Annotated in this window: 95 protein-coding genes, 1 tRNA gene, 1 other RNA gene and 1 pseudogene (1 of these 98 running past the window's edge); 35 read left to right on the top strand and 63 right to left on the bottom strand. The window is 69.8% G+C overall.

The window, feature by feature from the left end:
* Positions 1 to 259 carry the end of an ATP-dependent RNA helicase HrpA gene (gene hrpA, locus Q9R22_RS04975; protein ID WP_131332665.1) on the top strand. The gene continues 3,869 nt to the left of window position 1, outside the view, so only the last 259 of its 4,128 coding nucleotides appear in the window; its start codon lies off the left edge, out of view; the stop codon is at positions 257 to 259.
* 79 nt (positions 260 to 338) lie between these two features.
* Here hrpA and Q9R22_RS04970 read toward each other — a convergent pair whose 3' ends face one another.
* Both Q9R22_RS04970 and Q9R22_RS04965 read right to left on the bottom strand, forming a co-directional pair.
* Positions 339 to 767: an HIT family protein gene (locus Q9R22_RS04970; RefSeq protein WP_131332664.1), complete on the bottom strand. Its 429-nt coding sequence runs from the start codon at positions 765 to 767 to the stop codon at positions 339 to 341.
* A 46-nt stretch (positions 768 to 813) separates the two neighbouring features.
* Entirely contained in the window at positions 814 to 1,476 is a 663-nt protein-coding gene (locus tag Q9R22_RS04965; RefSeq protein WP_131332663.1) for an MBL fold metallo-hydrolase, read from the bottom strand.
* 105 nt (positions 1,477 to 1,581) lie between these two features.
* Between Q9R22_RS04965 and Q9R22_RS04960 the strand changes: the two genes are divergently transcribed.
* Complete coding sequence (locus Q9R22_RS04960) at positions 1,582 to 2,043, top strand: Fur family transcriptional regulator (protein ID WP_064845348.1); 462 nt, start codon at positions 1,582 to 1,584, stop codon at positions 2,041 to 2,043.
* A gap of 5 nt (positions 2,044 to 2,048) precedes the next feature.
* Positions 2,049 to 2,999 carry a diacylglycerol kinase family protein gene (locus tag Q9R22_RS04955; protein ID WP_131333895.1) on the top strand — a complete coding sequence of 317 codons (951 nt, stop codon included), beginning with the start codon at positions 2,049 to 2,051 and terminating at the stop codon, positions 2,997 to 2,999.
* Here the strand turns inward: Q9R22_RS04955 and Q9R22_RS04950 are convergent.
* The 4 genes from Q9R22_RS04950 to Q9R22_RS04935 form a co-directional block, all read right to left on the bottom strand.
* Complete coding sequence (locus Q9R22_RS04950; RefSeq protein ID WP_131332662.1) at positions 2,921 to 3,916, bottom strand: metal ABC transporter permease; 996 nt, start codon at positions 3,914 to 3,916, stop codon at positions 2,921 to 2,923. The genes Q9R22_RS04955 and Q9R22_RS04950 overlap by 79 nt on opposite strands.
* Positions 3,913 to 4,764, bottom strand: coding sequence for a metal ABC transporter ATP-binding protein (locus Q9R22_RS04945; protein ID WP_131332661.1), 852 nt, complete (start codon positions 4,762 to 4,764; stop codon positions 3,913 to 3,915). The genes Q9R22_RS04950 and Q9R22_RS04945 overlap by 4 nt, the downstream gene beginning before the upstream one ends.
* 4 nt (positions 4,765 to 4,768) lie before the next feature.
* Positions 4,769 to 5,728 carry a metal ABC transporter solute-binding protein, Zn/Mn family gene (locus Q9R22_RS04940; RefSeq protein WP_131332660.1) on the bottom strand — a complete coding sequence of 320 codons (960 nt, stop codon included), beginning with the start codon at positions 5,726 to 5,728 and terminating at the stop codon, positions 4,769 to 4,771.
* 115 nt (positions 5,729 to 5,843) lie between these two features.
* Complete coding sequence (locus tag Q9R22_RS04935; RefSeq protein WP_131332659.1) at positions 5,844 to 7,301, bottom strand: GuaB1 family IMP dehydrogenase-related protein; 1,458 nt, start codon at positions 7,299 to 7,301, stop codon at positions 5,844 to 5,846.
* Positions 7,302 to 7,524: 223 nt separating this feature from the next.
* On the opposite strand from Q9R22_RS04935, the gene Q9R22_RS04930 reads away from it, so the two are divergent.
* The 3 genes from Q9R22_RS04930 to Q9R22_RS13305 all read left to right on the top strand — a co-directional run bounded on the left by Q9R22_RS04930 (position 7,525) and on the right by Q9R22_RS13305 (position 12,483).
* Complete coding sequence (locus Q9R22_RS04930) at positions 7,525 to 11,475, top strand: multifunctional oxoglutarate decarboxylase/oxoglutarate dehydrogenase thiamine pyrophosphate-binding subunit/dihydrolipoyllysine-residue succinyltransferase subunit (RefSeq protein WP_131332658.1); 3,951 nt, start codon at positions 7,525 to 7,527, stop codon at positions 11,473 to 11,475.
* Positions 11,476 to 11,606: 131 nt separating this feature from the next.
* Positions 11,607 to 12,206 (top strand): GDSL-type esterase/lipase family protein, encoded by a 600-nt coding sequence (locus Q9R22_RS04925; protein ID WP_098054024.1) that lies wholly within the window; start codon positions 11,607 to 11,609, stop codon positions 12,204 to 12,206.
* 202 nt (positions 12,207 to 12,408) lie between these two features.
* Positions 12,409 to 12,483 carry a 50S ribosomal protein bL37 gene (locus Q9R22_RS13305; protein ID WP_098054049.1) on the top strand — a complete coding sequence of 25 codons (75 nt, stop codon included), beginning with the start codon at positions 12,409 to 12,411 and terminating at the stop codon, positions 12,481 to 12,483.
* Between the two features lie 177 nt (positions 12,484 to 12,660).
* Here the strand turns inward: Q9R22_RS13305 and rsrA are convergent, their stop codons facing one another.
* Together rsrA and Q9R22_RS04915 are read right to left on the bottom strand one after the other, a co-directional pair.
* A complete protein-coding gene (gene rsrA, locus Q9R22_RS04920) occupies positions 12,661 to 12,927 on the bottom strand; it encodes a mycothiol system anti-sigma-R factor (RefSeq protein ID WP_131332657.1) in 267 nt (88 codons plus the stop codon).
* A 3-nt stretch (positions 12,928 to 12,930) separates the two neighbouring features.
* Positions 12,931 to 13,611: a sigma-70 family RNA polymerase sigma factor gene (locus Q9R22_RS04915; RefSeq protein ID WP_131332656.1), complete on the bottom strand. Its 681-nt coding sequence runs from the start codon at positions 13,609 to 13,611 to the stop codon at positions 12,931 to 12,933.
* 210 nt (positions 13,612 to 13,821) lie between these two features.
* On the opposite strand from Q9R22_RS04915, the gene Q9R22_RS04910 reads away from it, so the two are divergent.
* Genes Q9R22_RS04910 through hisN form a run of 4 tightly spaced genes read left to right on the top strand, consistent with a single transcriptional unit; the run spans position 13,822 to position 17,647 of the window.
* A complete protein-coding gene (locus tag Q9R22_RS04910) occupies positions 13,822 to 14,358 on the top strand; it encodes a DoxX family protein (RefSeq protein WP_064845833.1) in 537 nt (178 codons plus the stop codon).
* 17 nt (positions 14,359 to 14,375) lie between these two features.
* The gene (aroA, locus tag Q9R22_RS04905) at positions 14,376 to 15,716 is read left to right on the top strand and encodes a 3-phosphoshikimate 1-carboxyvinyltransferase (protein ID WP_131332655.1); all 1,341 of its coding nucleotides are present in this window, start codon (positions 14,376 to 14,378) and stop codon (positions 15,714 to 15,716) included.
* Positions 15,717 to 15,720: 4 nt separating this feature from the next.
* Positions 15,721 to 16,836 carry a ribosome small subunit-dependent GTPase A gene (gene rsgA, locus Q9R22_RS04900; protein WP_311254109.1) on the top strand — a complete coding sequence of 372 codons (1,116 nt, stop codon included), beginning with the start codon at positions 15,721 to 15,723 and terminating at the stop codon, positions 16,834 to 16,836.
* Between the two features lie 4 nt (positions 16,837 to 16,840).
* Positions 16,841 to 17,647 carry a histidinol-phosphatase gene (gene hisN, locus Q9R22_RS04895; protein ID WP_131332653.1) on the top strand — a complete coding sequence of 269 codons (807 nt, stop codon included), beginning with the start codon at positions 16,841 to 16,843 and terminating at the stop codon, positions 17,645 to 17,647.
* Between the two features lie 73 nt (positions 17,648 to 17,720).
* On the opposite strand, the gene Q9R22_RS04890 is transcribed toward hisN, so the two are convergent.
* The 3 genes from Q9R22_RS04890 to ssrA all read right to left on the bottom strand — a co-directional run bounded on the left by Q9R22_RS04890 (position 17,721) and on the right by ssrA (position 19,967).
* Positions 17,721 to 18,557 carry a DUF4190 domain-containing protein gene (locus Q9R22_RS04890; RefSeq protein WP_131332652.1) on the bottom strand — a complete coding sequence of 279 codons (837 nt, stop codon included), beginning with the start codon at positions 18,555 to 18,557 and terminating at the stop codon, positions 17,721 to 17,723.
* Positions 18,558 to 18,887: 330 nt separating this feature from the next.
* Complete coding sequence (locus Q9R22_RS04885) at positions 18,888 to 19,400, bottom strand: DUF3237 family protein (protein WP_131332651.1); 513 nt, start codon at positions 19,398 to 19,400, stop codon at positions 18,888 to 18,890.
* Positions 19,401 to 19,599: 199 nt separating this feature from the next.
* Positions 19,600 to 19,967, bottom strand: a transfer-messenger RNA (tmRNA) gene (gene ssrA, locus Q9R22_RS04880).
* A gap of 274 nt (positions 19,968 to 20,241) precedes the next feature.
* Between ssrA and Q9R22_RS04875 the strand changes: the two genes are divergently transcribed.
* Positions 20,242 to 21,984, top strand: coding sequence for an ABC-F family ATP-binding cassette domain-containing protein (locus Q9R22_RS04875; RefSeq protein ID WP_131332650.1), 1,743 nt, complete (start codon positions 20,242 to 20,244; stop codon positions 21,982 to 21,984).
* A 10-nt stretch (positions 21,985 to 21,994) separates the two neighbouring features.
* Here Q9R22_RS04875 and smpB read toward each other — a convergent pair whose 3' ends face one another.
* Positions 21,995 to 22,483 (bottom strand): SsrA-binding protein SmpB, encoded by a 489-nt coding sequence (gene smpB, locus Q9R22_RS04870; RefSeq protein ID WP_055085472.1) that lies wholly within the window; start codon positions 22,481 to 22,483, stop codon positions 21,995 to 21,997.
* A 110-nt stretch (positions 22,484 to 22,593) separates the two neighbouring features.
* A complete protein-coding gene (gene prfB / locus Q9R22_RS04865; RefSeq protein WP_131332649.1) occupies positions 22,594 to 23,712 on the bottom strand; it encodes a peptide chain release factor 2 in 1,119 nt (372 codons plus the stop codon).
* A gap of 80 nt (positions 23,713 to 23,792) precedes the next feature.
* On the opposite strand from prfB, the gene Q9R22_RS04860 reads away from it, so the two are divergent.
* Both Q9R22_RS04860 and Q9R22_RS04855 read left to right on the top strand, forming a co-directional pair.
* Positions 23,793 to 24,965: a glucose-1-phosphate adenylyltransferase family protein gene (locus Q9R22_RS04860; RefSeq protein WP_131332648.1), complete on the top strand. Its 1,173-nt coding sequence runs from the start codon at positions 23,793 to 23,795 to the stop codon at positions 24,963 to 24,965.
* 27 nt (positions 24,966 to 24,992) lie between these two features.
* On the top strand, positions 24,993 to 25,154 hold the full coding sequence (locus Q9R22_RS04855) for a hypothetical protein (protein WP_156523380.1): 162 nt from the start codon (positions 24,993 to 24,995) through the stop codon (positions 25,152 to 25,154).
* A 436-nt stretch (positions 25,155 to 25,590) separates the two neighbouring features.
* Here Q9R22_RS04855 and Q9R22_RS04850 read toward each other — a convergent pair whose 3' ends face one another.
* Genes Q9R22_RS04850 through Q9R22_RS04820 form a run of 7 tightly spaced genes read right to left on the bottom strand, consistent with a single transcriptional unit; the run spans position 25,591 to position 30,377 of the window.
* The gene (locus Q9R22_RS04850; protein WP_242670642.1) at positions 25,591 to 26,163 is read right to left on the bottom strand and encodes a pilus assembly protein TadG-related protein; all 573 of its coding nucleotides are present in this window, start codon (positions 26,161 to 26,163) and stop codon (positions 25,591 to 25,593) included.
* Positions 26,164 to 26,171: 8 nt separating this feature from the next.
* On the bottom strand, positions 26,172 to 26,630 hold the full coding sequence (locus tag Q9R22_RS04845) for a hypothetical protein (RefSeq protein WP_231885499.1): 459 nt from the start codon (positions 26,628 to 26,630) through the stop codon (positions 26,172 to 26,174).
* A complete protein-coding gene (locus Q9R22_RS04840) occupies positions 26,608 to 27,018 on the bottom strand; it encodes a TadE/TadG family type IV pilus assembly protein (protein ID WP_242670640.1) in 411 nt (136 codons plus the stop codon). Before Q9R22_RS04840 ends, Q9R22_RS04845 begins: the two co-directional genes overlap by 23 nt.
* Positions 26,990 to 27,214 carry a hypothetical protein gene (locus Q9R22_RS04835; protein ID WP_131332647.1) on the bottom strand — a complete coding sequence of 75 codons (225 nt, stop codon included), beginning with the start codon at positions 27,212 to 27,214 and terminating at the stop codon, positions 26,990 to 26,992. The genes Q9R22_RS04840 and Q9R22_RS04835 overlap by 29 nt, the downstream gene beginning before the upstream one ends.
* A gap of 42 nt (positions 27,215 to 27,256) precedes the next feature.
* A complete protein-coding gene (locus Q9R22_RS04830; RefSeq protein ID WP_311254107.1) occupies positions 27,257 to 28,201 on the bottom strand; it encodes a type II secretion system F family protein in 945 nt (314 codons plus the stop codon).
* A complete protein-coding gene (locus Q9R22_RS04825; protein ID WP_131332645.1) occupies positions 28,198 to 29,055 on the bottom strand; it encodes a type II secretion system F family protein in 858 nt (285 codons plus the stop codon). The genes Q9R22_RS04830 and Q9R22_RS04825 overlap by 4 nt, the downstream gene beginning before the upstream one ends.
* Positions 29,052 to 30,377, bottom strand: coding sequence for an ATPase, T2SS/T4P/T4SS family (locus tag Q9R22_RS04820; RefSeq protein WP_311254106.1), 1,326 nt, complete (start codon positions 30,375 to 30,377; stop codon positions 29,052 to 29,054). Before Q9R22_RS04820 ends, Q9R22_RS04825 begins: the two co-directional genes overlap by 4 nt.
* 496 nt (positions 30,378 to 30,873) lie before the next feature.
* Here Q9R22_RS04820 and Q9R22_RS04815 point away from each other — a divergent pair, with 496 nt between their 5' ends.
* Positions 30,874 to 31,479 carry a hypothetical protein gene (locus tag Q9R22_RS04815; RefSeq protein ID WP_311254105.1) on the top strand — a complete coding sequence of 202 codons (606 nt, stop codon included), beginning with the start codon at positions 30,874 to 30,876 and terminating at the stop codon, positions 31,477 to 31,479.
* A 31-nt stretch (positions 31,480 to 31,510) separates the two neighbouring features.
* On the opposite strand, the gene Q9R22_RS04810 is transcribed toward Q9R22_RS04815, so the two are convergent.
* Together Q9R22_RS04810 and Q9R22_RS04805 are read right to left on the bottom strand one after the other, a co-directional pair.
* Positions 31,511 to 32,002, bottom strand: coding sequence for a DUF2304 domain-containing protein (locus Q9R22_RS04810; RefSeq protein ID WP_131332643.1), 492 nt, complete (start codon positions 32,000 to 32,002; stop codon positions 31,511 to 31,513).
* 13 nt (positions 32,003 to 32,015) lie between these two features.
* Complete coding sequence (locus tag Q9R22_RS04805) at positions 32,016 to 32,681, bottom strand: glycosyltransferase family 2 protein (RefSeq protein WP_239318262.1); 666 nt, start codon at positions 32,679 to 32,681, stop codon at positions 32,016 to 32,018.
* Between the two features lie 124 nt (positions 32,682 to 32,805).
* Between Q9R22_RS04805 and Q9R22_RS04800 the strand changes: the two genes are divergently transcribed.
* Entirely contained in the window at positions 32,806 to 34,863 is a 2,058-nt protein-coding gene (locus tag Q9R22_RS04800; RefSeq protein WP_311254104.1) for a DUF6541 family protein, read from the top strand.
* An 87-nt stretch (positions 34,864 to 34,950) separates the two neighbouring features.
* On the opposite strand, the gene Q9R22_RS04795 is transcribed toward Q9R22_RS04800, so the two are convergent.
* From Q9R22_RS04795 to Q9R22_RS04770, 6 genes are all read right to left on the bottom strand, one after another.
* Positions 34,951 to 35,877: an ABC transporter ATP-binding protein gene (locus Q9R22_RS04795; protein ID WP_311254103.1), complete on the bottom strand. Its 927-nt coding sequence runs from the start codon at positions 35,875 to 35,877 to the stop codon at positions 34,951 to 34,953.
* A gap of 3 nt (positions 35,878 to 35,880) precedes the next feature.
* Positions 35,881 to 36,753 (bottom strand): ABC transporter permease, encoded by an 873-nt coding sequence (locus Q9R22_RS04790; RefSeq protein ID WP_085107590.1) that lies wholly within the window; start codon positions 36,751 to 36,753, stop codon positions 35,881 to 35,883.
* A 98-nt stretch (positions 36,754 to 36,851) separates the two neighbouring features.
* Positions 36,852 to 38,882 carry a glycosyltransferase gene (locus tag Q9R22_RS04785; protein WP_311254102.1) on the bottom strand — a complete coding sequence of 677 codons (2,031 nt, stop codon included), beginning with the start codon at positions 38,880 to 38,882 and terminating at the stop codon, positions 36,852 to 36,854.
* Positions 38,879 to 40,066: a UDP-galactopyranose mutase gene (gene glf, locus Q9R22_RS04780; RefSeq protein WP_311254101.1), complete on the bottom strand. Its 1,188-nt coding sequence runs from the start codon at positions 40,064 to 40,066 to the stop codon at positions 38,879 to 38,881. Before glf ends, Q9R22_RS04785 begins: the two co-directional genes overlap by 4 nt.
* Positions 40,067 to 40,307: 241 nt before the next feature.
* The gene (locus Q9R22_RS04775; RefSeq protein ID WP_311254100.1) at positions 40,308 to 41,489 is read right to left on the bottom strand and encodes a glycosyltransferase family 4 protein; all 1,182 of its coding nucleotides are present in this window, start codon (positions 41,487 to 41,489) and stop codon (positions 40,308 to 40,310) included.
* Between the two features lie 20 nt (positions 41,490 to 41,509).
* Positions 41,510 to 41,683: a hypothetical protein gene (locus tag Q9R22_RS04770; protein ID WP_311254099.1), complete on the bottom strand. Its 174-nt coding sequence runs from the start codon at positions 41,681 to 41,683 to the stop codon at positions 41,510 to 41,512.
* On the opposite strand from Q9R22_RS04770, the gene Q9R22_RS04765 reads away from it, so the two are divergent.
* Positions 41,682 to 46,058 carry an FtsK/SpoIIIE domain-containing protein gene (locus tag Q9R22_RS04765; protein ID WP_311254098.1) on the top strand — a complete coding sequence of 1,459 codons (4,377 nt, stop codon included), beginning with the start codon at positions 41,682 to 41,684 and terminating at the stop codon, positions 46,056 to 46,058. The genes Q9R22_RS04770 and Q9R22_RS04765 overlap by 2 nt on opposite strands.
* A gap of 149 nt (positions 46,059 to 46,207) precedes the next feature.
* Here the strand turns inward: Q9R22_RS04765 and Q9R22_RS04760 are convergent, their stop codons facing one another.
* On the bottom strand, positions 46,208 to 46,639 hold the full coding sequence (locus Q9R22_RS04760) for a hypothetical protein (RefSeq protein WP_311254097.1): 432 nt from the start codon (positions 46,637 to 46,639) through the stop codon (positions 46,208 to 46,210).
* 510 nt (positions 46,640 to 47,149) lie between these two features.
* Between Q9R22_RS04760 and Q9R22_RS04755 the strand changes: the two genes are divergently transcribed.
* Complete coding sequence (locus Q9R22_RS04755) at positions 47,150 to 47,398, top strand: WhiB family transcriptional regulator (protein ID WP_019309413.1); 249 nt, start codon at positions 47,150 to 47,152, stop codon at positions 47,396 to 47,398.
* 79 nt (positions 47,399 to 47,477) lie between these two features.
* Here Q9R22_RS04755 and Q9R22_RS04750 read toward each other — a convergent pair whose 3' ends face one another.
* Genes Q9R22_RS04750 through Q9R22_RS04740 form a run of 3 tightly spaced genes read right to left on the bottom strand, consistent with a single transcriptional unit; the run spans position 47,478 to position 51,361 of the window.
* Complete coding sequence (locus tag Q9R22_RS04750; RefSeq protein WP_131332636.1) at positions 47,478 to 49,061, bottom strand: sensor histidine kinase; 1,584 nt, start codon at positions 49,059 to 49,061, stop codon at positions 47,478 to 47,480.
* A gap of 21 nt (positions 49,062 to 49,082) precedes the next feature.
* Positions 49,083 to 50,702, bottom strand: coding sequence for an AAA family ATPase (locus Q9R22_RS04745; RefSeq protein WP_311254096.1), 1,620 nt, complete (start codon positions 50,700 to 50,702; stop codon positions 49,083 to 49,085).
* Positions 50,699 to 51,361: an SAF domain-containing protein gene (locus Q9R22_RS04740; protein WP_311254095.1), complete on the bottom strand. Its 663-nt coding sequence runs from the start codon at positions 51,359 to 51,361 to the stop codon at positions 50,699 to 50,701. Before Q9R22_RS04740 ends, Q9R22_RS04745 begins: the two co-directional genes overlap by 4 nt.
* 227 nt (positions 51,362 to 51,588) lie before the next feature.
* Here Q9R22_RS04740 and Q9R22_RS04735 point away from each other — a divergent pair, with 227 nt between their 5' ends.
* Complete coding sequence (locus tag Q9R22_RS04735; protein ID WP_085107605.1) at positions 51,589 to 51,804, top strand: helix-turn-helix domain-containing protein; 216 nt, start codon at positions 51,589 to 51,591, stop codon at positions 51,802 to 51,804.
* A gap of 24 nt (positions 51,805 to 51,828) precedes the next feature.
* On the opposite strand, the gene Q9R22_RS04730 is transcribed toward Q9R22_RS04735, so the two are convergent.
* A complete protein-coding gene (locus Q9R22_RS04730; RefSeq protein ID WP_085107607.1) occupies positions 51,829 to 52,395 on the bottom strand; it encodes a hypothetical protein in 567 nt (188 codons plus the stop codon).
* Positions 52,396 to 52,573: 178 nt separating this feature from the next.
* On the opposite strand from Q9R22_RS04730, the gene Q9R22_RS04725 reads away from it, so the two are divergent.
* Together Q9R22_RS04725 and Q9R22_RS04720 are read left to right on the top strand one after the other, a co-directional pair.
* On the top strand, positions 52,574 to 53,401 hold the full coding sequence (locus Q9R22_RS04725; RefSeq protein WP_311254094.1) for a hypothetical protein: 828 nt from the start codon (positions 52,574 to 52,576) through the stop codon (positions 53,399 to 53,401).
* Between the two features lie 179 nt (positions 53,402 to 53,580).
* Positions 53,581 to 54,030, top strand: a complete 450-nt coding sequence (locus Q9R22_RS04720) for an Rv3235 family protein (RefSeq protein ID WP_131332632.1) — start codon at positions 53,581 to 53,583, stop codon at positions 54,028 to 54,030.
* A gap of 22 nt (positions 54,031 to 54,052) precedes the next feature.
* Here Q9R22_RS04720 and secA read toward each other — a convergent pair whose 3' ends face one another.
* The 10 genes from secA to Q9R22_RS04670 all read right to left on the bottom strand — a co-directional run bounded on the left by secA (position 54,053) and on the right by Q9R22_RS04670 (position 67,298).
* Positions 54,053 to 56,878, bottom strand: coding sequence for a preprotein translocase subunit SecA (gene secA / locus Q9R22_RS04715; protein WP_396415665.1), 2,826 nt, complete (start codon positions 56,876 to 56,878; stop codon positions 54,053 to 54,055).
* Positions 56,879 to 57,100: 222 nt separating this feature from the next.
* Entirely contained in the window at positions 57,101 to 57,805 is a 705-nt protein-coding gene (gene hpf / locus Q9R22_RS04710; RefSeq protein WP_131332630.1) for a ribosome hibernation-promoting factor, HPF/YfiA family, read from the bottom strand.
* An 82-nt stretch (positions 57,806 to 57,887) separates the two neighbouring features.
* Positions 57,888 to 58,775: a ComF family protein gene (locus Q9R22_RS04705; RefSeq protein ID WP_131332629.1), complete on the bottom strand. Its 888-nt coding sequence runs from the start codon at positions 58,773 to 58,775 to the stop codon at positions 57,888 to 57,890.
* 94 nt (positions 58,776 to 58,869) lie between these two features.
* Entirely contained in the window at positions 58,870 to 60,660 is a 1,791-nt protein-coding gene (locus Q9R22_RS04700; RefSeq protein WP_242670638.1) for an LpqB family beta-propeller domain-containing protein, read from the bottom strand.
* Positions 60,657 to 62,522 carry an MtrAB system histidine kinase MtrB gene (gene mtrB / locus Q9R22_RS04695; protein ID WP_131332628.1) on the bottom strand — a complete coding sequence of 622 codons (1,866 nt, stop codon included), beginning with the start codon at positions 62,520 to 62,522 and terminating at the stop codon, positions 60,657 to 60,659. The genes Q9R22_RS04700 and mtrB overlap by 4 nt, the downstream gene beginning before the upstream one ends.
* Positions 62,519 to 63,205 carry an MtrAB system response regulator MtrA gene (gene mtrA, locus Q9R22_RS04690; protein WP_131332627.1) on the bottom strand — a complete coding sequence of 229 codons (687 nt, stop codon included), beginning with the start codon at positions 63,203 to 63,205 and terminating at the stop codon, positions 62,519 to 62,521. Before mtrA ends, mtrB begins: the two co-directional genes overlap by 4 nt.
* An 85-nt stretch (positions 63,206 to 63,290) precedes the next feature.
* Complete coding sequence (locus Q9R22_RS04685) at positions 63,291 to 64,301, bottom strand: hypothetical protein (protein ID WP_311254092.1); 1,011 nt, start codon at positions 64,299 to 64,301, stop codon at positions 63,291 to 63,293.
* The gene (locus Q9R22_RS04680; RefSeq protein ID WP_131332625.1) at positions 64,298 to 64,684 is read right to left on the bottom strand and encodes a chorismate mutase; all 387 of its coding nucleotides are present in this window, start codon (positions 64,682 to 64,684) and stop codon (positions 64,298 to 64,300) included. The genes Q9R22_RS04685 and Q9R22_RS04680 overlap by 4 nt, the downstream gene beginning before the upstream one ends.
* A 67-nt stretch (positions 64,685 to 64,751) precedes the next feature.
* Positions 64,752 to 65,906, bottom strand: a complete 1,155-nt coding sequence (gene mnmA / locus Q9R22_RS04675; protein WP_131332624.1) for a tRNA 2-thiouridine(34) synthase MnmA — start codon at positions 65,904 to 65,906, stop codon at positions 64,752 to 64,754.
* Between the two features lie 162 nt (positions 65,907 to 66,068).
* Entirely contained in the window at positions 66,069 to 67,298 is a 1,230-nt protein-coding gene (locus Q9R22_RS04670) for a cysteine desulfurase family protein (protein ID WP_131332623.1), read from the bottom strand.
* A gap of 159 nt (positions 67,299 to 67,457) precedes the next feature.
* On the opposite strand from Q9R22_RS04670, the gene Q9R22_RS04665 reads away from it, so the two are divergent.
* Positions 67,458 to 67,922 carry a tRNA (cytidine(34)-2'-O)-methyltransferase gene (locus tag Q9R22_RS04665; RefSeq protein WP_085107632.1) on the top strand — a complete coding sequence of 155 codons (465 nt, stop codon included), beginning with the start codon at positions 67,458 to 67,460 and terminating at the stop codon, positions 67,920 to 67,922.
* Between the two features lie 95 nt (positions 67,923 to 68,017).
* On the opposite strand, the gene Q9R22_RS04660 is transcribed toward Q9R22_RS04665, so the two are convergent.
* Positions 68,018 to 69,484 (bottom strand): S1C family serine protease, encoded by a 1,467-nt coding sequence (locus tag Q9R22_RS04660; RefSeq protein WP_131332622.1) that lies wholly within the window; start codon positions 69,482 to 69,484, stop codon positions 68,018 to 68,020.
* A 286-nt stretch (positions 69,485 to 69,770) separates the two neighbouring features.
* On the opposite strand from Q9R22_RS04660, the gene Q9R22_RS04655 reads away from it, so the two are divergent.
* Together Q9R22_RS04655 and Q9R22_RS04650 are read left to right on the top strand one after the other, a co-directional pair.
* The gene (locus tag Q9R22_RS04655; RefSeq protein WP_131332621.1) at positions 69,771 to 71,786 is read left to right on the top strand and encodes a TPM domain-containing protein; all 2,016 of its coding nucleotides are present in this window, start codon (positions 69,771 to 69,773) and stop codon (positions 71,784 to 71,786) included.
* Positions 71,787 to 71,865: 79 nt separating this feature from the next.
* Positions 71,866 to 72,621 carry a PspA/IM30 family protein gene (locus Q9R22_RS04650; protein WP_098053958.1) on the top strand — a complete coding sequence of 252 codons (756 nt, stop codon included), beginning with the start codon at positions 71,866 to 71,868 and terminating at the stop codon, positions 72,619 to 72,621.
* A gap of 201 nt (positions 72,622 to 72,822) precedes the next feature.
* Here Q9R22_RS04650 and Q9R22_RS04645 read toward each other — a convergent pair.
* The 3 genes from Q9R22_RS04645 to Q9R22_RS04635 form a co-directional block, all read right to left on the bottom strand.
* Positions 72,823 to 72,899 (bottom strand) — tRNA-Met (locus tag Q9R22_RS04645).
* Between the two features lie 190 nt (positions 72,900 to 73,089).
* Positions 73,090 to 76,068: a UPF0182 family protein gene (locus tag Q9R22_RS04640; protein ID WP_131332620.1), complete on the bottom strand. Its 2,979-nt coding sequence runs from the start codon at positions 76,066 to 76,068 to the stop codon at positions 73,090 to 73,092.
* A 107-nt stretch (positions 76,069 to 76,175) separates the two neighbouring features.
* Positions 76,176 to 77,258 carry a PDZ domain-containing protein gene (locus Q9R22_RS04635; RefSeq protein ID WP_131332619.1) on the bottom strand — a complete coding sequence of 361 codons (1,083 nt, stop codon included), beginning with the start codon at positions 77,256 to 77,258 and terminating at the stop codon, positions 76,176 to 76,178.
* Positions 77,259 to 77,535: 277 nt separating this feature from the next.
* Between Q9R22_RS04635 and Q9R22_RS04630 the strand changes: the two genes are divergently transcribed.
* Complete coding sequence (locus tag Q9R22_RS04630; protein WP_131332618.1) at positions 77,536 to 79,038, top strand: zinc-dependent metalloprotease; 1,503 nt, start codon at positions 77,536 to 77,538, stop codon at positions 79,036 to 79,038.
* A gap of 150 nt (positions 79,039 to 79,188) precedes the next feature.
* Here the strand turns inward: Q9R22_RS04630 and Q9R22_RS04625 are convergent, their stop codons facing one another.
* On the bottom strand, positions 79,189 to 79,767 hold the full coding sequence (locus Q9R22_RS04625) for a M48 family metallopeptidase (RefSeq protein ID WP_311254091.1): 579 nt from the start codon (positions 79,765 to 79,767) through the stop codon (positions 79,189 to 79,191).
* Positions 79,768 to 79,901: 134 nt separating this feature from the next.
* On the opposite strand from Q9R22_RS04625, the gene Q9R22_RS04620 reads away from it, so the two are divergent.
* Positions 79,902 to 80,780, top strand: coding sequence for a hypothetical protein (locus Q9R22_RS04620; RefSeq protein WP_131332616.1), 879 nt, complete (start codon positions 79,902 to 79,904; stop codon positions 80,778 to 80,780).
* A 38-nt stretch (positions 80,781 to 80,818) separates the two neighbouring features.
* Here Q9R22_RS04620 and Q9R22_RS04615 read toward each other — a convergent pair whose 3' ends face one another.
* Positions 80,819 to 81,859 (bottom strand): LacI family DNA-binding transcriptional regulator, encoded by a 1,041-nt coding sequence (locus tag Q9R22_RS04615; protein ID WP_242670637.1) that lies wholly within the window; start codon positions 81,857 to 81,859, stop codon positions 80,819 to 80,821.
* 276 nt (positions 81,860 to 82,135) lie between these two features.
* Between Q9R22_RS04615 and Q9R22_RS04610 the strand changes: the two genes are divergently transcribed.
* Complete coding sequence (locus Q9R22_RS04610) at positions 82,136 to 83,614, top strand: NAD(P)/FAD-dependent oxidoreductase (RefSeq protein WP_131332615.1); 1,479 nt, start codon at positions 82,136 to 82,138, stop codon at positions 83,612 to 83,614.
* Positions 83,611 to 84,432, top strand: a complete 822-nt coding sequence (locus Q9R22_RS04605; protein ID WP_207387885.1) for an alpha/beta fold hydrolase — start codon at positions 83,611 to 83,613, stop codon at positions 84,430 to 84,432. The genes Q9R22_RS04610 and Q9R22_RS04605 overlap by 4 nt, the downstream gene beginning before the upstream one ends.
* Positions 84,433 to 84,543: 111 nt before the next feature.
* On the opposite strand, the gene Q9R22_RS04600 is transcribed toward Q9R22_RS04605, so the two are convergent.
* Positions 84,544 to 86,334, bottom strand: a complete 1,791-nt coding sequence (locus Q9R22_RS04600) for an ATP-dependent helicase (RefSeq protein WP_131332614.1) — start codon at positions 86,332 to 86,334, stop codon at positions 84,544 to 84,546.
* Positions 86,331 to 87,305: an NAD(+) diphosphatase gene (nudC, locus tag Q9R22_RS04595; protein WP_131332613.1), complete on the bottom strand. Its 975-nt coding sequence runs from the start codon at positions 87,303 to 87,305 to the stop codon at positions 86,331 to 86,333. The genes Q9R22_RS04600 and nudC overlap by 4 nt, the downstream gene beginning before the upstream one ends.
* Positions 87,306 to 87,390: 85 nt before the next feature.
* Here nudC and Q9R22_RS04590 point away from each other — a divergent pair, with 85 nt between their 5' ends.
* Entirely contained in the window at positions 87,391 to 88,614 is a 1,224-nt protein-coding gene (locus Q9R22_RS04590; protein ID WP_242670636.1) for a macrolide 2'-phosphotransferase, read from the top strand.
* Here Q9R22_RS04590 and Q9R22_RS04585 read toward each other — a convergent pair.
* Positions 88,542 to 92,051, bottom strand: coding sequence for an ATP-dependent DNA helicase (locus Q9R22_RS04585; RefSeq protein ID WP_131332612.1), 3,510 nt, complete (start codon positions 92,049 to 92,051; stop codon positions 88,542 to 88,544). The two genes, Q9R22_RS04590 and Q9R22_RS04585, sit on opposite strands and share 73 nt — an antisense overlap.
* A complete protein-coding gene (locus tag Q9R22_RS04580; protein WP_131332611.1) occupies positions 92,048 to 95,593 on the bottom strand; it encodes an ATP-dependent DNA helicase in 3,546 nt (1,181 codons plus the stop codon). The genes Q9R22_RS04585 and Q9R22_RS04580 overlap by 4 nt, the downstream gene beginning before the upstream one ends.
* Positions 95,594 to 95,965: 372 nt before the next feature.
* On the opposite strand from Q9R22_RS04580, the pseudogene Q9R22_RS04575 reads away from it, so the two are divergent.
* A pseudogene (locus tag Q9R22_RS04575) lies at positions 95,966 to 96,667 on the top strand (3'-5' exonuclease); the annotation flags it as partial.
* A 148-nt stretch (positions 96,668 to 96,815) separates the two neighbouring features.
* Here the strand turns inward: Q9R22_RS04575 and hemL are convergent.
* The 8 genes from hemL to hemE all read right to left on the bottom strand — a co-directional run bounded on the left by hemL (position 96,816) and on the right by hemE (position 105,845).
* Positions 96,816 to 98,135, bottom strand: a complete 1,320-nt coding sequence (gene hemL, locus Q9R22_RS04570; RefSeq protein ID WP_131332609.1) for a glutamate-1-semialdehyde 2,1-aminomutase — start codon at positions 98,133 to 98,135, stop codon at positions 96,816 to 96,818.
* A gap of 81 nt (positions 98,136 to 98,216) precedes the next feature.
* Complete coding sequence (gene hemB / locus Q9R22_RS04565; protein WP_131332608.1) at positions 98,217 to 99,224, bottom strand: porphobilinogen synthase; 1,008 nt, start codon at positions 99,222 to 99,224, stop codon at positions 98,217 to 98,219.
* A gap of 16 nt (positions 99,225 to 99,240) precedes the next feature.
* On the bottom strand, positions 99,241 to 100,212 hold the full coding sequence (locus tag Q9R22_RS04560) for a uroporphyrinogen-III synthase (protein ID WP_131332607.1): 972 nt from the start codon (positions 100,210 to 100,212) through the stop codon (positions 99,241 to 99,243).
* Positions 100,209 to 101,153, bottom strand: a complete 945-nt coding sequence (hemC, locus tag Q9R22_RS04555; RefSeq protein WP_131332606.1) for a hydroxymethylbilane synthase — start codon at positions 101,151 to 101,153, stop codon at positions 100,209 to 100,211. Before hemC ends, Q9R22_RS04560 begins: the two co-directional genes overlap by 4 nt.
* The gene (locus Q9R22_RS04550) at positions 101,150 to 102,355 is read right to left on the bottom strand and encodes a ferrochelatase (protein ID WP_131332605.1); all 1,206 of its coding nucleotides are present in this window, start codon (positions 102,353 to 102,355) and stop codon (positions 101,150 to 101,152) included. The genes hemC and Q9R22_RS04550 overlap by 4 nt, the downstream gene beginning before the upstream one ends.
* A 1-nt stretch (position 102,356) precedes the next feature.
* On the bottom strand, positions 102,357 to 103,073 hold the full coding sequence (gene hemQ / locus Q9R22_RS04545) for a hydrogen peroxide-dependent heme synthase (RefSeq protein WP_098053941.1): 717 nt from the start codon (positions 103,071 to 103,073) through the stop codon (positions 102,357 to 102,359).
* A gap of 118 nt (positions 103,074 to 103,191) precedes the next feature.
* Positions 103,192 to 104,679 (bottom strand): protoporphyrinogen oxidase, encoded by a 1,488-nt coding sequence (hemG, locus tag Q9R22_RS04540; RefSeq protein WP_098053939.1) that lies wholly within the window; start codon positions 104,677 to 104,679, stop codon positions 103,192 to 103,194.
* Positions 104,676 to 105,845 carry a uroporphyrinogen decarboxylase gene (gene hemE / locus Q9R22_RS04535; RefSeq protein ID WP_098053937.1) on the bottom strand — a complete coding sequence of 390 codons (1,170 nt, stop codon included), beginning with the start codon at positions 105,843 to 105,845 and terminating at the stop codon, positions 104,676 to 104,678. Before hemE ends, hemG begins: the two co-directional genes overlap by 4 nt.
* Positions 105,846 to 105,979: 134 nt before the next feature.
* On the opposite strand from hemE, the gene Q9R22_RS04530 reads away from it, so the two are divergent.
* The 5 genes from Q9R22_RS04530 (at position 105,980) to Q9R22_RS04510 (ending at position 111,173) form a co-directional block, all read left to right on the top strand.
* Positions 105,980 to 107,296: a glutamyl-tRNA reductase gene (locus Q9R22_RS04530; protein WP_098053935.1), complete on the top strand. Its 1,317-nt coding sequence runs from the start codon at positions 105,980 to 105,982 to the stop codon at positions 107,294 to 107,296.
* Between the two features lie 39 nt (positions 107,297 to 107,335).
* A complete protein-coding gene (locus Q9R22_RS04525) occupies positions 107,336 to 108,016 on the top strand; it encodes a TetR/AcrR family transcriptional regulator (protein ID WP_098053933.1) in 681 nt (226 codons plus the stop codon).
* 90 nt (positions 108,017 to 108,106) lie between these two features.
* Complete coding sequence (locus tag Q9R22_RS04520; protein ID WP_035965329.1) at positions 108,107 to 108,340, top strand: DUF3107 domain-containing protein; 234 nt, start codon at positions 108,107 to 108,109, stop codon at positions 108,338 to 108,340.
* 301 nt (positions 108,341 to 108,641) lie between these two features.
* The gene (locus Q9R22_RS04515; RefSeq protein WP_064846079.1) at positions 108,642 to 110,300 is read left to right on the top strand and encodes a DEAD/DEAH box helicase; all 1,659 of its coding nucleotides are present in this window, start codon (positions 108,642 to 108,644) and stop codon (positions 110,298 to 110,300) included.
* Positions 110,301 to 111,173 (top strand): site-specific DNA-methyltransferase, encoded by an 873-nt coding sequence (locus Q9R22_RS04510; protein WP_064846078.1) that lies wholly within the window; start codon positions 110,301 to 110,303, stop codon positions 111,171 to 111,173.
* Between the two features lie 71 nt (positions 111,174 to 111,244).
* Here the strand turns inward: Q9R22_RS04510 and Q9R22_RS04505 are convergent, their stop codons facing one another.
* Positions 111,245 to 112,096: a PHP domain-containing protein gene (locus Q9R22_RS04505; protein ID WP_064846077.1), complete on the bottom strand. Its 852-nt coding sequence runs from the start codon at positions 112,094 to 112,096 to the stop codon at positions 111,245 to 111,247.
* A gap of 199 nt (positions 112,097 to 112,295) precedes the next feature.
* Between Q9R22_RS04505 and Q9R22_RS04500 the strand changes: the two genes are divergently transcribed.
* Positions 112,296 to 113,903, top strand: a complete 1,608-nt coding sequence (locus tag Q9R22_RS04500) for an aminopeptidase P family protein (RefSeq protein WP_085107710.1) — start codon at positions 112,296 to 112,298, stop codon at positions 113,901 to 113,903.
* Between the two features lie 161 nt (positions 113,904 to 114,064).
* On the opposite strand, the gene Q9R22_RS04495 is transcribed toward Q9R22_RS04500, so the two are convergent.
* The gene (locus Q9R22_RS04495; RefSeq protein WP_179861248.1) at positions 114,065 to 115,186 is read right to left on the bottom strand and encodes a general stress protein; all 1,122 of its coding nucleotides are present in this window, start codon (positions 115,184 to 115,186) and stop codon (positions 114,065 to 114,067) included.
* Between the last annotated feature and the right edge of the window lie 157 nt (positions 115,187 to 115,343).

Here is a 115,343-nt window from a genome sequence, read left to right as displayed (position 1 = left end):
GGGGATCAACGTGCGCCTGGACAAACTCTCCGGCCATCTGCAGCGGGACGCCGTGGCCATGCAGACCGTGCACGATCTCGAGGCCGAGTACCGCGCCGCGGTGGACGCCGTCCCCTCGACCGTACCCACGCCCGCTGCGCTGCGGGCCGTGCGCTGGGACCTCGAGGAACTGCGCATTTCGTTCTTCGCGCAGGAACTGGGCACCGCGCACACGGTGTCGGAGAAGCGGATCCGCAAGCGGTTGCGCGAGCTCGGCTGAGTGACACCGGCGGTTGAAGCCCGCCGGCGACGGGTGCAATGCACCTGCCGCCCGTGCCCGTGAGCGAGGCCGTCGGTCGCTACTGTTGCGGGACCTCGTCGTGGTGGCCCTGGGCCTCGAGGGCCTCGCGGATCCGGCGGGCCGACTCGTCCAGGACCGCGGGGTCCGGGTCCTGATCCACCTGGGCGAAGTCGAACTCCTCGATCGAATTGGTGGGCCACACGTGCAGGTGGGTGTGGGGCACCTCGAAGCCCTGGATCATGAGCCCCACCCGTTTGGGCGTGAACGCGGCGTCAATGGCCTTGCCGATGAACTGGCTGACCTTCATGAGGTGCATGGCCAGCTCCACGGGTAGGTCCACCCACGCGTCGATCTCCTGGCGCGGGACCACCAGGACGTGGCCCTGGGACAGGGGCTGGATGGACAGGAAGCCCACGCAGTGCTCGTCCGCCCAGACGAACCGGCCGGGCAGTTCGCCCTCGATGATCCTGGTGAACACTGAACTCACGGTGATGTCCTTTCCGTCGGGTGGGACCGGCTGGTGGCCGGATGGGTCATGCGGTGCGGAGCTCCACGCTCTCGCGAGTGTCCAGGTGCCGGTACTCGGTCCCGTAGACCTGCGAGAAATGCTTGACCTGCTTCTCCACGACACCGAAGCCGGTCTCGGAGAGCAGCGCGTCGTGGATCTGGTACACCCGTTGCGCGCGGGTCGCGATGATGAAGTCGATGACTTCGGACATCTTGGACCACGGGGCGTGCAACGGGACCAGGACCGTGGGAACGGTGAGCCCGTGCGGGACGGTGAAGGAGTCCCCGGGGTGGAACACGGCGTCGTCGATCACGTAGCCCACGTTGGCGATGGTGGGGATGAGGGGGTGGATCAGTGCGTGCTGACCCCCGTACGTGGCCACGGAGAACGGCCCCGCGGTGAACGTGGTGTCCGCCGACACGGCGTGCAACCGGTCCGTGTCCCTGATGTGCTCCGCGAGCTTCTCGATCACCTGGCCCGGGGCATGCACCGTGAGCTCGGGATCCGCCGAAAGGACGGCGCCCAGCCGCTCGGCGTCGTAGTGGTCCGGGTGCTCGTGGGTGATGAGGACCGTGTCCGCTCCGCGCAGTGCCTCCTCGACCTCGGAGAACGTACCCGGGTCGATCACGAGCACCGCGCCGTCCTTCTCGAGGCGCACGCACGAGTGGGTGAACTTGGTCAGCAACATGGCTTCACCCTAGCGGCTCGGTCCGGCCGTGACGACGCCGCCTGTGCATGTCCGCGCCGCACGTTAAGATGTCCCGGACGACCGCTCGCGGAAAGGACACCTGGGTTGAGCACCAAGACCACCGGAACCGCGGAGGTTCGCAACACCAAGCAGCGCCGTGCCGTGACCGGCGCGCTGCAGGGGTTGGAGGACTTCATCTCCACGCAGGACCTGCACCGGCTGTTGCGCGATCGCGGACAGTCGGTGTCCCTGGCCACCACGTACCGGATCCTGCAGTCCATGGCCGAGCTGGGTCAGGTGGACGTGCTGCGCAACGCCGAGGGCGAGGCCATCTACCGCCGGTGCGAGGCCGAGCACCACCACCATCACATCGTGTGCCGCTCGTGCGGCGCGGCCGTGGAACTCGAGGCCCCGGACGTCGAGACATGGGCGGAGGAGACCGCGCGCCGCTACGGCTACGCGGACGTGGACCACACCGTGGAGATCTCCGGGATCTGTGCCGAGTGCGGGGCCCGGGGCCGCGTCGAGTCCTCCGACGCCCGAGAAACCGCGAAACCCGCCCGGTGACCCGGATGTCACGCCGCGAGATCCTGCTCGTCCACAACGGCGCCTCCCTCGTGGGCCGGAACGCGTGCGAGCGCGCCGTGGGCATCCTGCGGGCCGGCGGCTACGACCCCCGACCGCTCAGCGCGGCCACCGCCCAGGTCCTCTCCCGCGATCTCACCGCGACCCTGCGCGACGCGTCCACCCGGATCGCCGCGGTCGTCGCGGTCGGCGGAGACGGCATGGTCCACCTGGTCCTGCAGTCACTGAACCGGTTGCGCGAGCAGGGCGTCGAGTTCCCGTTCGGGCTGATCCCGGCCGGTTCCGGCAACGATCTGGCCCGGTTCCACGGTGTACCCGTGGGGGACGTCGAACGCGCGGCGGGCCGGGTGCTGCGCGGACTCGAGTCCCCCGAACGCAGCATGGACCTCGTGCACGTCACGTGCGCGGACGGCAGCCACCACGTGTGCGCGACCGCGGTGTGCCTCGGCCTCGACGCCCGCGTGAACGCGCGCGCCAACCGCTGGTCCAGCGTCACGCACTCGGTCAAGTACGTCGCCGCGCTCGCCGTGGAGGCCGTCTCCATGCGCGCGCGGCGTTACGACCTGAGCTGGACCGGCCCGGACGGCGCGTGCCACGTGAGTGACCGCACGCTGACCTTCCTGGCGCTGACCAACACCTCGTCGATCGGGGGCGGGCTGACCATCGTTCCCCGCGCGGATCCCACGGACGGCTCGGGTGAGCTGTTCATGGTCTCCGACGTGGGCGCGCTGCGGCTCGCGTGGCTATTCCCCCGCTTGTTCCTGGGCACGCACGAATCCCTGCGGGAGGTCACCGTGGTGCCCGCCACGGCCGCGACCGTCGCAGCCCACGGTATCCCTTCCGAACCGCGGGACGCGGCCTACGGCGACGGCGAACGGTTGGGTCCGCTGCCCGCCTCGCTCAAGGTGCTCCCCGCCGCGGTGCGCGTCCTGCTCTGAACCGCGCGACCGGCGCCGAGCGGCATCGTCGACCGCGGTGTCGAACGGCGATACGACGACGAGCGCTCACGCACCGCGCGCACGCACCGCGAGACGAGCCACACGACGAACGAGATGGTCGTGACGTACGGGCTGATCGGGACGTTGCCGCCCAGCGCCAGGAGGATCCCGCCCACCATGGCGAGCTCGGCGAAGACCACGGAGAGCACCACCGTGCGCGCGGGACTCGAGGTGAGGTTCATGGCCGCCGCGGCCGGGGTGATCAGAAGCGCGAGCACGAGCAGCGCGCCCACGATCTGCACGGACATCGCGACCGAGATCCCCAGCACGACCATGAACACGATCGCCAACGAGCGCATCGGCAGCCCCTTGGCCCGGGCCACGAGCGGGTCCGTGCTCGCGAACGTCAGCGGCCGCCACATCACAAGCATCGTGGCGAGCACCACCACGGACAGCACGATCATCGACGTCAACTGCAGGGAGGACACGGAGACGATCTGGCCCGTGAGCAGGGAGAACTTGTTGGAGGATCTGCCCTCGTAGAGGGACAGGAAGAGGATCCCGAGCCCCAGGCCGAAGGGCATGAGCACGCCCACGAACGAGTTGCCCTCCCGCGCGCGCAGGCCCATGAACCCCATGATGAGCGCGGCGAGCACGGACCCCCCGAGGGACCCGGTGACCACATCGGAGCCGACCAACAGGGCCGCGGCGGCACCGGCGAAGGACAGCTCCGCGATCCCGTGCACCGAGAACGCGAGATCGCGCATCATCACGAACGTGCCCACGAGCCCGCCCACCAAGCCAAGCACCGCGCCCGCCCACACGGAGTTGCGCAGCAGGGACAGCAGTTCGCCGTAGTTGTCGAAGACGAACACGGAACCGAACAATGAGTTCCAGTCGATCGCGGCCAGGCTCACAGGATCAGCTCCTCCGGGGAATCGGTGTGGTGGGAGCTGTCCGGGCGCCCGGCCACGAGGATGCGACCGTTGCTGTGCAGCACCTCGACGCGGGTCCCGTACAGCTCGGAGAGCACGTCCGAACGCAGCACCTGCTCCGGCGTGCCGATCCGGAACGAGCCGTTGGCCAGGTAGAGGATCCGGTCCACGTGCTCGATGATCGGGTTCACGTCATGGGTCACGAAGACCACGGCGCACCCGCTGCGTTCACGTTGTTCGTGCACGAGTTCGCTCACCACGTGCTGGTGATGCAGGTCCAGGGACAGCAGGGCCTCGTCGCACAGCACGAGCGTGGGGTCCGCAGCGAGCGCCTGGGCCACGCGCAGGCGCTGTTGCTCGCCCCCGGACAGGACGCCCACGGGGGCGTCCGCGTAGTCGGTGGCACCCACGCGTTCGAGCAACTCGTCCACGGTGCGGTGCACGCGGCGCGGATGCAGTCGGATCCCCCAGCGGTGCCCGTCCACGCCCTGCGCCACGAGGTCCCGGGCCCGCAGCGGCGTGCGCGCCGGGAAGCCGCGCTGTTGGGGCACGTACCCCACGCGGGCGGAGGCGGCCCGCGGACGGGTCCCGTTGACGCGTACGGTCCCGCTCGTGAGCGGGAGCAGTCCCAGCAGCACGCGCAGGAAGCTCGTCTTGCCGGTCCCGTTGGAGCCCAGGACCGCGAGGTACTCCCCCGGGGCGACGATCAGGTCCAGACCGGACCACAGGGTGCGGTCCCCGAAGGCCAGGCGCGCGTCCCTGAGCCGGACGACGGCGTCGTCGGCCCCGGAACGGGCGGCCACCTCGGGTGCGGATTGGGGTGCGTTCATGTCCCTACTTCTGGAGCGCGTGGGCCACGCGGTCCGCGTTCTGCGTCATCCACTGCTGGTAGTTCAGCCCGTCCGGGATGGTCTCGGTGAACTCCACCACGGGCTTGCCGGCGTCCCCGGCGTCCGAGCGCAACCGGTCGGTCTGCCCCGTGGAGGTCTGCTTGTTGAGGGCGAGCAGTTTCACGTCGCTGCCCTTGACGAGCCCGAGGGTGTCGTTGAGCACCGCGGGTGCGGCGTCGGAGCCGGCGTCGATGGCCTCGGTGAACGCCTGCGGGGTCTCGTCGTGCAGGCCGGCGTCTTGCAGGAGGTACCCGGGCAGAGGCTCGGTCGCGATGTATCCGCCCGAGGCCTTGATCCCCTCGACCTTCTGTTCGACCGTGCCGAGCTCGTTCTTCACGCGTGCGGCGTTGTCCCGGTAGTACTCGGCGTTCTGCTGGTCCACCTGGCCGAGCTGCTCGGCCATGCGGTCCACGACCATCTGCATGCTCTCGACGTCGTACCACACGTGCTCGTTGAAGTCGCCGTGGTGGTGGTGCCCGGAGCCGTGGTCGTGGTCGTCGTGCGCGTCCTCTTCTCGCTGCAGACCGGAGGCCTCCACGGCGTCCACCACGTGCTGGCCGCCGGAGGCCAGATCGGTCATGAACTGGTCGTACCCACCCCCGTTGCACACCACGACGTCCGCCTTCTCCACCTTCAGCCGGTCCTGGGGGGTGGCCTCGTAGGAGTGGGGGTCCTGGGCGCTCGAGTCGATCACGGGGGTCGCGGAGACCTTGTCGCCACCCACCTGGGACGCGAGGTCCGAGTAGACGTTCGTGGAGGTGACCACGGCGATCTTCCCCGCACCGGGCGAACCTTGCGCGTCCGACGCGGTCCCGCTCGAACACCCGGCGAGCGCGAGACCCACCACCACGCCCGCGCCCAACACGCTCGTCCTACCCCTGCGCACGCTGCGCCCTGCGGTCATCGTCCATCTCCCTCGTCCGACCCCCGTCTCCCGCCAATGAGAATCAATGTCATGTAGCCGTGCGTGAGCATATCATGAACCATTCTCAATAAGGGGCGTGGTGAGAACGGGCCGCTCAGGCCCAGGACTCCGAGCGGGGGCGGCCCTCGTCGTACCCGGACTGGGACTGGATGCCCACCACGGCGCGCGCCGCGAACTGCTCGAGCGTGGCCGCACCGGCGTACGTCATGGAGCTGCGCACCCCGGAGGTGATGTGGTCCAGCAGGTCCTCCACGCCGGGGCGCTGGGGGTCCAGGTACATGGTGGAGTTGGAGATGCCCTCCTCGAACAGGGCCTTGCGGGCCCGCGCGAAGCGGTCCTCCCCGGCAGTGCGGTGGCGCACGGCGCGCGCCGAGGCCATCCCGAAGGACTCCTTGTAGGCGCGCCCGTTGGCGTCAATATTGATCTCACCGGGGCTCTCGTGCGTGCCCGCGAACCAGGATCCGACCATCACCTGGCTCGCGCCGGCCGCGAGCGCGAGGGCGACGTCGCGCGGGTGCTTGACCCCGCCGTCGGCCCACACGTGCTTGCCGAGATCGGCCGCGGCCTCCGCGCACTCGACCACGGCGGAGAACTGGGGGCGACCCACGGCGGTCATCATGCGCGTGGTGCACATGGCCCCGGGGCCCACGCCCACCTTGATGATGTCGGCACCCGCGCCCGCGAGGTCCCGCACGCCGTCCGCGGTGACCACGTTGCCGGCCACGATCGGCACCCGGGGGTGCAGGGCCCGCACGGTGGACACGGCCTCCAACGCTTTGATCTGGTGACCGTGGGCGGTGTCCACCACGAGGACGTCCACCCCGGCCTCGAGCAGTTGCTCGGCCTTGCCGGAGACGTCCCCGTTGATTCCGACCGCGGCACCCACGCGCAACCGGCCGTCGTCGTCCAGGGCGGGTGCGTAGATCGTGGAACGCACCAGGCCCTGGTGGGTCAGGATGCCCACGACCTCGCGTCCGCGCAGCACCGGGGCCACGTTGACGCGCGCGGCGGACATCGTCTCGTAGGCGGCGCGCAACACCTCCGGGTCGGAGTCCACGGGGAAGTCGCTGTCCTGGAACTCGGGGCCCTCCGAATGCGCCAGGTCCCCCAGTTGGGTGAAGCGGTCCACGTCCCGGCAGTCGGAGTCCAGGACCATGCCGGCGTAGTGCTCGTCCGCGTCCACGACGATGACCACGCCGTGGGGGCGTTTGTGCATGATCCCCAGGGCGTCGTGCACGGTGTTGCTGCGGTGCATCACCACGGGGGTCTCGTAGCGCGGCGAGCGCTGCTTGACCCACGAGGTCACCTCCGCGATCACGTCCAGCGGGATGTCCTGGGGCAGGATGCCCAGACCGCCGCGCCGGGCCATGGTCTCGACCATGCGCCGCCCGGTCACCGCGGTCATGTTCGCGGCCACGAGCGGGATGGTGGAACCGGTGCCGTCCGCGGGGGCCAGATCGACGTCGAACCGGGAGGTCACCCGGGACATCGAGGGCACCAGGAAGACGTCATTGTAGGTCAGGTCCGTGGTGGGTGTCGTCAGGAATCGCACAAAAGGAGAGTCTACGTGCTCCGCCGCGGGCCGGCGGGCGGGCCGGCGGGTAGGTGGCAACCGTCCAGATGCCTCACTAGACTGAAAAACCGGTACGGCTTTGCGTGCGCGAAGCCAGTTCGCAAGTCCCGCGGCCGGTAAGCTCCGTGGGAGCCACACGAGGGCCGCAAGGACCAGCTCGCCGCCCGGGACACCCAGCACAGATGGAAGAGGCGTATCACTAGTGCCAGACCAGCCGCGTCACCTTATCCCTGAAGAATTTGCCGGCAACGAATGGCTCGTGGACGAGCTGTTCGACAAGTACCAGGCGGACAAGAACTCGGTGGACAAGAAGTGGTGGCCCATCTTCGAACAGATGGTCGGCGACGACCAGTCCGATACCCAGACGTCCGACACCAAGACCTCAGCAGCCGCCCCGTCCCAGGGGGCGGCTGCGCGGACGTCCGGGGGTGATCGTCCCGCTGGACGGCGCGACGACGCCGCCGCCAAGACGTCCGCGGACAAGGCCTCCTCCGGGACGTTCGGCGAGAACAAGCCCGCCTCCGGGACGGCGTCAACCTCGTCCAAGACCGAGCAGAACACCTCCGGTGCCGGCGCGGAGGCGCCCAGGAAGGCGCAGCGGGCCAAGTCCCCGGCGCCGTCGACCACCGGTTCCAAGGCGAAGGGACGACCCGAAGGCGTGGACACCGAGACCGAGACCAGCGAGGGCTCCGGAACCAAGCGCCCCATCCGGGCGCAGCCGGAGGACCGTGCGAAGGACAAGGGCCAGGACAAACCCGCCGAGGACACCGTGGTCAAGCTGCGCGGTCCCGCCAAGGCCGTGGCCGCCAACATGGACGCCTCCCTGACCGTGCCCACCGCCACCACGGTGCGCGCGGTGCCCGCCAAGCTGCTGATCGACAACCGCCTGGTGATCAACTCGCACCTGGCCCGTAACCGCGGTGGCAAGGTGTCCTTCACCCACCTCGTGGGCTACGCCGTGATCCGCGCGCTCGCCAACTTCCCGTCCCAGAACGTGATCTACGACGAGGTGGACGGCAAGCCCGCCGCGGTGCATCCCGCGCACGTGAACTTCGGGATCGCGATCGACATCCCCAACAAGGACGGTTCCCGCAACCTGGTGGTGCCCAACATCAAGGGTGCGGAAGAGATGTCCTTCCAGCAGTTCTGGACCTCGTACGAGGACATCGTCAAGCGCGGGCGCAATGGCGCGCTAACCATGGAGGACTACGCGGGCACCACGGTGTCCCTGACGAACCCCGGTGGCATCGGCACCGTGCACTCGGTGCCGCGACTGTCCAAGGGCCAGGCGTGCATCATCGGCGTGGGTGCGCTGGACTACCCCGCCGAGTACAAGGGTGCCTCCCCCCGCACGATCGCACGCAACGCGGTCTCCAAGGTCATCACCCTGACGTCTACGTACGACCACCGCGTGATCCAGGGCGCCGGTTCGGGTGAGTTCCTTAAGCTCGTGGAGCACTACCTGCTGGGCGGCGATGACTTCTACGACCACATCTTCGAGGCCCTGCGCATCCCCTACGAGCCCGTCCGCTGGGCCGTGGACAACCAGGTCAACCCCGAGATCCAGATCAACAAGGTCGCCCGGATCCAGCAGCTGATCCACTCCTACCGCGTGCGCGGTCACCTCATGGCGGACACCAACCCGCTCGAGTACGTGATGCGCAAGCACCCGGACCTGGACATCCGCACCTACGGGCTCACCCTGTGGGACCTGGAGCGCGAGTGGCCCACCGGCGGTTTCGGCGGCCAGAGCCTGCTCACGCTGCGCGTGATCCTGGGTCGGCTGCGGGATGCCTACTGCCGCACCGTGGGCGTGGAGTACATGCACATCCAGGAGCCCGAGCAGCGCGAATGGTTCCAGTCCAAGCTCGAGCGTGACTACCAGAAGCCCGCGCGCGAGGAGCAGTTCCACATCCTCGAGCGGCTCAACGCCGCCGAGGCTTTCGAGACCTTCCTGCAGACCAAGTACGTGGGTCAGAAGCGCTTCTCGCTGGAGGGCGGCGAGTCGCTGATCCCGCTGCTGGACGCGATCATCTCCGAGGCCGCGGATGCTTCCCTCGCGGGTGTGGGCATCGCGATGGCCCACCGCGGCCGCCTCAACGTGCTGACCAACATCGCCGGGAAGTCCTACGCCCAGGTGTTCCGCGAGTTCGAGGGCAGCCAGGACCCGCGCGCCGCCGAGGGCTCGGGTGACGTGAAGTACCACCTGGGCACCGAGGGCGTGTTCACCTCCGACAACGGCAACGCGACCCAGGTGTACCTGGCCGCGAACCCCTCCCACCTGGAGGCCGCGGACCCGGTGATCGAGGGCATCGCCCGCGCCAAGACGGACGTGCTGGGCGCCGGGCCGGAGGGTAACGGTGAGTACCCCGTGCTGCCCATCCAGGTCCACGGTGACGCCGCGATGGCCGGACAGGGCATCGTCTACGAGGTCATGCAGATGTCCGGGCTCGAGGCCTACAACGTGGGTGGCACCATCCACGTGGTGGTCAACAACCAGGTGGGCTTCACCACCGCGCCCTCTGCGGGCCGCACGTCCACGTACTCCACGGACGTCGCGCGTACCGTGCAGGCCCCGATCTTCCACGTCAACGCGGACGATCCCGAGGCCGTGGCCCGTGTGGCGCAGCTCGCGTTCGAGTACCGCCAGCGGTTCCAGCGCGACGTCGTGATCGACCTGGTGTGCTACCGCCGCCGCGGGCACAACGAGGGCGACGACCCCTCGATGACCCAGCCGCTGATGTACTCCCTGATCGACGGCAAGCGCTCCACGCGCAAGGTCTACACCGAGAACCTCGTGGGCCGCGGGGACATCACGCAGGAAGAAGCGGACCGCGCTCTGAAGGACTACCAGGAGCGTCTGGAGCGGGTCTTCGCCGAGACCCATGAGGCCCAGACCTCCACGGTCCCGCTCGTGACCGGGGACGCCGCCGCGATCGCCAACATCGAGCGGCCGTCCGCGCAGCAGGCCGATTCCGGGGTGTCCGTGCCCAAGACCACGGCCATCTCCGAGGAAGCGGCTCACCGCATCGGTGACGCCCACGTGGACCTGCCCGAGGGCTTCACGATGCACCGCAAGCTGCACAAGCTCGCGGAGAAGCGCCGCGAGATGACGCGCGAGGGCGGGATCGACTGGGGCATGGGCGAGCTCATGGCCTTCGGTTCGCTGCTCATGGACGGTGTCCCGGTGCGGATGTCCGGTCAGGACGTGCGCCGCGGTACGTTCACGCAGCGCCACGCGGTGTTCTTCGACGCCGAGAACGGTGCCGAATGGACCCCGCTGAACCACCTCTCCGCGGACCAGGCACGGTTCTCGATCTACAACTCCTTGCTCTCCGAGTACGGCGTGCTGGGCTTCGAGTACGGCTACTCCGTCGAACGCCCCGAGGCGCTCACGGTGTGGGAGGCGCAGTTCGGTGACTTCACCAACGGTGCGCAGACCATCGTGGACGAGTTCATCTCCTCCGCGGAACAGAAGTGGGGTCAGCGCTCCAACCTGGTGATGCTGTTGCCGCACGGCTTCGAGGGCCAGGGACCCGACCACTCCTCCGCGCGCATCGAGCGCTTCCTGGTGCTGTGCGCGGAGAAGAACATGATCGTGGCCCAGCCCTCCACCCCGGCCAACCACTTCCACCTGCTGCGCCGCCAGGCGTACTCGCGCCCGCGCCGGCCGCTGATCGTGGCCACGCCCAAGCAGCTGCTGCGCCTGAAGGCCGCGGCGTCCCCGGTGGAGGAGTTCACGCAGGGCGGCTTCCAGACGGTCATCCCGGACACCGCCGGGCTCGACGACGCCAAGGTCACCGACGTCATCCTGGTCTCCGGTCGGTTGTACTACGACCTCGTGACCCAGCGGAAGAAGTCGGACGACCACTCCACCGCGATCGTGCGCGTGGAGCAGCTCTACCCGCTGCCCGTGGACGAGATCAAGGAACAGCTGGCGCGCTACCCGGAGGCCCGGATCCTGTGGGCTCAGGACGAACCCGCCAACCAGGGTGCGTGGCCGTTCATGGCCGTGAACCTCGTGCCGCAGCTGGACCGCCCGGTCACGCTCGCGTCCCGCCCCGCCTCGGCCTCCCCCGCCAACGGCTCGGCCAAGCGCCACACGGCGGAGCTGGAGACCCTGGTGCAGCAGGCGTTCGCCCGCGGCGAGTGAGTGCCGCCCGGCGCACGGGACCGCGAGCTGCGCGGCGTCGTACGCCCCCGCCCGATCACCGGGCATGATCCGCCCGGGGGGCCGTCGCGAGACGGCCCCCCGGGTCCCAGCTAGCGAAGGATGTAAGAAGAGTGGACCAACGCAGGATCCGCATTGTGGCCGTGGGAGACGAATTGTTGGCCGGCGTGGACGACCCCCGCGCGCTCGGCTGGTTCGGACGAGTCATGGCGCGCACCCCCCGAGACGTGGTTCCCGTGGACGCCTACAATCTCGCCGCGCCTGGTCAGGGCAGTGAGACCCTCAACGACCACTGGTTCGCGGAAGCTTCCCGCCGCTTCGATTCCGCGTGCGACAACCGTCTGGTGATCGCGCCGTCCGCCCTGGACATCGACCTGGGGATCACCTCCGCCCGGTCCCGGCTGAACATGGCCAACATCGTGGACCAGGCCACCCAGAACAACACCAAGGTACTCGTCGTGGGTCCCCCGCCCACCCTGGACCCGCAGCGCAACCGCAAGATCGCGGACCTCTCCGCGGCCTACGGGGACGTGACCACGCGGCGCAACCACGTGTACGTGGACACGTTCAACCCCCTGCAGCACCATGAGCAGTGGCGCAAGGACCTCGCCGCCAACCACGGCAACCCCGGTCAGGCCGGCTACGGGCTCATCGCGTGGCTTGTGCTGCACCGCGGGTGGTACGACTGGCTGCAGCTGCCCGAGCCGCGCTGAGGCTCTCGCCTCTCGCCGTGGCGACCGCGGCGACCGCCGCAATGCGTGGCGGCGGTTCCGGGTGATACCACCCGCGGCGCTGGCCGCAGGGTCCGGGGGCACCCCTATGGCATGGGCGACACCAAAGCGGTGGCATGAGCACCGCCCGGAATGTGAGATACTGACAGACGATGTCCCAGCCAATCATCGCAGGAGGTACATCATGAGCAAGCGTGGACGTAAGCGCAAGGATCGTCGCAAGAACTCGGCAAACCGCGGCAAGCGGCCCAATTCCTGAGGTTCGGCGAACGCATCCCGAAGCCCCCGTGACCGTCATCGGTCACGGGGGCTTCGCTCTGGCCGAGGGATCCGCGTCACCGGGTACTTCGTTCCCCGGGTCCCTGCGCGGCTGAGCACTCACGCCGCTGGGTGCCGCCGGCGATTCATCCCGCCCGGTACCGGCGCCGCCCGGTCCTCAGGCAGCGGGGTGCTCGTTGCACTGGGCGTCGATGCGCGCGAGGATCGAGCGCTTGAGCTCGTCCGGCGCGGTCTCGCAGCACGAACGCTTCACCACGGAGCGGATCACGCACTCCAGGTTGTACTCGCGCTCGCAGTCGGCGCAGTCCGTGAGGTGCGCGTGGATCTCCTCGAGGTCCTCGGTGGTCAGTGCCCCGTCCAGGTACTCGTAGATCCGCTGGATGCGTTCGTCGGTGCAGCCGTTGTGACACGGTTTCGCGGTCATGCTCTAGCCTCGATCCTTCGCTCGTGCGCCGTCCTTGGTCTTCTTCTGGACCTTGGACGTGTCGAATCCTCGTTCTTGGGCGTAGTCGCCCAGTTTCTCGCGCAGAAGCTTGCGGCCACGGTGCAACCTGGACATCACGGTTCCGATGGGCGTGTCCATGATCTCGGAGATCTCCTTGTACGCGAATCCCTCCACGTCCGAGAAGTACACCGCCAGACGGAACTCCTCGGGCAACTCCTGCAGGGCTCGCTTGACGTCCGAATCCGGCAGGTGGTCCAACGCCTCCGCCTCCGCAGAACGCAGTCCCGTGGAGGTGTGCGACTCCGCGCGGTGCAGCTGCCAATCCTCCACGGTGTCCGTGTTGGCCTGGCGCGGTTCGCGTTGCCGCTTGCGGTACAGGTTGATGTACGTGTTGGTCAGGATCCGGTACAACCAGGCCTTGAGATTGGTCCCCGGCTTGTACTGGTGGAATGCGGAGAACGCCTTGGTGTAGGCCTCCTGCACTAGGTCCTCGGCATCGGACGGGTTGCGGGTCATGCGCAATGCCGCGGCGTAGAGCTGGTCCACGTACTGCATGGCGTCGCGTTCGAAACGCTCACGGCGCTGCTGCGTGGTTTCCGCTCCGGCGGGCACCTCTTCGGGGTGTTCCACCGGATGGGAATCGTGAGTTCGCTGATCGTTCATCACGTCCCAGTCTAAGGTGGGGGCCGTCATCCTCCGCCGTCACCCACTTCCCTGGTCGTTGCCGAGTGTTACGTCACATATGTGGCACTTCTGTACACCGTGGATAACACGCACGCGCCGTGCGAGTATTCCCGGCGGCGGCGCGAACTCGGGCCGATAGGATGGCTACAGTGCGTACCCGGAGATGCCGGGGCCGTAAGGAGGAGAACCATGAGCATTGTTCGTCGTCTCGCCCGCCCGCTGCTCGCCACCGGTTACATCGCCGGGGGCGTCAACGCGTTCCGCAACTCGTCCGCTGCCGCGAAGCAGTTGGACCCGGTCCTCAAGGCCCTCGAGAGCGCCGCCCCGCAGGTGCGCCCCGTGACCGCCAACCGCGCTCAGGTCGCACAGGGCATCGCCGCCGCCCAGGTCGTCGCGGCGTCGCTGCTCGCCGCGAGCAAGCTCCCGCGCCTGTCGTCCACCGTGCTGCTCGGCACCACCGCGCTCAACGGCTACACCCAATACCGCTCCGCGGACGCGAGCACCACCGAGGGCAAGGCCGCCCGCCGGTCGGACCTGCTCAAGAACGTGTCCCTGCTGGGTGCCGTGATGATCGCGGCCGTGGACACTTCGGGCAACCCGTCCCTCGTGTGGCGCGCTAGCCACCTCGCCGACGATGTCCGCAAGAACGCGGTCAAGGTCGGCAAGGACACCAAGAAGAAGCTGGAGCAGGCCGAGAAGGCCGTCCAGGACGCCGTTTCCAACTAGGAGCACCGCGCCACGTGATGCCGAGCAACGGCGAACCGCAAGCCCTGGATGCCGCTCACTGGCGGGCCCCCTTCTCGGAGGGGGCCGCCGTGAGAGGCACGGTGGCCGTCCCCGGTTCCAAGTCCCTGACCAACAGGTATCTGGTCCTCGCGGCCCTCGCGGATGAACCGTCCGTGCTGCGCAAGCCGTTGCACTCGCGTGACAGCAGGCTCATGATCACCGCGCTCGAGCAGTTGGGCGCGGTGATCGAAGCGCTGCCGGACCCGGGGCCGTTCGGTCCGGATCTGCGGATCACCCCCCTGCCCCGCGCGCATACTCTCACCGGGCCCGTGGCCGTGGACTGCGGTCTTGCGGGTACCGTGATGCGCTTCGTCCCGCCCCTGGCGGCGCTATGTTCCGGGGTCGTGGATTTCGACGGCGACGCCGGAGCGCGCGTGCGTCCCATGGGTCCCGTGATCGCGGGGTTGCGCGAGCTCGGCGTGTCCGTCGAGGACGACGGCCGGGGCACGCTGCCGTTGCGCGTCGTCGGCACCGGATCGGTGACCGGGGGCACCGTGACGATCGACGCGAGCGGCTCGTCCCAGTTCGTCTCCGCGCTACTGCTCTCCGCGGTGCGCTTCAACTCCCCGCTCGTACTGCACCACGAGGGCGGCTCCGGTGTGCCCTCACTACCGCACGTGGACATGACCGTGTCCGTGCTGCGCGACGCCGGTGTGGCCGCCGAGCGCATCGGTGACGCCGCGTGGCGGGTCAGCCCGAGCGACGTCGCCGGCCTGGACGTGACCGTGGAACCGGACCTGTCCAACGCCGGACCGTTCCTGGCGGCGGCCGTGGTCACGGGCGGGACCGTGAGCATCCCCGACTGGCCCGCCCACACCACGCAGGGCGGGGATCAGTGGCGGCGGATCCTGCCCCTGTTCGGCGCGGACGTCCGTGTGCAGGGCGGCACGTTCACCGTGACCGGCCCGGACGAGATCGCCGGGGTGGACCTGGATCTCTCAGAAGCCGGCGAGCTCGCGCCCACCGTGGCCGCGATCTGCGCGCTAGCCACCGGCCCCTCCGTGCTGCGCGGTATCGCCCACCTGCGCGGGCACGAGACCGATCGGCTCGCCGCGTTGAGCACCGAGCTCAACGCGCTGGGTGGGAACGTGGAGGAGACCGCGGACGGACTCCTGATCACCCCCGCTGAGCTGCACGCCGGAGTCTTCCACAGCTATCACGACCACCGCATGGCCACCGCGGGAGCCATCCTGGGCCTGCGCGTGCCCGGGATCCGGGTGGAGAACGTCGCCACCACCGCCAAGACGCTTCCCGATTTCCCGGGCATGTGGGACCGCCTCGTGCGGCGGGGTTCCTGACGCAGTGGCCCGCAGGACCTGGGACGAGTCCGACGTCCGGATCCGCGCGAACAAGCGCGGCTCCCGCCCTCGCACCAAGCGGCGACCCACGCACGAGGACGCCGTGATCGTACGTGTGGTGGCCGTGGACCGCGGCCGGTACACGTGCGTGGTGGGAGAGGACGAGGAACAACCGCGCACGGTGACGTGCGTGCGCGCCAAGGAGCTGCGGCGCCGGCCCATCGTGCCCGGGGATCTCGTGGGCGTCGTGGGTGACGTCACCGGTGCCCCGGACACCCTGGCACGCATCGTGCGGATCGAACCGCGCACCACCGTGCTGCGTCGCAGTGCCGATGACACCGATCCCGTGGAACGCGTGATCGTGGCGAACGCGGACCGGCTCGTGCTCGTGCTCGCGGCGGCCTCTCCCACCCCCCGCACGGGATTCGTGGACCGCGGGTTGGTGGCGGCATGGGACGCGGGAATCACCCCCGTGGTGTGCATGACCAAGTCCGATCTGGCCGATCCCACGGAGTTCCTGGACTACCTCCACGACCTGGACGTGATCACCCTCAGCACGCAGCGCGCGACCGACCGCGGCGAACGACCCGAGGCCGGCATCCACGAGCAGTCCCTGGCCGTGTCCCCCGATTCCCTCGAGCGGTTGCGGTCGTTGCTGGACGGTCATGTGAGCGTGTTCCTGGGGCCCTCCGGCGTGGGCAAGTCCACGCTGGTCAACGCCCTCACGGGAGCGCAGCGGGCCACCGGCGGCGTCAACGACGTCACGGGCCGTGGCCGGCACACGTCGTCCTCCGCGCGCGCCCTCACGGTGCCCGGAACCCGCCCCGGGACCTGGGTCGTGGACACCCCCGGGATCCGTTCCCTGGGTCTGGCCCACGTGCCCGAGGAGGAACTGCTCAACGCGTTCACCGACCTGGTCCCCGCCACCGCAGACTGTCCTCGCGGGTGCCTGCACACGGAGGATTCCCCCGGGTGCGCGCTGGACGCGTGGGTGCACCGCCCGGGGGCCTCCCCGGCGGCCCCGCAGCGGCTCGAATCGCTGCGCAGGTTGCTCGCGGCGTCGCGCGGGCAGACACAGCGGGGGGACAGCGAGAAGCAGCTCGGACAAGCGATAACGTAGACGCATGCGTGCACCCAGCAGTTACACGGACGACCTCCGCCTGGCCCACATCCTCGCGGATTCCGTGGACGGACTGACCATGAAACGGTTCAAGTCCCAGGACCTCACCGTGGAGACCAAACCCGATCTCACACCCGTGACGGACGCGGACCGCGAGGCCGAACAAGTGATCCGCGCGCAACTGGGGCGCGTACGCAACCGGGACGCCGTGATCGGTGAGGAGTTCGGGACCACGGGTTCGGGCGGCCGCCAGTGGGTCATCGACCCGATCGACGGCACCAAGAACTACGTGCGCGGCGTACCCGTGTGGGCCACGCTGATCGGTTTGATCGAGGACGGTGAGGTGGTGTTGGGCGTGGTGTCCGCGCCGGCGCTCAACCGCCGTTGGTGGGCCGCCGCCGGGTCGGGGGCCTTCACGGGGCGCTCACTCTCGCAGGCCACGCGCTTGTCGGTCTCCTCAGTCAACCAGCTCTCGGACGCATCGCTGTCCTACTCGTCCCTGAGCGGATGGCGGGATCTGGGTGTGCGCCAGCAGTTCATCGAGCTCACCGATTCCGTGTGGCGCACGCGGGCCTACGGGGACTTCTGGTCCTACTGTATGGTCGCCGAGGGCGCGGTGGACCTCGCGTGCGAACCCGAACTCAACCTCTACGACATGGCCGCGCTCGTGCCCATCGTCACCGAGGCCGGCGGGCGTTTCACGTCCCTGGCCGGGCAGGACGGTCCCTTCGGGGACAACGCCCTGGCCAGCAACGGTCTCCTGCACCACGCCGCTCTGGACGTCCTCGGTACCGGCGCCCCCCAGGACTGAACGAGCCCGGTGTCACGTGCGTGACACCGGGCTCGTCCGTCTCATCCGAGGGGCGGGATCACCCGCGGGGACCTCAGGAGTTCAAGGAATCGTTGAGGGCGTTCTGCACGCACTCCTGGTACGCGGCGTCGTTTCCGGCCACCGCGAGGTCCATGCAGTCGGCGGCCTGACCGAAGACCCAGGCGAACAGCACGGCCATCAGGATGCCTCCCAGCAGCGCGAGTGCGGAGAGTACGATGCCCACGACCGCGAGTGCCGGGGAACCACGGCGCGACTTACGGATCTTGACCACGCCGATGATGCCGAGGATCAGGCCCACGAGGCCCAGTACACCGCCCAGACCGGCGAGCCAGAACGTGAGGATGCCCAGGATACCGAGCACCAGTGAGGCGATGCCCAGCCCGCGGCCCGGCACCGGAGCGTAGGGGTTGCCGTAGCCGTCCTGGTTGTCGTAACCACCCTGGTTGTACTCGTTCTGGTAGTGCGTGGGGTAGCGACCCTGGGTGTCCTGGCCCTGGACGCCGTAACCCTGCTGGGGGTAGCCGCCGGCGCCGTAGCCCTGGTTGCCGTAGCCATGATTACCGTAAGCCTGGCCTCCGTAGGACTGCTGACCGGACTGGCCGTACTGGTCGTCACCACCGTACTGGGTGGAGGCACCGTACTGGTTGGACGAGCCGTACTGATCGGACGTGCCGGACTGTCCGGCGGTGCCGTAGCCGCCGGCCTGGGAGGCGTTGTTCCCGTAACCCTGGCCGCCCTGTTGAGCGGACGGATCGCTGTACTGGCCGTACTCGGGCTGCTGCGTCCCGCCCGCACTCTGAACCCGGTCGTCGGAGTACTGACCGTACTGCGGCTGGTCCCGGTGGGAGGCCGAGGACGAACCCGCCTGATCGTTGGACCGCTCACTCATGGAAGCGCCTACCTCTCGGTTTCGATGATGGGTTTCCGGCTCAAGTCTTCCACATCGCGCCGGGAACACCGGGGGACGCCCCAGCCCACCCCGCTCGGGCACACCCCTTCCGGCCGCCTTGAACCACTGTGCTGCACCACGCACATGTACCGGCCGGTACACGGTTTTATCGCAGCACAGATGTTCCCGGGGCGCGGGCGTGGGTCCTGGTCCTCGTTCCATGTGCGGACTGCACAGGCCCGGGCCCACCGCTGCAAGGTGCGGAAGGTCCCTGCCGGGGACCTCCGCCCCCAGGTAAGGTCGGCCCACCTCACCGCACTTCTCCACGCCTCACTGCACCGCAAAGATCTCCAGGCGGACACGGTCCGGGTCCCGCTCCCCCGATCCCACGAAGACGGTGCGGTTGAGCCACCCCCACGGACCGTCCTCGTCCGCGGTGAGCACGGGCGCGCATCGGAAGTACACCCGCTGTGGGTCCACCGGGATCCCCTGGGCGATGGCCCGGGAGTCCTCCGCGCTGGCCACCCGCATCGCACGGTTGCCCACGTAGACCGGGTGACCCTCGGCGAGTTCCAGGACGTACTTGGCCTCGAGCCAGGAGACCTCGGTACCAACCACTTGGTAATCGGCTCCCACGGGCAGCACCCGTCCCGAGCCGTGAGGACCGGTCACTGAGCCGCCGGTGATCGGTGCGACCCTGCGTGTCCCGGCGGCGGTCCGGCCCACGGTCAGGGGTGCGGCCACTTCCACCCGCACGGTGAACGCGTGCCGAAGGACTGGGGACTGTGGGGTCCGTCCTGCCTCCACCCTAGGCCCGAGGACTCCCGCCGGTCGGGGACGCATGCGGACATGGACCTCGGGTCCGCCGGGCTCCCGTGCTCGTCCTTCCGAACGCGGACCCCTGGACACAAATATGTCCCGATAACGCACTCGGAGCCCTCGGCCGCGTGCTTTTTCGGGACTCAGATGTTCCCGGGCTCAGGCAAACAAGAAGACCCTGAACCAATGGTTCAGGGTCTTCTCACGTCCTGGGACAGGACGACAGTGGAGATGGGGGGAATTGAACCCCCGTCCGATGCAGCATTGTCAGGGCTTCTCCGGGTGCAGTGTGCTTACAGGTTTCTCAGTTCCGGTCATCTCGCACACGAGTGACCGCCGAACTCAGTTACGTAAGAGTCCCACGAACGCCCGTAACCTGCGTCCGCAGCAGTGACCTTCTAGCTGATGGCAGGATCCAGGTCGAAGGTGAACCTGGGCTGCCAGACTGCTGTCGCTACTTACGCAGCGAGAGCGAAGTCAGTGCGCTTGGATTTGGCACTTATTGTTTTACAGAGAGCGTTTACGAGATAACTCTGCGTCCTCGACCCGCTTCCCCTGTCTCAACTCACATCGTCGAAACCGATCATCCCCGTATTCATTTTTCAATGAGCTTCCACGTGCCGACGGATCTCAGTGACTCGCCCGCGCGTGGACACATCAGACTACGCCCGCCCTAGCCACACCGTCAAATCGGCAGGGATTGCGGACCGGGCTCCTCGGACTGCGCCGGCTCCACCCGTGCTGCCCTGCCCTGGCCCTCCCCCGCGGGATGCCCTAGGGTGTAACGCATGTTCCGATGAGCCATTCGACCTCCCCGCGCCCGTGGCCGCTGCCCGGCGGGGATCCCGGCTATCCGAGGACACCCATGGCTCATCCCCCGCATTCTCCCGCCACCCCTAATACGGCCGCGCACATCCGCGTGTCCGGCATCTCCGCCTCCTACGGCTCCCACCGGGTGCTCACGGACATCAGCTTCTCCGTGACCGCGGGTGATCCCACGGGTCTGATCGGAGAGAACGGTTCCGGCAAGAGCACCCTGCTGCGCATCGTGGCGGGCCTGCGCGCGCCCGACGCCGGTGAGGTCCGCGCCGTCGGCCTCGGCGATCCGCTGCGCGTGGGCCTGCTGTACCAAGAACCCCCCTTCGCGCCGCACGACACCGTGGCCCAGGCCGTGGAGTCGGCGGTGCGGACCGTGCGGGACGCAGCATCCGCCGTCGACCGCACAGCTGACGCTCTCGCCCGCGCCCCGGAGGACGAGGGTGCCGCCACCGCGTACGCCGCCGCCCTGGACACTGCCGAACGGATCGGCGCGTGGGACGTGGACACCCGCATCGACGTCACCCTGGACGGGCTCGGCCTGGGAGGCGTGGATCGTGACCGGTCCACGGGTGCCCTGTCCGGCGGACAGCGCTCACGGCTGTCCTTGGCCTGGCTGCTGCTCTCCACCCCGGACGTGTTGCTGCTCGACGAACCCACGAACCACCTGGACGACGCCGCCACGGACTTCCTGCGCGCGACCCTGCGGTCGTGGCACGGACCGGTACTACTGGCGAGCCATGACCGCGCATTCCTGGACACCGCCGTGACCTCGCTCGTGGACCTGGACCCCGCACCCCGACCGCATGCCGTCACCTCGGACCTCGTGGGTGACGGCACCGGGACGGGCATCGGCGTGACCCGCTTCGGCGGCACCTATTCCCAGTACGTGCTCGCCCGCATGGATACCCGCGAGCGCTGGGAACGCACGTACCGGGACGAACAGGCGCAACTGAAGAAGCTCCGCGCGGCCGTGCGGGAGCAGCAGACCGTGGGCCACAGCGGCCGGTCCCCCAAGACGGAGGGTCGTGCGGCGAAGAAGTTCTACGCGGACCGCAACGCCACGGTGGTCTCCCGACGGGTCAACGGCGCGCGGGCCCGCCTGGCCACCGTCGAAGACGAGCAGATCCGCAAGCCACCCCGGGAGCTGTACTTCCAGGGACTCACCGCGGGTTTGTCCGGATCGGAGGCCGCACTGCACCGCACGGGTCCGGTACTGACCGCCTCCGCGGCCGAGGTCGCGGGACGGATGGCACCCGTGTCCCTGACCGTGAGCGCGGGTGAGTCGTGGCTCATCACGGGTTCCAATGGCGTGGGCAAATCCACCCTGCTGAGCCTGTTCGCCCGGAGACTGGAACCCACGCGCGGTTCCGTGCACGCCGCACCCGGCGTACGCGTGGGGTTACTGGATCAGGACGCCACACTGCCCGGCGCCGACCCGGAGCACACGGCGGCCCATATCTACCATGAGCTCGTGGGAGAGGATCGCGCGGAGACCGTTCCTCTCGGGACGTTCGGCCTGCTGGCCGGGCGGGACGAGAACCGGCGGGTCGGTGAGCTCAGCGTGGGTCAGCGGCGTCGGCTCGCCCTGGCGGTGCTGCTCGCGGACCCGCCGCACGTGTTGTTGCTGGACGAGCCCACCAACCACTTCTCACTCGTGCTCGCCACGCAGCTCGAGGCGGCGGTGCCCGACTACCCGGGGACCGTGCTCGTGGCCTCCCACGACCGCTGGTTGCGCAGGAACTGGACCGGCCGGGACCTCGCACTGGAGGTACCGGCCGGGACGCCGTGAGTCGAAGGGCTCAGCCGCGCATGTTGCGGTAGCGCATGGCGCGCTGGGCCTCGCGGTTGTCCTGCTTCTCGCGCAGGGTCTGGCGCTTGTCATACTCGCGCTTACCGCGCGCCACCGCGATCTCCACCTTCACGCGCTTGCCGTGCACGAAGTACAGGGACAGCGGAATGATGGTGTAACCGGCTTCGCGCGTCTTGCCCGCGATCTTATCCAGCTCGGAGCGGTGCAACAGCAGCTTGCGCCGCCGCCGCGCGGAATGGTTGGTCCACGAGCCCTGCAGGTACTCCGGGATGTGGGCGTGTTCGAGCCACAGCTCGCCGCGGTTGTCGAACTGGCAGAACGCGTCCACCAGGGACGCCCGCCCCATGCGCAACGACTTCACCTCCGTGCCCATGAGCGCCAGACCGGCCTCATAGGTGTCGTAGATGTTGTAGTCGTGGCGCGCCTTCTTGTTGTTGGCCACGATCTGGCGGCCGTCATCAGCGTTCTTCTTGGCCATCGGCCTGTTCTTCCTTCACCGGGTCCCGCCGGGGACGACGCCGCTGTCCCGGCCCGGGGTGCGCGGGGCACCTGCCGGGCGGGGCGGCGTCGTCGTGCGGCGTGGAGCCCTTAGTCCTCGTCGTGCTGGCGGGCGTCCGCGCGCCAGCGAATGCCTTCGTCGATGAACGAGTCGATCCCGCCGTCGAACACGGAACTGGGATTGCCCTCTTCGTAGTTGGTGCGCAGATCCTTGACCATCTGGTAGGGGTTGAGCACGTACGAGCGCATCTGGTCACCCCAGGATGCCTTCACGTCCCCCGCCATCTCCTTCTTCTTGGCGTCCGCTTCCTGCTGGCGCAACAGCAGCAAGCGGGACTGCAGCACGCGCAGCGCGGCCGCGCGGTTCTGGATCTGCGACTTCTCGTTCTGCATGGACACCACGATGCCCGTGGGGATGTGGGTCATGCGCACCGCGGAGTCGGTCGTGTTCACGGACTGACCACCGGGACCCGAGGAGCGGAACACGTCCACCTTCAACTCGGACTCCGCGATCTCGATCGTGTCGTCGGACTCGATGAGCGGGATGACCTCCACCGCGGCGAAGGACGTCTGGCGCCGCCCCTGGTTGTCGAACGGAGAGATCCGCACGAGCCGGTGCGTACCCGCCTCCACGGACAGGGTCCCGAACGCGTAGGGCGCCTTGACCTCGAACGTGGCCGACTTCAGACCCGCCTCTTCCGCGTAGGAGGTGTCCAGGACCTTGGTGGGGTACCCGTGGCGCTCCGCCCAGCGCAGGTACATGCGCATGAGGATCTCCGCGAAGTCCGCGGCGTCCACACCACCGGCGCCCGAGCGGATGGTGACCACGGCCTCGCGTTCGTCGTACTCGCCGGCCAGCAGGGTCTGGATCTCCATTTCGGACAGCGCCTTGCGGATGGACTCGAGTTCCTCCGCGGCGGCGTCCCGGGTGTCCTGGTCGTCCTCCTCCTCCGCGAGTTCCACCATGACCTCGAGGTCATCGATGCGCCCGGAGATCTTCCTGAGCCGGTCCAGCTTGCTCTGCTGGTGCGATAGCTGCGAGGTGACCTTCTGGGCCTCGTCCGGGTTGTCCCACAGGTCCGGGGCCGCGGCCTGCTCGGACAGGACGACGATCTGCTTCTTCATGGACTCGACGTCGCTGACCGCCGCCACGGAGTCGTAGGTGGCTCGGAGGGCACGGATTTCTGCAGCGTAGTCAATGGAGGCCATGACACATCACTTTACGTCATGGCCCCCGGGTCCGTGAGTCGGTAGGATTCCCTGCGACCCCACTGCCGAGGAGCCCGCCGATGGAACGCCCCACCGTACTCGCACTCATCCTGGCGGGAGGCAAGGGGTCTCGACTGGGCGCCCTGACCGATCACGTGGTCAAGCCCGCGTTGCCCGTGGGCGGCACGTACCGCTTGATCGACGTGTCCCTGTCCAACCTGGCGCACTCGCACATCCCGGACGTGTGGATGGTGCAGCAGTACCTGCCCCACGACCTCAACGCCTACATGGCCGGTGGTCGCCCGTGGGACCTGGACCGCTCCCACGGCGGGCTGCAGATCCTGCCGCCTTACGAGGGGTCCCACGGCGAGGGTTTCGCGAGCGGCAACTCGGACTCCATCTACCGCCAGAGCACGATCATCCGTGAGGCGGACCCGGATCTGGTCCTCGTGCTCTCCGCGGACCACCTCTACACGATCGATTTCCGGTCCGTGGTGGACACCCACCTGACCAAGCGCGCTGATCTGACCATGGTCACCACCGAGGTCCCCGAGGATCCCTCCCGCTACAGCGTGGTGTGCACCAGCGAAGCCGGCCAGGTCACCGAGTTCGCGTACAAGCCCGAGGAGCCCAAGGGCAACCTTGTGGCCGGTGAGATGTTCCTCTTCTCCACGGACGTGCTGCTCTCGGCGCTGGACACCCTGCAGTCCGAACTGGGCGAGCTGGGCGACTACGGCGAGGACCTCATCCCGTATGTCCTGGAACACCACCGGGTGGTCGAGCACCGGCACCTGGGGTACTGGATGGACCTCGGGACCGTCCAGTCCTACTGGACCGCGCAGATGCAGCTGATCGACGGCGACGGCGCGACCCTCGACGATCCCGCATGGCCCATCTGGAGCGGCCAAGTTGCTCTCCCGCCCGCGTTCGTCGCCGACGACGCCACGGTCTCCCGCTCGTACGTGGCCCCCGGGGCGCGGGTGGCCGGCACCGTGGAACACTCGATCATCGGCCAGAACTGCGTGATCGAGGCCGGGGCCGTGGTGCGCAACTCCGTGCTGCTCGACGACGTGCACGTGGGTCCCACGGTGGAGCTCATCAACGTGGTCGCCGATTCGGGTGCGGACATCACCGGCGGTTCGCAGCGCGGTTCCGCGCAGCACGTCACGGTGATCGACCGCACCGGTACCGTGAGCCAGCGAGAAGCGTTCGACACCTCCGCGGTCCTGCCACGGAACCATGAACAGTACTGATCCCCTCCTTCGAAAGGTCGTCTTGTCATGAGCCGTTCCCGATCCACCCTGGGCCCCGTGCTGCGTCAGGTGCTGCGCTCCACCGTGCGCCGCCAGGCCACCCGCCGCCTCATCGGCGTGGTGCCTCCCGTGGCCGCATACCGCCGGGTGGCCACCGCCCGTCGCTTGCTGCGTATGCTGCGCCGCTGAGTCACGCCCACTGCAATGTGGCGAAGGCACGGCCGGAAATCTCCCGGCCGTGCCTTCGTCATATCGGTGCTTCGTTCAGTGCGGTGCATCACGCGTAGCGTGGCCGTGCTCCTAGCGGTGCGTGGTCCATAGCGACACCTCGCTTGTAGCGGGGCCTCGCTCATGGCGGAGCGTCACTCGTGACGGCTCCCGTCATCGGGCCGTTCGGAGCATCGGGGCCATGCGCAGGATCAGGAGGCCCACGGACACCGAGGGAGCGCCGCCGTGCTGGACGACGGCCCAGGAGGTTGCGCGTGCGGTGTCGGTTGTGGTGGTCGAAGCATCGGTCATGACAGTCTTACTTATCGCGGAAAGTCACTCCGCAAGTGACGCGTCAACGGTACACAACACGTCACCTGTGAAACCGCTGGTCAGACGGCAAACCGGGTGAGGTGAATCACCGCTGCATGACGGCTCGCGCGTCCCCCGTGGCGCTGATCGGGACACCCGCCGGGATGAACACGTTGACCACCGGCGGATGCACCACGGCCGAAAGCGTGACCTGGGCGGTCGTCCCGTCCGCCGATCCCGTGGGCGCCGCGAGGGACAGCCCGCTGACATGGTGGAAAGCCCCCACGGTCCCCAGGTAACTCGTGGCCGAGGCGGCCACCGCCCCGTTCGTGAGGATGGGTGTGGGCGGACCCGAACCGGAGCGGTCCACGTTCGTGAACGTGTCCGCGGCGGCCCCCGCCGCCCGATCGGCGAGCGATTGAAGTTGCCGCTCCCCTACGTACACGCTGGTGATCGCCATGACTGTGACCACCAGGAGCAGAGTCACCAGGGCGAAACCGATCATCACGATCGTGGTCTGTCCGGAGTCAGGATCCTCGGGGTTCGCACGATGCGGTTCATCGCGGTCCTGGCTCGTCCCCTGCGCCGGGCACTCGTGTGGCCGCGGCCCGTCGAGGTCGTCGATCTGCGCAGTCGCGATACCGATGAGGGGCCGCATCACGTCGCGGCCGGATAGCATCGCGCGCATCATGAGTACCGCCCCGCGATCACGGTGACGTCCGAGGACAGCGTGGCGATCCTGGCTGTGACGAACCCCGGCATCAAGGGGAGTTCCACGGTGACGGTGGCGTGGACCCGGGCCACCGAACCGGGTGTCTCACACGTCCCGTCCGAACAGCTCACCGTGACAGCGAGGTCCCGCGGGTCGAAACCGTGATCCTGGGCCGCGACGGCGGCGACGTCGTGCACCCTTACGCGATTGAGGTCCTTGGCCTCGAGAACGGACACGGCCTGAGCCGCCTGGTCCGCCGCCGCGACCACGGCGAGCGAGCCCGCCTGGACCCGGGCCACCGTGACCACCAGGTACATCACGGGCACGAGCAATAGCAGGCCCAGTCCGATGAACTCCACGATCGCGCTCCCCCGGTCCGGATCGTCCCCGGAACCGCGCCGCGCGAGGACCTCACGAATCCATGTCGACCGCATGCCCACTCACCTCCAGCGCGCGCGGCGGGCCCAGCGTGGCCACGACCGGTAGGGGCGAGACCACACGGATCTCGACCGCCGGCAGTGACCCCACGCTGGTACGGGACACGGAGATCTCCCGCGCATACCTCGCGCCCACGGTGTCGGTGATGATCCCGCGCGTGCGGGCGAGGCCGTCCTCGTCGGTGCGGTCCGCGAGGCTCGCGTACCGGGCCCCGGCCGCGGCGGCGTCGATCAGGGTGTTGCGCACGTGCAGCGCGAATCCCACCTGCAGAATGAGGCCGAACAGCACGATCGCGAGCGCGAGGACCATGACGTATTCGGCCACCGCGTTGCCGGCGTCCGGGTCGAGCGCGGGGTCAGAGGCCCGAGACGCGGTTGATGGCATCCTGGAACAGCCCCTCCAAGGCGGGCCGGGCGATCAGCAACAACCCCGCCACCAGCACCGCGGACATGAGCGTAAGCATGACCCAGCCGGGTACGTCCCCCCGATCCGGGTGGTCATTACTCGGTGCGAGCCGAGCGGGCAGGGAGACGGTCAGCAGCCACACGGTGGCCGCATGACAGCGCATCAGGTGTTTCATGATTTTCTCCTTGTGTCGTCAGTGGGTTCGGGAGCCGATCCGTCAGAACCCCAGGTCCAGGACCGCGAGTCCGGGGAACACCGCGAACATCACGCTCAACGGCAGGATGAAGAACACGACCGGGACGAGCATCGCGATCTCTTTCTTGCCGGCGATCTCCATCAGGACCCGTTTGTCGTGGTCCCGCACGTCCTGAGCTTGGGCTCGCAGCACGTCAGCGAGCGGGGTGCCCCGTTCGATGGCGACGACGATGCCGTCCACGAACCTGCCCAGCGCCACGACGTCGGTGCGCGCCGAGAAGTCCTGCAGCGCCGTCGTCAATCCGGACCCGGCGCGCGTCTGGGCGAGCACCGCTCGGAATTCCCCGACTAACTCGCCCTCCGCGACCCGGCACACCCGTTCGAGCGCGCCCACGGTGCTTTCCCCGGCGCCTACCGCGAGCGCCATGAGCTCTGCCACGGCGGGGAACTCGGCGAGCATGCGCTTCTCCCGGCGCTGGATACTGCGGCTCAAGAGGTAGTTACGCAGCCATACACCGGTCCCCGCGCCGAGGACGGCACCCACGGCGAGGATCGCGATGTTCACGTCCGCCCGCAGCACCAGGGCCATTCCGATCACGCTGCCCACGACCGCTCCGGCCACACCGAAGAGCACCTGTTCGGCGCGGTAGTCCATGACATCCTTACGGGAACCGTCCCGCACGAGTCGTCGGGCGAGGACGTCCGCGTTGGAGAACAGGGGCGCTGCGCGCTGAAGGATCCAGTGCATGAGGGCGTTGCCCGCCGCACCCGTCAGGGACTGGCCGCGGGAGCGCCGTGAGCGCCAGGGGTTGTCCCCGAGTCCGGCGGAGAGCTCCGCGGCGCGCAGTTGCGGGGCGATCCGGTCCGCGAAGCTGGGCGCTCCCACGGCCTTGGCCGCCGCAAGGATGAGCCACAGTCCCAGCGAGAGAACGAGTCCGAGCACCCCGGACAGCACGGTGAGGTTCATCGCAGCACCCTCCGCTCGGTGGGTAAGGCGCCCAGGCGCAGCATGAGCTGGTACGCCAGCACCGAGATCGCGAGCCCACCCAGGAGCACGGCGGCGCCGGCGGCCGTGTTGTAGGCGCGGACCGCTGCGGGTTGGGTGGCCATGAGCGCAAGGATGAGCCACGGTGCCGCCACGGACAGCCGAGCGGCGTTCACGGTCCAGGACTGCCGGGCTTCCAGTTCACTGCGGGTTCGTTCGTTCTCCCGCAGGAACTCGGACAGGGTGCCCAGCAACTTCCCCAGATCGGTGCCGCCCACCTCGCGGGTCACGCGCAGCGCCTCCACGATGTTGTCCGCCACGGGATCGGCGAGCCGCTGCTTGAGCATGGTCAGCGACCCGTGGAGCTGACCGCTAGCACGGTAGTCGGCCGCGAACTGGGCGAACGCGGGCCGCAGGGGTTCCGGTCCCCGGTACTGCAGTTGCATCAGGGCTTCGGGCAGGCCCATCCCCGCGCGGATCGCGGAGCGCACATGGTCCACGACGTCGGGCCAGACCTCGCGCAGGACGGCCGTGCGACGTCGTGCGCGCCGTTTGACGAGCCACAGCGGGAGGCACAGTGTCACGAGGAAGACACACAGGCCGAACACCGCGGCGGACGTCAGCGCCAGGATCAACACCCCCGCCACCAGGGCGAGGAGCAGGCTCAGCCCGATGAACGCCGCGGGTGACAGGCCCGGGAGATCCGCCCGTAACAACAGGGTGCGGAGGTAGCCTGCCCGCGCGTGTTTGGTCCGCGCGGCAGGTGGCCGGGTCCAGCACGACCACCACACGAGGAACACCCCGGTTCCCAGCAGTACTCCGAACAACGCACTCATGGGTCTCGCCGCCCCGTTCGCGACGCGTCGTCGGCGGGCGTGGCGATGCGGCCGGTGTCGTCGGACGCGGTACTCGCCGGAGCGTCGTCGTGAATCAGCGACGCCGGAGAATAACCCGCGCGCGTGAACTTGTGGGCCGAGGGCAGCTCCGAGGCCACCGCGCGCAGGGCGCCGTCCTGTAAGCGGAAGATCGGGTACGTCTCGATGACGCCGTTCTCCACCCGGTTACCGATGCCCAGGATCTCGGCGACGTACCGGTGACCCGAGGGCGCGCGGTGGCAATGGACGACCAGGTCGAAGCACGAGGCCACGGTGGGTACCACGAACGCGCTACTGATGTTCTCGCCCGCGAGCAGCGGCAGGGTGCAGATCTTGGTCACGGCATCGCGGGCAGAATTGGCGTGCAGCGAGCACATCCCCGGCAGCCCGGCATTCAGCGCGATGAGCATGTCCAGACTCTCGGCCTCGCGCACCTCCCCCACGACCAACCGGTCCGGGCGCATGCGCAGCGCCTCCTTCACGAGCCGGCGCAGCGGGATCTCGCCCGTGCCCTCGAGGTTCGCTTGGCGGCACTGCATGCCGACGACGTCGCGCAGCGCCACCTTCAGCTCGAAGACCTCCTCGACCGTGATCACCCTCTCCCGCGGGCCGATCGCCGCGCACAAGCAGTTGAGCAGGGTGGTCTTCCCGGCCTGGGTGGCCCCCGACACCAGGATGTTCAACCCGGCATCCACCGCCGCATGCAGGAACTGCGCGGCCTGGGTGGTGAGCGAGCCCAACCCCACCAGATCCTCCAGGCGGCGGGCCCGTGCCACGAACTTGCGGATGTTCACCGCCCAATGCGCCCGGGTAACGTCCGGGATCACCACGTGCAACCGGGAACCGTCCGGCAGGGAGGCGTCCACGAACGGGGAACTCAGATCCAGGCGGCGCCCCGAGGACTTGAGCATGCGCTCCACGAGGGTGCGCACGTGTGACTCGCTCAGCACGAGACTCGTCAGCTCGGATTCGCCGTCGCGGGCGATGTAGATCTCGGTCGGGCCGTTGATCCAGATCTCCTCGACCTCGGGATCATCCAGGAACGGCTGCAACGGACCGTACCCGGCCACCAGGTCCAGCACCGTCTTACGGGCAGCCTCAAGGTCCTGCACCCGCGGCAACCCCGCACGCGCCGAACGCACGTCGTACTCCGCCACCACAGCGGCCACGATCTGACGGGTGGGCTCCACCTCATGCAACGGATCCAACCCGCTGCGCCGGATCTGCTCACGCACATCCGCCTCGATCAACCCGATCGCGTCCTCGGCGACCCCTACGGCCATGACTCCCCCTGGGATTCCCCCGAACCCGTTACCGGCTGGTCAACTCTGCAGGGAACGCTAGGGGAAATCGCAGCTGATCGACACGACACGGCACCCGGTCTGTGGATAACCCCGCTGACGTGCACCGATGAACCCGGCCATGGGCGTCATGTTTCGACCTACTATGCAACTGCATCGAGTGTGATGGGCATCACGACCAATGGGGCAGGACGCGCTAGTCCGGCCGAGCTGGTCGCCGCGACGTGACTGAGAGACCTGGACCTCTGCAGCACGAGCTCCGTGCGGGGCCAACGGCGCAAGTCGAGAATGAGCGTGCGCTCCGGCCGCCTTACGATGACGCCACCGATGGAAGGAGGGAAGAGTGGCCAAGCACCTGTTTCTGCCTAAGACCCACCCCCTCTCTCGCTTTTCTCGACGAAACAGGCTCGATCTCCCGAGACGGATTCTTCGCTGTCGGCCTTCTCCTTCACCCGGGCCTCCCCGGGTTCTGCGCAGCATGCAGAAGTACCGAGACCGAACCCATGACTACGGCAAGTTCCACCTCACGGATCTCACCCAGGGCGCCCTCAATACTTACGAGGGCTTCGTGGACACCGTCTTGACCGACAGCGACTTCCGTTTCTTCTGTTGCGTCGCTGCTCGAGATCCTGCCGACCCGGTGGCACGGTTCGCAGATCCGTGGACGGCCTACCTGAAGTTGTTCGAACGGTTACTCATAGGGGCGATCAGACCGGGAGAAATAACAACTGTTCTGGCCGACAACTATTCCACCCCTGATCACGACCTGCTCGAGGAAGATCTCAAATCCAACGTCAACCGTCGCCTGCGTAGACTCGGAATTGCATCAGTTGTACGTCTGGACTCGCGTGCCACTGACGGGCTGCAAGCGGTAGATGTCTTGACCTCGGCCATCGCGTTCCACCATCGTCTCACAGCGGGACTCGCCGGTTCCCGGTCGCCCAAGGCCCTGCTCGCAGACCATGTCGCTCAACGATGTGGTGTGCCCGATTTCTTGACCGAGAGGAAGACTGCGTGCCTCGGCTTGAGGATGTATGACCATGCCTCTCGGCCCGGCATCGCTGGGCCCGATGTCGGGGAGTAAAATGACTATGTACCGGGTGTGGGCCTCTGGCCTATAGCCCGGTATTTTCTTGCTGTGCGGAACCCGGCCCAGCGGCGTTGTGCCCGGACGAGTACCCCGACGATGGCGCCTCCACCGGCCGACCCAGCGGCGAGGTGTGGCGGAAGGCGCGCACCGAGCGGCGCTCGCCGTGGGCGGCGTCGGGCTCCCAGGGCTTCTCGGTCTCCGAGATGGCGATGTGCCGGGCGATGCGGGTGAGCTTGACCTCCTCTGCACGGCGGTGCTGCGCTGTGGTGTACTGCGTGACCATGAACAGCACCACGAGCGCGTAGAGCACCAGATCCGTACCACGGCCGATGCCCAGGAACCGCGCGACGCTCGTGACGAGGTCCGGGACCAGGATCGAGATGGCCGCGAAGACGAAGAACGCGACGGCCGCGAGCCGGCGGATCGCCTGGTGCTTGGCGTTGGCCCCGCCGCGCACGAGCGTGAGCGCACCGTACGCCACGGCGAGGATGAGGACGATCTGGACCACGATGGTCATGTGGGGGCTCCCGCTACTTCACGAACAGTTCGGTCAGGATGTTCACACCGTTGAGCAAAGACTGGCCCTTGCCCTTGGAATACTCCGTGTAGATGATCTCCACCGGGTGCTCGACCCACCGGGGCTGGATCTGCGCGAACTGGTTGACGATCTCGGAGGCGTGGGCCATGCGGTTCTGCTTGAGGTGGATCTTGCCCAGGGTCCCCCGGTCGATGGCCCGCAACCCGTTGTGGGCGTCGGAGAGGTCCATCCCGCTCGTGAACTTGGACACGAACGCCGCGGTGCGCAATACGAGGCGTTTTAGCGGTGAGACCTGCGTGCGGTCGTCCAGGAACCGGGAGCCCAGGACCACCTCGGCCTCACCGGAGCGGATGCGCTGAACCATGTCGTACGCGTCGATCACCCGGTGCTGGCCGTCCGAGTCGAACGTGACCACGCAGTCCATCTCGGGGTCCTGCAGCGCGTACTCGAAACCCGTCTGCAGGGCGGCACCCTGACCGAGGTTGATGGGGTGCTGGACCACCACGGCGCCGGCCTCGCGGCAGATCCGTGCGGAGTCGTCACGGGAGCCGTCGTCCACGCACACCACGTGCGGGAACGTCCGGCGGAGGTTCTCCAGGACCTCCCCCACCACCTGGGCCTCGTTGTACACGGGCATCACAATCCACGCTCGACTCACCCGACCATTGTTCCATAGCGCGCGGCACCCCCCAGTCCCGGGCCGGGCATCCCCGGGTCTCCCTCCGAGCCCGGCGATATACTGCGTCAGGTTCCCCAGCTTCCCCCTGCCGAAGGAAAGTCGTTTGCTTCCCAACATAGGCCTGTTCTCCATTCTCTGGGTCGCAGCCGCACTTTTCCTCCCCGGTTACGGACTGTGGAGGTCCCTGCGCTTCTCCCGGGCGCGCTCGCTGCTCTTCGCCCCGCTGGGCTCGGCCGCCGTGCTCGGTGGCCTGGCCATGGCTCTCGGTCTCGCACACATTCCCTGGAACCGGGGCACCGTCCTGGTGGGGTGTCTCCTGGTCTGGCTGCTGGTGGCCGCACTCATGGTGCTCGGGCGACGACGACGCGAGGGCAGCTCGGAGCTCGGGTGGCGGGAGCGCTGCCGGGCCGTCTACCGGCAGCCGGTAGACGCGGAGCACCGCATACCGTGGCACGGGCTGCTCGTCGCGCTCCTGTCGGCCGGCATCGGTGGGTACCTCATCAGCACCCGGCTTCGAGAATTGATGCCAGGGGCGGGGTCCTTCCCTCAGCGGTTCGACGTGCTGTTCCACCTCAATGCCGTGCGGTTCATTCTCGAGACGGGCAACGCCTCATCGTTGAACCTCGGAACGATGATCGCCCCGGACAAGTCGTTCGCGTTCTACCCGTCCCTGTGGCACGGCCTCGGTGCCCTTGCCATGCAAGCCACCCACGACGACGTCTTCGTGGTCACGAACGCGGTCGTCCTCGTGGTGTGCGCCGTCGTCTGGCCCCTCGCGATCGTCACGGCAGTGGGAACGATCACGGGTTTCCGGCCCCTGCCCCTGATCACAGCGGGCGTAGGGTCCGCGGCATTCAGCTCTTTCCCCTTCGCGCTGCTGAACTACGGCCCCCTGCTACCGAACATTCTGTCGCTGTCCTTGCTTCCCCTCGCCGTGGCTGTCATGGCTTCCATCACGGCTGTGACCCACCGTCTGCGGGCAGACGTGGGCCAGCGCATCATCGTGATCCTTGCCATGCTTGGCGCGCTGGGGGTTGCCCAGCCCAATGCTCTGGCAACCCTGCTGGTGGCCACCACTCTGATGGTGGTGTGTCGCAGCGGGTGGCGGGTACGCCGAGCCGCGGAGAACTTCACGCACCCCTGCCTCGTCCGTGGCAGCAGGGCTGGCCGGTACTACCGCAAGCTCATGCTCGGGACCATCGTCATTCTGCTGACCATTGCGGCCTTCACCATCATCTGGTCGGTTCTGCAGACGGACTACAACCGCCCCTCCGACACGGGGCTGACCACCGCCGTCGGACAGGCCGTCCTACTCGCTCCTAACGGCCGCGACGAGATCCCCTGGGTCTTCGCCATTAGTTCTCTCCTGGGCCTCATCGTGGCAATCTGGCGTCGCAAGTACCTGTGGGTCGCCCTGATGCACGTCAGCACTCTCGTCCTCTACGTCTACGCCACAGGAGCGCCGGACGACCCGTTCCGCACCTGGCTGGTCGGGCCCTGGTATGAGGACTCCTCGCGACTGGCGGCTCTGCTGCCGATGACCGGGGTGATGCTCACAGCAATCTTCGTCGTCTCCGTGGCAGACGTCTTCTTCCCCCGGCATATCGCCTCGGACCGGGTCATGCGGTGGCGGGCACCCAGTGAACTCGTCCTCGCGGTGGTGCTGTGCGTCCTCATGCTCCCCGCCACCCAGGAGGCGCCGTTCCGTCATATGGACGTCTACCTGAGGGACGCCTTCCGGATTGACGCGAATTCGTTCGGACTCACTCCGGACGAGTACGAGCTGCTGAAACGCGTGGACCTGAGCGTTCCCGAGGACGCCCTCATCGGCGTCAACCCCTGGACGGGAGCGAGCCTGGCCTACAGCGTGGCGGACCGCCACGTGACCTCGCCCCACATTTTCACCCATCTGTCCCCGGCCGAGGCCGTCGTGACCCGGGACCTCGGGGATACCTCCAAGTCGGCTGAGACGTGCCCAGCAGTGAACGAGTCGGGAATCGACTACGTCCTCGACTTCGGTGACCGGGCCCTGATACCGGACACTCCGGACTGGGACGACTTCCCCGCGTATACGAACGTCCACGACGTTCCGGGTGACCACTACGAGGAGGTCGACCGGCAGGGCGGCAGCGTCCTCTACAAGGTCGTGGGCTGCGACTGAACATCCCCGCCTACATGACGACGGCGCCGCGAGAGTAGGACTCTCGCGGCGCCGTCGTCATGTAGGCCGCTGGGCAACACAGCGGGCTCAGCCTGCCAGGGGCCCGTCCAAGTCCGGGTCGTACTGGGGCACGAACTCCTCGCCGCGCTCGGCGGCCTCGCGTGCCTGCCACTCGCGCTTGCGGCGCTTGTCCTCGAGGGCGCGCGCGAGGCCTTCCGCGTGCTCGCGGCGCACCTCCTCCTCGGGCTGGTTGCGCATGTGGGCGACGGCGCCGTAGACGTTGCCGTCGAAGACCTTGTTGCCGTGGTCCATCACGATCCCGCGTTCGCAGATGTCCATCACGAGGTTGAGGTCGTGGGAGACCACCACGAGGGTCTTGCCCCGGCGCACGAGGTCCTTGATCCGACCGATGCATTTCTTCTGGAACGGCTCGTCCCCCACGGAGAGGATCTCGTCCACCAGGAAGACCTCGGGGTCGGTGTGGATGGCCACGGAGAACGCGAGGCGCAAGTACATGCCGGAGCTGTAGAACTTGACCTCGGTGTCGATGAACTCGGCGATCTCGGAAAAGGCCACGATGTCGTCGAACTTGGCGTCGATCTCCGCCTTGTCCATCCCCAGGATGGCGCCGTTGAGGTAGACGTTGTCGCGGCCCGTGAGATCCGGGTGGAACCCCGCGCCCACCTCGATGAGCCCCGCCACGCGCTCCCGCGTGAGCACCTCCCCCGAGTCCGGGTTCATGACCCCGGAGATCATCTTCAGGGTCGTGGACTTGCCCGAACCGTTGAAGCCCAGCAGGGCCACGGTCTCACCGTCGTAGACATCGAACGAGACGTCGTTGAGTGCCGTGAACTTGGCCGTGAGGTCCCCCTTGCGGCCCTTCGCGAGCCACACGAAGGCCTCCTTCATGGAGCGGGTGTGGCGCAGCACGAACTCCTTGGTCATGTGCCTGACCCGGATGGCGACGTCCGCCTCGGTGCGCCCGGGGGTGTGCGGGGTGACTGAACTAGACATGATTCACAGCTCCTGCGCGAAGTTGCCCTCTTGGGACCGGAAGAGCCGGTCCGCGATCACGAAGAGGATCAGGCTGGTGACGATGGCCAACGGGGTCCAGCCCGTCATCAGGTGGGGCGGGACGTGCCAGATCTGCGGGTTATCCGTGGTGGGGAACCAGAACCCGTAGTGGAACAGTTCCACGGCCACCGTGAGGGGGTTGACCATGTAGACGTAATACACCCAGTCCCACAGCTTCTCCCGCACCATGGTCCACATGTAGAGCACGGGCGAGGCCCACGTGGAGACCATGACGATCAGGTCCACGATGTTCTCCGCGTCCCGGAAGAACACGTTGAACGTGGTGAACAACATGCCCAGGGCCAGGGAGAACAGGGCGATGATCAACGTCCCCACGACCACGGCCAGCAACTGTTTGAGGTCCGGGCGCCACCCGGTCACGAGACACGCGAGCAGCAGGATGGCCAATTGCGGGACGAAGTGGATGAACGCGACCAGCAGGTTGGACACCGGGAACAACTGCCGTGGCAGGTAGATCTTCTTGAGCAGACCGCCGTTGGCCACCACCGAACGCGATGCGTTGCCGAAGACCTCACCGAACAGGTTCATCACCACGATCCCGGAGAACAAGTAGACCGCGAAGTTCTCGATCCCCCGGTTCAGGTCCAGGAACACGCCCATGGCGATGTAGAACACCAGGAACTGCACGCCCGGCTTGAGGTAGGACCATAACAGACCCAGCACCGTGCCGCGGTACCTGATCTGGATCTCCTTGTCCACGATCAGCTTGAGCAGGAACCTGTTGGCGAACACGTCCCGCAAACCGCGGTCCTGCCCCGGAGGCCGCAACTGCGTCGCGGGGGCTTGCATTTCCATCTGCCGTCCTTTCCTCGCACGGGCCGTTGTGCGCCGTGACCGGATACACGCCGACGCCGCACGCGGAAGTCTGCGTGCGGCGTCGTGCAGGGGCCAAATTACTGCGCGGGGCTGTTCTCCGCAAAAGTCCGCGCCCACGCGTCCACCGATGTGATCTCCGGGAGGGCGGCGCGGTACTGCTCGCTCAGCGCGTCCCAACGGGAGAGCAACTCGGCGTGGAGCTTGACGCTCTCCATCATGAGCTCACGGACCTGAGCGGGATCCCGGCGGTACCAGGACGCCCCGGTGCCGTCCGCGTTGGAGACGATCGCCGAGTCCAGGGACGCCAGGTAGGACCAGTGGCTGTCCATGTGCGCCACGCTGGCCTCCGGGTACTCCTTGGCCATGTCCCGCACGGGGCGCAGCGTCTGCTTGAGCACGGTGCGCACCGCCCACGGGATCAGCTGCGCCTTGGTCGGGGACTTGGGAGCCCCCATGGTGCGCGGGGGCTTCTTGCGCCGGACCGGCGGCAGAGTGGCCGGGTCCTTGACCACGCGCGCGTCCGAGTACTCGTCCTTCATGGCGCGGATCTCGGGCATGCGGGTGGGCAGCATGGCGTGCAGCCCGTCCGGGCCGTCCAGGACGTCCTGGATCGCGAGCAACACGGACTTGGCCGGGTAGTACTGCATGGACACCACGTGCTTGGTATCCGTGGTCAGGGACTCGCGCAGCATCCGCCCGCCCTTGGCGAACGGCGAGTGCAGCAGAGCCGCGATCAGGCGGTTGCGCTCGTGGAAGTACGCCTGCCAGTCCACGGCGTCGTCCTTGTCCGCCCACGACACGTGCCACACGGCCGCACCCGGCAGGGAGATGGTCGGGTAGCCGGCGGCCTTGGCTCGCAGCGAGTACTCGGAGTCGTCCCACTTGATGAACACCGGCAGGGACAGCCCGATGTCCTCGAGGACCACGCGCGGGATCAAACACATCCACCAGCCGTTGTAGTCGGCGTCCCAGCGCCGGTGCAGCTGGGGACGCGAACGCAGACCGCGCTCGGCGAAGTCCACGCCACCCAGGCCGTCGATGGGACCCCACAAGAACCGATAGGGGTTCACGACCTCCGCGTACGCGTTGAGCAGGGGCTTGTTGTACATGTCGAACATGTGCCCGCCCACGATGGACGGGGTGTGGCACATGTCCGCGAACGCGGTGGCCCGCAGCACGCCCTCGGACTCGAGCAGGATGTCGTCGTCCAGGATCAGGACGTAGTCGGACTTCTCCACGCCGTTCGGGGTGTCCCGGCCGCGCACGACCTCGTACATGTTCCGGGCGAAACCACCGGAACCTCCCATGTTCCCCTGCCGGATCATCCGCAGCTTCCCGCGCATGGCCTTCTCGGCCTGCGAGAAATCGGGTTCGTCCTGGACCAGCTTGTTACCCTGGTCCACGATGATCAGCTCGTCGAGGACCTCGTCCAGGCCGTCCGCCTCGGCAATGGTCTTGATCGTGTTGACGCAGTAGTCCGGGCGGTTGAACGTCGTCACACCCAGGGTCACGCGACCCACCGGGCGGCCATGGGACGGCACGAGCCAGGACGCCGCGTCCAGGACCATGCCCTCCTCGTCCGCGATCAGGTCGAACCAGTACCAGCCGCCGTCACCGAACGGGGCCAGCGTGAGCTCGAACTCGCACGTGGCGCTCCCGCTGACCCGGCGGTCCTCGACGCGCTGCGCGACCCCGCGAGCATTCGTGCGGTACACGATGAGCGATCCGGCACCCGTAGTGCGCACACGCAGCACCACGGACTCGGCCACGGTCCAGCGGCGCCAGTAGGACGCCGGGAACGCGTTGAAGTAGGAGCCGAACGAGACGCGTCGCCCGGCCCGGATCCGCACCGAACGGCGCGAGAGGATGTCGTCCGGGTGCTGGTTGGCGGTGTCGGCGCCGGCCGAGGACGGGCCGTCCCGGTTGATGGGACCGTCGATGTACAGCGGCAGGGCGTCCAAGTCCTTGTTCGCGGGGAACACGACCCGGGCCACCTCCCGCAGGTCCTCCGCCGTGCTGGGCTCCGTGTTGATCTTGGCCAGGTACTCCTGGTCATCCGTGGTCTGCGGTTCGGGCTGGCTGGCCTGTTCCACGCGTTCGCTGCTCACTCGTCCATTCCTCCGCTGCTCAGGGGCGCACCGGAGGTGAAATGCGGTGCGATCTTGTTGTCCACCATGGACAATGCCGAGCCGATGGCCATGTGCATGTCCAGGTACTTGTACGTGCCTAAGCGGCCGCCGAACAATACCGACGACTCCCCCTTGGCCAGATCCCGGTACGCGAGCAGCTTCTCGCGGTCCGCCTGCGTGTTCACGGGGTAGTAGGGCTCGTCGCCCTTCTCGGCGAAACGCGAAAACTCCCGCATGATCACGGTCGCGTCCTTGGTGTAATCACGCTCCGGGTGGAAGTGGCGGAACTCGTGAATGCGCGTGAACGGGACGTCCTCGTCCGGGTAGTTCATCACCGAGGTGCCCTGGAAGTCCTCGATGTCCAGGACCTCTTCCTCCAGATCGATCGTGCGCCACGAGAGGTCGCCCTGGGCGTAGTCGAAGTACCGGTCCACCGGGCCCGTGTAGACCACGGGGACCTGGCCCACCACGTTCGACTTGGAGAACTCCTGGGAGTCGTCGAAGAAGTCGGTGTCCAGGCGCACGTCGATGTTCGGATGGTCCGCCATGCGCTCAAGCCACGCGGTGTACCCGTCCACGGGCAGGCCCTCGTGGGTGTCGTTGAAGTAGCGGTTGTCGTACGTGTAGCGCACGGGCAGCCGGGAGATGATGGACGCGGGCAGGTCCTTCGGATCGGTCTGCCACTGCTTGCCGGTGTAGTGCTTGATGAACGCCTCGTACAGCGGGCGTCCGATCAGCTGGATGCCCTTGTCGTTGAGGTTCTGCGGATCCGTGCCCGCCAGTTCACCGGCCTGCTCGCGGATCAGATCGCGTGCCTCCCCCGGGGAGTACGCCGCGCGGAAGAACTGGTTGATCGTGCCCAGGTTGATGGGCATGGGGAACACCTCCCCCTTGTGCCGGGTGTACACCCGGTGCACGTAGTTCGTGAACGCGGTGAAGCGGTTCACGTACTCCCACACGCGCTCGTTCGAGGTGTGGAACAGGTGGGCCCCGTAGCGGTGCACCTCGATCCCGGTCCGCTCCTCGTTCTCGCTGTAGGCGTTGCCGCCCAGGTGGGAACGCCGGTCGATCATGGTGACCTTCAGACCCATTTCTCGCGCCGCTCGTTCCGCCACGGTCAAACCGAACAGACCCGAGCCCACGACCACCAGATCAGTGTTCATGTGTTTCTCCTAGCATCTTCCGCGATTCATGCACGGACATCGTCTGGCCTAAAAATACCGGACACCACCCCGTGCGCCCTGTGTGACCCGCACAGCGCCGCGCCTCGTGAGCGTCGTCACACGGCGGCGTCGTGCGCAGGGTGCGACGCCGCTCGGCCGCTACGGCGACGGCGCCGCAGCTCGGAGGACGGCGGGGTTCACGCACCGCCGCACCGGGATGACAGCGAGGCGCGCTCCGCGTTCAGCGGGCGCCCGGGGTGAAGCCGCTGAGCACCCACGCGGCGGCGGCTCGCCCCGACGCCGCGAGCGACGCGTTCTCGCGGGCCCACGTCCGACGGCGCTCACGTGCGCCCTCGCGCTCACCCGAGCGGGCGTCGTCGAGCGCGCGTTCCATGGCGTCCGCGACCGCCTCGGGGGTGAACTCCACGGGCGTTCCCAACCGGTTCTCGGACACGAGGCGGGCACCCGCGCCCACCCCGGCGTAGATGGACGGTGTGCCGCACGCGGCGGCCGCGTAGAGCTTGGTGGGCTTGGAGAAGTCGTACCCGGTGTGCGGGATGACGGAGGCGAGGGCGGCCACGGCACCCCGCAGGAACGCCGCGGTGCGCGCCGGGGGCTGCACGCCGTGGAACACGACGTTGTCCGGGGCCAGCCGCGCGGCGACCTCCTGGACGCGGGTGAGGTCCGACCCGCGCCCCAGGACGTGCAGGGTCACCCCGGGGTGGCGCGGCAGGATCCGGGCGAGCGCCTCGATGAAGATGTCCATACCCTGCCATTCGGACACGGACCCCGCGTACACGAAATACGGTCCGTCCCACGGTTCGGCGGGGCCGTCCGCGGTGAAGGTGTCGGTGTCGATCCCGTTCTCGGCGAGGAACATCTTGTCCCGCCCGACCCCGGTCACGCGGCGCAGTTCCTCGCCCATCGATTCGGACACCGTGATCACACCGCCGGCGCGCCGGGCGGACACGGTCTCCGCGACGCGCATCAGCTGCGTCACCACCGAGGGGACGTCCATGTTCAGGGTCGCGGAGGTCCACACGTCCGGGTTGTACCAGATGTACGGACGACGCCGCAGTGCACTCGACAGCCACACCGCGAGTCCCGTGGTGGGGGGTGGTTCGCTCACCACGATGTCCGCGTCCATGGTGAGGAGGCGGGCGAAGGCCTGGACGTCGAAACTCAGGTACTGGGCCACGCCGCGGACGTAATCCTCGCTGTCCCGCAGAACGGGGACCCGCACGATGCGGTACGGCTCGTCCACGGTGGCCGCAGCCATGGCGCGGGGCGGGTTCGTGGTCAGGACCGTGACGTCGGCCCCCTCGGCGGCGAAGCCCCTGGCCAGGGCGGCCAGACGGAAGGACGCGGCCGCCGGTTCGGGGAGGAAGATTCGGCTGACGATGACAACCTTGCGGGGTCTCATGGCCTTTACTGTCTCATGATTCACGCCCCAATCCGGACCGCGTCCACGGCGCGTGCATGGGCGTTCGGTGGGAAGATCGGCCCGCGGTGAGCCCACTGCACGAGCGAGCCCTTGTACGCCCCCGCGCCGCGCGGATCCACACGGCGGGACGTGTCCTCGCCGCGGGCGGTCACCGGCGGGTGAAGTGCTGTCATGCAGTTGAGTCTCCGGATCACGTGGGCCGGTTCCGGCGTGGTCCACACCGCGCACCTCACCGCCGCATCGGGTGCGCGCGGGGCGGACCTGCGCGCCGAACTCGCCCGACTCCTGGGGACGCCGTGCACCGCCGTGGTATCGGGCGTCGATCTCGCGGCCGCGCGCGTGGGCACCCCGCCCCTGACGGATGGTGCCACGGTGGTCCTGACCCCGGAGGCACGGACCCTCGACGACGCGGACGTGCCGGCCGGGCCCGCTCAGGCCTCGACGCCGGGTCCCCCGTCCCCGGTCGAGCCGCTCGCGGATCCACAGGAGACCGCGTATCTCGTGGCCGTGGAGGGCGTCGGGGTGGGAACGCGCCTCCCGCTGGCCCGCGGAACGCATCAGCTCGACCTCACGCCCCACGAGCCACAATTGCTCCCCGCGTCGCAGCTACGAAAAGATCCCGCCCACCCGACCCTGATCATGGATGACGTGGGCCTGCGGGTGCTCCCGGGAGGCGCAGCACTGCGGCACGGCGACCGGGTCCGTGTGCGGGCGGACGGTCGCGCGTGCACCCTGCGGGTCTCGTTCCCCCCGGCGCACACCGAGGACCTGGCCTGGCCGGATCCGGCGGTGCCCCCGGCAGGATTCACCGCCCAGGAGACGGATCCGGCCCACCCCTTGCGTGTGGACTCCCCCGCGGTCGGGAAGTCCCGGATCGCCCTGATCACGGGTCTGCTCCCCCTCCTGGCCGGGATCGGTATCGCGGTGGTCACCCACTGGTGGTTCTTCCTGGTCTTCAGTGCCCTTGGTGCGGTCACGTCCGCGGTGGGTTGGTTCGGCGAGCGCGGCGCGCGGCGCGATCATCGACGTCGCCTGGCCGCGGCACTCCAACGGGACCTGCGCCGCTGTGAGAAGGCGGCGCCGTCGGCCGCGGAGATCGTGGCGCGCGGCCGGGCGGTGCGCAGCTCGTCCCGGAGTGACGGCGGCGGACCCCGCCCGGCCACCGCACTGTCCCATGACGCGACAACGCCCGGACGGATCGGCGCCCCTGCTGAGCGGACACGTCGGTGGGTCCGGCTGGGTCACGCGGCACGGTCCGCGCACATCGTCGGTGACCGTGCGACGGCGCCTCGCGCGGCATTCCACTCCCACGCTCCCGTGTTACTGGATCTGGCGGGGATCGGCAGCCTGACCCTGGTTCTCGACCGGGAACGCGCGGAGGGTGTTCTCCATGCCCTGGCCGTGCAGTTGTTCACGGGGCACGCGGCGCTCGCCGCATTGCGCGTGTCCCCGGGCATCACGTGGCGCCCGCCCGTGGCCCACGATCTGCTCGCAGCACCCCGCGAGAATCCCACGGCCTCTTCACCGGACCGGGACGTCGCGCTGGAGGTCGTGACACCGGCGTGGGCCGCCACCGCGCCGGCCACGCCCGGGACGCTTCGCATCATCGTGACGGCAGACCCGGAGGGTGCCCCCGGGGACACCGTCGTCACCGCGGGACCGGACGGCCTGCGGCTCAGCAGCCGAGTGGTCCATGCCGTTCCGGGGCTTGCGGAGACCGGGCGCGGGACGCACCTCGCGTTCACGCCGGACACCGTGACCTTCGACACCGCAGAGGCGGCGATCCGCGCGTGGCGACGAGCCGCGGGAGGCGCTCACGGTGGGCCACTGCCTCGCCGCGTGGGCTCGCACGAGCTGGTGGCCGCGCACCTCGGTCCGACCTCCACCTCGCTCGTCGGCACGTGCCGTGGCGGGTCCGCCGCTCGTCCCCAGCCCGCGACGTCGAACGCAGCGCTGGCCGCGGTGTTCGGCGTGTCATCCGCGGGGCCGGAGGTCGTCCGGCTCGACGACGAGAACCCGCACCTGCTCGTCGCGGGCACCACGGGATGCGGGAAGTCGGAAGTGCTGCGCACCCTCGTCACGGGGCTCGCACACGCATTCCCACCCGAGCGCCTGGAATTCGTGTTCATCGACTTCAAGGGCGGGGCGGCCCTGGCCCCACTGACGGGGCTACCGCACGTCACGACCCTGCTCACGGACCTGGGACCCGACGAGGTCCGCCGCGCCCTGGCCTTCCTACGCTCCGAGGTGCAGCGCCGCGAGCGGGTCCTGTGCTCCCTCGGGCTCAATGATATGGCGCAGCTGCTGTGCGCCGCGAGCGGTGCACTTCCCCTACGGGAGCTCGTGGTCGTGGTGGACGAGGCCAGGATGCTCACGGATGCCTTCCCGGATGCGGGGCAACAGCTCGCGGTGATTGCCGCGGTGGGCCGTTCCCTCGGTGTGCACCTCGTGCTCGCGACCCAGCGTCCCCAGGGTGCATTGAGCGCGGACGTGCGCGCCAACATCACCCAGGCACTGTGTCTGCGGGTGCGCAGTGATCAGGAGTCGATGGACGTACTCGGAACCGCCGCGGCGGCCCGCATCACCCCCGGCATCCCGGGCCGCGGGTTCCTGGACCGCGGGGACGGCCCGCCCGTGGAGGTGCAGGCGGCGGTCCTGACCCGCATGATCCCACCGCGGCCCGAGCCCCTGGTGCTTCGTTTCGATCCCGGACCCCTTCCGAGCCCGCCCGCCGCGGGAACCGGGCACCTCCGCCTCACCGCGTCCTCGGAGCGGGAAGCCGGGGTCACCGCCGCGGTGCGCGACGTCTCCCGCGCCTGGCACGGGTATCCGCCGCCCACCTCCACTGATATGGCATCGTCTCGCGTTCCCGCCGACGCCGCTGTCCCACCGGCCCTGCCCCGCCACGTGCCCGCGGTGCGCACCGACGGTGACGAGGTGGATCTGGGTGCCGCGGAGAATCCGGCGGCCCACTGGTGCGGGCGGGTCTCGTGGCACCCGTGGCAGGACGGGCCGCTGTTGCTGATCGGACGCCCCGAGGCCACGCGCAAGGGACTGCGCGATGTGCTGCGGCGCTGCGCCCACATCCGGATCCCGACCGCCACGGACGAGGCACACACGGGGGTGGCGGTGTACGTCCTCACCGCCTCGGGCCAGCCCGTGGAGGGGCTCACCACGGCGGGCGGTCGGCCCCTGCACCCCGCTGTCCGCGGCTGTGCCCGTGCGGACCAGCCCGGGGACGTGGCCCACCTGGTGCGACAACTCCATGAGGGGCTCGAACACGCGTCCACCGTTCCCAGGGATCCCCCGTCACGCGCCGTCCTCGCCGTGGACGACTGGGATCGCTGTTGCCAGGTCCTGCGTGCGAGCACGTGGGCGCATCTGGAGGACGAGCTGGTGTCTCTCATGGCCACGGGTGCGTCCGGCGGGCTGTCCTGCGTGGTCGCGGGGGATCGCGCGCTAGTTGCGGGACGCGCTTCCCACCTCGGCTCCAACCGCTTGTACTTCCCACAAGGACAGAGCAACGATGCCCTCGTGCAGTGGCCCCGCCTGCCCCCGTTCACGCCGCATCCCGAGCGAGCCGCCCTCGCGGGCCCGATGGCCGCCCGCTGCACGCCGTGGGGCGTGGAGGATTCTTCGGGGCACCTCGCGGTCGTCCAGCTCGCCAGGTGGCTCGGACCCGACGCACCCGCGGTCGCCCACAGTGCCCCGCCCGGACCCACCGTGCCCACGGGCCTCCGGGATGCCCGGCTCGTTCCGCCACGGCCCGATGAACCTGCGGGTGCACTCGCCGCCGCGTCCCAGGATTCCCCGGACGCACGGCGCACCGACGGCCCGACGCACCAGCCGGCGAACCCGTGGCCCACGTCCTTCCCCTTGCCCACCGTGTGGCATGTCCCCGATCGGTCCGTGGCCGGCTTGGTGCTGGGTGTCACGCGGGACGGGCAATGCGCCGTTCACCCGTGGGGTCCCGGTTCGACCCTGATCGTCGCCGGCCCGGCGCGGTCGGGGCGATCCACGTTCCTTGACGCCGCCCGTTCCGGGTTGGCTGCACGCGCATCCCGAGGCGGCGGGCCTGGACATCTCGTATTCGCCGGCTCCCCCAGCACCGCAGCCGAGGCCGAGGAGCTCCTGCACGCCGCCAGGTCAGCTGATCGGCCGGCCACGATCGTGATCGACGACGCCGACCACCTCACCTCCGATGTCCTCCGGGCACTGGCCACCGCGTGGTCCGCGCATGCAGCCCCGGTCGAGTCCCACCAGGCTGCGGACAGCTCAGCCACCGCCTCGGCCCAGCCCGGGGCACGAATGATCGTGGGCGTGCGCCTCACGGATGCGCTCGCGGGGACCTTTCCCCCGCTACTCGCGTGGCGACAGCACGCGGACACGCTCCTGGTGCGTCCACGGCGGGTGTTCGACGGTGACGTGTTCGGCGCGTCCCTCACGGGCCTTGCGCTGGGCGGGCCGCCCGGCCGCGCGGTCTGGGTGCACCGCGGCCTCGCGGAACCGGTGCAGCTGCCCGCGCCCGCGCAGGCGGTCACAGGGTGAGAGGTACGACGACGCTCGGCCCCGTTCGGCGGGCCACGCCCCGCAACCGTCCGGTCACCCGGGGCCGTTGCGGTGGACGCCATCACTGCCGGCTCGCGCGAGCATCGGTGCCTGAGGTCCCGGCGTGCTCCGCGGGAGGTCCCGCGAGGTCAGCGGGCGACGTCGTCGTGGGTGCGATGCATCCAGGCGACGGTGCGCGGTGCGAACAAGCACAGGACGGTGACCACCGCGATCGCCGCGACCACGATCCCCCATAAGCCCACGGTGAGCTGCAGGAAGGACAGTCCGACGATCAACAAGAACGCCTGAGACACCAGGACCGCGGCGCGCGGCCAGCGTAACCCTCGCCAGGTCCCGCGGGCCGCCGCGCCGAGCCACAACGCACCCGCGGCGAGCACCACGGTCGCGAAGATGATCCCCGCGATGGGCAGGACATGCACGGAGAACAGGGAGACGACCAGGCCCACGGCAACCGCGAGCAATGCCGCACCCTCCAACGCCACCAGCACGGTGATCACGGATGCAGTCCAGGGCCGGGAGCTCGCGGCTCCGGGGGCGGTACGACGATCCGGGGCGGCCATGCGGAAAACCTTTCGGCGGGAACGGGAGCACTCCCACTGTAGTGACCGCATCGGCCCGCGGCCGGTGACGGATGCCGGGAACCTGTCCCGTCCGCTGATGCCGGAGGCCGATGCCACCAGTCGGTGCCGACGGCTCATTCGGGAGACCGGTCCTAACACTCGGTCCCGGCCACCGATGCCGGCCGTCGGCCGCGCGGGCAGCGGCCCGAGCAACCGGTCCCACGGGTCCGTCTCATCGGTGGGTCCCAGCCGCCGGTACAGGGGCCGGCCTCGCGCACGGACATCCGGCGGCAATCGTTGCGAGGGGCGCCTTGGGATGTGATATAGCGCTCACACCCTTGTTTACTGTGTGTTTACGTGGGAAAATTGTGGGCAGAATCCCCAAGGCCCGACATTCACGGGCCTTTTCTGTGTGTCATTCCCCCCGGAAATCCGCGACGCGGCTCGCTGCCGCATTGCGTGGGATGCGCACGGGCCCGCACCCACGAACCCGAAAGGAGCCGTGCCGTCATGGATTGGCGTAGTCGCGCAGCTTGCCTCGAAAAGGATCCCGAACTGTTCTTCCCGGTGGGCAACACCGGCCCCGCCCTGTTGCAGATCGAGGAAGCCAAGGCCGTGTGCCGCACGTGCGAGGTCATGGACACGTGCCTGCAGTGGGCCCTCGAATCCGGCCAGGACGCCGGTGTGTGGGGCGGTATGAGCGAGGACGAACGGCGTGCGTTGAAGCGCCGCGCCGCCCGCGCCCGCCGCGCCTCCTGAGTCCGTTCCCCACGGCGGCCCGTGACCTGCTCCCACGAGCGGGTCACGGGCCGCCGTCGTCCGCGGCCGGCTGGGCGTGTCAGGAGCGCCCGGACGTCGCTCGCGGGAACCGGGCGGTGATGATCACGCTCGTCCCACCCCCGTCAGCGGGTTGCCACCGGATGCCGCCCTGCAGCTCACCGGCCACGAGCGTGCGCACGATCTGCATCCCGAGTCCCTCGCCCTCCGCGGGTGGGCGGTAGGCGTCCACACCGGATTCCTCGATCACGGCGTCCCCCATGCCGCGCCCGTCGTCGTTGATCGCGATCTCGACGACGCGGTACCTCTCCCCCGCGTCCGTGACCTCGTCCTGCCGGTGCGTCACCGCGAGCTCCACGGTGCCGTCCCGGTCCTTGAGCCCATGCTCCACGGCGTTGGCCACGATCTCGTTGACCACGAGGGCCACGGACGTCGCGCTCTTGGACGGCAACCGCCCGAACCGGCCGCTGACCCGGGTGCGCACGTGCTGGCCCGCGGAGGCGGTCTCCACCGCGAGTTTGACCTGGTGGCGGATGAGGTCGTCGAAGTCCACGTCCTCCGAGATCTCGTGGGACAGGGACTCGTGCACGCGCGCGATCGCACTCACGCGCCGCATGGCCTGCTGCAGGCCGTTGCGTCCCTCGTCGGAATGCATGCGCCGGGACTGCAGGCGCAGGAGGGCGGAGACCGTCTGCAGGTTGTTCTTGACCCGGTGGTGGATCTCCCGGATCGTCGCGTCCTTGGACACGAGCTGCAGGTCGCGGCGCCGCAGTTCCGTGACGTCCCGGCACAGCAACAGCGCCCCGGTGCGTTCCGGGCCCTCCCGCAGCGGGATCGCACGCAGCGTGGCGGAGGCCTTGCCGGTGGCCAGTTCCGCGCGCCACGGCATGGTCCCCGCGAGCACGGGCGCCAGGGTCTCGTCCACGCCCGGGGCGGTCAGGGGCAACTGGCGTGCCACGTGCAACAGGTTCTGCCCCGTGATGTCCCCCGCCAGACCCAGCCGCCGGAACGTGGACAGACCGTTGGGGGAACAGAACTCGACGGTCCCCTCGGCGTTGAGCCGCATCATGCCGTCGCCCACGCGCGGGGCGCCCCGGCGGGAATCGGTGCGCACCGCGAAATCCGGCCACGTCCCCTGGTTCGCCATGCGCAGCAGGGCCGAAGCCAGCTCGTGGTACACGAGTTCCATGCGGGACGGCAAGCGGTCGTGCTGGGGGTCCGCGGTGAGACTGAGGACGGCGATCGTGCGGTTGTTGCGCACGAGCGGCACGAGGGTGACCGACCGCGACGCGAGGCTCGACCACTCGGACGGACCGGCCCGTTCGATCCGCCGGTCCACCCACGCCCTGCGCAGGGTGAACGCAGCCTCGCCACCCACGACCTCCCCCACCATGTCTTTCTGGTAAGCGGTGGGTCCCGTGGTGGGCCGGGCGTGCGCCAAGACGAGGAACTCGCTGCCCTCACCCGGGATCGGATCCCCCGTGGGGCTCTCGGCGGCGGGGATCACGTCCGCGGGGAAGCACAACAGCAGGTCCCCGAAGCCCAGGTCCGCGACCATCTGCCAGTCCCCCACGAGCAGGTGCAGCCACTCGGCGTCCCCGGCGTCGAAGTCCGGGACAGATCGCAACGGATCCGTGAAGGCCATGGAACGCTCGCTTTCCGATGCTCAACCGCGGCGCAACCACGCGCCCATCCGACGCCCCAGCCTAGTCCCCGCCGGGCCCGCTCCCGCGCCCACGGGTTCTGCCGCGCCCTCGTGTGCATCGGGCTCACGCATCCGCCGCACGAGCTCCGCGAGCCCACTCATCTCGTGACGTAGCGTGCTGCGTGGCGCTGTCTCCGAGAGCACAGCACCGGCGAGCAGGGCGTCGTCGCACGCTTTGGCGTCCCACGAGAGGGTGTGGGCCACGGGGTGCCCGGGCGAGAAGCGCTCCCAGGCCTCCCGCACGGACTCGGCCGCGGAGCGACCGGTGGCGGCGGCGCGCAGTTTGTTCATGACGACGACGATCCGCGCGTCCGGTGCCGCGTCCAACAGGTCCGGCAGAGCCTTGACGAGCCGCGGTACGCCGAGGGTGTCCGCTGCGCCGAGTGCTATCACCACGTCCGCGGCCGCGACCGCGGTCAGCGTCCCGGCGTTGCGCCGCGGGGCCATGAAGTCGGAACTGATCTCCTCGTCGGACTCGAGGCCGGAGGCGGTGTCCACGACTACGGCGTCGTAGTCCTTCCGGGCACGGTCGAGCACGAGGTCCAGGGCGGAACCCCGGATCTCGGGCCAGCGGTCGTAGCGGGTGATCCCGGTCAGGACGTCCAGCGAGGCGCCCGCGACGGACACCGTGCTCGCGCAGCGTCGCAATCCCTCCCGGTCCAGCCGCGCCTGGTCGACGAGCCGGCACGCCTGCGCCAGCCCCGCGGCTTCGTCCAGCATCCCGAGGCTCGCCGCGACCGAGGCGGCGTAGGTGTCCGCGTCTACGAGCAGCACACGCCGCCCGAGCAGGGCAAGTTCGGCGGCGAGATTGAGCGAGGTGACCGTGCGGCCGGGCGCTCCCATCGGTCCCCACACGGCGATCACCCGGCAGGCTTCGGCATGGTCGAGGGCGTCTGAGTCATCGAGGTCGTGCGCCGTCGCGGGATCGCCGGATGACCCACCGGGCACGGCAGCCCCCGAGCCGAGTCCGGCGGCGTCGGGGCCGATGTGCCCTTCCCCATGGGTGCTGTCCGGGGAGGATGCGGAATTCGCGACTGCTCGGCCCGCGGCTCGCCCGGCTGCTCCTTCGCGCGACGTCGGCCCGTCCGCGGGTGCATCAGTCGCCGCCGCGCTGTTCGATACCGCTGCTTTCGATGCCGTTCCCTTTGACGACGTTCCTCTCGACGCCGCTTCACGCTCGGGTGCCGGGCGTTCGCCCGGCGCCGCAGCGCCGTCGTCCCGCACCGACGACGGCGAGCGTGCGGGACCGAGCATCGCGCGGGTGATGATCCGGGCCAGCTCCTCCCCGGTGGCGTCCGGGGGCACGCTGTCGACACCCAGACGCTGCACGCGGGACTCGTCGTGTCCCTCGACCACCAGGACCCGCAGGTCGTCGGTCTCGAGTTGATCGAGCAGGCTCGCGGTGAGCTCCTCGGCACCCTCCGCGACGAGCGCCACGTGGGCCATGCGGGTGTGGGCGCATGCGAGCAGCTCGGCGAGGTCCAGACAGCGCCGCACCACCGTGACGTCCCCGTGCAAGCGTTCGAGCCGGTCCACGAGCGGCCACGTGCTCGTCCCGAGCGTCACCACCGAGATACTCACGAGCCGGAACCCGCCGTGTTGAGCACCAGGGTCACCTTGGCGTCGTTGCCGAGCGCATCCACGAGCGGACCCACTTGGGCCTGCGTGACGAGCACGTAGACCGTGGCCGAGGCGTTACCGCCAAGCGCCGTGTCCTTGGTGTCCACGCGCGCGATCTCCGCGCCCGTGACGAGTTTCTCGGGCGCCCCGTACCCGCGCCCCGTGGGTTTGGGCTCGGCCACCCACACGTCCACGTGGGACCCCGCCTCCGCCTGGGCCGGCATGGGGGTGGTCAGGGCGATCCCCACGGGTGTGCGGTCGAGCTCGTCCGCGGTGCCCACCGCCGCAGCCGGCACGAGTTGCCCGCGCGCCACGCGCTGGGTCACCACCGCGTTCTCCCGCAGTTGCCCGTCCGCGACGTACTGCGCGGAGGAATCCTGCAGGTGTGCGTCCACCGTGCCCAGGTCCTCCCGCGAGATCCGTTGCCCCACGGAGAGGTCGTTGGCCGCGACGTAGTACGGCTGGGTACGGTTGGCCGTGGCGACCAGCAGGATCACCCCCAGCACGGAGAGAAGGACCAACAGCAGCCCCACGAGCAGCCGCGGATCCCGCCAGGACGGTTTGCGGAATCGTGCGGCCGTGGACCGTCCCGAGCGCTCGAGCGCCGCGGTGCTCCCCATGCTGACATCCTTTCGTGATGCGCCGGCCCCCGCCGGCTGCACCCGAGTGTGCCGCGTCGCACACCGCGCTGGGAAGTGTGACGAACGACCTGTGGACGGAGGTGGCCACGTGTTCATTCCGCCCAGGACCTGTTGATAACCCGCCGCCTACCCCCTCACGTGGGACAATGACGAGCGAACCCCGATGAAACAGCATGCAACGGCACCTAAGAAAGTGATGGACCGGAATGTCCCAGCAGCGATTCCTCACACTCGCGGACGTCGCCGAGATCCTCTCGATCTCCGTCCCGCAAGCGCGTGCCATGGTGCGTTCGGGGGAGCTCCCCGCGATCCAGGTGGGCGGCCGGGGGCAGTGGCGCGTGGAGACGGTCAAGCTGGAGGAGTACATCCAACAGGGCTACGAGCGCACCGAGCAAGCGGTGCGTGAGGGCACCCTGCACTGACACACCCTTGGGACGCCGGGCGACTCACCCCGCATCGAGGGACGAGACCAGCGCCACGGCATGGAACCCCACCGTGCGCACCGCGGTGACCGAGCTACGTCGGCGGAACTGGTCCTGCGGGTGCACCGCGACGTCGAAGAAGTCCTGACCCACGGCGTCCACCGTGCCCTCGATCTCCCCGTGACGGGATTCGTCCTGCAGCACGACCCGCACGTGCACGCGCGCGGTGCTGAGGGCGCGCAGGACGTGGCCCATGCCGAGCCTGCGGATGGTCGAACGTTCCGGGAGCACCTCGAAGCGACGCGGTAGTCCCTCCCACCACACCACGCTGTGCAGTGGGACCAGGTGCTGGAGGTGCCGCTCGCGCACCACAACCCAGCCGGAGCCCACGTCCGCGAGCTCTCCCTCCAGGGTGTCACCGCGCGCTGGGCGCAGCCGCACGGGACCGCCGCGGTGTGCCGCGAGCCGCTCGAGCAGCGTGAGTCGTGACAGCTCCGCGCGCGCGGTCTCCACGGCCTCCTGCTCCACGAGCCGCACCCTGGCCTGCTCGAGTTGGGCCTCCATGTCCTCGAAGAGGTCGTCCCAGCGCATCCGCCACCGTCCTTGGGTCTCGGGGTCCTGAGGTCACGCTACGGCGTGCAGGGGCCGGCTCCGCGTCGGATGTCATGTCGACATGAATGCAATTGCAACGATGATTGACAGCCGACCGAGACCGCTGAATGATCTAGAAATGTCAAACGGCATCAAACAGCACTATTCGGAGGCAAAGATGTCTACGATCCATCGATCGGCACCTTCCACCGGCACCCGCTTGGCCGCCGCGTGGCTCGGCGTCCCCGTGCTGGCCGGGGCGCTGGGGGTTCTGGGCCTCGGATATGCGCAGACTCTGCGCGCCACAGGATCCGGTCAAGACCCCGACCTGTTGGTCGCGGTGGTCGCGGCGGGTGCGTGCCTCGCCGTGGCCGGGTGGTGGGTCGGTGGACTGGTGATGCTCGCCCTCGCCCGGGCGGCCCGGCGACTGCGCTGGCACGGCCTGGAGCGGTGGGCCATGCGCCTCACGCCCACCCTGGTCGCGCGCACCGCGGTCGCCCTCGTGGGCGTGCAGCTCGTGGTCGTGGCGCCCGCCCACGCCGACGACGCCGCCCTCGACCCCTTCTGGGCCCCGGCCACCGCCGGTACCGAGCAGCTCGCGGAGCCCTCCGCCCCCGCGCCGGAATCCGTTCAGGAAGCTGTTCCCGACACCGCGCCCGGAGCGCAGACGAGCGGCCCGGAAGCGACCCCCGAATCCACGACCGCTCCTGTACGGGCCCCGGAGGCCTCGACCCCGATGCTCGAGCCGGCCAACCCGCCCGCTGGGCAGCGCGTCTCCAATGGCGTCCTCACCGTGATGGCCGGGGACACCCTGTGGGGCCTCACCGAACAATTGCTGGGGCCGGGGGCCACGGACGCCACCGTGTGCCACAACCTCCCGGCGTGGCTCGAGCTGAACGCCGTGGCGCACCAGGGGGATCTGATCCGCCCCGGGGACCAGTTACGCGTTCCGCCCCACCTGCTCGATCCGGCGGGCGCACCGCACGAGGAGCGCTGCACCGGATAGGTCTACCCCAGGCAGGTCCGCCCTGGGATCCATTACTTCAAACACGGCCACTTCAGGACCCGCCCGCGACCCACGCGGGCCCCGGAACACCGTCGGGAACTCGCCTCGCGGCGGGGCCACAACCTCTCTCCATCGTCCCCGGGCCGTCCGGCCCACCCTTCGTCACCGAGGAGCACACCATGAGCATCGCCGTCCCCGAATCAGCACCCCGCACTCCCGCGGGCGGTTACACGTGGCGCCAGGACCGCACGGTGGCGGCCCTCACGGGCAAGAACGAGATGGAGCGGGTCGGCGCGATCGCCCGCAGCATCGGGCAAGCCGCGGTGGAGATCCTCGCGGGCACCCGCCCGGCGAACCAACTGTCCCGGTGGACGGAGCCTGAGGTCGTGGAACGCTTCACCCAGCGCGCGGCCATGCTCAAGCTCGTGCAGGAACAGTGCCCGGACCGGCGCGCCGTGTTCGAGGTGCACCGCGCCGCCCGGATCCGGCGGATCCGGGTGTGCAGCCCAGCCCCCGGGTGCTACGAGGCATCCCTCGTGGTGGAGGAATCCACCCGGGCGCGCGCCGTGGCGTTACGGATCGAGCGGATCGCGCGGCAGTGGCGGGTCACCCATCTGGAGGTCGGGTGATCTCGCCGGGTCCAGCCGGGCCTCAGCGCCGCTTGCCCCGCTTCGCCTTGCCGCTGGCCTTGGCGGACTTCCCCCGACGCTGGGCGCGGTTGGCCCCCTCGCCAGCGGAGGTGACACCGTCGGCATCCGAGGCCCCGTTCATCGTCGCCGGCTCGGTGTCCGCCGCAGGCTCGTCGTCGTCGGAGGACACCCGGGGCTCGGACTCCACGGCCGCGCTCGGCGTGCCGTCCTCGTCCGGGGCGGTGTACTGCAGGAACGCGGGACGCTGGGGCGTCGTGAGCTCCACGGCACCACCGTCCGCGCCGGTGCGCTGCTTGCGGACCTCCAGGTTGAACAGCGTCACCACGGTCTGCTCGCGGATGGCGGCCATCATCTCCTGGAACATGGCGTGGCCCTCGCGCTGGTACTCCACGAGCGGATCGCGCTGGGCCATGGCGCGCAGCCCGATCCCCTCCTTGAGGTAGTCCATCTCGTAGAGGTGCTCGGGCCAGCGCTGACCGATCACCGAGAGCAGGACCCGGCGCTCCAGGTTGCGCATGGCCTCGGAACCGAGTTCGTCCTCGCGTTCCTTGTAGGTGACCGCGGCGTCCGAGAGGATCTGCTCCTGGAGGAAGTCCGAGGTCAACCGCGGGCGGCCGCCCGCTTCCTCGAGGACCTCGTCGCGGGTCAGGGAGACGGGGTAGATGGCCCGCAGCGCGGTCCACAGCGCGTCCAGGTCCCAGTCCTCGGGGTGACCCGTCCCGGTGTGCTCCGTGATCACCGACGTGATGACCTCGTCCGTGAACTGCCGGATCTGATCTTCGATGTCGTCGCCCATGAGGATCCGCTTGCGATCCCGGTAGATCACGGCGCGCTGGCGGTTCAGGACGTCGTCGTACTTGAGCACGTTCTTGCGCTGCTCGGCGTTGCGCCCCTCCACCTGGTTCTGCGCGTTGGCGATACCGGAGGTGATCAAACGACCCGTCACGGGGACGTCGTCCGGGGCGATCGCCATGAGGCGCTGCGCCGCACCGGGGTTGAACAGGCGCATGAGGTCGTCCGACAGGGACAGGTAGAACCGGGATTCCCCCGGGTCCCCCTGACGACCGGACCGCCCGCGCAACTGGTTGTCGATCCGGCGGGACTCGTGGCGCTCCGTGCCCAGGACGTAGAGCCCCCCGGATTCGAGGACCTCCTCGTGTTCCGTCTTGGTCGAGGCCTCGCATTCCGCGAGGACGTCGGGCCACCGCGCCTCGTACTTCTCGGCATCGCGTTCGGGGTCCAGGCCGAGTTCGGCCATTTTCTCCACGGCGTTGAACTCGGCGTTACCACCCAGCATGATGTCGGTGCCTCGACCGGCCATGTTGGTGGCCACGGTGACCGCGCCCTTGCGGCCGGCCTGGGCCACGATCGCGGCCTCACGCGCGTGGTTCTTGGCGTTGAGCACCTCGTGGCGCACACCGCGCTTGGCCAGCAGACGGGAGAGGTACTCCGACTTCTCCACGGACGCAGTGCCCACGAGGACTGGCTGGCCCTTCTCGTGGCGATTCTCGATGTCCCGCACCACGGCGGCGTACTTGGTGGCCTCGTTCTTGTAGACCACGTCCCGCTTGTCCTCGCGGGCGATGCCGCGGTGCGGCGGGATGGCCACGACGCCAGTCTCGTACGTATTCATGAACTCGGCCGCCTCGGTCTGGGCCGTACCCGTCATGCCCGAGAGCTTGTCGTACAGACGGAAGTAGTTCTGCAGTGTGATGGTGGCCATCGTCTGGTTCTCGGGCTTGATCTCCACGCCCTCTTTGGCCTCGATGGCCTGGTGGACGCCCTCGTTGTAGCGCCGCCCGGAGAGCACTCGGCCGGTGTGCTCGTCCACGATCTTCACCTCGCCACCCGCGACGATGTAGTCCTTGTTCGCACGGAACAGTTCCTTGGCCTTGATCGCGTTGTTGAGGAACCCGATCAGCGGGGTGTTCTGCGACTCGTAGAGGTTGTCGATGCCGAGCCAGTCCTCGATCTTCTCGATCCCCGGTTCGAGCACGCCCACGGTGCGTTTCTTCTCGTCGACCTCGTAGTCGGCCTCCGGGTCGAGCTTCTGCACGACGGTCGCGAACTCGCGGTACCACCGGTTGGCCTCCCCGGAGGCCGGTCCGGAGATGATGAGCGGGGTCCGCGCCTCGTCGATGAGGATGGAGTCCACTTCGTCCACGATCGCGAAGTTGTGCCCGCGCTGGACGAGCTCCTCCTTGGACCAGGCCATGTTGTCCCGGAGGTAGTCGAAGCCGAACTCGTTGTTCGTGCCGTAGGTGATGTCCGCGGCGTACTGCTCACGCCGGGTCGCAGGGTCCTGACCACTCAGGATCACGCCGGTCTCCAACCCCAGGAAACGGTAGACACGGCCCATGAGGTTGGCTTGATACTCGGCGAGGTAGTCGTTGACCGTGACCACGTGCACGCCCTTGCCCGCGAGCGCGTTGAGGTAGGCCGGCGCCGTGGCCACCAGGGTCTTGCCCTCACCGGTCTTCATCTCCGCGATGTAACCCAGGTGCAGAGCGGCACCGCCCATGATCTGGACGTCGAAGTGACGCTGACCTAGGGTGCGGGACGCCGCTTCCCGCACGGCCGCGAACGCCTCGGGAAGAAGCCGGTCCAGGGATTCGCCGCCCTCGATGCGCTCCCGGAACGAGTCGGTCTCGGCGCGCAGCTCGGCGTCGGAGAGTTCCTTGAAACTGTCCTCGAGGCTGTTGACGGCGTCGGCGTAAGTCCTCAGCCGCTTCAGGACCCGCTTGTCCCCAGTGCGAAGAACCTTTTCCAGGAATGACGCCACGTGTGTTCGCTCCTCCGAGATCAATGGTGGGCACCGGCAGGACATTGGGTGCACCGCCGAACAGTGTACGTGAGCCAGGCTGGACGCCGGCCGCGTGCCATCGCGCCGGGCACCGGGTGGCCCCCGGACGGGTAGCCACCGAATCCCCGATGCCCACTCGGCAGGCGCGGGACGGGCAACGACCAGGTTCCCGCTACCCGCTCGCCGGGCACGGGACGGGCCCGCGACGCGGTCGCGGGCCCGTCCTCGGTGCGGTGCTGTGAATACTCAGGAGGCCTCGGAGTTCGCGGTGTCTGGCTGGTAGGCCCGCGCCTTCTCCTCCCCGGAGCGTCCGTCATTGCTGAGACTGATCACCCCGTACTCCCACCCCTTACGGCGGTACACGGCGGAGGGTTCCTGGGTCTCCTTGTCCACGAACAGGAAGAAGTCGTGACCCACGAGCTCCATCCGGTCCACGGCCTCGTCCACGGTGATCTCGTGGGCGGGGAAGCGCTTGCGCCGGATCTCCACGGGGGTAGGGGGGTCGCTCAGGGGGTACTCGGTGCTGAAGGCCTCGTCCTCGGCCGCCGCGAGTTCTTCCTGGCTGGCATACGTGGGAGTCGGTCCCGAAGGGTCGACGGGCAGCGATCCCGTGGCCTCGTGCACGGCGATGGGCCTCTGGTGCCCGGTGCGGTGGACCTTACGGCGGTCACGCGCCCGACGCAACCGCTCCACGAGCTTGGCGTAGGCCTCGTCGAACGCCGCGAACTTGTCGTCGTTGCGCGATTCGGCGCGCACCAGGGGCCCGCGCCCCACGACGGTGATCTCCACCCGCATGCCCTGGTGGCCGGAGGCGGCGTGTTCCTTGGTGACCTTGACCTCGATGGATTGGACCTTGTCGCCGAGCTGCTGGAAGCGCTCGCTCTTCTCCTCGACGTATTCCTTGAATCGGTCCGGCAGGGTGACGTTGCGGCCTAGGATGTTCAGTTCCATGAGACCCTCCACATCTTGGGGATGACGCGGGATGTGCTGCTCTCCCACACGGGACACCTTCAATGCTTCCCGTGATCTAACGCTAGAGGAAACAACGGGGAAATTCATGGATGACGACATCCGATGATCCTGCGTTCTCCCCCTGTGAACGCCCTACGCGCACCCCCGCGAGGGTCACGACCGCGGGCACCCTGGCCCCGGCCGCGGTCAGGGCGCGGACGGCCTCGGCGGCCGTGGCGCCCGTGGTGAGCACGTCGTCCACGACCACGCACGTGAGTCCCGACATGTCCCGGGCGCGCAGGCTCCCGCGTAGCGCCCGGGTGCGCTGGATCCTCCCGCGGCCCTTCTGGGTGCCGCTCCCGGCCACCGCGCGGTGCGTGAGGGCGGGTGCGATGTGCGACCGCGGGGGCAGGGCCGCGCCGCGCAGCAGGGTGGCGACCGGATCGAACCATCGACGCCGCCGCGCGCGGGCGCTCGTGGGCACCGGCACCCAGTACAGGGTGGGCCTGTCGTCGCCGAGCTCGCGCGCCACGGTCGCCAGGGCTGCCGAGAGCACGGCGGAGAGTACGGGAGCGAGGTCGGTACGGCCGCCGTTCTTGAAGGACAGCACGCACGAGGCGAGTTCGTGCTCGTACTCCCCCGCGACGATGACCCGCACACCGGACGCGGCGAGCGCCGCCGGGGGTGTCACCGGGTGCGGCCGGGCCGTGGCGCGGCGCAGCACGATCCGACACGCACGGCACAGTATGGCGCCCGGGGCGGCACACACCGCGCACGACACCGGTAACACCAGGTCCAGGGCCTGCGTGCACCACCCGCTGACGACCGCGGCCCGACGGTCCCACCGCGCGAGAACCGACGGGCGACGCCACGGTGCGCCGACGGTGCCACTGCCCGGAGCGGCGTCGTACAGCGCGGAACGAGGCACCGCCGAGGAGCGGTACGGAACGACGGGGCGGGAGCGGGTCATGGCACCAGTTCACGGTGCGCGGACGGTGTCCGTCCCCGGTACGGCAGACATGTGCAGCGCGCAGCGCACGGCGCACCCACTCAGGAACGGGTGCTCACCCCGCGAATGCGGTGTCCGTGACCTCTTCGCTCTGCAGCGCCCAGGAACTGCCCGTGAGCATGTAGAGCCGCCCGTCCGAGGCGCCGTACACCGCGGCGGACCCGTTGCCCCCGGCCAGGGAGGTCACCCCGGTCAGGGCAGGCAGCTCGTCCACCTTGCCCGCGATCGTGTACCGGCGGGGCTGCGCGTTGGTGTCCTGGTCCAGGGCACTGGACACGAACTCGTCCGGGCCGATCCACTGGGCGGTGTCCACGTCCACGCCCGTGGCCACGGCATTGCCCTTCGCGAGTTCGGTGGGTCTGCCGGAGGCGTCCCGCACCACGCCCGCGATCCACACGGTGGAACGCGTCGCGGCGGCGTCGGTCGTGACCACGAGCGCCCGGCTGCCCTCGCGGGAGATCCGCAGGGACGCCACGTGCTGGTCGTCGAGCCACGAGGCGGACACGGTGTCACCCTGCCCCTCCGACGACGCCCGCACGACCCGGACGGTCCCGGAGCGGTCCGCGCCCCACACCCACCCCAGGTTGTCGAAACTCGGCCGGGTGGGCTTGTACCCGGACCACCGCTGCCGGGGTTGCTGTCCGGGGGACACGGTGTAGACCGTGGAACCGGCGCTGTCCACAAACCCGAAGGCCCCGGCCTCCACGCCCATTCCCGGTTTGCTGAGCGTGACGCCCTCTGGCAGCGTGAGGTCCGGGATCAGCTCGGTCTGGCCGCCCTGGTAGAACGCGAGCTTGTTGTCGGAGACCCCGATCTGCCGGTTGGGGACGGTCACGGCCTGGATCGGGTCGTTGTCGCTGCCGCCGGAGGTGTCCACCGGGGCGTCGTTGATCCGCAGTTCGACGTCGTCCACGTTCGGGATGGTGCGCAGGGTGGCCCGCAGCTGTTGTTCCATCCGGCGTGCCTGGTTCACCTCCGCGGGGTCGAAGCTCGCGAGCGTGAGGTCCACCGCCGCGGTCCCCCCGGACACCGGCACGGCCGAACGGGACAGCGCGGTACCCTGCGGGATCGCACTGGTCACGGCATTGCCCAGATACGCGGCGGGCCCGCGCATGAGCGCGCGCACCGCCGCCGTGGAGGTCGTGGAGCGGGTCGCGAACCACCGCGGATCCGGAACGAGGTACTTGCTGTCCTGAGCCGAGTAGAAGTAGAGGTTGGTGGGCGAAAAGATCTTCTCGAAGTCCGCTTGCGGGACCACCACGCCGTCGGGCGCCCGGGAGATCCGCCACTGCCCGTCCACCGAGGTGAGCACGAAATCCAGGACGCGTGTGCTGCCCGAGGGCTGCTTGGCGAGCACGCCGCTGGCACTGAGCTCCCCGCTGACCTCCATGCTCGTGCGGAATTCGCCGTCGTTGAGCCGCGGCACCGTGGTGGGCTCCCCCGAGTGGATGAGCACGCGGGTATCCGGCTTCCAGGTCGCGGCGAGCTGCGGTGTGAGGTACTGGCGGGCCACGGAGTAGTCGTCCTGCGCGCCCACCCCGGCGGCCAGGAACCCCTCCACAATCTCCTGGGCCGTGGCCCCCACCCGGGGCCCCTGGGGATTGAAGGGCATCGCGGACTGCTGGGTCTGCTCCGTAGGCTCGATCACCTTGTGCACGGGCCCGGACCGCGGCATGGCCCCGCACGCGGAGAGGGTCAGGCCCAGAACCATCGCGCACGCCAGGCCCGTGTGCCGCGCCCGACGCCGCGTGGTCCCGAACACGACGTCGCTCACCCGGTGCGTGTCCCCGACGGCCCGGATGGCATCCGCCCGATCACGGGTCCGATCGTGGTCTGCGGGATTCATGATTCCTCCGTCCGATCACGGTGTCGCGAGGCGCTCGAGCCCGTGCGTTCTTGTGCCGAGGCGTTCGCATCCGTCGTCGCGGCTGGCTCCCCGGCGGCCACGTCGGCGTCCGAAAAGTCCATGAGCAGCTGGCCCGTGTCCCGGTCCTCGCTCGGGCGCACGGCCGGGGCAGTGAGCTGCAACGAACCGGTGTCGGTGACCCGAGCGGTGGATTCGTTGTGCTGTTCCACGGGTGGCATGGGCAGCGGATTGGGCTGCTCTGGATCCAGCCCCTGGTTCCGCAGCAGGGGCAGGGTGAGCCGGAAGCACGCGCCATTGTCGGGTTCGGCCCACACCGTGAGCGCGCCCCCGTGCAACCGCGTGTCCTCCGTGGCGATCGCGAGCCCCAGGCCCGTACCGCCCACCGTGCGAGCGCGTGCGGGATCCCCGCGCCAGAACCGGTTGAAGACCTTGGTCGTCTGCTCCTCGGTCATCCCGATGCCGTGGTCGCGCACCGCCACGGACACACAGTTCTCGTTGGCGCCCACGTAGATGTCCACGGGCTTGCTCTCCCCGTGCTCGAGCGCGTTGGTCACGAGATTGCGCAGGATCCGGTCGATCCGCCGCTGGTCCATCTGCACCACGCAGCGGGTCAGGGTGGACCGCACCGTGAGCTCCGAACCGGATTCGAGCACGAGCGGCGCGCACGCCTCCACGACGTCGTAGATGACGGTGAAGATGTCCGTGGACGCCATGTCCAGGCGGGCCGCGCCGGCGTCGAACCGTGAAATCTCGAGCAGGTCCGAGAGCAACGAGTCGAAGCGGTCCACCTGGTTGTGCAGCAGCTCGGCGGAGCGCCGGTTGACGGGATCGAAGTCCTCGCGTGCATTGTAGAGCACCTCCGCGGCCATCTTCACAGTGGTCAAGGGCGTGCGCAGCTCGTGGGAGACGTCCGAGACGAAGGTCTGCTGCATGGACGAGAGTTGTTCGAGCTGGGTGATCTGCCCCTGGATGGAATCCGCCATGCGGTTGAACGAACGGCTCAACCGGGCGGCCTCGTTGCTGCCGTGGACCTCCATGCGCACGTCCAGGTCACCCTCGGACAACCGCTGCGACACGCGCGCCGTACTCGAGACCGGGCGCACCACTTCCCGGGTCACGTACCACACGATGGTTCCCACGAGCAGCAACAGCGCGACCATGGACAGCAACAGCACCGCGTGGATCGAGTCCAGGGTGGCCTGCGGGTCCGAGAAATCGTAGACGAAGTACAACCCGTAGCGAGAGTTCTGGTTGAGCTGGACTACGTCCCCGATCACGATGACCGGTTTCTCCGGCTCGTTCTCCGCCATGCGGACCGAGGCCGGTTGCCAGTACGTGCCGTCCCCATCGGCCACGCGCCGTTGCAGTTGTTGGGGCACGGTGGCAGAGGTCATCCACGCGCTCTCGGTCTGCACGCCCACGAACAACTGCCCCGCGCCCTGCTCCAGGGGGATCAGGATCCAGCGGTGGTCGGTGGTGCTCGTGTCCTGGCTCAGCCCGCCCAGCATGGAGTTGATCAGCGCCTGGACCTCGGTGCGGTCGGAGGCGTCGGAGGCGTCGAAGCTCGCCTGGGCGGTGCGGATGTCGCTGCGGGCCTCCTCGAGCACCTGGTCCAGGCGGTCGGTGAACAACCGGTCCGCGATCTGGTGGGACAGGAAGCTACCCGTGGCGAGGAACGCCACGGACGTGAGCGTGAGCGCCACGGCGATCGAGCGAAACTGCAGGGACTGCCGCCAGCGGCGGATGAGCATGCGCCGACCCAGCCGGATCCTGCGGAAGCGTTTGGGTGGACACCGCTCGGCGGGGCTGTGCGCCACGGGTCGCGCCGGGGCGGACGTCATTTATGCGCGTGTCCCCCGGCTTTGTAGCCGATCCCGCGCACCGTGAGGACCACCTCCGGGTTCTCCGGATCGCGTTCCACCTTGGAGCGCAACCGCTGCACGTGCACATTGACCAGGCGGTTGTCCGCGGCGTGGGGGTAGCCCCACACGTCACGCAGCAGCTCGTCCCGGCTGAACACCTGGTGCGGCGAGCGCGCCAGGGTCGCGAGCAGGTCGAACTCCAGCGGGGTCAGGAAAATCTCCTGCCCGGCCCGGGTCACGCTGTGCCCGGTCACGTCGATCACGATGTCCCCGAGCGTGATCTCCTGGGTGGCCCCGCGGTCCATAGGGCGCAGACGCGCCTTGACGCGGGCCACGAGCTCGGCGGGTTTGAAGGGCTTGGGGACGTAGTCGTCCGCGCCGGCCTCGAGCCCGCGCACCACGTCCGCGGTGTCGGACTTGGCGGTGAGCATCACGATCGGGATGTCCGACTCGGCGCGGATCTGCTGGCACACCTGGATCCCGTCCATGCCGGGGAGCATGAGGTCCAGGAGGATGAGGTCCGGTTCGGAGGCGCGGAACACGTCCCGGGCGCCGGCGCCGTCGTAGCAGTAGACGGGCTCGAAGTCCTCGGACGCGAGGATGATGCCGATCATTTCGGACAACGCGGCGTCGTCGTCCACCACCAGGATTCTTGCTTTCATGGCCCGCTTTCGCGCTCGTCCCTGACACCCGGAGCGGCCGGGATCGGCGTCCGTGTACGCCCTCGATTCTACGGCCTGGCCGGGCTCAACCCTCGTTGCACGCCTCGGTGAGCGCGCCGCCCAGGTGCGTCACCCGCCGCAGGGCGTCCGGCAGGTGCGGCGGGGTGAGCTCGCTGATCCGCGCCGACGGCGCCAGCACGGTTCCCAGCAACGCCGCCGGATCCATGCCCAGCTCACGCCACGGGCCCAGCACGCGCCCCACGAGCTCGGACACGGGCGTGCGCCCGGCCACAGGGACGGTGTCGAAACACAACCGCACCCCCGCCTCGTGCAGGGCCGCGAGGGGCTCCCACTGCTCGGTGGGCCCGTCCGGCAGACCAAGCACGGCGGCGTCCGCGCCGACCCGCGGGGTCCAGTCGATCCCGACGGCGCCCGCGTCCAGGACCACGGTCTCCACCCCCGTCGCACGGCACGCGGCCACGGCGTCCGAGAGCGTGGCGCGCAGTTCCTGGCGCGGCAGCGCACGCAGGGTGCGGTAGCCGCTCGCGGTCGGGATGCGCCCGGTCACCACGCGTTCCAGCTCTGGTTCCTCGAGCACCAGCACGACACCGCGCCCGTCCGTGTTGCGCCGCAGCACGGCCACGAGGTCCGCGACGCCCAAGCACCACGACTGCGCGAGATCACGGCGAGCGCCGGGATCCGACTGCAGCTTCTCCCCGTTGTGCACGTGGACGGTCGCCGCGAGGGAGACCGGGCCGAGCAGCGAGAAGGCGATCGGTCCGGTGTCCGCGCCGGATTCGGCGCCCAGGACGTCCGCGACCACGTTGAGGTCGCTCTCCAGTTGCCGGCGTGCACGGCGGGAGTCGTCGCCGGGGACACCGCTGATCCGCCACCCGTGGGGCTGCCGGTCCGCGTAGAGGGAATCGAGCACGGCGCACGTGCGGGCCGCGAGCTCGGCGTGCGGACCCCGCTCCGGCAGCAGCGGCACGGTGGCCAGGTGCGGTGCGCCCAGCTCGCCGCGCAGCACGGTGAACGTCTCGAGGAGGTCCGTGCCCCGCAGGGAACGGGTGAGGGTCGCGGTGACTGCTTCGCTCATGCGTCGGTGCTGCGCTGGTGGTTTTCGGAAATGGCCTCGTGGTGGCGGATGACCTCGCTGATGATGAAGTTCAGGAACTTCTCCGCGAACTCGGGATCCAGGTGTGCGGCCTCCGCAAGTCGGCGCAACCGGTGGATTTGCGTCTTCTCGCGTTCGGGGTCCGAGGGCGGGAGGTCGTTCTCCGCCTTGAGCTTGCCCACCTGTTGGGTCGCCTTGAAGCGTTCGGCGAGCAGGTGCACGAGTGCGGCGTCGATGTTGTCGATCGTGCCGCGAATGGCTTCCAAGCGCGTCAACGCGCTGTCCGCGGGACGGTCGGTGCTCGGTGAATCGGCTCCCGATGAGTCGACGGGCGCGTGGTCGGCGGGGTCGGTGACTGCACTCATGCGTCCACTGTAATAGTGGCGCGCCCGGCGCCCGGTCGTGTGGCGGTCATGCCGCCCCACGTGGGGCTCAGGACGCGGCCGCGGCCGCGCGATCGGCGAAGGCGGCGTCGATGGTGGCCTGGCCCAGCACACGGGTGCCCTGGTAGAGCACCATGGTCTGCCCGGGGGCCACACCGCGCTGGGGCTCGTCGAGGCGCACGCATAACCGCTGCTGCCCGTCCTGCCGGGTGAGCCACGCGCGCGCCGGCGCGGGATCGCCGTGGGCGCGCACCTGGACCGTCACGGGGAACTCATCGGAGCGACCGTCCACGTCCTCGGCCATCGCCGCGACTTCGCGGGGCGGAAGCCCGGCCCACGACGGGCGGATGCCCTCCATGACGTCGATCGCCAGCAGGGCCTCCGGCCCCACGACCACCTCGTTGGTCTTGGGCCGGATCTCCAGGACGAAGCGGGGCTTGCCGTCCGGGGCGGGCCGGCCGATGTGCAGACCCCGGCGCTGACCCACCGTGTAGGCGTGCGCGCCGCGGTGCTCACCGAGTTCGGTGCCCTGGGTGTCCACGATCCTCCCGGGGGCGAGCTCCATGTGGTCCTCGAGCCACCCGCGGGTGTCCCCGTCCGGGATGAAGCAGATGTCGTGCGAATCGGGCTTCTTGGCCACGGACAGCCCGCGCTCCTCAGCCTCGGCGCGCACCTGCGCCTTGGACGGGGTCTCGGCCAGGGGGAAGATCGCGTGCTCGAGCTGCTCGGCGGTGAGCACGCCCAGCACGTAGGACTGGTCCTTGGCCCAATCGGCCGCGCGGTGCAGTTCCTTGTGCCCGTCCGCATCCGTCACGACCTTGGCGTAGTGGCCCGTGCACACGGCGTCGAACCCCAGGGCGAGCGCTTTCTCGAGCAGGGCCGCGAACTTGATCTTCTCGTTGCAGCGCATGCACGGGTTGGGGGTACGCCCCGCAGCGTACTCGGCCACGAAGTCGTCCACGACGTCCGCCTGGAACCGTTCGGAGAAGTCCCACACGTAGTACGGGATCCCGAGCTTCTCGGCCGCGCGCCACGCATCCCGGGAGTCCTCGATCGTGCAACACCCCCGCGCGCCCGTGCGCAGCGTGCCCGGGGTGCGGGACAGCGCCAGGTGCACGCCCGTGACGTCGTGCCCCGCGTCCACGGCGCGCGCCGCGGCCACCGCCGAGTCCACACCGCCGCTCATCGCTGCCAGAACACGCACGTCAATTCCTCCAGGTCCGTCGAGGGTCGAAAATTGTGGGTCGAACCGGTTTAACAACCAGCGCGCCGCCGGGGCTATTCCCGACGGCGCCGCAGTTCCCGACGACCCCGCCGTTCCTGACCCCGCCGTTCCCGGCCACTCCGCGGTTCCTGACGGCGCTGCTCAGGACGCGAAGCCCGGGACGTGCCCGGACAGCCCCGCGGCGTGGGCGCGGTCGTAGACCTCCGCCACGGCAGCCAGCACCGCGGTGACGTCGTCCGGCGTGCTCGAGTGTCCCAGGGAGAAGCGCTGGGCACCGCGCGCGGTCTCCTCGGGCACCCCCATGGCCAGCAACACGTGGGATGCGCGCGGGACGCCCGCGTTGCACGCCGAGCCCGTGGACAGCGCGACCCCCGCGGCGTCGAAGAGGAAGAGCATGGAATCGCCCTCGCACCCGGGGAACGTGAAGTGCGCGTTGCCCGGCAGCCGCGTGGGGTGCGCCCACTCGTCCTCGGGTGCGCCGGGCTCGGGCCCGCGCAGCACGGCCTGCGGGACCCGTTCGCGGATCCCCGCCACGAGGGTGTCGCGCAATCGTGCGCGACGCACGAACTCGGCGTGCGCATCACGCTGGGCGGCGTGCACTGCGGCACCGAACGCGGCCGCCCCCGCGGCGTTGACCGTGCCGGAACGCACGCTGCGCTCCTGGCCCCCGCCGAAACTCGTGGCGGCCAACGTCACCGTGCGGGGGGCGTACAGCGCGCCCACACCCATCGGACCGCCGAGCTTGTGTGCGGACACCGCAAGAGTGCTGATCCCGGGCAAGTGCGCGTCCACGGGCACCGCGCAGAACGCCTGCACGGCGTCCACGTGGAAGGACACCCCCGCCCGGTCGCACAGGGCCGCGAGCTCCGCGATCGGTTGCACCGTGCCGACCTCGTTGTTGGCCCACATCACGGTCACCAGGGCCAGCTCGTCGCCGCGGCGGTCGAGCAGCTCCCGCAGGTCGTCGGGGTCCACCCGGCCGTCGGCATCGACCTCGAGCCACGCGAGCTCGGCGCCCTCGTGCGCGGCGAGCCACTCGGCGGCCTCGGATACCGCGTGGTGTTCCACGGTGGACAGCGCGATCACGGTGCGACGCGAATCCGCGTCCCGGGCTGCCCGGAACAGCCCGAGCACGGCCATGTTGTCCGCTTCCGTCCCGCCGGATGTGAGGATGATCTCCACCGGTTCCGCGTTCAACGCCGCGGCCACGCTGTCCCGTCCGGTCTCCAGGGCCATGCGCGCGGAGCGCCCACCCGAGTGCAGGGACGCGGGGTTGCCGCCGCGTTGGGCCTGCGCCACGTAGGCCTCGACGGCCTCGGGCAGCATGTCGGTCGTGGCGGCGTGATCCATGTAGACGCGTGGTGTGGGCATGGGTCCAATTCTAGGCGCGCCCACCGCGGCCCTCCCTCGGCCGCGCACCTCCGGTGCGACCTCCCCCAGCGCACCGCCGGTGAGACCCCCGGCTGCGTCGATACAACGCCCCGCGCCCCGCCGGTGCCGTGCCGCACGGACGCGCCTACACTCGCAGCCATGCTGCATTTCGTCTTCCACACCCCCGAGATCCCCGGCAACACGGGAAACGCCATCCGCCTCGCGGCCTGTACGGGCGCGCGCCTGCACCTCGTGGAGCCCCTGGGCTTCACGTTCGGGGACGCCCACCTGCGCCGGGCGGGGTTGGACTACCACGATCTCGCGGTCATGGACGTGCACCCCAGCGTGGAAGCACTGTGGGATGCGCTCGGGGACGCCCGGGTCCTCGCGTTCACGTCCCACTCGAGCACCCGCCACACGGACGTGGCCTACCAGGACGGGGACGTTCTGCTCTTCGGCCGCGAGTCCACGGGGCTGCCCACCGATGTCCTCGAGGACGAGCACGTCACCGAACACGTCCGGATCCCCATGCTGCCCGGGCGCCGCTCCCTCAACCTCGCCAACTCCGCGTCCATCGCACTCTACGAGGCCTGGCGGCAGTTGGGCTTCCCCGACGGCGTGTGATCCCGCCACGACGACGGCGCTCGCGGGTACCGTGCGTATGCACACCCTGCGAGCGCCGTTGTGAACGCCGTCGGCGCGGCCGGAGCCGGGGGCGCCTACTTGCCCGATTGCTCGGCGGCGTTGCCCACCCTGACCTTGGCCGTGTGCTCGTCCCCGCCGCGCCGGTAGGTGACCTCCGCCTCCGTCCCGGCCGCGAGTTCCCGCACGCCGGCGGTGAGAGCGTCCGCGTCCGTGATGCGCTTGCCGTTGAACTGCGTGATCACGTCGTTCGCGCGCAACCCGGTGTCCGCGGCCGGGGAGCCGTCCTGCACGCTGCGCACGAGGGCACCCGAGGAGAACTGCTCCGAGTTGCTCCCGGACGGCGTGTAGGCGGAGACGGACGCGCCCAGGTAGCCGTGCGTGGCCTTGCCGTCCTTGATGATCTCGTCCGCGACCCGCTTGGCCGTGTTGGACGGGATCGAGAATCCCACCCCGATGTTCCCCGAACTGGAGGAGTCGTTCGAGGAGGACCCCGCCGCCGAGGCGATCGCCACGTTGATGCCGATCACCTGACCGCTCGAGTTCACGAGCGCGCCGCCCGAGTTGCCGGGGTTGATCGCCGCGTCCGTCTGCAGGACGTTGAGGTAGACGCTCGACTTCGCGGACTGCGAGCCCGACTGCCCGTTGTCCGGGAAGTTGAAGAAGAAGTCCTGCCCGCCGCCGCCCTGTTGGGAGTCCTCTGGGGTCTCCTGCGCCGCTGAGGAGGCGACGGCGATCGTCCGGTTGAGCGTGGAGACGATGCCGTCCGTGACGGTCCCGCTCAGTCCGAGCGGTGAGCCGATCGCGATCGCGGTGTCCCCCACGTTGAGCTTGCTCGAATCCCCGAATTCCGCGGGCGTAAGACCGCTCGGGTCCACCTTGATCACCGCGAGGTCCGATTCGGGGTCCGTGCCCACGAGGCTGGCCTTGCGCACGGAACCGTCCGAGGTCTGGACCTCCAGGTTCGCGTTGGAGGTGGCGCCGTCGAGTGTGACCACGTGGGTGTTGGTGAGGATGTGTCCTTGATCGTCCAAGATCACACCGGACCCCGTCCCGGCACGGCCCCCGGCGGACGCGGAGATCGTCACCACGGACGGGGAGGCCTTGTGGGTGGCCCCCGTGATCTGGTTGACCGATTCCGTGTTGTTCACGATCACCGGGGAGCTGTTGCCCGCCGCGGACACGCCGTTGTTCTCGGCGAGGGCGCCGGTCCCCACCGCGGTCCCCGCACCGATCAGCCCTGCGAGCACCATCCCGGCGACCAGGGCACCCGCCGAGAACTTGCGCTTGGGCGTCGTGGCGGTCCCAGCACCACCAACCGGTTGCGACGCCGCGGTGTAGCCGTCCTGACCACCGGAATAGGTGCCGTACTGGTAACCCCCGGTGGCGCCGGGGTGTTCGCCCGCGGGCGGGATGGGTTGGGTGTCCTGCGCGTGCCACGGCGAACCCTGGCCGGCCCCCTCCGTCCCGGAGCCGTACTGGCCGTACCGGGGCACGGGACGCTGGGGATCGCCGCCCGCACGGGGGTCATAGGAATCGGCCATGTTCTCTCCTTCAGGACTGTGACAGGACGTCGAGGGATCGTGTGTCTGGACGCGGATACCGGGACCCGCCCGGCGGCTTCCGGTGGCCCAGTATGCCCGGGCGTACTGAGCCGCGGCTGTGAGAACTGGCCGATTCCTGCACGTTGCCTGGTGATCTCCGGGACGCTCGCTGATCTCGTGACCGCATTGTCCGTTCAGCGTAGTCTGTGACTCGGACGACCATCATGTCCTGGGGACGATCCCCGGGCGGGCGTCCGCTGGGCTGAGATCGATCGGAACGAGGGTCATGAATTCACACACCGTTTGGCGCCGCGCTGTCTCCGCGATCGTACTCTCGGGAGTGTGCTTGTTCGCGGCGCCCGCCGCCCTGGCCGAGCCCCCTCAGCAGGTGGACCCCGGCACACGGATCGTGGATTCGGCCAACGTCCTGGGCAACACGTCGCAGTTGCAGGACGAGATCAACAGGGTCGCCAGCGAACACAACATCACGCTCTACGTGGTGTACGTGGACCGATTCACGAACCCCACCGATCCCGGTCAGTGGGTCCAGGACTTCGCCCGGAACAACGGTTTCGGGACCAACGACGCCGTGCTCACCGTGGCCACCGAGACCCGCCAGGCGCGGTTCGTGGCCAACTCGGCGGGTCCCCTGTCCCGCTCGGACACCCAGGAGATCTACAACGAGAACATCGTCCCGGCCCTGCGCAACGGCAACTGGGACGCCGCCGCCCAGGGTGCCGTGAAGGGGATCGACTCGAAACTCGGCGGGGTGAGCCTGAACGGGGCCGGCGGTGTGGTCGGCGGGGTCGTGGTGCTCGGCGGGCTCGCGGCCGCGGGCGTGGGCGTCGCGTCGCTCATGCGCGGGCGGCGTCGTCGTGCGAATGCACCCCAGGCCCCGGAACCGCACAACGGCAGCAGCGCGCCGCAGCGACCGCTCGTGCCCCTGCCCGAGCTGCACAAGCGCGCGGGTTCGGCGCTCGTGGAGGCGGACAACGCGATCCAGCACTCCGAGCAGGAACTCACCTTCGCGCAGCTGCAGTACGGCCGCGAGCAGACCCAGCCGTTCGAGCACGCGCTCGCGCGGGCCAAGGAGCATATGCGCGCGTCCTTCGAGCTGCAGCAGAAGCTCGAGGACCACATCCCGGACACCGAGGCGGACCAGCGCGCGTGGCTCGGGGAAATCATCGAGCGCTCCAACCAGGCGCGCGGCTCCCTTGCGGAACAGGAACAGAACTTCTCACAGTTGCGTCAACTCGAGACCCGCGCCCCCGAGGCGCTCGAGGACGTGCGCCACGCCGTGGCCGGTGTCCAGCCGCGCCTGCAGGACGCCGAGTCCTTGCTCGTCTCGCTGCACGCAACGTACGACGACGCCGCTCTGGCCCCCGTGCGGGACAACGGCGAGCAGGCGCGCGAACGCCTCGAGTTCGCCGACTCCGCGATCACCCAGGCCCAACAGCACCTGGACGCGGGACAGGTTTCCCAGGCCGTGCTCAACATCCGAGCCGCCGAGGAGGCGCAGGGCCAGGCCGAGGGTCTGATCACCTCGGTGGAGAACGCCCGCCGGGAACTGGCCAAGGCCGAGGAGTCCCTCAAGGACGCCGTGAGCATCGCCCAACGGGACGTCGCCGAGGCCGAGGGACTGGTCCAGCAGGGCTCCCGTCCCGAGCTCGCGGGTGCCGCCGCCGGGGTGCGCTCCGTGCTGCAGACCGTGACCCAGAACATGCGTTCCGGGCGCTACGACCCCATGGGCTCCGCCCGCCGGCTCGCGCAGGCCAAGGCCGAGCTCGACAAGGGCCTGGACGACGTCCGGAGCGCGAACGACCGCGCCCGCTCCGCGCGCGAGACCCTGTCCCACGCGCTCGTGAGCGCGCAGGCGAGCCTGACCACCGCGTCCGACTACGTGTGGGCGCGCCGCGGCGGTGTGGGCGCCCGCGCGCGCACCGAACTCGCGGAGGCCGAACGCCACCTGGAGATCGCGCAGCAACTACAGAACTCTGATCCCGAGCGAGCACTCAACGAGGCCAACCAGTCCATCCGCCTCGCGGACTCCGCACAGCGCTCCGCACAGACGGACGTGGACGAGTTCTACAACTCTCCCATGGGCTACGGCGGCATGGGTTACGGCCGGCGTAGCAACGGCCTCGGTGGTGCCATGCTCGGCGGGATCCTGCTGGGCGGGATCCTCAACGGCGGCATCGGCGGGGGCCACTACGGCGGCGGAGGCGGTGACTTCGGCGGCGGTTTCGGCGGCGGAGGCGGCGATTTCGGTGGCTTCGACGGCGGTGTGGGCGGGAACTTCTGACCCCCTCCGGGTGAGCGACGCACCCGCCGCCCCGTGACAGATTTCAGTTTTGTCCGAGATACGAGAAGAGGAGAACACCATGTCCAAACAGTCCATTTTCGGGCGGATCGCTCAGCTGGCCAAGGCGAACATCAACGCGATGATCGATTCCGCGGAGGACCCCCAGAAGATGCTGGATCAGATGGTCCGCGACTACACCGAGAACATCCGCGAGGCGGAGTCCGCCGTGGCCCAGACCATCGGTAACCTCCGCTTGCTCGAGAAGGACCACGCCGAGGACGTCCAGGAGGCCGCCCAGTGGGGCAACAAGGCACTGGCCGCGTCCAACAAGGCGGAGGAGTTCCGTTCGTCGGGCAAGGAGAGCGAGGCCCAGAAGTTCGACAACCTCGCCAAGGTCGCGCTGCAACGTCAGATCCAGTCCGAGAGCGAGGCCCGCGGGGTCGAACCCCAGATCGCGTCCCAGACCGAGGTCGTGGAGAAGCTCAAGGACGGGCTCAACACCATGCGTGGTAAGCTCCAGGAGCTCTCCGCCAAGCGTGACGAGCTGGCCGCTCGCCAGAAGACCGTCCAGGCCCAGGCGCAGGTGCAGGACTCCCTCAAGGCGTTCGACGTCATGGACCCCACGAGCGAGGTCTCCCGGTTCGAGGACAAGATCCGCCGCGAGGAGGCTCGCGTGGCCGGCCAGCAGGAGCTCGCCGATTCCTCCCTGGACCGCCAGTTCGAGGCGCTCGAGGACATGGGTCAGCAAACCGAGATCGAGGCGCGGCTCGCGGCGCTCAAGGCCGGCAACGCCACCAAGGACGGCGAGAAGATTGTGTCCTCCGAGGAAGTCTGAGTCACTTCCGCGGCTGCCGGTGTGGTGGCCGCAGCATTCAGGGCGTCATCCCGCGGCTGAGCAGACACCCCCGGCGTGAGCTGACGTGGAGCAAACGCGGCATCGCCTGCTGCGTTTGCTCCACTGCTTGTCGCGAAGTAGCCCCGGACATGTGTCCGGACATGCCAGAAGCCCGGTTTCCTGGGAAACCGGGCTTCTTCGTGGTTGCGGGGGCAAGATTTGAACTTGCGACCTCTGGGTTATGAGCCCAGCGAGCTACCGAACTGCTCCACCCCGCGGCGACGTCCTCAACTATACGGAGGGTGAACGGATCGTGCAAATCGGGTGTCCCCCGGCGCGGATCCGCACGGGACAGCGCCCCGATGGCGAGGGGCGGTGAGGACAGGGGCGGCGACAAGGGGGGACGGTGATGGCGAAGGGCGGTGACCGGGAGAACCCGATCACCGCCCTTCGGGCGTCTCCCCTGGATTACGGGGTGGCGCCGTCCTGACGCATGGCCTCGTCGATGGCCTGCTTCAGCCGGTCCTGGGCCTCGCCGTACTGCGTCCAGTCACCGTCCCGGCGTGCCCGATCCGCTTCCTGCATGGCCTGGTTGGCGTTGTCCAGAGCCTGCTGCAGGGACGTGGAGCGCGGCGACGGGGTCCCGGAGGGCTGCGGCGAGGGGCTGGCCGACGCGCCGTCGTCCACCGCGCCGGTGCGCCCGTCGCCGCCCTGGGCGGCCTTCGCGGCCTGGTCGTTCACGCCGGCCCCGGTGTCCGTGGTGGCCCCGGAGTTACCGCTGAAAACCTCATCCAGAGCGCCGTCGAGCGTGGGGGCGAATCCGACCTTCTCACCGAAGCCCACGAGGACGCGGCGCAGGGTGGGGTAGGCGGCATCGCCGGAGGACTGCACGTACACGGGCTGGACGTAGAGCATGCCCCCGCCCGCGGGCAGTGTCAGCAGGTTGCCGTTGATGACCTCGGACGCACCCTGACGCAGCAGGTTCAGCTCCTGGGACACATCCGTGTCCGAGTTGAACAGGTTCTGCGCCTGGCCCGGACCGGGCACCACAGAGGAGCGCGGCAGTTCGAGCAGCCTCAGCTTGCCGTAGTCCTCGCTCTTGACGCCGTCCTCACCCGTCCCGGCGTCCGCGTTGGCGGAGAGGTACCCGTACATCACGTTACGGGTGTTGCCGGACTCGTTCTGCTGCGGGATGAAGGACGAGGTGAGCGAGAAGTTCGCCTTGTCCTCACCCGGCATGCGCATGGAGAGGTAGTACGGCGGCTGCGGGACGTCCTGGTTCTGCTGGGTGGGGTCGTTGGGCACGGACCACACGTCGTCGCTCGCGTAGAAGCTGTTCGCGTCCGTGACGTGGTAGCGGTTGAGCAGCTCACGCTGGACTTTGAACATGTCTTCGGGGTAGCGCACATGGGCCATGAGGTCCGCGGACATCTCCGAGTACGGCTTGAGCGTGTTCGGGAAGACCTTCTGCCACGACTTCAGGACGGGGTCCTGGTCGTCCCACGCGTAGAGATCCACGGAACCGTCGTAGGCGTTGACCGTGGCCTTGACCGAGTTACGGATGTAGTTCACACGCTCGGGCGGCAACGCAGCGGCGGTGCCCTGCGCGGTCTGGGTGTCCTGGGTGGCGTCCTGGAGCACGGACGGCGTGGAGTACGGGTAGGACGCCGCCGTGGTGTAGGCGTCCACGATCCACACGACCTTGTTGTCCACGATCGCCGGGTATGGGTTGCCGTCCACCGTGAGGTAGGGGGCCACCTTCTCCACCCGCTCACGCGGGTTGCGGTCGTAGAGGATCTGGGACTCCGGGCGCACCGCGTCCGAGAGCAGCATGTCCGTGGACTGGAACTTGATGGAGTAGGACAGCTTGTTAAACCAGTTGCCCACGGTGGGGCCGCCATTGCCGGCGAACGTGGTCTTGGCGTCCTGGGCGTCCCCGTCATTGGTCTGGGGGCGGTCCAGCTCGAGCGGCGGGTCCTCAGGGGAGCCACCCACGATCGAGTACTCGGGCGAGTTCTTCCCGAAGTAGATCCGCGGCTCGTAGTCGTTGGAGATCTCACCGCGGGACGGGATCCCGGCCTGCATGAATTGGGGCTTGCCGTCCGACTGCACGCGGGAGCCGTACGCGGCCACCACGCCGTAGCCGTGGGTGTAGACCACCGACTGGTTGTACCAGCCCTGGATCTGGTCCGGGTTCAGTTCACGGGTCGCGATGACCGTGTCCTGGGTCTGCCCGTCGATCCTGTAGCGGTCCACGTTGAGCATGTCGGAGAACTGGTAGTACGGCCGGAACTGCTGCAGCTGGGCGAACGCGGAGGAGACCACGTTGGGGTCCAGCAGACGGATGTTGGAGGTGGTCTCCGTGTCCTGGCGCAGCGCACCCTGTTCGGTCTGGGTCGTGGCGTCGTACGGGGTGACCTCGGTGTTGTCCAGACCGTAGGCCTGCCGGGTCATGGTGATGTTGCGCTGGATGTACTCGTTCTCGAGCGCCTGCTCCGTGGGTGTCACCTGGAAGCGCTGGATGGCCCACGGGTAGAGCCCACCGGCCACCACGGCCACGACCACGAGCATTGCGGCACCGATCAGAGGCAGCTTCCAACGGCCGATGAACCCGGCCACCACGAACAGGATGGCCACCAGGACGGCGGCGATCGCCAGGATGCCCTTGGTGGGGATCACGGCGTTGACGTCGGTGTACAGCGCACCTGTCCACTTGCCCGAGTTGGAGGTCAGGGTCGCGTAGCGGTCCAGCCAGAAGTTCACGGCCTGCAGCGCGAGGAACGCGGCCACGATGGAGCCCAGGTGCACGCGGGAGGAACGGGTCGTGGCGATCCCGCGTTCATGGATGCGGATCCCGCCGTAGACGTAGTGCATGAGCAGCCCGGCCACACCGGCGAGCAGCAGGGCGGTGACCAGGAAGCCGATCAGCAGCCGCAGGAACGGGAGGGTGAACACGTAGAAGCCCAGGTCCAGGTCGAACTGGGGGTCGGTCTGCCCGAAGGGTTCCTGGTTGAAGAACAGCAGCACGGTCTGCCACTGGGACGTGATCGTGGAGGCGGCGAACAGTCCGAAGATCACCGGCACGGCCACCATGACGATCTTGCGCACGGGGTCCAGCGCCTGCTGGTACTTCTGCATGTTGTCGCTGACCTGGCCGGTGTCCCGGGGGCGGTTGCGGTACGCGAGCCACAGGCTCAGGAATATGAGCGTGGCCACGATCACGGCGGAGATGATGAACAGACCGATCATCGCGAGGTTACGGGTGACGAACACCCGCAGGTAGCCGAGCTGCTCGAACCAGAGGATGTTCGTGTAGACCTGGGTGAACCCCACGAACAGGGCGATGAGGACCACCACCGCGATCACCGTGGGCAACAGGGCCCCGTGTTTCTTGCGGCCCGCTGCGGACCCGCTGGATGGACGTGGGGATGTGGATCCGGCGGTCACTGAATACCTCTGAATTCCCTGGGCACGGATGATGATCTGTCAATGATCAGTGTCCACCCTATTGTGCTAGCCCCCGTGGCGGCATGCAATTTCACCGCCTCGGGATGTCACCGGGTGCCGCAGGAAGGCAGCTCCACGACCGATCCGGACGCCGCTTTTTCGACCCCTTCCACAGCATCTCCCAGTGTCTTCACCTCGATCACCGTGAGACCATCCGGGACGTGCCCGGCCACCTCACCGCAATTGTCCGAGGGGGCCAGGAAGTACGTGGCACCGGACTCCGCTGCGCCCTGCAATTTCTGTCGGATCCCACCGATGGGACCGACATTCCCGTCCGCCGAGATCGTTCCGGTACCCGCGATGTGTTCGTCGCCCGCCATCGATCCGGGGGTCAGTTCCTCGATGATCCCCAGCGCGAACATCATCCCGGCGCTGGGTCCACCCACCTGGTCCAGTTGGAAGTCCACGTCCACGGGGAACTCGTATTTCGGTACGAGGTACACGCCGAGCTGCCACCGCTGCGAGTCCTCGTCCCGGGTCAGCTTCACGTGTTCGGTGACCGTCCTGCCGTCCCGGCGCACGACGACGTCCGCTCCCCGCTCCCCCGCGGCGTCGAGTTGCTCGCGCAACAGCTCGAGCGAGGTGACCTGCGTGCCGTTCACGGAGAGGATCCGGTCCCCGGCCCGCAGGACACCGTCCGCGGCGCCGCCGGGGATCACGGCGTGCACGGTCAGGGTGGTTGTGAACGGCTTGCCCAGGTGGTTCAGCGCGGCCGCCACGGAGTCCTCCTGGGAGGTGACCATGGCCGCGGCGTTGGACTCGTCCACCTGCTGGCCCGTGGTGTCCGGCGGGTAAAGGGTGTCCTCCGGGATCACGGCATCGGAGGGATCCAACCAGCCCAGCAGCGCGTTGATGGAGTTGAGCCGCCCGGAGGGTCCGCCCGTGACGTACACGGTGGTCAGGTCCAACCGGCCGTCGCTCGGGTAGGTCGGGGCGCCCGTGATCTTGACGAGCTGCTTGTCGTCGTGACTGCCCACGGTGTTGAACGTGGGTCCGGCGGATTCCACGACGTACGGCGCGGGCAGCACCACGCCCGCGAGCAGCAGCACCGTGGTCCCCGCGAGCGCGACCGACGGCAACGACTGGCGGCGGAGGAATCCGCGCCGCGCCCCCTTCTGCTCACCCGTCACGTCGCTTCCTCTCCACGGCCTCCAGGACCGTCCCAGCGTACTCGGCCCACCCTGGGAAGGTCCCGCGCACACCGTCTGGGGCGTACGTCGCACGCCCTCGTGGAAGGTTCGAAGACGCCGCACGGCCGGGGACGGCGGCGTCGCCCGCTCCCGGTAAACGGGCGCCCGGAGGATACCTGAGCCATCAGCGAACTGGGCGCGCACGCGGTGGTTCGGGCCCGGGGCGGACGGCTAGGGTTTGAGCAGTCCTAGATCCTCCACGACGATTGGCGGTCCCATGCCTTCGAACCCTCCGAACGACGAGAACGGCGAGAACCCCAAGGACCCGTTCCAGGAGATGTTCGAGCGTCTGCTGGGGTCCGGGAACATGAAGCCCGGTGACATGCCGGCCGGTATGCCCATGGACCCGCAGGCCATGTCCATGATGTTCCAGCAGATCCAGTCCATGATGAGTTCGACCTCCTCGGGGGAGCCCATCAACTGGGAGCTCGCCAACCAGCACGCCCGTCAGGTGGCCGCGCAGAAGGGCGACGCGTCCGTTTCGGCGAAGCAGAAGGGCGCCGTGAACGATGCCATGAAGCTCGCGGACCTGTGGCTCACGGACAACACCGCGTTCGGCGAAGCCCCCGTGCTGCCGTCCGCGTGGGCGCGCGCCGAGTGGATCGAGGCCACGTGGGAGACCTGGAAGGAGATGACCACCCCGGTGGCCACCTCCGTGTCCAAGGCCATGTCCGACGCCCTGACCCAGCAGTTGCCCCCCGAGCTCTCCCAGGCCATGGGCGGGGCGGACCTGTCCGGGATGCTCTCCGGCGCGGGCTCCATGATGTTCGGGATGCAGCTGGGACAGGCCGTGGGTGCGCTCTCGTGCGAGGTGCTGTCCTCCACCGACGTGGGCATCCCCCTGGCCAAGGACCGCTGCGCGCTCGTGCCGTCCAACGTGGCCGAGTTCAGCGAGGGGCTGGACCTGCCGGCCTCGGACGTGATGCTGTACCTGGCCATCCGCGAGGCCGCCCACACGCGTTTGTTCCACGGTGTGCCGTGGTTGCGCCAGTACGTGCTGGACCTGATCACGGCGTTCGCGTCCGAGATCCACATCGACATGGACAGGATCGAGTCCATCGCCCAGGAACTCGACCCCTCCGACCCCTCGGGCATCCAGGACGCGCTGGCCTCCGGCGTGTTCAGCCCCGAGATGACCCCGCGCCAGGAGGCCACACTCGCCAAGCTCGAGACGGTCCTCGCGCTCGTGGAGGGTTGGGTCAACCGCGTCACCGTGGCCTCCACCGCCAACATCCCCTCCGCCGCCGCCCTCACCGAGATGATGGCCCGACGCCGCGCCGAGGGCGGTCCCGCCGAGCGCACCTTCGGTTCCCTCGTGGGTCTCGAACTGCGCCCCCGCCGATTGCGTGAGGCAGCGACCTTCTGGGGCTACGTGGAGGAACAGCGCGGGATCACCGAGCGCGACAGCCTCTGGGAGTCCCCCGAGCTGCTGCCCACCAACGAGGACCTCGACGATCCCCAGGGCTTCGAGGAGCGCCGCGGGCTGCTCACGGCCAGCGACGAGGAGATGGACGCCGCCCTGGAGAAGCTGCTGGCCGGCGGGTACGAGGACGGCCGGCAGGCCCCGGGGGGCGCGAGTTCCACCGGCCAGGCCTCCGCGGACGCGGAGCAGGGTGCGTCCGGGGAGACGTCGCCTGGACGCGAGCCGGGTGAGAGCACGGGCACTGCTGCCGGCGACGACGACCAGGACGATCCCGACACCACGCGGGACGAGGACTGATCGTGGGCGGCTGGGTCTCCGTGTAGTAGGCCCGTCGTACGGACTTCAGGGTTCGCGGCCGGGCCCGTACGAACGGCCCGGAGCCACTCGCACCGAGACTCGTGCGGACCTCGTACCGGCCCGGCTCGCCGGACTGGCCCCTCGGGTGCCTCACTCCCGGCCCGTGACCTGCGCGGGGTTCCGCTCCGCCCACGCGACGCCGTCCAGGAACTGGCCGGCGTCGTGCGCCCTGGGGTGGCGCCGTGCCATCTCCCAGAACCGCTCGTTGTGGTGAGCCTCGAGCAGGTGCACGAGCTCGTGCAGCACCACGGTCTCCAGAACCCACTCGGGCGCGTCCGCGAGTCGCCGTGAGATCCGAATGGCACCCGTGGCGGGGGTCGCCGAGCCCCACCGCGTGTGCTGGCGGGCGGACCACGTGATGCTCGTGGGCCGGGCACGGCCCTCCAGGTAGGTCCGGGACAGCCGCTGCGCCATCTCCTCCAGCGCCGTGTCGGAGTGCCGCGTGCGCGTGGCCGCCTCCGCCGCGCGCCGCTTGGCCACGACCCTGGGAACGAGAGTTGCACTCCAATGCGCGATCTGGGCGCGGGTGGCCCGTTGCGGCACCGAGAGCACCACGGCGTCCCCGCTGAAGTGGGCGTTGACGGTCTTGGTGCGGCGGGCACTGCGCTTGACGACGATCTCCGGCATCTCCTCCGGTGGTTCGACGATTCTGGCTCGTGGTGGGGGCATGCCCCCAGTTCACCACCCCGCCCGGGCGGGGCACGAACCGGGACGCAGAAGGGGAGCACGGTGCCCGCGGCACCCGTCCTGTGGATTGCCCCGCGCCGGCCGCGGGAGCACCCCGCTTCGGCAACCCTGGTGCCATGACCCACCGTTGCCCAACCGCCCCCGAGGAACCCTGCGCTCCCCCGGCGCTCGACGAGCTGCGCGTTCTCGTGCTCGGGCTCGACCCCCTCACCGCCGCCGTGTGCCTCGCGCTCGCGGAGGCCGGGGTCTGCCTGCTCAACATCCGGGATCCTGCACCCGTCGGGACCGCGGACGTCCGCCACGGCCCGTATCCCGCGGAGTTCCAGGGCCAGCCACGTGAACTGGTGCTGAGGACCCTGCTGCGGCGCAGATCCCCGCGCTGCGCCCCGCTCAGCGCACCCGAGCTCTTCCCATCGGCGGCGGTGCCCACCGCCGTGGTGCTCCACACGTGGTCCGTGCCCGGTGATCTCGTGGCGGACCTCGCCACGGCTCCCTCCCCGGAGCTGGACCCGGCGCTGCCCACCCTGAGCGTGGTCCGCGACGGCGGGTCCGTGGTTGTCTGGCCCCTCACCGACTGGGCGCATCGCCCGTGCCGGGCCTGTGTGGCGAGTGCGGTCCGTGAAGCGCGACGCGCGTTCCGTGGGTCCCCACCCACGCCCGGCGAGCCTCTGCTTCCGCGTCAGGACGGGACGGTGGCCGTGCTGACGCGCACGGTGGCCACCGGGGAGATCGCGGGTCGCCTGCTGTCCCACGTGCTGCGGGACGACGCCGCTCCGCGGGCGGCACCGTCCGACCCGCCACACGACGCTCCCCCGGACGTGCCACCTGCCGGCACCGGAACGGCACCGTCCGGCCCACCGCCGGCCCGGCCCCCGTCCGGAACGCAGTCACCTGCCGGTCCGGACGCGTGCCTCGTGCTGCGCCGGGGGCTGACGGTTCTGCCTTTGGCCCCGGATCCGAGGTGCCTGTGCTCCCTCGCGTTCACCGGGCTGTGAACCGTGCGTGCGGAGTGCGCCGTACCACCCGTGCCCGCTCAGACGGAGTCGCGGTCCACCGTGAAGGCCCCCGCCGTGTCCGGGGGCGAGGGTGCGGGCTCGTCCCGCACCAGGGCGTTGATCACGGCCACGATGTGCCGGGCCGTGACCTCCGGGTCCAGCGCCACCATGGTCAGCGGAGGGTCGGCCAGCGCCGCCGCCGGGGAGTCGTTGACCCCCACGATCGCGAGGTCCGCGGGCGCTTTCCAGCCGAGCCGCCGCATCCCGCAGAGGACGGCGAGCGCGGCGGTGGTGTCGTGGGCGCACACCCCGGACGCCCCCGGGTGCCGTTCGCGCCACTGCAGCAGCACATCGGCCGCCCCGCGGGGATCCGCAGGAAGGGGAAGAGCGCTCGGGCGCGGCAGGCCACGGGCCGCGCACTCTCGCTGCAGCACCTCGAAGCGCCACTGGGAGACGCCGTGCATGTGCTCCGCGCCCGTGATCGCATAGCCCAGGTGCGTATGGCCCGCGGCCACGAGCCGCTGCACCTGCACCCTGGCGATGTCCCGCTCACGGAGACCCGTGATCCACCGCCCCATGTCGTCCGAACCGGTCCAGGAGACGACGCCGCGCACGCCACTTCGACGCATGCGCTCGGCGTCGTCCTCCGCGAGGTCCCACGCGAGCACGGCGGCCGGCGTCACGGAGGACCAGACCCGGGCGGCGGGGCGGCGGGTCCACGCATGGATCACCATGGACAGCCCCACCTCGGAGAACAGCACCGAGAGCCGCTCCACGATCACCCCGATGTCCTCGGTGAGGGACCCCGCCGGCGGGAGGTATAGCAGCACGGAGGTGGAGCGGCCCCGGCCGAGCGCCCGCGCCTCCGCCGAGGGCGCGTAGGAGAGCTCCCGGGCGGCGTCGAGCACGCGGCGTCGGGTGCCCGCGGAGATGGACTGCGAGGGGGTGTCGTTGAGCACGAAGCTCACGGTGGTGCGGGAGACCCCGGCCAGCCGTGCCACGTCGGCGCTCGTGGCCCGCCGTGCGGGGGTGCGGTGCCGGTGCATGCTCGTGAGTTCTCCCTGGATGTCGGTAGCCACATGGTAGCGAGTGGCCCACCGCCGCCGGGCCCTGATGCCCCACGAATGTGAGCTGTTACACTCGACAACCATCAAGCTAACGCGCGTTAGTGTGCACCGACATGGACCGCTGCCGACCCGGGCCCCTCCCGGCGCACGGCCTGCATGCAGGGAACTGGGAGCGGCCACGTCGCCGCGAGATTTCGGAGCCGGTACCCGTCGGGAACGCCGTCGGGCACCGGCTGCACCACCCGGATCCGACCGGGGCGCGAGACCGCAAGGAAGTTGGAGAACCACATGGACACTCAGGACGTCGACGTGATCATCATCGGTGCCGGGATCTCCGGCATCGGCGCCGCTCGGGAGCTCGCCGGCACCGGCCGCACCGTCCGCATCCTCGAGGCGCGCGAGGACATGGGCGGCACGTGGAACCTCTTCCGGTACCCGGGTATCCGCTCGGACTCGGACATGGCCACCTTCGGCTACCGCAGCCACCCCTGGACGGGAGAGCGCAGCCTGGCCACTGGGGACACCATCCTCGACTACGTCCACGCGGCGGCCGAGGAGGCCGACGTCACGAAGGACATCCGGTTCGGGCGGCGCGCCGAGCAGGCACGGTGGTCCTCCGAAACCCACACATGGACCGTCACGCATCGCGACGTCCACACGGGCGGGGCCGAGCAGCTCACCGGCCGGTGGCTGTTCATGGCCACGGGCTACTACCGCTACGACGAGGGCTTCACCCCCGACTGGCCCACGCTGTCCGAGTTCGAGGGGACCGTGGTCCACCCGCAGCACTGGCCGGAGGACCTGGACGTGGCGCGCCGTCGCGTGGTCGTGATCGGCAGCGGCGCCACCGCCGTGACCCTCGTGCCCGCGCTCACGGACCGCGGCGCTCACGTGAGCATGCTGCAGCGCTCCCCGTCCTACGTGGCCTCCGTGCCCGGCAGGGACGAGACTGGCATCAAGCTGCGCAAGTGGCTGCCGCCGCGCGTGGCCGGGGAGGCCAACCGCTGGCGCAACATCGTGCGCTCCATGGCCATCTACGAGTTCAGCCGCCGCCGACCGCAGGCCATGCGGGACCTGCTGCACCGCGGGGCTGTGAAGCACCTGGGCCCCACCTTCCCGGTCGACGAGCACTTCACCCCCGAGTACGACCCGTGGGACCAGCGGCTGTGCGCGGCACCGGACGGCGACTTCTTCAAGGCTGTGCGCGGGGAGCACGCCGAGGTGGTCACGGACACCATCGAACGCTTCACCGCGGACGGGATCCAGCTGCGCTCGGGCCGTCACCTCCCGGCGGACGTGATCGTCACCGCCACGGGGCTCAACGTGCAGTTTCTTGGGAACATGGATCTCGTGGTGGACGGGGAGACCGTGGATCCGGCCGCGCGCGTGAGCTACCGCGGCATGATGCTCGACGGCGTCCCCAACATGGCCTTCGCCATCGGGTACACGAACTCCTCGTGGACCCTGCGCGTGGACCTGATCACAGAGTACTTCCGGCGGCTGCTGGACCGCATGGACCGCGAGGGCGCCGTGGCCGTCACGCCCCGGTACTCCGGCCCCCGCACCGGGCTGCGCCCGCTCATCGACCTGGCCTCCGGCTACATCCAGCGTGGCGCACACCTGCTGCCCCGCCAGGGCCGCGACGGGGCATGGAACGTGCGGCAGAACTACCTGCGGGACCGGGTGCTGTTCCGTCCGGGTGCCGAGAAGGACGAGCAACTGGAGTTCACGGTGCCCGCCCGCACCACCTCGGGGGTGGGCGCGTGAGCACGCAGATGTGGAACGGGCTGAGCTGGCGCGAGACCGGTGAGGGCACCCCGGTGCTGCTGATCCACGGGATCGGACGCAGCCTGGCCGACTGGGACGAGCAGCACGAGCGTCTGGCCGCGCGGCACCGTGTGATCAGCGTGGACCTCCCCGGCTTCGGTGGCTCCGAGGTCCCCACCGAGGGCATGAGCCTCTCGAATCTCGCCTCCCGCGTGGCGGAGTTCGTGCGCGCCCAGGGCATTGCGCCGACCCACGTGGCCGGCAACTCCCTGGGCGGGGCCGTGGCCATGCAGCTCACCGCCGACCACCCGGAACTCGTGCGCAGCCTGCTGCTCGTGGACTCCGCAGGATTCGGACGGGGCGTGAGCCCGGCCCTGCGTCTCGCGGCGCTGCCCGGGGTGGGCGAGCGCGCACTGGCACCGAGCCGCAAGGGTGCGCTGCGCTCCGAGCGGGCCATGTACCACGACCCCGCCCTGGCCACGCCCGAGCGCGTGGAACGCGGCTACGAGCTCGCGCAGCGCCCCGGCGGCTCCGAGGCCATGCTGCAGATGCTGCGCTCGATCGGCTCGATCGCGGGTGTGAAGCGGCCCTGGCGGCGCCGGCTGCTCCCCCGCGTGCGGGCCACCGGTGTTCCCGTGTTCATCATGTGGGGCGACAAGGACACCGTGCTGCCCTTCCGTCACCTCGCCCGTGGGGCGAAGGCCCTGGGGGCTCGCAGCCACCGGTTTCCCGACACCGGCCACGGGCCCATGATCGAGCGGCCCGACGAGTTCGCCCGCCTGGCCACCGAGTTCTGGGCGAGCGCGGAGCGCAGCTGACGACGCCACACGGGCCGGTCCCGGTCCACGCTCACCCGCCGCGCTGCGACCACACAGCGCGTCACCGGGTGGTGGTACCGGTCGTCCCGGCCGGGCCTCGGCCGCACCCGCTTAGCGGCCGCCGCGGCGTCGTGCCGGGGTGCGCGGCGTGGGGGGCAGCACGGCGTCGAGGAAACGGGACCGGGCCCGGTTGGGCCGACCGCCCGGGGTCCGGGACAGCGACCACGAGAGCACGAGGTGCTCCCGCGCGCGGGTGATCCCCACGTAGAGCAGCCGGCGCTCCTCGTCCATGGCATCCGGGGTGTCGGCGAAGCTGATGGGCATGAGTCCCTCGGAGAGCCCCACGAGGAACACGGCATCCCACTCCAGGCCCTTAGCCGAGTGCAGGGACGCGAGCGTGACCCCGTCCACCACCGGGGCCTCCTGGGTGGTCGCACGGCGTTCGATCTCCCGCGCGAAACCGGCGAGCGACAGCGTCTCGCCGTCCGCCACGGCGCGGCGGGCCATGGTGTCCGCGAGCGAGACGAGTGCACGCAGGGACTCCCACTTGGCGCGCGTGGCACTGTCGGAGCGCGGGGCCCGCTCCGTGTAGCCGAGCGAACCGAGCATGTCCCGCACCTGCTGGGGGACGTCCGCGCGGTCCGCGCCCGCGGTGCGTGCGGCGGAACGGATCTGCACGATGGCCTGCCGGATCTCGGGCCGGTTGAAGAACCGTTCGGAGCCACGCAGCTGGAAGCCGATGTTCGCATCCGCGAGTGCGGCTTCGAACGCCTGCGACTGGCCGTTGGTGCGGAACAGGACGGCGATCTCGTGCGGGGCCACGCCGTCGTCGATCAGGTCCTGGATCCGCGCGGCCACGCCCGCGGCCTCGGCCTCGTCGTCCGGGTACTCGTTCCACGCGGGCTCGGGGCCCGCGGGGCGCTGGGAGACCAGGCGCAGCGGTGTGGCCCACGTGTCCGGGGTGGACGTGAGGGACGGGCGGCGCGCGGCCAGCAGCCGGTTGGCGGTGTTGACCACCTGAGGGGTGGAGCGGTAGTCGCGGATCAGCTCCACCACGGACGCCCCGGGGTACCGGGACGGGAACTCCAGCAGGTGCCGGGACGTGGCGCCCGTGAAGGAGTAGATGGTCTGGGAGGCGTCCCCCACCACGCAGAGATCGTCCCGGGAGCCGAGCCACGCGTCCAGCAGCCGCTGCTGCAGGGGCGAGACGTCCTGGTACTCGTCCACCACGAACTGGCGGTACTGCGCGTGCACCGCCGCGGCGATCCGCTCGTCCTCCTCCAGGATCCCCACCGTGATCAGCAGGACGTCCTCGAAGTCGATCAGGTGCCGGTCCGCCTTGAGGTCCTCGTAGGACTGGTAGAGCCGCTGCATGGTGCGGACGTCGTAGCCCGCGGGCATGTCCCGCTGGCCCGCCGCCTGCGGATAGGTGTCCGGGGTGTGCATGGAGACCTTGGCCCACTCGATCTCGGCCGCGACGTCCCGGACGGTCGCCCGGTCCGTGGTCAGGCGCATGGCCTGGGCGGCCTCGGTGATCAGTCTCGCCTTGTGGTTCACGAGCCCCGGCGGGGGCCCACCCACGGCCTGCGGCCAGAAGTACTGCAGCTGGCGCAGGGCGGCAGAGTGGAAGGTCCGGGCCTGCACACCGGGAGCCCCGAGAGCCCGCAGCCGCTGGCGCATCTCATTGGCGGCGCGCGCGGTGAAGGTCAGGGCCAGGGTCTTCTGGGGGGTATAGACCCCCGAGGCGATGCCCCACGCGATGCGGTGGGTGATGGCCCGCGTCTTGCCGGTGCCCGCTCCAGCGCGCACGCACACCGGACCGTTCAGTGTGGTCGCGACCACGCGCTGCTCCGGGTCCAGGCCTCCGAGGATCCGCTCCTCGGCGCTCTGCTCCACGCTCACCAGTCGGTCCCCGGGAGGTCCTCGCCCAGCCAGCTGACGATCAGCGCGTGCGCGATCGACACCCTCCCCGGCAGCGTGACCTCACCGGTGCGGGTGCTCGTGAGCAGCTGCTCGCGCGTGAACCACCGGACGTCCAGGATCTCCTCGCCGTCCGCCTCGGCCACCGACGTGTGGGCCACGGCGCGAAAGCCCAGCATCAGGGAGCGGGGGAACGGCCACGGCTGAGAGCCCTGGTACTGCACGGTGTCCACCGTGATCCCGGCCTCCTCGCCCACCTCGCGCACGACCGCTTGCTCGGCGGACTCCCCCGGCTCGACGAAGCCTGCGAACGTGGAGTACATGTTGCCGGCCCATGCCGCAGAGCGGCCCAGCAGGATGCGCGGCGATGCCGGGTCCGGGCCGTCCTCGACCACCGCCACGATGACCGCTGGATCCGTGCGGGGGAAGTGCAGCGAGTCGTCCTCGGGGCAGCGCCGGGCCCACCCGGAGCGGATGCTCTGCGTGAGCGCCCCGCAGCGAGGACACCGCGGGTGGTCGCGGTGCCACAAGGCCACCGCCTGCGCCGTGACGAGCAACGACGTCTGCTCGGGGTCCACCACGGTGGCCAGCGTGCGCAGCCCCTCCCACCGGGCACCGTCGAGACCGGACAGCTGGGTGTCCTCGGGGAAGGTGCGCAGGATCACCTGGGTGCCGTCCGCCAGGCGGCCCAGGTACACGTCCGGGCGGCCGGCATCATCCGTGGGTCCCGGGACCTCCGCCACGAGCGGGAGGACCAGGGCGCCGTCGCGCGTGGGGGCCTGGGAGCCCCGCAGCACGAGCACCCGCGCGGTGGGCGAGGCGAGCGCCTCAGCCACGAGATCGCGGTGCTCCCGGGCGACCGCGTCCCGGTCGAAGGGGCGCCCGGCGAAGGGCAGCTGGGCGTCGTCGAGCAGGGGCGCGACGGCGCCGGGACGGTCCTGGGATGAGATCATCCGACCACTGTAGACCGGGGTCCGGACATCCTCACGGGCCGCGGTGGACAGCCCGCCCCGGGCCGAGGCCGGTAGGGTGGGTGAGGTGAGAACGACCCCCGAATTGCTGGCCGCCGTCGCGGCCGCGGCCGTGCCCGGGGTGGCCCCTGTGGCCACCGGTCCTTCTCCCGACGACGCCGCGGATTTCCGCTCGTGCGTGGTCCAGGACTCCGAGGGTCGCCGCTGGCGCGTCCGCAGTCCCCTGAACACCGAAGCGAGCATGCGCCTGGAGACCGAGCACCTGGTGTTGCAGGCGTTCACCCCGTCCGTGCGCTCGCGGTTGCCGTTCCACCTGCCCACGGTCGCGGGGTCCGTGGCGCAGGACGGGTTGCGCACTTTTGTCTACTCGCACCTGCCGGGTCACACGCTCAGCCTGCGGGAGTTCCAGCGGCAGAACGAACATCCCGAACCTCCCGTGCACACGCCCTCCCCGAGTGCGACGCCGCGCGCCCCCCTGGCCGTGCAACTGGGCCGTTCGCTCGGGTGCCTTCATTCTCTGCCCCGTGCGCTCGTGATGGACGCGGACCTGCCCGCCTACAGCGCCGAACAGTGCCGCAAGCGCATGCTCCACGATCTCGATCAGGCCGCGACCACGGGGCTGATCCCCGGGGACCTATTGCGTCGGTGGGAGGAGGCCCTTGAGGACACCACGCTGTGGCAGTTCTCCACGCGCGTGGTGCACGGGGACCTACACGAGGACAACATCACCGTGGACCACGGTTCACTCGCGTCCTTCACGGGGTGGAGCGATCTGCACGTGGGCGATCCCGCCGTGGACTTCTCATGGCTCGTGGGCATGTCAGACCCTGCGTTCGCGGACACCGTGCTAGAGGCCTACTCCGTGGCGGCCGTCCAACCCCCGGACCGCCATCTGTTGCGCCGCGCGCACCTCAAGGCCGAGTTCGCGCTCGCGGAATGGCTCGTGCGCGGTGTGGACCGGGGCATCACGTCCATGGTGGACAACGCCCAGCGGATGCTCACGACCCTCGCGGCGGACGTGCGGGCCAGCGCGTCGCCGTCCCCGGGGGTGGCCGGTCCGCCGCCCGCCTCGACCGCGTCGGCTGCCGCGTCCGGTGCGGATCGGGCCGGCGACTCCGACGTCGACTCGGTGGACCGCACTGACTCCGACGGCCGCGCCCTCGACGACGACTCCGCCCCGGACGGTCACCCCAGCGATGACGGCTTGTCCCCCGACCATCACTCCGGCGAGCGCGGCTCCTCCACCGGCGGTTCCTCCGCGGCGTCCGGATCCGTCACGCCCACCTCGTAGAGCGAGCTCACCACGGCCTCGAGTTCCGTCTCGTCCGCGAGGTCGTGGGGACGCACCACCTGGTCCGCGGCCACGTAGTAGAACGCCGCCGACACAAGCTCCACCGGGACCTCGTGCAACCGCGCGAACGCCAACCGGTACAGCGCGAGCTGCCCGGACTTGCGCTTGAGCTCCCGACCGTGCGGGATTCGCCCTGTTTTCCAGTCCACGAGTTCCCAGCCGTCCGCGGTGCGGAACACGGCATCGATCCGACCGCGCACCGTGAGCGACCCCACCGGGGTCTCCACGGGCAGTTCGATCGCGTAGGGCTCCAGGGACGCCCACGGGCTGTTCCGGAAGGTCTCGGCGAGCCGGGGCAGGTCCAGGTCCTCGTCCACGTAGTCGTCGGAACCGGGCAGTTCGTCCGCGTCGAAAATCGCGGAGTCCCCGAAGTAGTTCTCAACCCACGTGTGGAACGCCGTACCCGCCCGGGCCGCGGAGCCCGGTTTGCGTGGCATGGGTCGGCGCAGACTGCTGATGAACCCCTCGGGATCGGTGTCCATGGCCACGAGCGCGGACGCCGAGACGTGGGAGGGCATGTGCACGCTGCGGTCCTCCTCGGACGCCGCGCGGCGACCCAGCAACAGTTCGGCCTCGCGCCGCCACCGCGTGACCACGTCACCGGAGGGCCCCTGTGCCAACTCCTCGTCCGTGAGCTCGCGGGTGTCCGGGAAACCGCGCTCGGCCACGGCGCGGGCAGCGCGTTCCATGACCTCTCGGCGGCCTCGGTGTGCCGGAGCGATCACGGTTTCCATGTGCTCGCCGTCCGCGGAGCGTTCGGTGCGCACGAGTTCCGGTCCCTCCACGGGGTCGTACGGCCACAGCGCGCTGACCCGGGTGTCCCGCTGCGGGTTGGTGGCATCCGGTTCCGGCTCGACCCAAGGACCCGCCTCGAAACCGGGGCTCGATCCCTCGAGCAACTCCCGCGCTTCGAGCAAAAACGGTGAGGCCTCCTTGACCTCCTGGGCGGTGCCCCGGAACACGCTGCCGGAGAGTTCGAGCAGGGACTTGGCGCGTGTGAACGCGACATAGGCCAACCGACGTTCCTCGGCGAGGTCGTACTGTTCGACGTCCTCCGCGAACTCCTCGTAAGAACTCTCGAGTTCGCGCACGTCCGAGACGCGCGCATCCCACTGGGGCAACTGAGCGGCGTCGCCCCGTAACGGCCACGGCAGCTTGGCCGCTTCCAGGGTCCACGCGGAGGACTTCTTGGAGGGGAAGTCGTTCTTGTTGAGCCCGGGGACGTAGACGTGGTCCCACTCGAGGCCCTTGGAGGCGTGGACCGTGAGCAGTTGTACGGCGTCCCGGCGCGTGTGCGCGGGCGGAAGTTCCAGGCCGTTCTCTTCGTGGGACGCGGCCTCGAGCCAGTCCAGGAACGCGGCGACGTCGTGCGTGCGGGTCGTGGCCGTGAACTGGACCGCCTGGTCGTGGAAGCCGTCCAGGTTGCGCCGCGCGTGCACGGGATCCTCCCCGGGCAGCGCTGCGAGTTCGATATCGAGGCCCAGCACGGTCTCGACCTCGTGGATCACGGTGGTCAGCTCGTCCCCGAGCACACTGCGCAGGTCTCGCACGTCCCGGCGCAATGCGCGCAACCGGCGCACGCCCTCGGCACTGATCCCGCGGCCGCGCGAGGAGACCCAGCCCTCGGGGGGCAGTGTCTCGAGCGCCTCGATCAGGCTCGCGCGGTCCACGATGTCCGCCATGACCACGGGCTCCTCGGCATTCTCGCCGGTGGTGGCCGCGTCGTCGGCGGGCTCCGGATCCTCGCCGCGCGCGGCCCGCTCGTGGCCGCGCTCGAGGGCCGCGGCCCAGTCGCCGAGTGCCGCGAGGTCGCGTGCACCCAGCCGCCACTTGGCACCGGCGAGCAATCGGGCGAGGGCGTCCGAGCGGCCCGGATCGGTGAGGACGTGGAGCATCGCGACGACGTCGGCGACCTCCGGGGTGTGCAACAGCCCACCCAGCCCGACCACTTCGTAGGGGATGTCCCGGGCTTCGAGTTCCAGGCGCAGGGGTTCGAACTGCGCGCGTTTGCGGCACAGCACGGCCATGGTGGGCATCTCGTCCGGGGCCTGGCCCTGATGCGCGGCCCGCTGGTCGTGGATCGACGCGGCCACGGCCTGGGCCTCCTCGGTGTCCGTGAAGTAGCGGCTCACCCGCACACGACCGCGCACCGCACCCGGCGCCGGGTCCAGCGGCGGGACCTCGACCGTGGCCGCGGAACGGCTCCACGCGGGCGGGGTGCGCAGCGGCTCGGCCACGGCGTTCGCCACCTCGAGGACCGCGAGGCTGTTGCGCCACGCCGTGGTGAGGAAACTCGTGTCCGCGAACCGGGACGGCTCCACGTCCGAGGACCCCCGGACCGGGAAGTTCTCCACGAAACTGAACAGCTGGCCGGAGGACGCCCCCCGGAAGCCGTAGATGGACTGCTGGGGATCGCCCACGGCCATGACGCAGTGCCCCTCCCCGAACAATCCCGAGAACAGGGCCAACTGGGCGTGGGACGTGTCCTGGAACTCGTCCAGCAGGACCACCGAGAAACGTTCCCGCTCGACCGCGCGCGCGTGGGGGTCCATCCGCACGATCCGTGCCGCGAGTGCCAGCAGATCGCCGTAGTCGAGCGCCGAGTCCACGCGCTTGGCCGCGCGGAAGCGCTCTACGAGCTGCGCGAGGACCTCAGTCTGCTCCATCCGGCGCACGGCGTCCTGCACCTTGCGCCCCGGGGACTTCTTCCGCCCGTCCGGAGGGGTGTCCAGGCACATCGCACGCAGCCGGCCCACGAACTCGTGGATCCGGCGCGGTTCCACGAGGTGCTCCGAGGCCTCGGACGCCAACTGCATGAGACCCGTGGTGAGCGTGGATGCGGCGGGCACGGTCGCGGGCAACGGGCCGTCCCAGCTCTGCACGAGGTCGTGTGCGAGTTGCCAGGCCTGGGCCTGACCGAGCAGGACGGTGTCCGATTCCACGCCCAGCCGAAGCCCGTAACTGCGTACGAGCGAGTTCGCGTAGGAGTGGTACGTGCTGACCGTGGGCTCCTGCGCCGCGGCCGGGGCGTCGTCGTCCTCGGACTCGTCGATGAGTCCCGCGCGGCGCAGGTTCCGCAGCTTCTGGTTGATCCGCTGGGACAGTTCGCCCGCGGCCTTGCGAGTGAAGGTGACCCCGAGGATCTCGTCCGGGCGGGCCAGCCCGTTGGCCACAAGCCACGCGACGCGATCGGACATGGTGGTCGTCTTACCCGAGCCCGCGCCCGCCACGACCAGTCGTGGGGTCAACGGGGACGCGATCACCGCGGCCTGTTGCTCGGTGGGCGGGAAGTCCCCGAGCGCCTCCGCGATCTCGTACGGGGAGTACCGGACGTCCTGCGGTGAGCGGGGCTGGGGGGCGGAATCCTGCTGGGTCATTGCTCTGTGACCTGCCTTCCCTGGGCGCACAGCGGACACAGCCACGGGACGGAGCACCGGATCCCGAACCCGGCCTCCTGATCCGCGGTGTGCCGCGCTTCGAATCGCGTGCCCGCCACGAGGAGGGCCGCTTGCGTGATGAGGTCCCGCGCCCAGCGGTGTTCCTCGTCCAGGGGGTCCTGGAGTTGCACACCGGGTGACGCCGCGGGGCCGCCGAGCTGGACGAGCAGCGCTCCCCCTGGTTGGGCGGACACGGCGCCCTCGGGCAGCTCGATGCGCTCCGGACGTCGGGTTTCATGCAGATCCTCGGTGCGGGAGGCCTCCTGCATGGCCCGCCCGGCGCCGGCCTGCAATGCCACCTGATACGCGCCCAGCTGCGGGTGCTCGGGGATGTCCTTCTTGGTCGGCTGGTGTTTGCCGGTCTTGAGATCCACGACGACGTGGCGCCCGTGGGCGTCCACCTCCAGCCGGTCCACGCGCCCGGTCAGCAGGGCGTCCCGGGCCTCGCTGCGCACCAGGACCTCGAAACTGCCCTCCACCGAGACGAGCTCGCGCCCGTGCTCGGAGCGCATCTCCCGCGAGTACTGCGCGAACTTACGCAACATCTTCTCCGCGCGTTCGAGCTCCTGCTCCCCCGTCCAGCCGTGGGGCATGCCCAGGGAGGGCCAGCGGCGGCGCAGGTGCGCGATCAACTCGACGCTGTCGGCGTCCGGGAGTCGCTCGGCGATGTCGTGCACGAGCGTTCCCAGGCTGCGCCGCAGATCGGTCACCTCGGTGGCATGGGCCTCGCTCACGAACCAGTCGAGCGGGCTGCGGTGGATCGTCTCGATCGTGGACGGGGAGACCCGTACCGCCTCGTCCGGTGCGAACAGCGCGTCCTCGGTGGACAAAGCGTTGCGGCCCCACCACTGCTCGGGTGCGGCACCCGGTACGGGCTCTGCGAGCGCGGCGAAATCATGCAGCAGACGCGCGGCGGCCTCTCGTTCGTGGGCGGCCGCGTCCGGTTGCTGCACGGTGCGGCGCAGCGCACCCGTGAGCTGGCGCAACGTGAGGGGTTCGGGTGCGCTCAGTTCCTCGACGGAGATGCCGGGATCGTCGCGGCTCCCACCGGCCACGAGGTCCACGAACTCGGACGGTTGCTCGTCCTGGCTGGCCACCGCGGTGACCGTGAGGCCGGCCGTGGCGCGGGAGACGGCCGTGGCGAACTGCCGCAGTTCGTCGAAGCGCACCTGCCGCAACCGGTCCACCGCGCTCAACCGTGTGGCCTGTTCCGGCCCGTGGTCCAGGGCGTCGGTGAGCACGTCCGTTCCCAGCAACTGACCGCGCAGGGCGGTGTTGGGCCACACCCCCTGTTGCACCCCGGCGACGACCACGTGCGCCCACTGCCGGCCCGCCGACCCCGCGGGGGTCATCACCGAGACGTTGTCCTCCGCCGGTGCTCGGGCCGCCAGGGTGTCCATGGGCAATTCCTGGTGGTCCATGTAGTCCATGAACGCCCGTGCCGTGGCGCCCGGGACCTGGTCCACGAACCGTTCGGCGGCCTCGAACAGTCCGACGACGGCGTCCAGGTCCCGGTCCGCCCGCACGGCCTCCGCTCCCCCGGCCAGGGCACGACGCCGCCAGCGCGGTGCGACCCCGGACGCGTCCCACAGGGCCCACAACACGGATTCAGCGGTGGCGCCGGGCTCGTCCAGCGCCTCCTGACCGGCCTGGAGCATGTCAGCGACGCGCGCCGCGGAATCCGAGTGCACCTCCGCGAGCTCGAGCAACACACCGTCCGCGAGCGCCTGGACGAGGAGGTCGTCGCTCGTGCGTCCACCACCGGTACGCAGCTCGTAACCGCGCAGTTTCTGGCGGATCCGGCGCACCTCCATGGGGGACGCCCCGCCGATCCGCGACGTCAACAGGGCCACCGCGGCACTGGCCGTGAGCATGGATCGGTGGGCGGCCCGCTCACGGTCCGCGTCCTCGGCCTCCGAGCCCTCCATCGACGTTCCGGAAGCGGAATCGGGATCGTCGCCCGGTTGCCCACCCCGGCCCGGGCCGGCCTCCTGTGCTTCCTGATCAAGTGCTCCGTCCGGTTCCGCGACCGCATCCTGCGCCGCGAGCAACAAGCGCAGGGCATGCAGCAGCGGGATCACCGCGGGTTCCTCGCGCAAGGGGGTCTCGGCCGCGGACGTGGTCGTGGGCACGCCCAGCGCCGACAGCTGCCGGGTCAGCGCCGACAATTGAGAACCGCTGCGCACGATCACCGCCATGTCCCGGTAGGGCACGCCGTGCAAAACGTGCAAACGCAAGAAGTGGTCCGCGCACCAGCGCGCCTGGGCCGTGGGCGAATCGAAGAGCGCCGCGCGCACCGAACCCGGCGCTGCGGCGTCGTCGGCAGGGTGGGCGTCGTCGGCGGCGTGGAGGGCGTCGGCTGTGTGGGCGTCGGTTGCCTGGGAGGCGATGTGCTCGGTCGCACGGGGTTGCTCGGGGGCGCGCTGGACGCGGGCCCCCGGTACGACCGAGATGGCCCGCGCCACGCGCTGCCACGCCTCTTTGACCCGCAGTGGCATGCGGTGACTCGTGCCTAGCTGCAAGCGCTGCAGTGGCCGAGCGGGGGTGCCCACCCGGTCCTCGAGCGTGCGCAACAGGTCCGGACGGGCCCCGCGGAACCCCTGGACGGTGGTGTCCGGATTGGCGGTGAACACGGCGTCCCGGCCCCGGGTGAGCACGCCAATGAGCCTGTGGGCGGACGGGGTGGCGTCCTGGAGGTCATCCACGAGCACGACGTCCAACCGGTCCTGTTCCCGGGCGAGGAAATCCGGATTCTCCTCGAGGACGCGGGCCGCGCGGTCCACGAGCTCGGACGGGTCGAAGGCGTTGGGCATGCGCAGGGCGCGGATCTGCTGGTACTCGGCGCGGAACGCCGCCGCGCTGCGCCACTCGGGGCGACCGAGGGGCTGCGCCCAGCGCGCCAGAACGTCGGGCGCCAGGCGGTATTCGTTCATGCGGTCGAACAGCTCGCGCAATTCGCCGCGGAAGCCGCGCGTGCCGAGCGCCTGATCGAGTTCCGCGGGCCACACCACGGGGCTGCCGTACCCGGCAGCGTGCCCGCGCATCATCTCCGCGAGGAACGCGTCCTGTTCCGGCCCGGACAACAACACCGGTGTGGTGGTGACCCCGGACAACAGGTCCTGGGCCTGTGCGCGGCGCAGGACGTCGAACGCGTACGCCTGCCACGCGCGCACGAGCGGCGTGCTGATGGTCGCGCGCGCACGGCGGCTGATCTCGTCCCGCAGCGTGGCCGCCAGTTCACGCGATGGCGCGAGCACGAGCAGGCGCTGCGGATCGGCTCCCTCGACGATCCGTCGCACCGCACCCTCCACGGTCACCGTGCTGCGCCCCGTCCCGGGCGCTCCCAGCACGAGGACCGGCCCGTGGTCGGCCGGTAGCTCCACGACGGTGCGTTGCGCGGGGTCCAGCTCCGGGTCCGCCCCGCCGGATTCGACACCGCGGGGCGGGAGGACGCGCCAAGACGGTTCACGCTGCGTTCGCATGTGGTGATCACATCACGGTCATCCGACACGCATAACGGCCCGCGCACCGACCGGTACCGTGGTCGCATGGCTTCCCCGCACGACACAGGTGACACCGAACAGCCCGCACTCTTCGACGTGCCGCCCCCGCCACCCGCGGCGGACCCCGAGGAGCCCTCCGCGCCGCAGCCCGAGCAGCCCACGCTGTTCGACGCCGCGCCCGAGCCCGCGCCTGAACTCACGCGGGACAACGCTGCCGACACCCGCTCCGCGCCCTCACGCGACCGCGCGTCCGAAGTAGCACAGACCGCCGGCGACGACGCCGCCGAGCCCGCGGCGACCGCAGCAACCGTCCCCCACGGGGCGGCTCGCAGGGAGGTCGGCGCCGCGCCGTCGTGGACCGCCGGCGAGCGCGCGGCGTTCGACCTCGAGACCACGGGGCGGGATCCACAGGAGGCGAGGATCGTGACGGCGTCGGTGGTCCTCGTGGACGCCATTGGGACCGTGACGCGGGAATGGGAGTGGCTCGCCGATCCCGGGATCGAGATCCCCGCGGAGGCCGCCGCGGTCCACGGCGTCACGACCGAGCGGGCCCGCGCCGAGGGCCGCCCCGCCGCAGAGGTCACCGCGCAACTGCACGACGTGCTGAGCGGGCTGTGGCGCGAGGGGATCCCTGTGCTCGCATTCAACGCCGCCTACGACCTCACGGTCCTCGCGAGAGAGAGCGAGCGCCACGGTCTGCCCGCCCCGGCCCCGATGCCCGTGCTGGACCCGTTCGTGCTCAACAAGCAGGTGCACCGCTACCGCCGCGGCAAGCGGACGCTGGGCGCACTGTGCGAGGAGTACGGCGTGGTCCTGGATGCCGCACACACCTCCGCCGCGGATGCACTGGCCACCGAGCGGCTCGCCACCGCCCTGGTCGAACGGTTCGCAGAGCTCGAACGACCCGCGGAGGAGCTGCACGAACTGCAGATCGGCTGGGCAGCCGAGCAAGCGGCGTCGTTGCAGGAGTACTTCCGGCGCCGAGATCCCGAGGCCGTGGTGGACGGCACGTGGCCCGTCCACCCGCGCCCCTGGGACCGCTCGCACCCCTGACCCCACCCGCACCGCTACAGCGACCGTCACGCACACGACCGCGGCCGTCGCACTGCGCAATGACGACGGCGCAGCACCGCCGGGAACCACCCGGGCGGCGCCGCGCCGTCGTCGTACAGGAAAAGGCGTACAGAAAAGGCGGAGCGGATCAGCCTTCGGCGGGTCGAGCCTCCGCTGCCGCACGAGCCGCGGCGGGAAGGGCCGAGAGGATCCGGTCCATGGCCGAATCATCGTGCGCCGCGGAGAGGAACCACGCCTCGAAGACCGAGGGCGGGAGGTAGACCCCGGCATCCAGCATGGAGTGGAAGAACGGCGTGTACCGGAAGCTCTCCTGGGCCTTGGCGTCCGCGTAGTCGTGCACCCCGCGGGCACCGGTCCCGAAGGCCACCGAGAACAGGTTGCCGGCCACCTGGATCGAGTGATCGACCCCGGCGGCATCGAGGGCCTCGTGCATCCCCGCCTGCAGCTGCTCGGAACGGCGGTCGATGGTCTGATACGCGATCCGGTCCGCGCACTTGAGCGTCGCGATCCCCGCGGCCATAGCCACGGGGTTCCCGGACAGCGTGCCCGCCTGGTACACCGGGCCCATGGGGGCCAGGTACTCCATGATCTCGCGGCGCCCGCCCAGTGCGGCGGTGGGCAGTCCCCCGCCGATGACCTTGCCGAACGTGAACAGGTCCGGGACCCAGTCCTCGCCGTTCTGGTTGCTGAGCCCCCAGTACCCGGCCTCGTGGACGCGGAAGCCGGTGAGCACCTCGTCCAGAATCATCAGGGTGCCGTTGTCCCGGGTGATCCGACGGATGTGCTCGTTGAAGTCGTTCTCCGGGGTGACCACGCCCATGTTGCACGGAGCGGCCTCGGTGATCACCGCGGCGATCTCACCGGGGTGCTCGGCGAAGACGGTCTCGAGCGCCGCGACGTCGTTGTAGGCCACCACGAGCGTCTGGGCGGCGGTGGCCTCGGTGACCCCCGCGGAACCCGGCAGGGCCAGGGTCGCGACACCGGAACCGGCCTCCGACAGGAGCGAATCCACGTGACCGTGGTAGCACCCGGCGAACTTGACCACCAGGTCGCGGCCCGTGAACCCGCGGGCCAGGCGCAGCGCCGTCATGGTGGCCTCGGTGCCCGTGGAGACCATGCGGATTTCCTCGAGCGGGGCCACGCGGTCCACCACGAGCTCGGCGAGTTCGGTCTCACCGCGCGTGGTGGCGCCGAAACCGAGACCGCGCTCCACGGCCTCGTGGACGGCCTCCGTGACCACGGGATGCGCGTGACCGACCAGCGCGGGGCCCCACGAGCACACCAGGTCCACGTACTCGCGCCCGTCCACGTCCGTGAGGTACGGGCCCTTGGCCGCGGCGATGAACGGCGGGGTACCGCCCACGGAGTTGAACGCGCGCACGGGCGAGTTGACGCCCCCGGGCATGACGCGCTGGGCGCGGTCGAACAGTTCTTGCGAAACACTCATGAGATCACTTCATTCCTTTCGCCGGGAGGCTCTCCCGGTGGGACCGTGCCGCGCGACGGCGCGGGCGCGGGGGTTCTGGGGTTACCTGCCGTTCTCCTCGTGGAACCAGCGGGCGAGCTCGGTCGCGTAGTAGGTCAGGATCGAGTTGGCCCCGGCGCGCTTGATGGACAGCACGGACTCGCGGATCGCGGCGTCGCGGTTGATCCAGCCGTTCGCCGCGGCGGCCTCGATCATCGCGTACTCACCCGAGATCTGGTACGCCGAGACCGGCACGGGGGACGCGTCCGCGACCTCGCGCAGGATGTCCAGATAGCTCATGGCCGGCTTGACCATGACCATGTCCGCGCCCTCGTCCAGGTCCAGCTGCAGCTCCAGCAGGGCCTCCCGGCGGTTCGCAGGATCCATCTGATAGGTCTTGCGGTCACCCGTGAGCGTGGAGTCCACGGCCTCGCGGAACGGGCCGTAGAACGCGGACGAGTACTTGGCGCTGTAGGCGAGGATCGACACGTCCTCGCGGCCCGCAGCGTCCAGTGCCGCGCGGATCACGCCCACCTGGCCGTCCATCATCCCGGAGGGTCCCAGCATGTGGGCGCCGGCCTCGGCCTGGGCCAGGCCCATGCGGCCGTAGATCTCCAGGGTGCGATCGTTGTCCACGCGGCCCTGATCATCCAGCACACCGCAGTGGCCGTGATCGGTGAACTCGTCCAGACACAGGTCCGACATGACCACGATGTCGTCCCCCACCTCGTCACGCACGGCACGGATCCCGCGGTTGAGGATGCCGTCCGGGTCCAGCGCGGCGGAGCCCTCTGCGTCGCGGGTCTGCGGGATCCCGAACAACATGAAGCCGCCCAGCCCCAGCTCCACGGCTTCGGCGGCCGCGCGCTTGAGAGAGTCCATGGTGTGCTGCACCACACCGGGCATCGAGGCCAGGGGCTGCGGCTCGTCGAGTCCTTCCTTGACGAACACGGGCAGGATCAGCTCGGACGGCGTCACGCGGGTCTCCGCGGCGAACCGGCGCATGGCCGGGGTACTGCGCAGTCTGCGGGGCCGTGACACGAGGTCGTACGACACGTCATGGTCGGTCATGGTTCACATCTCCTGATCATCGAAATCTTTGAGTCGTCGAGGGGCGGGTCGTCGCGGGCGTCGTCGTTGCGGGCTCGGCGTGATCGTCCCGCTCCGGCGCCGAAGTGTCCGGCTCACCCAGCGCCCGCGACACGGCGTCGGCCAGGGCCGCTGGGGTCGGTTGCGCGGAGGTCATCGGGTCGACTCCGCGGGCCCGCAGCGCGCGGGCGGTCGGTTCCCCGATCGCGATCCACGCCGTGGCGGCCGCGGGCGTCATGCCCTCCAGCAGGGCGTCCGCGCGCGACGGCGCCGTGACCACCACCGCGGCCAGCTCACCGGACGCGCACGCGGCCCGAGCAGCGTCGGCGCCCCATTCCTCGGGGGCCTCCGGTGTGGTTGCGGTCCCGGCACCGGGTGCGCGCAGCGGGCGGTCCGCCGGGGCCGGGACGGTGTCGTACGCGGTGATCCGCACGACGTCGTACCCCCGCTCCCGCAGTCCGCTCACGAGGGCGTCGGACGCGAGCGCCGAGACCGGCACGAGGGCCCGCACCGGGGCCCCGGATGCATCCGGGTGCTCCTCGGGCCACTCGGCGAGCATGCCCGCCGCGCTCGAGACGCGCGCGGGGACGAAATCCACGCCCACACCATACTCCCCCAGCGCGCGGACGGTCGCCTCGCCCACCGCGGCGACCCGCAGGGCGGGCCCACCGGCCTCGGTGCGGTGACGAGCGGAGGGCCGCCGAGCGGCGTCGAGCGCGGCACCCCACTGCGGGGTGGGGGCGACCGCGGCGAGCGCCGCCACCGTGGTCGCGGACGTCACGCACAACCAGGTGGGACCGCTCGGGCCGGTGGCCTCGGCCAGCAGCTCCCGCAGTGATTCCACGTCCGACGGCAACTGGGCCTCGAGCAGGGGCGAGGCGCACGGCTCGTACCCGCGCTCCCGCAGCAGCACCGCCAGGGCGCTCGCGGAAGCGGGGTCGCGGGTGATGAGCACGCGCGCCGCGGTCACAGGCTCAACCGTGCCAACCGGTCCGCGCCGTGGGCCAACAGGTCATCCGCGACCCGCTGACCGAGAGCCCGCGCGGCCTCGACCGAGGGTTCCGGCGCGGACTCCGTGCGGCGCATGACCTCGGAGCCGTCCGGATTCGCCACGACGACGTCCAGTTCGAGATCACCGTCCACGAGGCGTGCGAAGGTTCCCACAGGTGCGGCGCAGCCCGCCTCGAGACGAGCCAGCACCGAGCGCTCCGCGGTGACCGCGAGCCGCGTGGGCAGGTGGTCCACCGCGGCCAGACCGGTCGCGAGACCCGAGTCCGCCGCGAGTTCCGCCGAGACCTCGAGCGCGAGCGCACCCTGGCCCGGGGCCGGCAGCATCCGGTGCGGATCCAGGTACTCGGTGATCCGCCCCTCGAGGCCCAGGCGCTTGAGGCCCGACGCCGCGAGCACCACCGCGTCGAGGTCCCCCGGGTCCCCGGGAGCCACGCGGTTGAGCCGCGTGCCCACGTTGCCGCGGATGTCCACGATGCGCAGGTCGGGGCGCAGCGCGCGCAACTGCGCGACGCGCCGCGGCGAGCCCGTGCCTACGGCCGCGCCCTCCGGCAGTTCGTCGAGGGTCAGACCGTCACGGGCGCACAGGGCGTCCCGCGGGTCCTCACGCTGCGGCAGCGCGGCAATGGTGAGCCCCGTGACCGCCGCGGTGGGCAAGTCCTTGAGGGAGTGCACGGCCAGGTCCACGGCGCCGTCGAGCACCTTGGACCGCAACGCCGTGGCGAAGACCCCTGTACCGCCCAACTGGGACAGCGGCCCGGTGAGCACGTCGCCCTCGGTGCGCACGGTGACCAGTTCGTAATCGAGTCCGCTCGCGCTGGCCAAGGCCTCGGCGGCCCAGCGGCTCTGCGTCATGGCCAGCTGCGAGCCTCGGGTGCCCACCCTGAACACGGGTCCACTCACCGGTGGATCACCTCGCCGTTCTCGTCGAGCCCCACGGGGATCGGCTCGCCGACGGGCCGCTGGGCGATCGTGGGGCGGGGTTCGCTCTGGCCGCGCAGCACCTTCACGCAGCAGTCCGGGGCGCACGTGTCGAACCACGTGCCCTGGGCGCACGCGGATACCCGCGGGGGCGCGGTGGGCGTGCCCAGCCGCTGCTCCACGAGGTCCGCGAGCGCGGCCACGAACTCGGGATCGGTGCCGGCGGTGGGGATGCGCTCGAACTCCAGGCCGGCCTCGGCCGCGGCGTCACGGGCCTCGGTGTCGAGGTCCCAGAGCACCTCCATGTGGTCCGAGACGAAGCCCAGGGGCACCACGGCCACGCCGGTGACGCCCTTGCCAGGCAGCTCCTCGATGACGTCGCAGATGTCCGGTTCGAGCCACGGGACCTGCGGGGGCCCGGAGCGGGACTGGTACACGAGCTCCCACTCCACCCCGTTCATGGGCTCGCCCACCTGCTCCACGATCCAGCGCGCGGCCGCAAGGTGCTGCGCCACGTAGGCGGAGTCCCCCTCGAAGCTCATCCGCTGGGAGCCGGCCGCGTTGGCGTCCGTCATGGGCACGGAGTGGGTGGTGAACAGCACGCGGAGCGCACCGTCCGTGCGCTGCCGCAGAGCATCCAGTGACTCACGCAGCTTGGTGGCGTAGGGGCGCAGGAAACCCTCGGAGTCGTAGTACTGCCGGATCTTCTCCACGTGCAGCTCGTCCTGCAGCCCCGTCTCCTCCAGGCCCACGCCGTAGTCCTCCCGGTACTGGCGGCAGCTGGAGTACCCGGAGTACGCGCTCGTGGCGAGCACCAGCAGGTCCCGGTACCCTCGCTCGTGGCTCTCGCGCAGAACGTCCGCCACGTACGGGTCCCAGTTGCGGTTGGCGAGCAGCACGGGCAGCTCCACACCACGACGCCGCAGCTCGGCCTCGAGCGCATCGCGCAGCGCCCGGTTCTGGGCGTTGATGGGGCTCACGCCGCCGTTCGCACGGTAGTGGGTGGCCACCTCCTCGAGCCGCTCGTCCGGGATGCCGCGGCCGCGCGTGACGTTGCGCAGGAACGGGATCACGTCCTCCTGACCCTCCGGCCCGCCGAAGGAGGAGAGGATCAGGGCGTCGAAGCTGTGCGGCGCGTTGGCGCGCTCGGCACTCAGGGCATTGGTCTTTCGGGTGTCAGTCATCTCAGTCAAGCACCTCGGCAATCTCGTGGGTGGTGATCCGGCGCCCCGTGTAGAACGGGGTCTCCTCGCGCACGTGCAGGCGTGCCTCGGTGTTGCGGAAGTGGCGCATGATGTCCACCAGGTCCACGAGCTCCGGGGCCTCCAGGGCCAGCAGCCATTCGAAGTCGTTGAGCCCGAAGCACGCGATGGTGTTGGCGAGCACCTGCGGGTACTCGCGGGCCTTCATGCCGTGGTTCTTGAGCATCTCCCCGCGGCGCTGCGGGTTCATGTAGTACCACTCGTAGGAGCGCACGAACGGGTAGACGCACACCCACGCGCCAGCCTCCGCACCGCGCGCGAACGCGGGCGAGTGGTTGGACGTGAACTCCGCCTCGCGGTGCACACCCATGGCGTTCCAGGACTGCCGGGTGCCCGCGAGCAGCGGCTGACGACGCAGTTGCCGGATCGCGGCCTGCAGGGCGTCCGGTTCCTTGCCCGTGAGCCACAGCATCAGATCGGCGCTTTCGCGCATCCCGGAGACGTCGTACACGCCGCGCACGGTGACGCCCCGACCCTCGAGGTCCTTCACGAGCTCGTCGAACGCGCTGCGGTTGGCCTGTGAGTCCGCGTCCCGCGGGCGCTCACCCGTCCGCTCGAACACCGTGTAACCGGCCCAGTACAGCGTGTCCCCGCCGGCCTGTGCCGCGTCCTGGCGTGCCTCGGTTGCGTGCTCACTCATCGTGTGTGCTCCCTTTCGACTTCTCGTTCTGTTCACGTTCGGTGGTTCTCGTCCCGCGCAGCACTGCCCGGGCTGCGCGGACGACGTTGCACGGCTCGGTCCCGCGCGCGGCGGTCCCTCAGTTCGGGGTCACGTCGAACCCGTGGTGCTTGAGCAGGGTCCTGACCTGGTGGCGGGTGTCCGCGACGACCGCCGCGAGTCCCGTACCGGACAGCCACGCCCCCACGGCCGCGGCGTCCGGGACGTCCTTGAGCGCCCGGCGGAACCCCGTGACGCGGGCGCTGTGACCCGCGTCCGTGCGCGGCAGGGCGGTGTGCCACCGCACGACGTCCGCGCCCACGAGCTGTTCCGGCTCGATCGGTACGCCCAGCAGTGTGCTCGCGTCCCCGAGGGCGAGCGAGATGAGGTGCTTGTCCTCGAGCGTGACCTCCGGGGAGGGGCCCGATCCACGCGGGGTGGCCCGGCCGTAGGATAACCGCACCACGTGGCGGTGCTCCCCGGCCTCGCGAGCCACCCACTTCCACTTGGCCGTGGCGTGGGTCAGGGCCTTGGCGCGCACCTCGCGCACGTCGTCGCTCACGAGCAGACCGGTATCGCGGGGTGCACTGTCCAGGGCGGGGCAATCCAGCACGAGGGTGGCGAGCGCGATCCGGGGCCCCGAGCGAGGCGTGAAGTTCTGGACGTCGCTGACCTGCGTGCCGAGCAAGCGCACCGTGGTGGGTCCGTCCGTGGCCATCACGAGCAGTTCCCCGCGGGCCACGGCCGTCTTGTCCCCGTTCACGGGTTGGCGCTGGATCACCATCCACCCGGGCCTGCGCGGGTCGCGGTCCAGGGCGATGACGTCGTAGCGGGTCACGAGCTTGACGCCCAACCGCTCCGCGTCCCGCACGAGCCGTTCGCTGAGCAGGTTCATCCCGCCGTCGAGACCGGCCACGTTCGCACCCGCGGGGCTCGCTGTGCGCAGTGCACCCGCGGCCGCGCCCAGGCTGCCGAGTTCGCGCAAGCGGGCGCGCAAACCGGGGGCCACGGCGTCGACGTCGAGTTCGTCCGGGTGGGTCGAGTAGACCCCGGAGACGAACGGGGTGACCAACCGGTCCAGCACGCGCTGGCCCATGCGGGCACGCACGAGACCGCCGATGGAACGCTCCCCCGCGCCCACGCGGGCCGGCAACGCCCTGTCCATGCGCGCACGGGCCACGCCCGCCCGGCCCAGGGGCTTGCGCAGCTCCGGTGCGGTGGGGTCCGCGGGGATCCCGAGCACCCCGGACTTGGGTGCGGGCACCGCACCCTCAGGGAGTTGCAACCAGGAGCCCGCGGGATGGGGGGTGACCACGCGGTCGGAGAGCCCGAGTTCCTCGAGCAGATCGGGTACGGCGTCCGAGCGTGTGGCGAAGGATTCCGCGCCGGAGTCCAGGACGAGTCCCGCCACCTCGTGGGCACCCACGGCGCCGCCGAAGTGGTCCGAGGCCTCGACCAGGGTCACGCGCAGACCGGCGCGCGCCAGGTCACGGGCGGCCGTCAACCCGGCGACGCCGCCGCCCACCACGAGAGCCGTGCGAGGACGCCGTGGCGCGGTGCGCCGCTGGGCACCGGGGGAAGTTGTCACCGAGTCTCCTTGTGGATGAAGGTCACCAGTTCGCTCAGTACGTCCGGGTCCGTCTCCGGCGGCACGCCGTGGCCCAGGTTGACCACGTGACCGGGGGCGCTGCGACCGCGGCGCAGAACGTCGCGGGCGTGCTCGTGTAGCACCTCCCGCGGGGCGGCGAGCAGCGCGGGATCGATGTTGCCCTGCACCACGGTGCGCCCACCCAGACGCTGCGATGCGACGTCCAACGGGATGCGGTAATCCACACCCACGGCGTCCGCTCCCGCGTCCCGCATGGCGGCCAACAGCTCGCCCGTACCCGTGCCGAAATGGATCCGCGGTACCCCCAGGTCCGCCACGGCGGCGAGCGCGTCCGCGGAGTGGCGCTGGACGTGCGCCTCGTAGTCGGCGAGCGATAGGGAGCCCGCCCACGAGTCGAACAACTGCACGGCCGAGGCCCCCGCTTCCACTTGGGCGCGCAGGAACGCTCCGGAGGTGCGCGCGGCCCACTCGGCCAGAGCGGTCCAGGACGCGGGATCCGCGTGCATCATGGTGCGCGGGCGCAAGTGGTCGCGCGAGGGCCCGCCCTCCACGGCGTATGCGGCGATCGTGAACGGCGCGCCCGCGAAACCGATCAGCGGGGTGTCCCCGAGCTCGGCGACCGTGCGCGCCACGGCCTCGCGGATCGGGTCCAACGCCGAGTCCGGCAGTTCGGGCAGCGCGGTGACGTCCGCGGCGGTGCGCACGGGGTGGTCGAGCACCGGGCCGCGCCCGGCCACGATGTCCACGGCCACCGAGGCGAGCTTCATGGGCACCACGATGTCGGAGAAGAAGATGGCCGCGTCCACGCCGTGCCGGCGCACCGGCTGCAGGGTGATCTCCGCGGCGAGGTCCGGGGTCAGGCACGCCTCGAGCATCCCCGTGCCCTCCCGGGCGGCGCGGTACTCGGGCAACGAGCGACCCGCCTGACGCATGAACCACACGGGCGTGTGCGCGGCGGGGAGCCCCCGCAGGGTACTGATCAGGGGGGAGTCGGCCACACCCGCCGAGCGCAGCGGGTGCTCGGTGGGCAGCGCGGCGATGCGCTGCTCCCACGCGTGATCGCCGCCCGGCTCCGTGGCCGCGGCGGGATCATGGGGGGACTCGGCGCGGCGGGATTCTACGGTGCGATCATTCTGGGAAGCCATAATGGCCCCATTGTGCCAAAGGAGCCCGCCGGTTTTGATGACGTAGTGTCCGCCGGGAACGCAATCTCTGCGCCGGGCGCGCCCAGTGGTTATGCTGAGCGAGCCAGGATGAATTCGTCTAGGATGGCCGGATTGTGGTTCTTTTCTGTCTTGTCGCATCGCACCGTTCCGTCGACCTCAACACCGTCGCACGGTTGAGCACGGGGGCTCTCGGGGTGGCCGAGGAAGCCGTGTCCCAGGGTGCGCTCTCGGGGGCCATCACGCTGTCCACGTGCAACCGGCTCGAACTCTACGGTGAGCTGCCCGAGGACGGGACCAACGACGTCGCCCTGGCCCAGCAGCAGCTCGCCGAACGCGTGGCCGAGCGCGCGGGGCTGGACGAACGCTTCGTCCTGGAGACCATGGACACCTACCACGGCACCGAGGTCCCGCAACACCTGTTCACTGTGGTCTCCGGTCTGGAGTCCGCCGTGGTGGGCGAGCGTGAGATCACCGGACAGGTCCGCCGCGCGCTGAACCAGGCCCGCCAGTCCGGCACCGCTTCGGGACACCTCGTGCAGTTGTTCGAGGCCGCCGCCCGCACCGCACGTGAGGTCGGGGCCCGCACCGGCCTCGGTGAGCGGGGACGCTCCATCGTGTCCGTGGCCCTGGACCTCGCCGACGACATCACCCGCGGCAGCTGGCCCGACCGGCACGCCCTGATCTTCGGCACCGGCGCGTACGCCGGCGCCACCATGGCCGCGCTGCGCGACCGCGGCTGCGCGGACATCGAGGTCTACTCCGGTTCCGGACGCGCCCAGCAGTTCACGGACCAGCGCGGCGGCTCCCCCGTCACGGAGGTCGAGCTGCCGGCGGCACTGCGCCGCGCGGACGTCGTGATCGGCTGCTCGGGCGGCTCCGCCCCCATGCCGGCGTCCGCCTTCCCGAGCGGACCGCGCACCGTGATCGACCTCGCGCTCGCGCGGGACTTCGACCCCGCCGTCGCGGACCTGCCGGACGTGGAGCTGATCACCCTGGAATCGGTGCGCGTGGCCGCACCCGAGGAGACCCGCGAGTCCGTGAGCGCGGCGCGCGAGATCGTGGACGAGGCCGCCCAGGGCTTCGCGGCGGCCCAGAGCGCCCGCACCATGGACCAGGCCATCGTGGCGCTGCGCAAGCACACCATGGCCGTGCTGGACACCGAACTCGAGAAGGTCCGTGCCCATCACGGCTGCACCGGCGCGGAGGAACAGATCGAGATGGCCATGCGCCGCATGGTCCGCTCACTGCTGCACATCCCCACCGTCCGTGCCCGTCAACTCGCCGCGGAGGGCCGCGCGGACGAATACATTTCCGGATTGGAAGCGCTGTTCGGTCTGGAGGTCGCGCCACCGCAGACCCTCCCCGCGGATCAGGATTCCCTCGCTGAACGATCCCCCTCAGACACCCCGCGTCCCCGCGCGGCCGGTTGAAGCCACGACGGGCGAGGGCCCGTCACAGAGGAGGACCCCATGAACGCTCCCGATGCACGCGACGCGCCCGCGCCCACCGGCCACACGCGGGCCCCTCGCATGACCCGGGACCAGCGGCGGGAGCAGCTGTTGAGCACGGCACTGCGGGTGTTCTCCGAAGGCGGCTACCACTCGACCTCCATGGACGAGATCGCCGCCGCGGCCGGGGTCTCCAAACCGGTGCTCTACCAGCACTTCCCGGGTAAGCGGGACCTGTTCCTGGCGCTCGTGCAGTTCACGCTCGCGGAACTGTCCGAGAAGCTCGAGCGGTCCCTGGCCAGCGCCGAGACCAACAAGGCGCGGGTGCAGAACGTGATCGACACCCACTTCGAGTTCGTGAACAGCCAGCCGGAGGCCCATCGGCTCGTGTTCAGCGCGGACCTCATGTCCTTCCCCGAGGTCGCGGCGCAACTGGACGAGTTCTACCAGGGGGTCGCCGTGGCCGTGGCCGCGGTGCTCGGACCCAAAGCGGGCATGCCACCGGCCCAGGCCACCATGCTGTCCCGGGGCCTCGTGCACCTGGTCCAGACCTCCGCTGTGTTCTGGACCCGCCACCCGGAAGCGGGCACACGCGAAGAGGTCCAGGACCGGATTTTCCGTTTAGCCTGGGGCGGAATCAGGACGCTCGACGAGGAGCGCCGGGAACCTGCTCCTAAACTGATCGGCAACGACCGAGGCTGACGCGCCCGCCCCTCACCGGGGTGCGCGGCACCTGGAAGACATGGTCCGGCCCGTGATCACCGTGGGCCGGTGACGCCGCAGGAGGTACTCATGGAAATCAAGATCGGGATTCAGAACGTGGCCCGCGAGCTCGTGGTCAACGCCGACCTCTCCGCGGACGAGGTGCAGACCAAGGTCACGGAGGCGCTGAGCTCCGGCGCACCGCTCGTGCTGCAGGACACCAAGGGTTCCACCACCGTGGTCCCCTCCGCGAGCATCGGCTACGTGGAGACCGGCCAGGAGACCAAGCGAAAGGTGGGTTTCACCCCCCTGCCCCTCGGCTGAACCGCCCACGCCGTGAGGCCCCCGGACCACCGCGTCCGGGGGCCTCACCGTTTTGCGGGTACACTGGAGGTGTTTATCAGGATGACCGGTCGTCCCATGAGACCGTCACGTTCACTTGTTACCCGGCTTCGGCCCGCGCCCGGAAGGTCCCGCGCCTTCCGCTGAGCGCCCGGGCGGGGTGCGTTTCACGATCGGCTTCCTCTCACAGCGCGGCGGCCCCCGCTTCGTGCCGCTCCGTCCTCCGGGACGGCCCGGCCGATGATCCGGCGTGGTGCCCCGCGCCGACCCGTGAAGGACATTCGTGACCGATATCACTGCAACACCCGAACACGACATCATCGAGCCGGACGAGGCCGGGACCCAGGCGGTCGACACCGCCGAACCCGTGACCGAGTCCTCGTTCGCGGACTTCGGCGTCCGCCAGGACATCGTGGACGCGCTCGCCGAGCACGGCATCACCTCCCCGTTCCCCATCCAGGCCATGACGCTGCCCATCGCGCTGTCCGGCCAGGACATCATCGGTCAGGCCAAGACCGGTACCGGCAAGACCCTCGGTTTCGGCATCCCCGCACTGCAGCGTGCCGTAGGCCGTGACGACGACGGCTGGGCCCAGTTGAAGAAGCCCGGCGCCCCCCAGGCATTGATCGTGGTCCCCACGCGTGAGCTCGCGGTCCAGGTGGGCAGCGACCTCGCGATCGCCGCCAAGACCCGCAACGCCCGCGTGGCCACGATCTACGGTGGCCGCCCCTACGAGTCGCAGATCGCCGAGCTCGAAAAGGGCGTGGAGGTCGTCGTGGGCACCCCCGGGCGCCTGATCGACCTCAACCGCCAGCACTTCCTGGACCTGAGCCACGTGCGCATGGTCGTGCTGGACGAGGCGGACGAGATGCTGGACCTGGGCTTCCTCCCGGACGTGGAGAAGCTGCTGGCCACGGTTCCGCAGGTGCGCCAAACCATGCTGTTCTCCGCGACCATGCCCGGCCCCGTGGTGGCCATGGCACGGCGGTACATGACCCGGCCCATGCACATCCGTGCGGCTGCCCCGGACGAGGGCAGCACCAAGAAGGACATCCGTCAGGTCATCTACCGCGCCCACCACCTGGACAAGGACGAGGTCGTCGCGCGCATCCTGCAGGCCGAGGGCCGGGGACGGACCATCATCTTCACGCGTACCAAACGCGCGGCCGCCAAGCTCGCGGACGAGCTCATCCACCGCGGTTTCGCCGCCGCTCCCCTGCACGGCGACCTGGGCCAGGGCGCCCGCGAGCAGGCGCTGCGCGCGTTCCGTCACGGCAAGGTGGACGTGCTTGTGGCCACGGACGTCGCCGCGCGAGGGATCGACGTCGAGGACGTCACCCACGTGATCAACTTCCAGTGCCCCGAGGACGAGAAGACTTACCTGCACCGCACCGGGCGCACCGGGCGCGCGGGCAACAAGGGCACGGCCATCACGTTCGTGGACTGGGACGACGTCCCCCGCTGGCGCCTGATCGACAATGCCCTCGAGCTGGGCGTGCCCGAACCCGTGGAGACCTACTCGTCCTCCGATCACCTCTACACGGACCTGAACATCCCGCGCGGCGTCAAGGGCAAGCTGCCCAAGTCGCAGCGCACGCTCGAGGGCCTCGACGCCGAGGAGCTCGAGGACCTCGGTGACGGCAGGCCGCAGCACTCCGAGAAGCGTTCGGGCCGCGGCGGTCGCGGTGGTTCCGGTGGCCGCAACGGCTCCGGCGCACGACGCCGCTCGGGCGGTTCCGACCCCCGCAGCGGCTCCGCGGGGCGATCCCAGGCGGAGAACCAGCGGCCCCGCTCCGAGCAGGGCGAGCGTTCCCGGGAGACCTCCGTGGAGAACACGGGCGAGGGCACCAAGCGGCGCCGGCGGCGTCGTCGTTCCTCGGGGCAGAACAAGGCTGCCCAGGGCGGTCAGCAGGCGCAGCAGTCCTCTGCAGCGGGAGAGTAGATGGCGCAGTGGGAGCCCTTCGCATTCGACGCGGAGGGCACCAGCGCGATCGTGCACGGTGAGAACCTCAACGTGCTGGAGGGGCTGCCGGACGAGGCGTTCTCCCTGGTATACCTGGACCCCCCGTTCAACACGGGCAGGGACCAGGTGCGCCGCACCACTCGCTCCGTCCCCGCGGCCGCGGGCGAGGGCGATCGCGTGGGCTTCGCGGGGCGTTCCTACGAAACGATCATGGGCTCGTTGCTGCGCTACGAGGACTCGTTCGCGGACTACCTGGGCTTCCTGGAACCCCGGCTGATGCATGCCCGGCGCGTGCTGGCCACGCACGGGACGCTGTACGTGCACCTGGACTACCGCGAGGTGCACTACGTCAAGGTGCTGCTGGACGCGCTGTTCGGCCGCCGGTGCTTCCTCAACGAGATCATCTGGGCCTACGACTTCGGCGGACGCACCGCCAAGCGATGGCCGGCCAAGCACGACACGATCCTGGTCTACGTCAAGGATCCGACCGCCTACCACTTCAACTCCGCGGACGTGGACCGGGAGCCGTACATGGCCCCGGGGCTCGTGGGTCCCGTCAAAGCCGCGCGCGGCAAGCTGCCCACGGACGTGTGGTGGCACACGATCGTCTCCCCCACGGGCAAGGAAAAGACCGGTTATCCCACGCAGAAACCCGCCGGGGTGTTGCGCCGGATCGTCACGGCGTCCTCGCGTCCCGGGGACTGGGTGCTGGACTTCTTCGCAGGCTCGGGGACCACGGGCGCGGTCAGCGAGCAACTGGGCCGGAAGTTCGTGTGCGTGGACTCCAACCCCGAGGCCGTGGACGTCATGCGTCGGCGCCTGCCGGATACGGCGGTGTTCAGCGCGTCCTGATCCGGTTCACGAGCCGCTGCATCCCGACTGTTCTTCGAAACGTCGTCAGGACCGTGCCGTGCGCCCCGGCCTCACGGCCAGCGGACCTCCATCCCGGAGGTGGCCTGTTCGCAAATCCTCGTGAGCGAACGCACTGACGTGGAGTTCTCCCCCAACCGATTGGGCTTGCCCGCGCCGTGGTAGTCGCTGGATCCCGTGACGATGAGATCGTGGTCCGCGGCGAGCTTCATGAGCACCGCGCGGGACTCGTCCGGGTTGTCCCGGTGGGCGACTTCCACGCCGGCCAGACCGGCGTCGATCATCGCGTTGAAATCAGCCGGGGTGGCCACGCGACCGCGCAACGGGGCCATGGGGTGCGCGCACACCGGGACCCCGCCCGCCGCGCGCACGAGTTTGATGGCCTGCACCGGGTCCAGGGCCATGTGCCGCACGTAGTACTTAGATCGCCCGGAGAGCATGTCCGAGAACGCGGCAGAGCGGTTTGGGACGACGCCCAGCTCCACCAGGGCGTCCGCGATGTGTGGGCGGCCCACCGTGGCCTCGGGACTCACGTGGGCCATGACGTCGTCCCAGCTGATCGGGTAGTCCTGCGCGAGCAGGTCCACCATCTTGTGCGCGCGGGAGAGTCGGCTGCGCCGGGACTCCTCGATCGCGTCCAGCAGCGGTGCGTGGTCCGGGCCGTGCAGATAGCTGAGCATGTGCACCGAGATACCGTCCGCGGTGGTGCACGTGATCTCCATGCCGGGTACGAACGCGACCCCCAGGGACACGGCGGTGTCCCCCGCCTCCTGCCACCCCGCGGTGGTGTCGTGATCGGTGAGCGCGAAGACGTTGAGCCCGGCCCGGTGTGCCGCGCGGGCCACGTCCGCCGGGGACTCCGTGCCGTCCGACGCGTTGGAGTGGGTGTGCAGGTCGATTCTCATCACCTCCACGATACCCGCGGACCGCGGTGGGTCGGCCCGCGATACGCGCCGACCGGACGAGGCCGAGCCATCGCTACCGATCGCCCGGTCCTCGCTGCCCACGGGCCAGGGTTGACCGGCGTGGCACCATGGACGAGAACATTCCGCCAGCATCGCGACCCGCGCGGGAGCCCGCGCCCCGAAGGAGATGACCGCGTCCATGAGCCAAGGCTCAGCACACCCCACCGCTTCCCATCACGCGAGCGAGGACGCCGCGCAGCCCATGGACGAGCGGGTGGACAACCGCTCGCAGCGCCCCGACAACGCGGAGTTCCGCGAGTTCATGGCCTCGGGTTGGGCCGCTCCGGAGCACACGACGACGCCGCGCGCCGAGGTCGCGGAGTTCGCCGCTCAGCGCCGTGCCCGGCTCTCCCGGATGTTCCCCGGCGAGCGTCTCGTGATCCCCGCGGGCGCCCCCAAGGTGCGCTCGAACGACACCGACTATCGCTTCCGCCCGCACTCCGCGTTCGCGCACCTCACGGGCATGGGAGTGGACCACGAGCCCGAGGCCGTGCTGGTCATGGAACCCACCGAGCAGGGTCAGGGAGACGACGGCAGCGACCACACCTCCACCCTGTACTTCCACCCCATGGCCGGGCGGGACTCCGCGGAGTTCTACGCGGATGCCAAGAACGGTGAGTTCTGGGTGGGGCCCCGCCCCACGCTGGCGCAATTGCGCGACGAGTTCGCGCTGCCCACCGAGGACCTCTCCGCTCTGGAGACCGCGGTCACCAAGGACGCAGGCAACACCGCCCTGGGTGGTCTCAGCATTCGTTTGGTGCGGGACGTGGACCTGAACATGGACGCGCTCGTGGATACCTCCCGGATCAACACGGGCGTGGACCTCGAGCAGTCGGACACCAAGGACGCGACCCTGGCCGAGGCCCTGAGCGAGCTGCGGCTCATCAAGGACGAGTACGAGGTCGGGCAGTTGCGCGAGGCCGTGGCGGCCACGATCCGCGGTTTCGAGGACATCGTCTCGGTGCTGCCGCGCGCGATCGGCGGTGAACGCGGCGAGCGCGTAGTCGAGGGCGCGTTCTTCTCCCGCGCCCGCCTCGAGGGCAACGACCTCGGCTACGACACCATCGCGGCGTCCGGGAACAACGCGACCGTGCTGCACTGGATCCGCAACAACGGCTCGGTCAAGCCGGGCGAGCTGATCCTCGTGGACGCGGGTGTGGAGGCCGAGTCGCTCTACACCGCGGACCTCACCCGCACCCTGCCCGTGACCGGCAGCTACACGGACGTGCAGCGCCGGATCTACCAGGCCGTGCTCGACGCCGCGGACGCCGCGTTCGACGTCGCCGTCCCCGGTAACAAGTTCCGGGACCTCCACGCCGCGGCCATGAAGGTGCTCGCCCAGCGGCTCGAGGAATGGGGGCTGTTGCCGGTGTCCGCGGAGGTCTCCCTGTCCGAGGCCGGTCAGCACCACCGCCGCTGGATGCCGCACGGTACGAGCCACCACCTGGGACTGGACGTGCACGACTGCGCCCAGGCCAAGCGTGAGCTCTACCTGGACGCTGTGATCGAGCCGGGGATGGTGTTCACGATCGAGCCCGGGTTGTACTTCAAGAACGAGGACCTCGCGATCCCCGAGGAGTACCGCGGCATCGGTGTGCGCATCGAGGACGACGTGCTGATCACCGAGCAGGGCAACGAGAACCTCTCCGAGGCCCTCCCCCGCAACCCCGACGACGTGGAGTCGTGGATCCAGGGCATCTGGAACCGGGACGAGAACGTGGGCCCCAGCGCGGGCCCCGCGGCGTAACCCCCGGAACACCTAGAGAGTGATCCCCGGGCCCGCATGTCAGGACCCGGGGATCGCTCTCTGTGCGTGACGCCGCCGAACTCTCAGTCACTCCCGCGCCACCTTCGGGCACCATTTGTGGCTCTGGCGTGCCCGAAATTTTGTTGCGCGTGTGCCGTGGGTCAGCGCTGGTCCTCGCCGTGCGGCCGCTGGGTCGTGCCCTGTCCGTTGTGCGGGGTGGACCCGCCCTCGCGCGGTGCCTCGGGGGTACCCGGCTGTGTCCACGGCGCCGCGCGGTCGGCCGACTGAGCCGGGTTCGCGGGGATCGTGCCCGATGACGCCCCGTCTGTGGAGGGAGCGGGAGCGTCGGCCGCGGGGTGGGACGGAGCGGCGGCGTTCGCGGGGGCCTGCGGTGCGGGCTGCCCACCGGCCGGGGCGGCGTCGGAGGGTTCGAGCCGGATACCGTACTGCGGGCGTCCGTCCGGGAGGTCCGGGAACTTCGCGGAACGGTTGGCGTCTTCCTGCTGCTGATCTGCACCCGGGAGAAACACACCGTAGCGCGGCTCGGAACCGCCGGGAGCGTTCTGTCCCCCGGGATCACCCTGCACCGGAGCACCGTGAACCGGGGCGCCCTGACCCGGAGCGCCCGGCCGCCCGCCCTGGACGGGACCGCCCTGGGCCGGTCCACCGTACTGCGGGCCACCGGGGTACTGGCTGCCCTGCGGAGCACCCGAACCACCCCACTGGTCACCCTGCGGACCGGCGGGACCGCGGTACCCCTGACCCGGGTTCTGCCCGCGCTGCCCCACCACGTGGCCGCCCTCCATGCCGTTGAGCACCTGGCGGGCCTGACCCGCGACCTCCGGGGCGGCGAGGACCTCGTAGCTGCCCGCCACGATCCTGCTGGTCGAGGTGAAGTCCCGCTTGCCGCGGGACATGGCGTACGTGATGGTGGCCATGAGCATCCAGAACGCGCCACCGAGGATCATGGTGAGCAACAGGGACGAAGCCATGTTGGCCCCGCCCAGCAGGGACATCAAAAGGCCGAAGAACGCGCCGAAGACCAGACCGTTGAGCGCACCCTGCAGGGCGACCTTGGGGTAGGAGAGCCGACCGGTGACCTGCTCCACGGACTTGAGGTCGCTGCCGATGATCGAGACCATGGCCACGGGGAAGTGTTCGTCCGCCATGTAGTCAACGGCTTTCTGCGCCAGGGCGTAGGTCCGGTAACGGCCCACCACCTCACCGCGGGGCATTTCCGGGGCGATGGACAGTTGGGCGGGGCCTGGTTTCGAGTTGCTCATGCCATCCATTGTCCCGTAGTCACCCACGAGCCCGCCGGGAAAACCCTGGATCATCGCAGCGGGTGAACACGGCGGCCGGTGAACCCACCCCGGATCGGGTGCCCAGCAACCGGTATTGCCCGGGTTCTGATCCCCCACTCCAGGAATGGGACCGCAC

Origin of the sequence: Kocuria sp. PD6 (assembly GCF_031844145.1) — a bacterium.
GTDB classification, from domain to species: Bacteria; Actinomycetota; Actinomycetes; order Actinomycetales; family Micrococcaceae; genus Kocuria; species Kocuria marina.
This window is presented reverse-complemented; position numbering and strand designations above follow the sequence as displayed.

Bases quoted from the DNA above. Each gene is read 5' to 3' on its own strand.
- Q9R22_RS04965 (WP_131332663.1), bottom strand. From the start codon at position 1,476: ATGTTGCTGACCAAGTTCACCCACTCGTGCGTGCGCCTCGAGAAGGAC.
- Q9R22_RS04955 (WP_131333895.1), top strand. From the start codon at position 2,049: ATGTCACGCCGCGAGATCCTGCTCGTCCACAACGGCGCCTCCCTCGTG.
- Q9R22_RS04945 (WP_131332661.1), bottom strand. From the start codon at position 4,764: ATGAACGCACCCCAATCCGCACCCGAGGTGGCCGCCCGTTCCGGGGCC.
- Q9R22_RS04940 (WP_131332660.1), bottom strand. From the start codon at position 5,728: ATGACCGCAGGGCGCAGCGTGCGCAGGGGTAGGACGAGCGTGTTGGGC.
- rsrA (WP_131332657.1), bottom strand. From the start codon at position 12,927: ATGACCGCGAAACCGTGTCACAACGGCTGCACCGACGAACGCATCCAG.
- Q9R22_RS04915 (WP_131332656.1), bottom strand. From the start codon at position 13,611: ATGAACGATCAGCGAACTCACGATTCCCATCCGGTGGAACACCCCGAA.
- Q9R22_RS04910 (WP_064845833.1), top strand. From the start codon at position 13,822: ATGAGCATTGTTCGTCGTCTCGCCCGCCCGCTGCTCGCCACCGGTTAC.
- aroA (WP_131332655.1), top strand. From the start codon at position 14,376: ATGCCGAGCAACGGCGAACCGCAAGCCCTGGATGCCGCTCACTGGCGG.
- hisN (WP_131332653.1), top strand. From the start codon at position 16,841: ATGCGTGCACCCAGCAGTTACACGGACGACCTCCGCCTGGCCCACATC.
- Q9R22_RS04890 (WP_131332652.1), bottom strand. From the start codon at position 18,557: ATGAGTGAGCGGTCCAACGATCAGGCGGGTTCGTCCTCGGCCTCCCAC.
- Q9R22_RS04885 (WP_131332651.1), bottom strand. From the start codon at position 19,400: ATGCGTCCCCGACCGGCGGGAGTCCTCGGGCCTAGGGTGGAGGCAGGA.
- Q9R22_RS04875 (WP_131332650.1), top strand. From the start codon at position 20,242: ATGGCTCATCCCCCGCATTCTCCCGCCACCCCTAATACGGCCGCGCAC.
- smpB (WP_055085472.1), bottom strand. From the start codon at position 22,483: ATGGCCAAGAAGAACGCTGATGACGGCCGCCAGATCGTGGCCAACAAC.
- prfB (WP_131332649.1), bottom strand. From the start codon at position 23,712: ATGGCCTCCATTGACTACGCTGCAGAAATCCGTGCCCTCCGAGCCACC.
- Q9R22_RS04860 (WP_131332648.1), top strand. From the start codon at position 23,793: ATGGAACGCCCCACCGTACTCGCACTCATCCTGGCGGGAGGCAAGGGG.
- Q9R22_RS04855 (WP_156523380.1), top strand. From the start codon at position 24,993: ATGAGCCGTTCCCGATCCACCCTGGGCCCCGTGCTGCGTCAGGTGCTG.
- Q9R22_RS04850 (WP_242670642.1), bottom strand. From the start codon at position 26,163: ATGCTATCCGGCCGCGACGTGATGCGGCCCCTCATCGGTATCGCGACT.
- Q9R22_RS04845 (WP_231885499.1), bottom strand. From the start codon at position 26,630: ATGCGGTCGACATGGATTCGTGAGGTCCTCGCGCGGCGCGGTTCCGGG.
- Q9R22_RS04840 (WP_242670640.1), bottom strand. From the start codon at position 27,018: ATGCCATCAACCGCGTCTCGGGCCTCTGACCCCGCGCTCGACCCGGAC.
- Q9R22_RS04835 (WP_131332647.1), bottom strand. From the start codon at position 27,214: ATGAAACACCTGATGCGCTGTCATGCGGCCACCGTGTGGCTGCTGACC.
- Q9R22_RS04830 (WP_311254107.1), bottom strand. From the start codon at position 28,201: ATGAACCTCACCGTGCTGTCCGGGGTGCTCGGACTCGTTCTCTCGCTG.
- Q9R22_RS04825 (WP_131332645.1), bottom strand. From the start codon at position 29,055: ATGAGTGCGTTGTTCGGAGTACTGCTGGGAACCGGGGTGTTCCTCGTG.
- Q9R22_RS04820 (WP_311254106.1), bottom strand. From the start codon at position 30,377: ATGGCCGTAGGGGTCGCCGAGGACGCGATCGGGTTGATCGAGGCGGAT.
- Q9R22_RS04815 (WP_311254105.1), top strand. From the start codon at position 30,874: ATGCAGAAGTACCGAGACCGAACCCATGACTACGGCAAGTTCCACCTC.
- Q9R22_RS04810 (WP_131332643.1), bottom strand. From the start codon at position 32,002: ATGACCATCGTGGTCCAGATCGTCCTCATCCTCGCCGTGGCGTACGGT.
- Q9R22_RS04795 (WP_311254103.1), bottom strand. From the start codon at position 35,877: ATGTCTAGTTCAGTCACCCCGCACACCCCCGGGCGCACCGAGGCGGAC.
- Q9R22_RS04790 (WP_085107590.1), bottom strand. From the start codon at position 36,753: ATGGAAATGCAAGCCCCCGCGACGCAGTTGCGGCCTCCGGGGCAGGAC.
- glf (WP_311254101.1), bottom strand. From the start codon at position 40,066: ATGAACACTGATCTGGTGGTCGTGGGCTCGGGTCTGTTCGGTTTGACC.
- Q9R22_RS04775 (WP_311254100.1), bottom strand. From the start codon at position 41,489: ATGAGACCCCGCAAGGTTGTCATCGTCAGCCGAATCTTCCTCCCCGAA.
- Q9R22_RS04765 (WP_311254098.1), top strand. From the start codon at position 41,682: ATGCAGTTGAGTCTCCGGATCACGTGGGCCGGTTCCGGCGTGGTCCAC.
- Q9R22_RS04770 (WP_311254099.1), bottom strand. From the start codon at position 41,683: ATGACAGCACTTCACCCGCCGGTGACCGCCCGCGGCGAGGACACGTCC.
- Q9R22_RS04760 (WP_311254097.1), bottom strand. From the start codon at position 46,639: ATGGCCGCCCCGGATCGTCGTACCGCCCCCGGAGCCGCGAGCTCCCGG.
- Q9R22_RS04755 (WP_019309413.1), top strand. From the start codon at position 47,150: ATGGATTGGCGTAGTCGCGCAGCTTGCCTCGAAAAGGATCCCGAACTG.
- Q9R22_RS04750 (WP_131332636.1), bottom strand. From the start codon at position 49,061: ATGGCCTTCACGGATCCGTTGCGATCTGTCCCGGACTTCGACGCCGGG.
- Q9R22_RS04740 (WP_311254095.1), bottom strand. From the start codon at position 51,361: ATGGGGAGCACCGCGGCGCTCGAGCGCTCGGGACGGTCCACGGCCGCA.
- Q9R22_RS04735 (WP_085107605.1), top strand. From the start codon at position 51,589: ATGTCCCAGCAGCGATTCCTCACACTCGCGGACGTCGCCGAGATCCTC.
- Q9R22_RS04730 (WP_085107607.1), bottom strand. From the start codon at position 52,395: ATGCGCTGGGACGACCTCTTCGAGGACATGGAGGCCCAACTCGAGCAG.
- Q9R22_RS04725 (WP_311254094.1), top strand. From the start codon at position 52,574: ATGTCTACGATCCATCGATCGGCACCTTCCACCGGCACCCGCTTGGCC.
- Q9R22_RS04720 (WP_131332632.1), top strand. From the start codon at position 53,581: ATGAGCATCGCCGTCCCCGAATCAGCACCCCGCACTCCCGCGGGCGGT.
- secA (WP_396415665.1), bottom strand. From the start codon at position 56,878: ATGTCCTGCCGGTGCCCACCATTGATCTCGGAGGAGCGAACACACGTG.
- hpf (WP_131332630.1), bottom strand. From the start codon at position 57,805: ATGGAACTGAACATCCTAGGCCGCAACGTCACCCTGCCGGACCGATTC.
- Q9R22_RS04705 (WP_131332629.1), bottom strand. From the start codon at position 58,775: ATGACCCGCTCCCGCCCCGTCGTTCCGTACCGCTCCTCGGCGGTGCCT.
- Q9R22_RS04700 (WP_242670638.1), bottom strand. From the start codon at position 60,660: ATGAATCCCGCAGACCACGATCGGACCCGTGATCGGGCGGATGCCATC.
- mtrB (WP_131332628.1), bottom strand. From the start codon at position 62,522: ATGACGTCCGCCCCGGCGCGACCCGTGGCGCACAGCCCCGCCGAGCGG.
- mtrA (WP_131332627.1), bottom strand. From the start codon at position 63,205: ATGAAAGCAAGAATCCTGGTGGTGGACGACGACGCCGCGTTGTCCGAA.
- Q9R22_RS04685 (WP_311254092.1), bottom strand. From the start codon at position 64,301: ATGAGCGAAGCAGTCACCGCGACCCTCACCCGTTCCCTGCGGGGCACG.
- Q9R22_RS04680 (WP_131332625.1), bottom strand. From the start codon at position 64,684: ATGAGTGCAGTCACCGACCCCGCCGACCACGCGCCCGTCGACTCATCG.
- Q9R22_RS04670 (WP_131332623.1), bottom strand. From the start codon at position 67,298: ATGCCCACACCACGCGTCTACATGGATCACGCCGCCACGACCGACATG.
- Q9R22_RS04665 (WP_085107632.1), top strand. From the start codon at position 67,458: ATGCTGCATTTCGTCTTCCACACCCCCGAGATCCCCGGCAACACGGGA.
- Q9R22_RS04660 (WP_131332622.1), bottom strand. From the start codon at position 69,484: ATGGCCGATTCCTATGACCCCCGTGCGGGCGGCGATCCCCAGCGTCCC.
- Q9R22_RS04655 (WP_131332621.1), top strand. From the start codon at position 69,771: ATGAATTCACACACCGTTTGGCGCCGCGCTGTCTCCGCGATCGTACTC.
- Q9R22_RS04650 (WP_098053958.1), top strand. From the start codon at position 71,866: ATGTCCAAACAGTCCATTTTCGGGCGGATCGCTCAGCTGGCCAAGGCG.
- Q9R22_RS04630 (WP_131332618.1), top strand. From the start codon at position 77,536: ATGCCTTCGAACCCTCCGAACGACGAGAACGGCGAGAACCCCAAGGAC.
- Q9R22_RS04625 (WP_311254091.1), bottom strand. From the start codon at position 79,767: ATGCCCCCACCACGAGCCAGAATCGTCGAACCACCGGAGGAGATGCCG.
- Q9R22_RS04620 (WP_131332616.1), top strand. From the start codon at position 79,902: ATGACCCACCGTTGCCCAACCGCCCCCGAGGAACCCTGCGCTCCCCCG.
- Q9R22_RS04610 (WP_131332615.1), top strand. From the start codon at position 82,136: ATGGACACTCAGGACGTCGACGTGATCATCATCGGTGCCGGGATCTCC.
- nudC (WP_131332613.1), bottom strand. From the start codon at position 87,305: ATGATCTCATCCCAGGACCGTCCCGGCGCCGTCGCGCCCCTGCTCGAC.
- Q9R22_RS04585 (WP_131332612.1), bottom strand. From the start codon at position 92,051: ATGACCCAGCAGGATTCCGCCCCCCAGCCCCGCTCACCGCAGGACGTC.
- Q9R22_RS04580 (WP_131332611.1), bottom strand. From the start codon at position 95,593: ATGCGAACGCAGCGTGAACCGTCTTGGCGCGTCCTCCCGCCCCGCGGT.
- hemL (WP_131332609.1), bottom strand. From the start codon at position 98,135: ATGAGTGTTTCGCAAGAACTGTTCGACCGCGCCCAGCGCGTCATGCCC.
- hemB (WP_131332608.1), bottom strand. From the start codon at position 99,224: ATGACCGACCATGACGTGTCGTACGACCTCGTGTCACGGCCCCGCAGA.
- Q9R22_RS04550 (WP_131332605.1), bottom strand. From the start codon at position 102,355: ATGACTGACACCCGAAAGACCAATGCCCTGAGTGCCGAGCGCGCCAAC.
- hemQ (WP_098053941.1), bottom strand. From the start codon at position 103,073: ATGAGTGAGCACGCAACCGAGGCACGCCAGGACGCGGCACAGGCCGGC.
- hemE (WP_098053937.1), bottom strand. From the start codon at position 105,845: ATGGCTTCCCAGAATGATCGCACCGTAGAATCCCGCCGCGCCGAGTCC.
- Q9R22_RS04525 (WP_098053933.1), top strand. From the start codon at position 107,336: ATGAACGCTCCCGATGCACGCGACGCGCCCGCGCCCACCGGCCACACG.
- Q9R22_RS04520 (WP_035965329.1), top strand. From the start codon at position 108,107: ATGGAAATCAAGATCGGGATTCAGAACGTGGCCCGCGAGCTCGTGGTC.
- Q9R22_RS04510 (WP_064846078.1), top strand. From the start codon at position 110,301: ATGGCGCAGTGGGAGCCCTTCGCATTCGACGCGGAGGGCACCAGCGCG.
- Q9R22_RS04505 (WP_064846077.1), bottom strand. From the start codon at position 112,096: ATGAGAATCGACCTGCACACCCACTCCAACGCGTCGGACGGCACGGAG.
- Q9R22_RS04500 (WP_085107710.1), top strand. From the start codon at position 112,296: ATGAGCCAAGGCTCAGCACACCCCACCGCTTCCCATCACGCGAGCGAG.
- Q9R22_RS04495 (WP_179861248.1), bottom strand. From the start codon at position 115,186: ATGAGCAACTCGAAACCAGGCCCCGCCCAACTGTCCATCGCCCCGGAA.